Raw genomic sequence first — 115,343 nt, forward strand, 5'->3', positions numbered from 1 at the left:
ACGCCGACAGCAGGCGGCACGTTCAACTTTACCGTTAGCGCGAGGGATAGCTCGACGGGTACCGGCGCGCCGTTCTCCGGCTCCAGAGCCTATAGCATGACCATCAATGCGCCGACGATCGCAATCGCCCCGGCGACGCTTACCGCTGGCACCGTGGCTTCCGCCTACAGCCAAACGATCACCGCATCAGGCGGCACCAGTTCCTATACTTATGCGATCACCTCGGGTGCCGTGCCGGCTGGCCTGTCGCTATCTTCCGCAGGCACCCTCTCCGGAACACCCACAGCAGGCGGCACGTTCAACTTCACCGTGACCGCAACCGACAGCTCGACCGGAGCCGGACCGTTCACAGGCTCCAGAAACTACAGCATGACCGTCGTCCCGCCGACGATCATAATCGCCCCGACCTCACTGCCGGCAGGGACGGCAGGGACGGCTTACAGCCAGACCATCACGGCGTCTGGCGGTACTACGTCCTATAGTTATGCGGTGACCGCCGGTTCCCTACCAACCGGACTGACGCTCTCGCCGGCTGGCGTCCTTGCAGGCACCCCGACTGCGGCCGGCCCGTTCAATTTCACTATCACCGCTACCGACAGTTCAACCGGCGTGGGACCATACACCGGCTCCAGGGCCTATAGCATGACCATCGGCACCCAGCAGCCCGTCGCCAACAATGTTTCAGCAACCGTTGCCCAGAACTCGTCGGCCAATCCGATCACCCTGAATATCACGGGCGGAACGCCAACCTCGGTCGCGATCGCAACTGCGGCTGCTCACGGGACAGCGACGGCAACGGGCACGACCATCACCTATACGCCAACAGCGGGCTATGCCGGTCCGGACAGCTTCACCTATACCGCGACAAATGGCGGCGGCACGTCCGCGCCGGCGACAGTAACCCTCACGATCTCGGCCCCGACGATAGGGCTTTTGCCTGTAACGCTTGGTGCAGCGACTTTGAATGCGGTTTACAGTGAGACGATTACGGCGTCTGGCGGGACGGCTCCGTATAGTTATGCTAACACCGGTGCTCTGCCGACCGGCCTGACGCTGTCGTCGACCGGTGTCCTCACAGGCACGCCGACCGTGCCCGGCACCTTCAACTTCACCGTCACCGCAACCGACAGCTCGACCGGCTCGGGACCCTTCTCAGGCACCAGAGCCTATACGTTGGTGCTGACGGCCCATCCGCCGATCGCCAATGGGGTGACCGCGACGGTTGTCCAGAACTCCTCGGCCAATCCGATTACCCTCAACATCACCGGGGGCACCCCGCTCTCGGTTGCGGTTGCAAGTGCGGCAGCCCATGGCACAGCAACAGCCTCGGGCACCTCCATTAGCTATACGCCGGCTTCGGGCTATGCAGGTGCGGACAGCTTCACCTACACGGCCACCAATCTCGACGGTACGTCTGCACCCGCGACGGCCAGTATCACCGTATCCGCACCAACCGTGTCACTCGGCCCAACCTCTTTGTCGGCGGGCACGGCCGGGACAGCTTACAGCCAGGCCATGACCGCGTCGGGCGGTACGGCGCCCTATAGCTATGCCATCACAGCAGGCGCGCTCCCCGCCGGACTGACGCTCTCGCCGGCCGGTGTGCTTGCGGGTACACCAACCGCAGCAGGCAACTTCAACGTCACCATCACCGCCAGGGACAGTTCGACCGGGACCGGCGCTCCGTTCAGCGCCGCCAGGGCCTATACTTTGACCATCAATGCGCCGGCGATCACGATTACCCCGGCGACACTGCCCTCCGGTTCGATCGCCGTCGCCTACAGCCAAGCACTGACGGCCACAGGCGGGGTCGGCTCCTACAGCTACAGCCTGTCGGCAGGCACGCTTCCCACCGGCCTGACACTGTCGGCAGCCGGTGTCCTCACGGGCACGCCGACGGCAGGCGGCACCTTCAACTTCACGGTTCTCGCCACCGACAGCCTGGCGTTCACAGGCTCCAAGGCCTATACCGTGACCGTTGGCGCCCCGACGATCGCAATCACGCCGACCACACTGCCGGCTGCAACCGTGGCTGCTGCCTATAGCCAGGCCATTACCGCATCCGGCGGAACCGGTTCCTACTCCTATGCGATCACATCAGGCGCCCTGCCCGCCGGACTGACGCTCTCGCCGGCCGGTGTGCTTGCGGGCACGCCGACGGCATCAGGCAACTTCAACATCACCATCACGGCCACGGACAGTTCGACCGGCTCGGGACCGTTCACGGGATCGCGCGCCTATACCCTGGCGGTCAGCGTCCAGCCGCCGATCGCCAATGCGGTTGCGGCAACCGTCGCCGCCAATTCCTCGAACAATCCGATTACCCTCAACATCACCGGCGGTGCGCCGGCCTCGGTCGCCATCGCAAGTGCGGCGGCGCATGGGACGGCGACCGCATCGGGCACCTCGATCACCTATACGCCAACAGCAGGCTATTCCGGTACCGACAGCTTCACCTATACCGCCACCAACGCCTCCGGCACCTCGGCGCCGGCGACGGTGAGCGTGACTGTCACCGCGCCGACCCTGTCCTTCTCGCCGCCGAGCGGTGCCCTGCCGGCCGGCATCGTCACCACCGCCTACAGCCAGACCGTCACCGCCTCGGGTGGAACGAGCCCCTACAGCTACAGCCTCACCGGCACGCTGCCGAGCGGGCTCGCCCTCAACCATGCGACCGGCGCCATTACCGGCACGCCGACGACGCCCGGCAATTACAGCTTCTCCATCACCGCCACCGACGCCAACAGCGCCACGACATCCGCTGCCTATACGATCGCCATCTCGCCGCCGCCGACCACCTTCGTGTTCAGCCCGGCCGGCGGCGCGCTGCCCGATGCCATGTCCGGCGAGGCCTACAGCCAGCAGATCTCGGTCACAGGCGGCGTCGGCACGAAGATCTTCAGCCTTGCCTCCGGCAGCCTGCCGAACGGCCTGGTGCTCAACATCTCCACCGGCCAGCTGACAGGACCGCTCGCGGGCGGCACCGAAGGCGACTACAGCTTCACCATCCAAATCCGTGACGGCAACGGCGCAACCGGAAGCGCATCCTATACGCTGAAGGTCAAGACCCGGTCCGTCACCGTTCTCGACATGGTCGTCAACGTGCCGGAGGGATCGACGCCGCCCGACGTCTACCTCAATCGCGGTGCGACCGGCGGTCCGTTCACCTCGGCAATCCTGGCATCCGTCGAGCCCGCCAATGCCGGCACGGCGACCATCATCCAGGGGCAGCTCGCACAGGCAGGCCCGGCCACGGGTCCGGTCGGCTGGTATCTGCACTTCACGCTGAACCCGGCCTATTCCGGTCAGGTCCGCGTCGGCTACAGGCTCGTCAGCGCGCTCGGGACATCGAACGTCGCGACGGTGACCTATAATGTCCATTATGATGCCGGCAAGGTTGCCCAGGACATCGACAATCTCGTGCATGACTTCGTGCAGTCCCGCCAGAACATGATCGCCAACACCATCGAGGTGCCGGGGCTGCTGCAGCGCCGGCAGATGGAGAAGGCGACCGATCCCGTCACCGCCCGCATGATGCCGTCGGAAGAGGGCATGACGTTCGGCTTCTCCACCAGCCTGTCGCAGATGCGCGCCGCCGCCGGTGATCCGGATGCCGCCTCCGCCCCCTTCAACGTCTGGATCGACGGCGCCTATCTTGCCCATAACGACAAAAGCAAGAACGACAGCACCGGCAAGTGGGGCAGCTTCGGCATGGTCAGCATGGGCGTGGATTACCTGCTCTCCGACAGGGCCCTGATCGGACTTTCCTTCCACTATGACCGGATGACGGATCCGACCGACCAGGATACCGAGCTGACCGGCAATGGCTGGCTTGCCGGACCCTATGCCTCGCTCGAGCTTGGCAAGGGCGTGTTCTGGAACGGCAGCCTGCGCTATGGCGGCTCGAGCAACACCATCAACACCCAGTTCTGGAACGGCTCGTTCGACACGACGCGCTGGATGGCCGACACCTCGATCGAAGGCCAATGGAACCTCGATGAGGAAACCACGCTCTCGCCGAAGCTGCGGGCGATCTACTTCTCCGAAAAGGTCGACGACTACAGCGTCAAGAACAGCGCCGGCGACAGGATCGACATCGACGGCTTCAACGAGGACCAGTTCCGCGTCAGCCTCGGCGCCGAGATCGCCCGCTCCTTTACCCTGGAGGGCGGAACCAAGCTGACGCCCAAGCTCGGGCTGACCGGCGGCTACTCCGCACTCGACGGCTCCGGCGCCTTCGGCGCCGTCACCGCCGGCCTGTCCATGCAGACCATCAACTTCTGGATGCTCGACACCAGCATCCTCTTCAACATCGAAGGCGACGGACAGAAATCCGTCGGCGCAAAAGTCGCCGCAAGCAAAAAGTTCTAGCCAAAATAATATAATCACCAAAACCAGGCGTAGAGGGTAAGCGCCTTCTAGGAAGCCACTCGAGAGGCCGGCGCAGCGTCCGGCCTCAAATCACTTGAGTGAAGCTTGTCACGTGTTTCCGTGCCTGGGCTTTCAATGCACCGATCACGACGTCTCTTTCCTTCCCAGCCCGTAATGCGCATGATGCCGAGAGGGCGGAAATATATCTTCTCGGGAAGTTCTGTTCGACCCGAATGGAATATCGTTTCAGGGCGACGCTTCATCGGTTTCGATCAAAGATATTATACTCGCAACGAGGACAACCGACCGGCTCGCAAGATAAACGGGACCCCTTTGACGCGCGACCCGACTATAAGGAGGAATCTCTGACGCTATCAGCCATGTATTTTAAATTTATACAACCAAATAACCTGATGATAATGTTTATTATTCGCCTCTTTTTGCGCTCACTTTTCAACCTTCAGTATTTAAAAAAACTATTAAAAATACACTGAACTTTTATACCTATGATGGTCAAAATTTTTCTTGCGTTTATCGCATTGATTGAGTGATGATAGCATTCAATATAATTAGAATATTCACGGGGTATGGTATGACAGAAGTCTTTCTCGGCCAGATTATGCTCGCAGGATTTCAGTTCGCACCCAAGGGCTTTGCCCTGTGCAACGGCCAGATCCTCCCCATCGCACAGAACCAGGCCCTGTTCTCACTGTTGGGAACTTATTACGGCGGGGATGGAATTCGAACGTTTGGTCTGCCCAACATGCAGAGCCGCACACCGGTTGGATTCGGACAATCCGTCGATTCCTCGTGGCAACCCGCGCCTTACCAGATTGGTGAACTCGGCGGTGTGGAGAATGTGACGTTGCAGCCGCAGCAGCTGCCGCAACACGTTCACGTCGCGACCGGAACGACCAGTAGCGGCACGGTACGCAGCCCGAGCAATGGACTCTATGGAACCAACAGCGCGAATATCTATGGCCCTTCCAGCGGTGCTCAGGTTGTGCTGGCGAACCAAACCGTGACTCCGGCCGGCAACGGCCAGCCCCATGCGAATTTGCAGCCCTACGACGTGATCAATTTCTGCATTGCGCTGTCGGGAGTTTTTCCGTCCCGCAATTGATCATCGCCCGTCAACCTACTGCTCGGAGGAACAACCATGAGCATGCCCTATGTCGGAGAAATTCGGCTCTTTGGCTTTTCGCGCGTGCCCAACGGGTGGCTGCCGTGCAACAACTCCTTGCAGCCGATCTCCGAATACGAAGCCTTGTACACGCTTATCGGGACAACTTATGGCGGCGATGGAGTAACAACGTTTGCGACACCCAATCTGTGCGGCCGCGTGCCGATCCACCAGGGCACCGGGCAAGGCCTTTCGACCTATGTGATCGGTCAGGCTGCCGGCAGCGAGAACGTCACACTGCTATCCATGCAGATGCCGTCGCATACGCATCCGTATCTTGCCACCACAGGCCTTGCGAACAGCAAGACCGTCGGCACGTCGATGGAACTCGCTGCCGTGACCGGAGATACAATGTATGCCTCGAACCTAAGCGGAGCCACTCCGATCATTACCTCACCACTGGCAACGCAGGCAACGGGATCGACGAATCCACATGACAACGAGATGCCGACGCTAACGGTGCAGTATTGCATCGCATGGGCAGGCGTCTTTCCCACACAGGGCTGAACCGCGCGCAATCCACCAAGGACATTGCTATGACACAACCTTTTCTCGGCGAGATCCAACTGTTCGGCTTCAACTTCCCGCCCTACCGTTGGGCATTCTGCAATGGTGCTACGCTCCCCATCCAACAAAATACCGCACTTTATTCTCTGCTCGGCGTCCAGTACGGCGGCAATGGCACCACGACATTCCAGCTGCCCAATTTTACCAACCGTGCCGGCTGCAACCAAGGTCGAGGGCCGGGCCTGACACCGCGGACCGAGGGCGAAACCTTCGGCAGCAACAACATAACGTTGACGCAGGCGGAAATGCCGGCGCACATGCATTCCTTGACCGTCTTTAATCAGGGCGACACCGCCAAGCGCGCCGCCGCGCCGAGCACCGGCGCCGGCCTTAGCCTGCCGAATTCGAGCACTCCGTTTCTGCCCAATGCCCAGCCGAACGCACAGTTCGCGCCGAACGTCATCGGCGTCGGAGGCGGAAGCCAGCCGCATGAAAATCGCCAACCCTATCTCGCGGTCAACTTCAGCATCGCGTTGGCCGGCGTATTTCCATCCTTCGGTTGATGTCCGCCCTGTGACAGGCTCGCTACCGGAATTTCCCGCGCGAACGGGCCATAACAGGCTCCGCATTCCCAACTGCATCCTGCGCCCTGCAACACTGGGCGACCTCGCGTTTCTACGCCAGCTATACGGTTCGTTTCGGAAAGATGAACTGGCTCAGATACCGTGGTCGCAAGAGGACAAGCAGGCATTTCTGGACCAGCAATTTGATCTCCAGCATCGCTATTATATTATCGCGTTCCCACAGACAGACTTCCTGATCATCGAGAAAGACGGCACCCCCATTGGTCGCCTCTACATCAATCTCGACACGGAGATCTGGCAGATTATCGATATCGGGCTGCTGCCGGAATGGCGCGGTCTGGGCTTGGGCTCTGCAACACTGAAGGCCATCCAAGCCGCGGCATCAACAGGCAAAAACCTAGGCATTGCCTTGCATGTCGATCGAAACAACCCACGTGCATACGAGCTTTATCGGGCTTTCGGATTTGAGGCGGTTGAAGCCACCGAGACCCACATCGGCATGGAATGGCGCTCGCACCATCTCCTGCCAAAGCGGAGAGATCAATCGGCAGACCTCAGTTGAAGACTGCCTGATAGATGATCCCATCCTTGTCCCTGGCGACCGGCACCAGGAAAATGTCGAGAATTCCAAGGGTAGAGTTGTTCAGCCGGTAAATCTGTTGCGGCAGCAGAACCTTCGATTCGCTGCGAAACAGAAGCGCAAACGGGGCTCTCGTCATCCCCGGAAAGCCGCGTTCGGGCAAGGGCCTTGCCTCCGTCAGCGTAAAAGCGACGGAGCCAGCGCCCATATCGATTTCGAACCCCTCCCCGACACAGCGGGCGAAATGATCTAGCGTTACAATCCCCATCCCAACCCCAATTGCTCGTCTGCTCTTTGATTGTCGACGCTTACGATTAATGGCCTTCTTTGAAATCTATCAAGAGATTGGGGAGAAGCAAGTAACTCCTCGTTTATTCAGTGGTTTCGTGCTGTATAGCCGAAGTTGGTCGGCCGGATTCACCACTTCACGGGCACATTCTCAAAGTTCTTTAAAGTGACGCCTATTGTCCCGGACTGCGATGCGTGGCGATATGCCGGCGGAAGGAACGTTGCCGCTATCGGCCTTATCTGCATGAGGAGCTTCGCTTAGGATATAGAGATTTTCCGGCAGCCAATTCACCTCAACTCAATTCACTCCACTATCCCTCAAGGAGAAAGACCCGAGCTGCGATAGGCTTTGATACATTGGTCGAAGATCGCGATATCGCCCCTGCCGCGCGCGACCAGTTGGGCGCCCTCGATCGCCGCGAAAATTGCGGTAGCGAGGCTTTGCTTTTCCGCGGCCGTGGCCCTCGGCCTGTGGCGCGAGAGCACCTTGGTCAACCAGTCGATGTTGACCTCAGCAAAGCGGTCCACCTCCACTCGGACGGCATCCGGAAGATCAACATATTCGGCCGACATGATGCCACAGAGGCACATGCGGTTGTCTTTCTCCAGGGCGGCTCGAAACACAGCGGTATATTTCGCAAAACACTCATGGATGTCGATCGGTTCATCCAGAAGGCTGTTCAAGAAGGCCGCCGCCACATCGGTATATCGCCTGGCGAGAGCAGCGCCCAGATCGCCTTTGGTCGGAAAATGATAGTGAACCGAGGCGCTCTTTACGCCGACGGCAGCCGCGACATCCCGGAAACTCAGCGCGTTGTAACCACGGTCCTGCACCATGAGGCGGGCCGCCTCCATGATCATCTCGCGGGTATCTTGCACATTCATCAAAACCTTCCTTCCGTCTATCAACTGATAGATAGCACTTGACGGGACCGTTTAATAGGTATCTCCTGCGTCTATCTACTGATAGATAAAGGAGAGAAAAATGAAGATCTATGACCGTGAGGGCTTCCCCAACCCCGCACGCATCCGCATCGTTCTGGCCGAAAAGAACCTGGACTCGAAAGTCGAGTTCATATCCGTCGACCTGATTGCGGCGGAACACAAGCAACCGGGGTTTCTCGCGAAGAACCCCGCCGGGACTGTTCCCGTCCTCGAACTGGATGACGGCACACTCATCGCGGAGTCGACCGCCATCACCGAATATCTCGACAACCTCGACGGCAATCCCACCCTGACCGGAACGACGCCTCTCGAGAAGGCAAGCATCCACATGATGCAGCGCCGCGCCGAACGCGAAATCACCGATGCCGTCGGTATTTACTTTCATTATGGGACACCGGGCCTCGGTGAGGCGCTTCAACGCTACAAGGCGCCTGAATGGGCGGCACGCAAGGAATGGGCAGAAAGACATCGCGAACAGGTGATCGCCGGCATGTTGTATTTCGACGGCATCCTCCGCACACGGCCATTCGTCGCCGGTGCAAAATTCTCGATGGCTGACATTACCATCTTCGCGGGGCTGATACATGCAGACGCCGCCGGCATATCAATCCCCGAAAAAGCTACTTTCCTGAAAGCCTGGCGGGCAAAAGTCTCGGAACTGCCGAGCGTCAAGAACCGCAGCGGTCAGGATTTCGTGGCGGAGGATCTGCGTCGCTTCGGCCTGTGATACAGGATTGCGGCCTCTCCTCGGAGAAAGCATCCTCCGCGTCCGGGCATCGAACTCTCCGTTCACACAAATGGGGGCCGGTTGTTCAGACCGGCCCCCATTTCCTGCCCATGAAATTTGTCGATCTCGGCAGCGAAGAAAATGGCTCCCTAAGAGGCTGCTGACACCGATGGTATTTCCACCCCTAAGTGCCGCAGCTAGTCCGGCAAGATCGTTCCGGAATCGCCGCGATGTTTTAAACCCGGATCAGCTGGAATCCAATCAAGCCAAAGCACCGGTAACGGATCACAGGCACTCCACTCCCATCGGGACGAGGTGGGTTCAGCCGGCGCTTTCGCCGGCATCGATGGCAGCAAGCTTGCGGGCTGGGCTCTATGTTGACACCCAATCAGGCCACCTATCAGTAGAAGTCGAGCAGCGAACGTCTGCAAGCTGTGGTGCAGCTAAGATACCATCGATGAGCTCGAAGAGTCGCCTTCGATAACTATACCACCCATGGTATATAAGTAGTATCAAATGCAACAAAAAGATTAAACTCAGATCTGTAAAATAGAATTCCAACACCCGTGAATCGACTGACGGGCTAAGTAAAATAATATTACGGAAATATATTTAATAATAATTGACTAAAATTGCGATCTTAATAATCTGTTGGGGATTTATATTTGCGCGACTCCTGGAGCACGACGGAGGTATTTGCATGAGTGTGCTAGGAACCATGCCCGAGGGGCTGATTTGCCGTCCGATTGAAAAAGCCGACTGGCAGGGCGTGATAGATTGCCTGCGGAGAGGCTTTCCTGATCGCTCGCGCCAATACTGGCAGAACGCGCTCGGCCGCATCGACGATATGCCGGTGGTTGGTGATTTTCCGCGCTATGGCTACCTCCTTGACCACGCCGGAACGGTAGTCGGCGCGATGCTGACGCTCTACTTTCGACATACGGATGCACATGGGGAATCCATTCGCTGCAACCTCTCGAGCTGGACAGTCGACACGGATTTTCGTGCCTATGCAGGCAAGCTGATCATGGCTGCCCTGCGTCAGCGGGATGTAACCTTTCTGAGCGTTACCCCCGCTCCGGTAACACGCAAGGTCGTAGAAGCATTGCGTTTCAAGCGCTTTGCCGACGGTCAACACGCCTTCCTGCCTGTGTTGAGCCCTGTGCGGGCAAGGTCTCGCGTGGTGAAGGTCCATGCCGACGCATCGGAATTGCTTCAGTTGCCGGAACACGAACGCCGCATTCTTTTGGAGCACACGGCTCTGGGATGCGATGCCCTGATGTGCATCATCGACGGTTCGGTGCACCCGTTTGTGTTCAAGGCACGTCGTGTGCTCAAAGGCTTCGTCCCTGCAAGTCAAGTCATCTACTGCCGGTCGCATTCCGACCTCAGCCAATGTGCCGGTGCACTTGGACGATACCTGCTAAGGCGGGGCAAAATCTTCTGCCTGGTCGATGCCAGAGCGCCAGTTCCGGGATTGGTCGGACGCTATTTTGCCGAAATCGGCCCAAAATATTTCAAGGGACCGAATTTGCCAGCTCCGGGTGATCTGGCTTTCACGGAGTTTGCCCTATTTAACGAATGAACATACCAATGAAGGCCACACAGCAATCTGGCGCGCACCCAGAAGCCCCCTCGCCGCGTCAATTGCCAACTACCCGCCGGCTTCAATTGCCGGCTCCGGGTCGGAAACCGGCCCGGAAAATCCGAAGGCCCGTGCACGCTTGCCGGGCATTCCTATGATTATAGCGAGAGAGAGGGCGCTATGGAAACGACTGACCTGCAGGCATGCCGGATCGAAGAAGCCGGCATTTGGACCTGGAGCATCGAGAGCGACCTGGTGTTTGCCGATACGGCGGTAGCAAAACTCTTTGGCATCGATCAGGAAGAGACGCTGCATGGCCTGCCAGTCGAACGCTTCCTGACGCGTATCCATGCCTCGGACAGGCCGCGTATCGCGAGAAAACTCAGCCAGGCCATCATCGGTGGGCAGCCATATCGGGAAGAATATCGCGTGGAGGATTATAGCGGCACGATCCGTTGGGTCATGGCCCACGGCCGCTGCTTTCGCGATCGATCTGGAAACCCGGTACACTATGCAGGCATCGTTCACCCGATAGAATATCCCCCGAGCCTCAAGGCATATGCTTAGATCTGCTCAAGACCTCTTCAGCAGGAGCCTGCATGAGGTTGCTGATCTTTCGGCGCGAGGGAAAGGCGTTGAAACCTGCTTCGCGCCGCTCGCCGCCTTCAGATCATTGGATCTGCCGTCCGCGCTTCCGCAAGAAGCCAATTAGCAAAAAGCTGTATCGGACCGTCACTCAACCGGATCGGCTCCGGCAGGATGAGGCAGAAGGTCTTGGAGATGGACTGCCCATGGGGCCAAGGCGCGATAAGGCGCCCTTCCGCCAATTCCGTCTCGACATAGAGGCGCGGCACCAGTGCGACGCCGAGTCCGGCCAGCGCGGCCTCGATCAGCATGATGTGAAGATCATAGCGAGGCCCGATCGCGGGATTGGTCAGCACGATCCCGGTCTCCTGCGCATAGCGTTGCCAGGCGTCCGGGTTCTGGCGCCGATGGAGGCGCGGCAACTCATCAAGGGATGCCACGCTGTCTCCTCGGTCGAGAAGTGCGGGATGGCAGACAGGAATCAGGGTTTCATGCAGCAGCCGGTGCGTTCTCATTCCCGCCCATGCAGGATGCTCGAAATGGATCGCAGCGTCGAAACCGCTTCCCGCAAGGACAAAAGGCTCCATCCGCTCGGCAAGATGCACGATGATATTCGGGTGCTCTTCCTGGAACCGAGCCAGACGAGGAATAAGCCAGCGCGCGGCGAAGGTCGGGATCGTAGCAATGTCGATGCTGCCGCCGTCGCGCGGCTCGCCCATCAGATATTGACTGTCCCGCTCCAGCCGGTCGAGTGACTCCCGAACCTGAGCCGCGTAACGCTCGCCATTCGGCAAAAGCCGAACGCGGTTGCCGACCCGCTCGAAGAGCGTGACACCCAGGAAAGCTTCGAGCCGGCCTATCTGGCGGCTGATCGCTCCCTCGGTCAGGGCCAGCTCGTCGGCCGCGCGAGCGAAGCTTCCATGACGAGCCGATGCTTCGAACGCCATGAGCGCGGAATTGCTTGGAATCTTGCGGCGCACGGGCAGCTCTCGGTATGATGGTTCAGCACACGATCCACCGTTACCTTGATATTAGATCACTGAAGCATGATCCGATATCGATATATTGGCGTCACCGTACGCCTTATCATGATCAAATATCAATTAGAAACAAGACCGGAAGCGCCATGCTTTCGGTCGGAGGTGATACGATGATCTATACGGTAGAATGCAGCTTCGCCAATGCAGATAGCGAAGCGGAATGGAATGACTTCTATAGCCTGGAGAAGTTGCCGGCCCTCATCTCGGTGAGCGGCTTCCACACATCACAGCGTTTCAAGGCATTGAGCCGTGGCTGCCCCGTCTATCTCGCCATTCATTCAATCGATGGCCTGGATATTCTGACAGGTGAGGAATATCGCCAAAAGGGCGGCGGCAATTTCGCACGCTGGCAACAGCACATCACCGACTGGCACCGGAACCTCTATGATGGCATCGAGCGAGCGCCGGCAATCGGTGAGGGCGAATATCTTGCCTTGAGCGCATCAGGCCCCGAGCCCCTGATCCGGCTGGGCCTCACTCCACAGGCGATGCACGCGGTCGCGATGGAGAAACTTCCCGAACACCGCTGGCTCGCCAGGGTGGAGCACGCCAAGACGCCGGTCTTCGAGCATCTGCCGGAAGACATCCATATCTATGAACCGATGACGACGCAGTTGACGAGCGGCAGTGACACCGTCTTCGCGAAGGTACTGTAAACGCCGATGCCGAATGTCACGATCTTCATCCCCGCAAACAGGATGCCGCCGGACGGAGCGCTCGCCATCCTCACAGAGCAGTGCACCGAACTCTGTACCGGCATCCTCCGGGCCGCATTGGCGAATGTGCATGTCATCTATGTCACGGTTCGGCACGGGCAGGGCCACCCGGTCTTTGCAGAAATTCGGTATCGCCTCGGACCCTGTCGGACCACACTCGTTATGGATCAGTTCATGGAAGGCCTCGACATGGCCATCAGGCGCAATCTCGATCTCACCGCGCGCATCCGTTGCTTTGGCTATGCAGCGTCGAGCATTTGCGCGCGAAATTGAACTGAAGCTCGGAGAGAACCAATGACAGATATTGCATGTCCCGGTCAGCAGATCGGCGACTTGACTATCACCGCCATCAGCGATGGCTATCTCGCTGGCAGCCTCGACCTGCTCTCGAATATCGACCCTGCTGATGCCACCCGCATGCAGGAGAGGGCGGGAATAAAAGATCATGCTGCGATACACATCGGCTGCTACCTTGTGCGTGGCGGTGGCCGTACCATCCTGATCGACGCAGGAGCCGGTGGCTTCAAGCAATGGGGCGGTCGGCTGAAGGCCAATCTTGCGCTGGCCGGTATCCAGCCTTCCGAGATCGACACGATCCTGTTGACACATGCCCATCCCGATCATGTCGGTGGGTTGGTGGACGCTTCGGGAGAAGCCGTCTTCCCGAATGCCGAGCTTGTTGCCCACAATCGTGAAATCGCGTTCTGGCAGGATGACGGCAATCTGAGCCGGGCGCCCGAGCGTGCTCGTGGCAACTTCCTCTTGGCGCGTCAGGCGTTCGATGCTTACCGCGACAGGCTGCGCACCCTCGATGCCGGCGAGGTGCTCCCCGGTATAGCGGCGATGCCGTTTCCGGGTCACACGGTCGGGCACACCGGCTATCGTCTCGAATCCTGCGGCCGGAATCTGCTCGTCTGGGGAGATATCGTCCATTTCCCTCAAATTCAGATCCCGCGCCCGGATGTGTCGATCGCCTTCGATCAGGATTCACATCTCGCCGCAGCCACACGGTCGAGGTTGCTAGATCTCGTCAGCTCCGAGCGACTGCTGATCGCCGGTATGCATCTCGGCGAACTCGGTTTCGCGCGCATCGAGAAAACGGGCGGAAACTTTGGCGTTATTTATGAGGGCTTTCCCGAGAATAGTTCCAAAGCGAGCCGTCGGATAAGGTTTCAAGCTCTTGGTCATCTAGAAAATCGAAGAAATGGCGTTGAACAACGCCATGTTCAGCCGCTTCAGCCTGTCATCCACCGGATCGGGTTGCGAAGAAAACTTGACGATCACCACCTCCGAACGAGTGTTTACGAAAAGCCATTGCCCATGAATGCCCAGAGCGAAGAAGGCGCCATCTTCGTTTCCGGTCTGATACCACTGATTGCGATAGGAACCTGAAGGAAGCCAGTCAGCGAAATTGCCGGTTGTCCAGGCATCACGGCTGCCGCCGTTTATAGTATCCCGAACCCACTCAGATGGAATTATCCGACGGCCTTCGACCTCACCTTCGCGACGGACAAGTTCGCCGAGGCGGGCAAAATCGCGGGCCGTGACGAACAAGCCGCCGCCGGCACGCGCTGTCCCCTCGCGATCGACCGTAACAAGTGCATTCGATCTGGCGCCGAGCGGTTGCCAGAGCTTCTGTGACAACAAATCCGCAAAACGTAGACCAGAGGCTCGTTCGACGACCAGACCGAGCACATCGGAATTGGGCGAGCAATAGAAGAACGGTCCGCCGTGATCCCTCTGCGCCTTTTTCAAGGAAGCAAGGAAGGCGATCACGGTTTCAACCGGCTCGCCATCGAGCGCGGGATCAAGCAGCCCCGCCCGGCGATACCGCGCAAAGTCGCCCCTTGGGTCGCTGTAATCCTCGTTGAAAACGAGGCTCGTGCGCATGTCGAGCGCATGTCTCACCTTCGCATCGCCAAAGGCTGAGGTCGCCAATTCAGGAACATGACGGGCGATTGGCTCATCCGGATCCAGAGTGCCCTCGCCCACCAGGATCCCGGCCAGCATGCCGGCAACGGACTTGCTTGACGAAAACAGTATGTGCCTTGACCGCGTGGTGAAACCGGGAGCATGGAATTCCGCGACAACAACGCCTTTCTTCATGACGAGAAGGGTGTCGGCATAGGTTTCCTGAAGAACCGCGGAAATGCTCATCCTGCGGTCGCCGATCGGTATTTCCTGAGACGTCAGCCAGGTCTCGTCGGCCTTGGGTTCTTCGACTCCGTTGTCTGTTGCCGGCACTTCCGCTGTTGGGATAAATTCGTGAATGTTGCGAAACGCCCAAGTGTTGAAAGGCCTGTTGCGCCAGTTTTCCAGACTGACGCTGTCACGCCGAAACCCGTGCTGTTTCTCGAATAATTGAAGCATTGCTTTCCAATCAATCCATAAGGATCGTAGCACCGTACTTTACGTTGACGGTACGGTTGCCCGATCACTTTAGCGTCTGAGTTTCGGGCTCCCGGAGATAGACCCCCCAGGAGCATTTGCGGCGCGAAATGCAACGCCTATCAACCAAACCATTTGTCGCAAATTGCCTTGTAGCGCCCATCCGCCTTCATCGCGGCCAGCTGGATATTGGTTGGCGCCACCAATGGGCTGCCCTTCTGAAATCCAATACCGACATTCTGGCCAGCAAGGGTCGGCTGGATGACCTTGACCTTACCTTTGCCGGCCGTCTTGGCATAGTAGAGCAGAAGCGGAGTATCGTAGATAACGGCATCGGTTCGGCCAGCCTGCAGTGCCAGGAGCGCATTGTTGATGCTTGGAAGCTGCTCAAGCGTGGCATTCTTCAGATTGTTCTTGATGTAGTCGACGGCGATCGTACCCGTTTCCGTGCCAATTGTTTTACCGTTGAGATCGGCGGGCGATTGAATGGAATTATCGTCCACCCGCGCCACGGCGACGAGACCGCTATCATAGTAGGGGTCCGAAAAATCGATGACCTGCTGACGAGCAGGCTTGATGAAAAGCTGAGAAACGATCGCGTCGATATTGTTCGTCTGCAAGGCGGGGATCAGCGCGCCGAACTCCATTGGCTGTATCCGCCATTTTCGATTGAGACCTTTGGCAACCTCCGCCCATATCTCGACGTCAAAGCCTGTATACGTGTCACCCTGCTTGAATGCGAAGGGCGGAGCACCAACGTTCGAACCAACGATAAGCTCGGCATCTTCCGCTTTGGATATCCGGGCGAGTGAAATTGCCGGAATGGCGGCAAGACCAAATTTGAGCAGCGAGCGACGATCCATTTTCTTGTTCCCTCTGTGGTTAGGACCAGTGGACGTGTTCGGACTCTGAAAATGGCCGATATATGCTCTCCGTCACTGGCAACCGGCACTCTATTCGGAACACTCGTCGCAGATCGCCGCCAAACGGGCCGAATTTATTGACCGAGCGGGCCAAAACGAAGGAGCTTTGCCCATGGGCCCCGGTTGGATCTTTGACATGGAGACCGCACAGCCACGGCTCGCGCTTGATCGAACCTGCGAGGCGAGGCGGTGCCGATTCCTGTTGATTTTCGCTTGTTCACGCTGCTAGCTTGCTAGACTGACATATAGAGTGCGCAAATGCTGCGATCATTTGAACAGGTTTCCCATCCCAGCGACGCTAATCTTTTGATTTCCGCCGACGAGGAGTGTGCCGCTCTTTCGGTTGGGGGCGATTATGCGATGCCATGGCATTGGCATGATTGCTTGATGTTCATCTTGCCAAGCCGCGGAACCGTCGAGCTCAAGCACGAGGACCGGCGTGATGGCGCCTGGCTATCGCAAGACCGGTTTGCCGTCATACCCTCCAGCCGCGCACATGAGACACGAGCTGGTATAGGCGGACAAAGCCATGTCGCCGTCTACGTGACGAATGACAGCCTGCGCAAATTCGACAACAAAATCGGCTCGCTAAGCGAGTTTTACAGGCGCACCCGCAGCACGGCGCTAGTCGCGCGGTCACCGACATTGCGTGCGATACAGGAGCTGGCGATACGCAAAGATACCGGCCCCTACGCAAGCTCTATGATACGTCATTCCTTCTCCTCTGCCTTGATTCTGCAATGTATAGCCGACGTCATGACCGGGGATATCCTGCCCAATGCCTCCCACCAGGATCACGGCATGGCGGTTGTCGAGGATCTGAAAACATATCTGCTCGAACATGCCGACGAAAACATTCCGCTCGACATGCTGAGCGAGCATTTCAGGATCTCAAGGCGCCACATCACGCGCCTGTTTCGTGAAAGGACCGGGTTTTCGATTGGTGAGTTTCAGCTGCAGACGCGACTGAAAAGGGCTCGGCAGCTTCTCGTCGAGACAAACTTGCCGGTCGGAGAAATCGCCTTCCGAGTCGGGTTTGAAAGCGGCGCCGCGCTGGCCCGGGCGATGCGACGCGAGAACGGACTTTCGCCGTCGAATATCAGGACTGGTTTGGCCCATTAGATCAATTTTTAAGGCCCGTTGAGCCGCGCTTATAAGCGATCGGCATGTTTTATCCTGACAGCTCACGTTGCATGTGAGGGCAGGATAGGCAATGCAGACCAGTGATAAGGTTCAAGTCGTCAGTGTATTTGCCACGGGGCCGCAGGGCGGAAACCCGGCGCCGATCGTCGTTGATGCCGCCGGCATGACGGACGTGGAGATGCAGTCCGTCGCAAGAGCCTATGGTCACGAAAGCGGCTTTGTTCTTCCGGCTTCCGCTGGCACGGAATGTGACTTCGATTTCCGTTTTTGGGTGCCCAATCACGAGATGTCGATGTGTGGGCATGCCACTATCGGATGCGTATGGCTCCTGGACAGTCTCGGCAGGCTGCCGCGCCCGGAAGTCTCGATATCGACGAAGAGCGGAAAGGTCGAAGCACGCGTTCTCGGCCATTCCGAGCAGGGCGCCGAAGTGGAAATTTCGCAGCCGGCGGGGATCGTCGAACCCCTCACCGACGAGCGGACGCAAATCGCGGATATCGTCAGCGTGCTCGGCATTCAAGCATCTGAGCTTGCGGACTACCCGATCCAGAATGCTCGAACCAGCCGGGTAAAAACCCTCATTCCATTGAAAAGCGAGGCCGTGCTTTCGAGCCTGCGTCCGGACTTTTCTAGAATGGAGGATGTGTGCACGCGCATTGGCTCGACCGGGCTCTATCCCTACGCGGTTCTCGACCATGCGAGACAGCTATTCGACGCAAGACAATTCCCGCAATCATCGGGCTATCCTGAAGATGCGGCGACCGGCATTGCCGCATCCGCCCTTTCGTTCGGGTTGCTGGAAAACGGGATTGTGGAACGATCTGACAGGCAGATCACGATCCGCCAGGGACGCGCCATGAAACGCCCATCCGCCATCTCCGTTCGCTTTCACATGGATGATAGCGGCCCGAAAGGATGCTGGATCGGCGGTGCCGTTCGGATTGGCGCCTGAATGCGCGGCCTCATGGAGAACAATCTTCGCATTCGCCTTGGCGAACTGGGTTTGCAGCTTCCCGAAGCGCCGAGGCCACGGGGCAAGTATGTCGGCGTGACCGTCCATAACGGGATAGCCTATGTGAGCGGCCAGGTCAGCCGTCTCGGGGATGACGTGATCTGTGGACCCGTCGATGAGAATACCTCTTCTCACACCATAAAGCTTGCAGCCGAGACCTGCGTACTGCGGGCTCTGAGTGCCTTGACCGCAGTCGAGAATGCCTACGGGTTCGACCGCATATTGTTCATGCGGGGCTATATAAACGCAGTGCCCGGCTTCACCGCCCATTCCGCCGTGCTTGATGCTGCTTCCGAGCTTCTCCACGCCATTTTCGGAGAGCAGGGAGTTCACTCGCGATCGGCGGTGGGCGTTTCCAGCCTGCCGAATTACGGGCTTCTGGAAATTGAATTGGTTGTCTCGCTGATAGCCAATCCTCTGCGGGATGCAGGAACCGCCTTGCCGAAAGTAACCCAATGCCTTTGACGGGGGATTTCTCATGACGTTCGATTGGAGCGCAGTGGTATCCGCCCTGCCAGATTTGCTCGACGGGCTAAAGCTCACGATCCTGATCGCCATCGGCGGCCTGGCGGGCGGCATTGTGCTGGGCACGCTTACCGGTGCCGTATTGACCTATGGCGGTTGGCTGACCGTCGTGCCGGCGCAGATCTATGTCGCGTTGATCCGCGGCACGCCCATCGTTGTCCAGGTCATGTTTATCTATTTTGCATTGCCGATCATGATGGGAATCCGTATCAGTGCGACAAGCGCCGCCATCATAACGCTGATCGTCAATTCGGGTGCTTACAATGCGGAGATCGTTCGCGGGGCGCTGGACGGCGTCCCCGTGGGGTTGAAGGAGGCCGGCCTTTCCATGGGTCTGCGCTTCCGCACTGTTCTGGCCCATGTCATTGCACCCCTCGCCTTCCGCCGCGCGCTGCCGGCCATGGGAAACCAATTCGTCAGCGTCGTCAAAGATACCTCGATTTTCCTCGTTATCGGCGTCGGAGAACTCACCCGCCGCGGACAGGAAATCATGTCGGAAAATTTCCATGCCGTGGAAATCTGGACCGCCGTGGCCGCGATCTATCTGATTGTCATCAGCATTCTTGCATTCAGCCTGCGTCTGGTCGAACGAGGAGCGCGCCTGCCATGAGCATGATCGAGTTTAAGGACACCACCAAGAAATTCGGCACCCACCTCGTTCTCGATCCGATTAATCTTGCCATCGATCGCGGCGAAGTGGCAGTCGTGATCGGCCCGTCCGGCTCCGGTAAATCAACGATGCTCCGATGCATCAATGTTCTGGAAAAAATCAGTGGCGGAGACCTCAAGGTCGATGGCATCAGCGTGCTGGGCTCTCAAGGCGACATACGGCGGATCAGGCTCGAAGCCGGAATGGTCTTCCAGCAATTCAACCTGTTTCCGCACCTGACGGCGATAGAGAACGTGATGTTCGGACCAATTCGTGCAAGAGGCCGCACAAAGGCAGAGGCAAGGGACATAGCGGCATCGCTGCTGGAAAAAGTCGGCCTTGCCGAACGGATGAAGCATTATCCTTCGCAGTTGTCCGGAGGACAACAGCAGCGCGTCGCAATTGCACGGTCCCTGGCCGTTGGCCCGAAGCTGATGCTGTTTGACGAACCCACATCGGCGCTAGACCCGGAATTGCGCGAGGAAGTTCTCAAGGTCATGCAAACCCTGGCGGTCGAAGGAATGACAATGGTCGTCGTAACTCATGAAATCGGCTTTGCAAGGCGCGTCGGATCAAGATTGTTGTTCATGGATCGCGGTCAACTGGCCCACGACGGAAACCCGAACGAACTGCTGACGGAGCCGCCCAGTGAGCGGTTTCGAGATTTTCTGCGGCATGTGCATTAGTCCAGCCATCGGCGTTTCCGAAAATCGCTTAGCCATTTCTCTGGATTGAGAATGTCCAAGACTCTGCTCTCCACCGGTAGAAATCCGCACCGGGTCTCGCACGCTATCGCGTGGAGGTTTACCCAGAGCAAAGCTGTTCCTGGGAAGCCAGGAAATCGACGAATGTGCGAACCTTGGCGGAAAGGAATTTCCTGCTGGGATAGACGGCGTACAAGTTCACATAAAACGTCGTGACATCGGGAAGCACCTCTTCCAGCCGGCCATCGGCAATATCGGTTTGCGTCATCCAGGTCGGCAGGAAAACCAGTCCCATACCCTCCAGTGCAGCCTGATGAAGCATTATCTCATTTTCGCTCTGCATCACGATGCGGAACTTGAGCGCGCCGGCGTCTTTTGAGCTGTTGACGACCACGCTGCCTATTTCACCCATTCCGCTGTAGAGCAGGAGGGCGTGACCATCTAGGTCGGCTTGCCGCTTCGGACGAGTTGCGCGCGATAGATAGGCGGGCGATCCGACCAGATGAAAGGCAACCTTCGCCAAGGGCCGCGAAATCAGGCTCGGATCAAGACGGTCGGGCAGCGTCGCACGCAGCGCAAGATCGAAACCCTCGTCGACCAAATTGACAATTCGACCACTGATATCGATGTCCAGCCGAACATCGGGGTAGCGGCGATGGTAGTCGGCGAAGGCGCGGGCAATCAAAGTATTCGCGATCCAAACGGGTGCGCTCAGCCGAAGAGTACCGCGCGGCAGGACCGTGACATTGCTGACGGCCGCCTCCACTTCGTCCAGCCCGTCGAGCATCTGCTTTGCGTAGTTGAAATAGAGCGTACCGCTTTCTGTCAGGCTTACGCGACGGCTGGTCCGATTGAGCAACCTTGTGCCCAGCCGGCTTTCCAAATGCATCAGATGCTTGCTCGCCATCGCAGGTGAAAGCTTCAGGCGCGTCGCAGCGGTGGAGAAGCTTTTAAATTCGGCGACGACGACGAAAACGCGCAGGCTCATCAAGGTATCCATAGATCATCTACCTATAGGAAGCGGTTCTTCAACAAAAGCCATCTTGATCAACAGAGATGAAAAGCTCACTTCTGACGGCAGAACGCTGACGCCCCACTCGCTTACCCGGCATCATCGAACCAATTTGCCGCCGGGCTTGTGATGACCGGCAACTATCTATTCCTTTTGATGGGCCATATTCATGCAGGGCATTGCGACAATATTCGATAATCCTATCGTGATGATGGTGGTTGTCGGGCTGGTGGTGGGGCTGGCCGGCGGTATCCTGGGCTGCTTTTTCACTCCCATCGGCCGGTTGACACCTGCGTCTGTATTTTTAGCCAGCTACTATTCCGCCTATGGCACAATCCCGGATTTTCCGCCGATCGCTTCTACGGGAAAAGTTTTCTATTCAGTGATCGGCCTGGCTGCTTTCGGCCTCCTCTTCGACTATGGCTTCAAGAAGCGCCCTGTGGCCGCCGCCAGCGCGGCGATCGCGCCGGCCTTGCTGATTGCATGGATCGGCTACAACCGATTGACGACTGCGTTCAGCGCCGAGCTGGCGGTGATCACCCTCCTCTTCGTCATCGTCGGTGCTTTTGCTTTTCTCTGGGTGCGCGCGATCGATTCCACCCCGGCTGACGCAAGCCGCGGGCCGGTTGCCAGCATCTCGATATTGCTGTCGCTTGCTGTGGGATATGCGCCGATTGCCCTCGTCGGCGGCTCGTCAACGGGCCTGGGCCTGTTCGCCGGATTTGCCGCAGGCCTTGGAGGCCTCGGTCTTGTTCAATTCATCTTTCCGTCTGCGTTACTCGGCTGGACCGGCATCCTTTCAGGTCTTGGAGCGGTGCTGGCGTTTAACGACAGCGTCACACTGATCAATGGCAAGATGGATTTCACGCTTCTGATCCTGCTTTGCCTGTCTCTGATCCTTGGCCAACTCGTTGGGCTCGCGCTTCCACGCAAGCAGGCGGGAGCCCCACGCCTGAACCAGATCGTCATCGGAATATCGACGCTCGTTCCGAGCATCGCCGTCGTGTGCCTCGCCTATCTTCGCCACGCCGACGCTTTCCATCCGTAGTCCACCCCACCCCCATAAGGATTGATTGAATGAACAAGAAATTCGCCCTGGCGCTTTTTGCCTTTTCGTCGCTCGCCGCTCCTGCCTTAGCGGCGGACTACGCGATCGATCCCACCCATACGCACGTCGCCTTCAAGATCGACCACGTTGGCTTCTCGCACGTACTCGGCTACTTCGCCACCGTGGCCGGCACGCTGAGCTTTGATCCGGCGAATGCGAGCGCCTCAAAGCTCAACGTGACAATCCAGGCCGACAGCCTGAACACGAACTTCGCGCAGCGCGATACGGATCTCAAGGGCGCCGACTGGCTGGATACCGCAGAGTTTTCGACCATCACCTATGTCGGCAAGACGTTCACCAAAACCGACGATACCCATGGTACAATCGCCGGCGACCTGACCATTCGCGGCGTCGCCAAGCCAGTCACCCTGAACGTCACGCTCAACAAGATCGGCGTTCACCCCATGACCAAGGATGAAGCCGTCGGCTTCGACGCCACGGCGACATTCAAGCGCTCGGATTTCGGCATAAAGACCTATCTCCCTTATATCGGCGACGACATCACCGTCGACATCTCCACGGAAGCTCACGTAGCAAAGTAACAACGCTCCAGCGTCGGAACGCTTCTTGTGAGGCGTTCCGATATGCTGAATAGGGCGCAGCTGCTTCGCCATACATCTGGACGATTTGGCCAGACCGCACAGGCGATTGCAGGCTGAGCGCTTCCAGCGTCGAGGGATGAAACAGTTCCTCGGTCGCCAGCAGCCTCGAAGACAGGCCCTGGCGAAAATGGGCGGAGAGGAACGCATCCAATGTCTTGCGATTGTTCAGCACGCCGTAGGACCAGCAGTCCGGGCCAATGAGGTTTTTAACTGTTTCAAGATGATCCTCGACGAAAGGCATAATGACCCTCCTCGCCGATGCGTCCTCCAGTTCCGTCAAGGCGATCTTGCGCGCCGCTTCAATATGGATATCGCCGGGCAGGTCGACCTTGATCTTCTCCGGCCTGCCGGGCGTATCCATCCCGCCGCGAACCCATGTTATTGATGCCGCCAACTTTGCGAAGATCGGCAGGGCTTGGGATCTCTGAAAACAGGCTGCCGACAATCGATGAAGGTCTAGGCGAATCTTGAGGCCTCTCCGCGAACTCCGCAACACCAGCTCGGTGCGAGCCGGCGCCGCCATAAGCGCGATCATGGCAGCGGCTAACTTGCGAACGGTCGACGCCCGATCTTCAACCCCGCAATCACAACCTTTCCTTTGGCACTGCCGGTTGCGACGGAAGTCGGCGCCTCGCTGTCTTGTTCAGTGGAAAGGTGTGATCGACGAGAGCAAGCAGACCTCAGCGCAAAACGGCCTCCGCACGCGCAAGTGCTGTCGAAAATCCGTTGAGCGAAATGCCGAAGGAAACTGGATTGCCCTTGTCGGCGACGATCGCGTGGACATGCAATATCTTGCCGGTCTTGAGCAGAGCGAGTCGCAAGGCGTCGATCTCGAGTTCGACGACGCAGCCCATCGGCAGGGCCGTGCGGAACGGCACCGCGGGCGCCGGGCTGTGCTCATCGATCTGCAGGACGACACCCTTCTGGAACAGGAGACCGAATGGCAGGACGAGCGTCCCCTTGATCCGGCCGGCTTCTGGCCGCAGCTCGATGAGGAGCAGCCGCTGGCGCGTGTCGTTGTGGATCTGTTCCTGGGCGATGACGCAGGTTTTCTGGGCCCCGGTTTCGCCCGGCTGAACGGAGCCGATGAGCAGCCAGTCGCCGTGGATTTCACGCACGGCATCGGCTCCGCCGGGCAGGCGGACTGTTGGGTTTGCGACAATCGGATTGGGGGCGAGCTGGTCGGTCATGGGAAACCTCTGTCCTTTTTGATGGAATGCGAGCATGCCTGGTGGTAGCGAGCGCGTGCCAGTGCGCTGGCGAAACCACTGAGCGGAATGGAGAAATTGACTTCCTCGCCTGTGTCGGCCGTCGCCGTCACATGCAGACGATGGCTGGACATCAACAGCACGGTCATAGCCTCATCAAAGTCCAGATCGACGAGAACGCCGTTGGGCAATGCTGTCTGGATTTGCCGGGCAAGCCCAGGTTCGCTCTCCTCGAATTGCAGCACGACGCCGGGCTCGCGCATCAAGCCCGACGGCAGCAGGAGCGAACCCGTCACACGCCCCTTCCTGGGGCGCAGTTCAATCACCAGCAGGCGCTTGCGCGTTTCCTCGTCAAGCTGCACCTGCGAGATCGTACAGGACGCTTCATGGTGTAAGCTCTCCATATCGAGCGGGGCAAAGACGGTCCATTCTCCATGCACCTCCCGCAGGGAGCGCGGGCGAGTTGCTACGCGCGTGGTATCGACGGCCATCTCAAATCTCTCACTTGGTCAGCTCGCCGACACGGGCAAGAGCCGCGGAAAAGCCTTTCAAGGAGACCTTGAGTGCGACGGGCTGGGGCGGCGCGAGCGCCGTCGCGCTCAGATTGAGATTGGTTCCCGTCTTGAGCTTTGCCGCCTGCCCGGCATCGAAGCTGATCGATGCAAGGCAGCCCTGCGGAATGCAGGTCGAGAAGGCGGCCGGGCTACCCGCCGGGGCATCGTCAATCCGCACGGTCACGCCCTGGGCGAGCGCCAGGCCGAACGGCATCAGCAAGGCTGCCTGCAGTTTGCCATCCGCGCTATTAGCGACTTCGATCGTCAGCACGTTCTGGCCGGTGTCCTTGTTGCTCTGGACCTGCCGCATCACGCACTGCGTCGCATTGTTTTCCGCCCGGCAGGCGACAATCCAGTCCTGATAGGTTTCGACGAGCGAACCGGCGCCGCCGGGTAGCGCTGCCGCCGAGACGGAGGCAGCGGCAAGCAGAAGGCCGACAAGGGCAGCCGATCCGGCAATGCTTAGTGCCTGGCGCTGAAGATTGTCGATGATTGTCACGTTGCAAATTCCTTCTTCAAATGCGGATTGCGTGGGTTTGCCGAGCACCCCCCACCACTGATTTCCAGCGCATGACAGCCAGGCAGGTGGCTTGTACGAGGGCTGAACAAGACACGGGTTCATCTTGTGGTTACGGCATCGGCGGCTGAACGATGCAGCTCATTCCATCCCCAAAGCAGACGACGCTTCCGGCGAAGCCGGGATCGGTCAGGAAGTCCCGAGTACCGTCATCCGCGAATGAGAAGGTGTCTTTCTCGCCCCCCGGCACCGGCGGCAGCGGCTCTGTGCCCGGAGCATAGGATCGCGGCACGATCGCACTCGCCAGATCCGTGGTCGGGCTCGATGGTGCTGCCGTTACCGTCAACAGGCCGCCGACGAAGCTGACATCATAGTTGGCCGAGGCGGCAAGCGTTCCCTGGCTGATGGCATAGCTGCCGGGAGCGGAGCGCCGGTCGGCCGCCGAAAAGAGCGCCCCGGTCAACCGATCGCCATTGACGAGACCGGCCCCGCCGATCGTATAGGCGAAGGTCGGATTGGCGGCACCGGTTACCCGGCCGGCATTCGAGGCGATGACGCTGATCAGGCGCGGAGTTATGGTCAAGCCGGCACCGGTGTAGCTGATCGTATAATTGGCGTTGCCGAGCGAACCAAGTTCGATGGCATAGGTGCCGACACCGGAGGTAGCCGTTGCCGGGCTCGCAAGGCTGCCCGAGAGACTGTCGCCATTGATGAGACCGCCTGCGACATAAGTGAAGACCGGGTTGGCATCGCCATAGGTGCGGATTGCGCCATTGGCCGCGACGGTGATGGCGCGCGGCGTGACCGCAAGTGTGCCGCCAAGGAAGGTCAGGTCGTAATTACCAGAGGCGGCAAGAGAGCCCTGGCCGATACCGTAGCTGCCAACGCCTGAATTCGCCGTGGCCGACGTTGCCAGTGTGCCGGAGAGGCTGTCATTGTTGACCAGCCCGGCGCCGCCGATCGTGTAGGAAAACGTAGGATTGGCATTGCCGTAGACGCGGGTGGCATTGCCGGCCGCAACCGTGATCGCCCGCCTGCTGACGGTAAGGTCGGCACCGGTGAAGGTGAGCGCATAATTGCCGGAGGCGGCAAGCGTCCCCTGCGTGATGGCATAGGCACCGACATTCGAGGTGCCAGTGGCCGAAGTCACAAGATCTCCCGACAGCGTATCGTTGTTGACGAGGCCTGCGCCGCCGATCGTGTAGCTGAGGAGCGGGTTGGCATCGCCATAGGCGCGGCTTGCCGCATTGGCTCTAACGGCGATGGCCCGTGGGACCACCGTCAGACCGGCGCCGGTATAGCTGATGGCATAATTTGAGTTGTCGAGAGTGCCCTGGGTGATCGCATAGGTGCCTACATTCGAGGCCGTGGTTGCACTCGTCGCCAGCGAACCCGACAGGCTGTCGCCGCTCACCAGCCCCGCCCCACCGATCACATAGGAAAGTGCCGGGTTGGCATCGCCATAGGCACGGCTATCGCCATTGGCGGCGACCGTGATCGCGCGGCGGGCGATATCGGCGAATGTCGTGGCAGTCGCATCAGCCAGCGTGTAGTTGGCCGCATCCGTGCCATCAAGGCTGAGACCGGAGATGCTGACTACCTTGCCGTTGCCGGCATTGGCATCGGCGAAGGCGCCCATGGCACCGCTGCCAAGCGTCAGGTTGTCGCCCAGAACCTTGCCGTTGAAGGCTGCATTCGAGGCATTGAGTGTAGCACCGGACGTGCCGTCATAGGTCTTGTTGCCGGCCGTAATACCACCGACCGAGGAGATCACCGCCTTGGCGATGCTGGCCGTATCGGTGCCGCCGATCAGTGTATAGTTCGACGCCAGTCCACCGCCGCTGCCATTGCCGAGCCCCAGCGAACCGAGAGCTACGGCTTTGCCGGACCCGGCATTCTTGTCGGCCATCGCACCGGTGCCCGACAGCGTCAGCGTCTGGCCAGCCACCAGATTGGACAGCGTGAAGATCGACGCATCGAGATCCACCGAGCCGTCGTAGGTACGGCTGCCCGACAGCGAGATGATCCGCTGGCCGATATCGGCCAGTGTCGTGGCTGTTGTATCGGCCAGCGTATAGTTGCCGGCATCCGCGCCGGAAAGGTCAAGCCCCGAGATAGACACCACCTTGCCGGTGCCGGCATTGGCATCGGCGAAGATGCCGATCGCACCGCTACCGAGCGTCAGCGTGTCGCCGGTGACCTTGCCGTTGAAGATCGCACTGTTGGTGTTCAGCGTCGCATTGGCGGAGCCATCATAGGTCTTGTTGCCTGCGGTAATGCCGCCGATCGAAGAGATCGTCGCCCTGGCAATGTTGACGGTATCAAGGCCGCCAGCCAGCGTGTAGTTCGAGGCAAGGCCACCATCGCCATGGATGCTGTCGCCGAGCAGAAGCGAGGCGAGTGCCACGCCCTTGTTGGAACCAGCATTCTTGTCCGCCATCACGCCGGTGCCCGCAAGCGTCAAGGTCTCGTTGCCGACGAGGTTCGACAGCGTGAAGATCGAGGCATCGACATCGCTGGAACCGTCATACGTACGGCTGCCCGAAAGCGAGATCACCCGCTGGCCGATATCGGCTGCGGTCGTCGCCACGTTCGAGGCCAACGTATAGTTGCCGGCATCTGCGCCACCGAGGCCCAGGCCTGTTATGTTGACGGTCTTTCCGCTCCCTGCATTGGCATCGGCAAAGGCGCCCGCGCTGCCGCCAGCCGACAGGCTGTCACCGGCGACCATGCCGTTGAATATGGCGCCCGATGTATTCAGCGTCGCAGTGGTCGAACCGTCATAGGTCTTGCCATTCGCGGTGATGCCGGTGATCGACGAGATCACCGCCCTGGTGATGTCAGCCGCATAGGCTCCACCCGACAGCGTATAGTTCGAAGCGAGGCCGCCGCCCGTACCATTGCCGAGCGCGAGCGTGCCGAGATTGACGTTCTTAGCCGTACCGACATTCTTGTCGGCCATCGTGCCGATGCCTGACAGCGACAGCGTCTCTCCGGCCACCAGATTGGAGAGCTGGAAGATCGAGGCGGCAAGATTGGAAGAACCATTATAAGTGCGGCTGCCCGACAGCGAAATCACCCGCTGGCCGATATCGGCTGTGGCCGTCGCCACGTTCGAGGCCAGCGTGTAGTTGCCGGCATCTGCCCCCAGAAGGCTGAGCCCGGAGATGTTCACCGTCTTGCCCGATCCGGCATTCTGGTCGGAGAAGGCGCCGCTGAAACCGGTGTTGAGCGTAAGCGTGTCGCCAGCCACCATGCCGTTGAAGACCACACCCGACGCGTCGAGCGCCACGGTCGTCGCGCCGTCATAGGTCTTGTTGCCGGCGGTAATGCCACCGATGGAGGAGATCACCGCCTTGGCGATGTCGACCGTGTCGGTGCCGCCGGTGAACGTATAGTTCGCGGCAAGTCCACCGCCCGTGCCATTACCAAGCGAGAGCGAACCGAGCGCCACGCCCTTGCCCAGGCCGGCATTCTTGTCGGCCATCGAGCCCGTGCCCGACAGTGTCAGCGTCTCGCCACTCACGAGGTTCGACAGCGTAAAGATCGAGGCGGCCAGATCTGCGGAGCCGTCATAGGTTCGGCTGCCCGTAAGATTGATCACGCGCTGGCCGATATCGGCTGTGGTCGTCACCGGGTTCGACGACAGTGTATAGTTGGCCGCATCGGAACCATCGAGGCTGAGGCCGGAGACCATCACCGTCTTGCCGGTCCCTGCATTGGCATCGGCAAAGGCGCCGGCAAAACCGCTACCGAGGCTCAGATTGTCGCCCGTGACCTTGCCGTTGAGGATCACGCCGCTGGTGTCTAGCGTTGCGCCGGTCGTGCCGTCATAGGTCTTGTTGCCGGCGGTGATTCCGCCGACGGCGATAACCGCCCTGGCGATGTCGGCGATGTCGGTGCCGCCGCTCAGCGTATAGTTCGAAGCAAGGCCGGTATCGTCGCCTAGTGCCAGCGAACCGAGCGTCACGCCCTTACCCAAACCGGCATTCTTGTCGGCCATCGAGCCGGTGCCGGACAGCGTCAGTGTCTCGCCGTCGACGAGGTTCGACAGCGTGAAGATCGAGGCATCGAGATCGCTGGAGCCGTTATAGGTCCGGCTGCCCGAAAGCGAGATTACTCGCTGGCCGATATCGGCCAGCGTTGCGGCCGTCGTCGTATCCAGCCTGTAGTTCAGGGCGTCGACGCCGCCCAATGTCAGGCCGGAGATTGTCACCGTCTTGCCGGTCCCGACATTCTGGTCGGAGAAGGCACCGAGCGCAGTGGCGACCGTCAGATTATCGTTTGCGATCATGCCATTGAAGACGGCAGCCGACGTGTTCAGCGACGCATTGGTCGAGCCGTCATAGGTCTTGCCATTGGCAGTGATGCCGCCGATCGAGGTGATGATGGCAGGCGTTATGGTGGCGAAGCTGGTAGTGCTGGTGATGCCAAGCTGATAATTGTTGGCATCCGCGCCGGTTATGTAAAGTTCATCGACGGCGACCCTCTTGGAAATGCCGGCATTCTTGTCTGAGAAGTTTGCGCTCGTATAGGCCACATGCATGTCATCGGTACTGACGACCGGGACCGTGGAGATGTTGACGGTGGCCGTGGTCGTGCCGTCATAGACTTTGTAGTTGGTGCTGATGCCGGTGAAGAATACATAGGCCTTGGCGATATCCGCCGTCGTCGTCGCGGTGTTCGAAGCAAGCGTATAGTTGCCCGCATCCACGCCGCCAAGCGAAAGCCCGGTAATACCAACTGTCTTGCCGATCCCGACATTCTTGTCCGAGAAGGCGCCGGTGGCGCTGCCGACCGTCAGGACATCGTTCGCGATCATGCCGGTGAAGCCGGCGCCTGAGGTGTTCAGCGTCGCGTTGACAACGCCGTTATAGGTCTTGTTGGCGGCGGTGATGCCGGTGATCGAGGAGATGCTGGCCTTGGCGATATCCGCCGTCGTCGTCGCAGTGTCGGAGGCGAGCGTATAGTTGCCCGCATCCGTGCCACCGAGCGAAAGCCCGGTGATGCCAACCGTCTTGCCGGTTCCGGCATTCTTGTCCGAGAACGTGCCGAATGGACGTCGCAACCGTCAGCGGTCCCCGCCAACCATGCCGGTGAAGCCTGCGCCGGAGGTCACCAGCGTCGCAGCGGTAGTGCCGTCATAGGTCTTGTTATCAGCGGTGATGCCGGTGATCGAGGTAATGCTGGCCCTGGCGATATCCGCAGTCGTCGTCGCAGTGTCGGAGGCGAGCGTGTAATTGCCCGCATCCGCACCGCCAAGCGAAAGCCCGGTGATCCCAACCATCTTGCCGGTTCCGGCATTCTTGTCGGAGAAGGCGCCAATGGACGTCGCAACCGTCAGCGCATCACCCGCAACCATGCCGGTGAAGCCTGCACCGGAAGTCACCAGCGTCGCGTCGGCAGTACCGTCATAGGTCTTGTTATCGGCGGTGATACCGGTGATCGAGGTGATGCTGGCCTTGGCGATATCGACCGTACCCGTACCCAGAACATAGTTCGAGGCCAGGCCGGTATCATCGCCGAGCAGCAGCGTGCCGAGCGACAGTGCCTTGCCGGTGCCGACATTCTTGTCGGCCATGGAGCCCGCGCCAGCCAATGTCAGGGTCTCGCCGTTGGCGAGATTGCCGAGCGTCAGATTACCAGCCGTAACATCGGTGCTGCCGTCATAGGTGCGACCGCCCGTGAAGCTCAGCACGCGCTGCGAAATCGTCAATGTGCCGCTATAATCGACATAGGCCGTGCGGGGACCGGTCTCCGTCACCGAGACGATGTTGGGGTCCGAATAATTATAGGTTCCGGCGTTCGTCGTAGACGCGATGGCGTTGCCCCAGGTGAGTGAAACATTGCCTGTGCCGACTCCCGTCAGCGTCGCGCCAGTGATTGTGGTATTCGAGTCACCATAGGTACGCGTGCCGTTGCCGATCGAGACATAGTCATCGTAAAGCCCTGTGCTGAGCGCGCGCAGCATCATGTAGCCATCATTCGCGCCGCTCGTCGATTTGCCCCAGACACCGGCAAAATCCCAGCCAGCATTGATAAAGCTGAAGGGATCGGCCATCTGGGCACTCGTCAAGCCGGTCATTCCGGTCGAAGAGCCGCCGCTGATGCCAGAGGTCTGCCCGGTCGTTTCCGTGTTCCAGAACGAGGCCGTGACCGTCGCGTCGTTCTCGCCGATCAGCCCGCCGCCGCTGCTGACCGCACCAGTGGCGTAGCTGTTGTTGATCGTAGCATTGCCATAGTTCCCGCCTGCGAGCCCACCCACCATGTCAGAGCCGCTGACAGCACCGCTGGCATAGGCGTTGGTGATCGTGCCGATGTTGGAGCCCGCCAATCCACCCACTGTATGGCTACTGCTGCTGACGGAGCCGGTCGCATAGGCGCCGCTGATCACGCCCGTCGTGGCGTTGAGGCCTACCAGCCCGCCGGCGCCGGTAGCGTTGCCGCTGACGGCACCACTGGCATAGGCATTGGTGATCAAGCCGAAGTTGTAGCCTACAAGCCCACCCACAAAGGCGCTGCTGCCGCTGACGGAGCCGGTGGCATAGGAACTACTGATCGTACCGTAGTTCATGCCAACAAGTCCGCCGACTTGAAGCATGCCGGAGACCGTAGCGGTGCTGTAGGAATTGCTGATCGTGCCGTAGTTCCAGCCGGCCAGCGCGCCGATGTCGCTGCGGACACTAGCGACCGATCCGCCAACGAGCCCAAGATTGCTGATCGAGCCTGCCGAGACCGAGAACAAACCCACCTGGTCGGAGCCGGTCACGGTGAGGGCGTTGATGGTGTGGTTGCTGCCGTCGAAGCTGCCTCTGAACATCGTGTTGATGTTCCCGAGCGGCACCCAGCCGCCTGTCGACCAGATGCCGGAGGCGTTGGCGCCCGACGTCTCGCTGGCATCGATACTGTTGGCGAGCGTGTAGTTACCGTTAAGGTTCGCAGCGATCAGCGCCAGCTGATGGAGATTCCAGATGCTGGCCACACCGTTCGAATCCATGGTCGCAGCCTCCGAGCGCAGGATGGGGCGCATGTCCCCGGCCTGATACCAGACGCCCCCGAAATCCCAACCGGAATAGCTCGACGCGCTACGCGCCTGCCCGGTGGTGAGGCCTATCGCCGAAAACGTGCCCGAAAAGGACTGGCCGTAACCACTGGATCGGCCGGTTGTGGAGACATCCCAGAAGCTGTTGGTGATGGTGCTGTAGAAATTTCGGCCCACCAGGCCCCCAACAGCGACACTCCCGTTAACCGCGCCGGAGGCGTAGGCATTGTCTATGGTGCTTCCGGAATCATTATAGCCCACCAATCCGCCGACATATGTATTGCCGCTTACGGCGCCAGTGGCATAGGCAAATTTGATTGTGCTATCATTGAAGCCGGCCAGACCACCAGCATAGGTATTCGAACCGTAGATTGCGCCGGTGGCGTAACTATTGCTGATCGATCCATGATTGTGACCGACCAATCCACCGACATCATAGCTGCCGAAGGTGGAAGTAGTGGCGTAGCTGTTGCTGACCGAACCGGAATTCCATCCTGTCAGCCCTCCGACATATTGCATGCCGTTGACCGTGCCGGTCGCATAAGCATTACTGATGGTGCCGGTATTGTTACCGACCAATCCTCCCGTATAGGAGTAGCCGTAGACAGATTCGCTGATCAGCCCGATGTTTTGGATGGTTCCCGCCGAGTTCCCGAACAGCCCGAGAAAACTGGCCGCTCGACTGACCACCAGGCCGGTAATGGTGTGGCCCGCACCGTCAAAGACGCCGGTAAAGGCGGCGCCGTAGGTGCCGACGGGCACCCAGCCGCCGGTCGACCAGATGTCGGCAGCATTGGTGCCAACCGCGGCGCCCGCGTCGATATCGACCGCGAGTTTGTAGTTGCCCGCCAGGTTCGCGCCCATCAGCGCAAGCTGGTGTAGGTTGGAGATGGTGACGACGCCGTTTGCGTCGGCTGCCGCCGCTTCCGAACGCAGGATCGGGCGCAGGTCTCCGGACTGGTACCAGTAGGCGTTGAAATCCCAGTCCGAATAGTTCGACGCGCTACGCGCCTGCGTCGAGTTCAGGCCGCTGATGCCGGAGGTGAAACCATTACCAACACCTGACGACTGCAGGGTCGTGCTCATATCGAAGTAAGACGCCACGACCGTGCCGCTGTTCCCACCGACAAGGCCACCGACATTGCCCATCCCTGAGACCGCGCCGGATGCATAAACCTGGTTCATCGTACCGAAGTTCATGCCGAGCAGGCCGCCAACATTCGAGACTCCCGAGACCGAGGCAGTCGAGTAGGATAGGTTGATCGCACCTGCATTGTAACCAACGAGGCCGCCGGTATGAGTCACCCCTGAAACGCTGCCGCTGATATAGGACTGGACGATCCCGCCGGCGTTCGAGCCCGCGAGCCCGCCGGTCATCGATCGGCCCGAAACACTGGCGTTAACCAGGCCAAGACCAGAGACCCCACCGCCCGGGCCGATGATGCCGAACAGACCAACGATGTTGGTGTTCGGCCTATTTATGGTCAGCCCGGTAATCGTATGGCTCGCGCCGTCGAGACTACCTGTAAAGGTGATGTTACCATCGCCGATGGGATCGAACCCCGCACCATTATTCCAGATCGCGGTGCCCGAGGCGTCGATGTCACCCGCAAGCTTCCATTTGGCCGAGAGATAGTCACTGGATGAGCCAATGCCCTGCAGGCCATAGACATCCGTAACCGTATAGGGTGTGGCGCTGGTCCCATCGCCGCCGGTGACGCGCAGGAACGACGTGCCGTCGGTGATGCGGAAGTCCTGCGCGGAGAAGGCAGGCAAGACGGCGCCGTTCTGCACCCAGCTTCCCGATGCGAGGATGAAGGCGCCGATATCCACCGCAGCCGTCGTCGTGATCGTGCCGCCGGACGACACGATCAGCCCGCTATTATGTGCCGAGATCGCAGCATTGATGTTGATATCGGAGGCCGCCGCAAGTGTCAGCGTCGTCGGTGCATTCCAGGCGATCGGCGCGGCTATGGTGATGGTACCGGCCTGCGGATTGTTCGCATCCGACGACGATCCGGTCGTGACTCTGACATTGGCGGTTGCCAGCGCATTGGTCAGCGTGTTGACGTTGATGATGCTGTCATTGCCGGTGGCATTGAAACCGCCATCGGTGTTGCTGCCCGTCCCTGTCGAGATCGTCACATTATAGGGGTCTAGCAGCAGATTGCCGAAGGCGCCCTGGGCCGCTGTCAGATCGGTGAGGCCGGCATAGGAGAGTTTTGCCTTGCCGGAGACTTCGACCTCGCCGCCATTTCCGGACAGCGCCCCGCCCTTCGCCGTGATCGTGCCGGCAAAGCGGGTGAGATCGTTCGACCACAGAACGACATTGCCGCCATTGCCCGCGGTGATCGCGTCGGCATTGATAACCGTGTTGGCATCAACATCAAGCGTCTCTGCCCGCTGCAGTGTGCCCTTGCCCTGACGCTCGCCGCCGATATTGACCGTGCCGCCGCCCGTCTTGCCAGAGGCATTGATCTTTGCGCCGGCAAGCGCGATCTTGCGGCCGGTCACCTGCACCTTGCCGCCCGCGCCCTTGGCGTTGCCGGCATCGATCCGGCCGGAAACAGCAACCTCGCCATCGTCGCCAGACAGCACGATATCACCGCTGCGGCCCGACACGCCCTTTGCTTCGATCGTGCCGGACATGTTGACCGCTTGCCGCGCCATGTCCTTGGCCGCCGCCGCCGTCAGCTGCACCGTGCCGCCCCTGGCGGAAATCCTGCCGCTATTGCTGACCAGTGCCTGACTACCGCCGGCCTTGGTCGGCACCGCCACCTGCAGGAAGCCGTCGCCGGACAGATCCAGCGTCGCCTGTTCGCCCGAGCCAAGTGCCGCCTTGCCCATCGGCACGGTGATCACACCGGAGTTGGCGACCGAGCCGCCGATCAGTGCCATGTAGCCGCCACGGTTGATGGTGATCGTGCCGGCATTCGTTACCGGCGCCGACGCGCCATTGCCGGTAAAGGTTCTTTTTCCAGACATGAAGTCGTCGTCGGAAATGCCGAGCGTCGAGGCGACGAACGCGCCCGTCTTCACCGTGCCTGAATTGGTAATGGCGATGCCGTTCGGATTGATCAGGTAGACCTGGCCATTGGCATTGATCTGCCCGGCAATGGTCGAGCTTGTCTGGCCGGTGACGCGGTTGAGGATAGCGGCATTCGCATCCGGCTGGACGAAAGTGACGCGGTTACCCTTGCCGACGTTGAAGCTCTGCCAGTTGACGACGGCGCTGCCGCTGGTCTGGGTGACCGTCAGCGCACCTGCCGATGGCGTACCGATCGAGGCACTACCCGCCGCCACCTGTCCACCGGTCGGCAAGGACTGCGCCAGCGCCACCGTCGAATGCACCAGGGCCGTCGAGGCGAGCAGCGCCACAAGGCGGGTCTTATGCGAAAGCGTCATGCGGGTCATTTGTTTGGTCATTGCCATTGCCCTAAAACTGAAATGCCGCCGAGACGGTGAAGCGGCTATCGTCATCGCCATCGCCGAAGCGCTCGATGCGGCCATATTCGAGATTGACGTTGGTGCTGTTGAAGCTCGCCTGTTCGGCCGCCGCCAGTCGCAGGCCGATGCCGTAGGCTGCCCCACGCGAAAAGCCGCTTTCCAGGACCGTCGGATTGAAGAGCTTGACGCCGCCATAGGCGCCGAACACGTAAGGCGAGATCACCACCGCGCCGGCCGTGCTGTTGCCATCCGGAAGGTTGGTGCCCTGCTGGGCCGGCAAATCGGGCCAGCCGAACGGCAGGGTGAAGCTGCTCGTGAACGGGAATTGCGCCTCGGCGCGCAGCACGAAACCGGAATCGCCCTGCATGGCGCCGATCGGAAAACTCGACAGGCCCGCGGACGAAACGATACCGATCTGCTCGGAATTAAGCAGTGGCTGGCCGAAGGAGGTCTGTGCCCTTGCCCGCAGATCGAAGGTCAGATGCTCGGCAACCGGCTGACGATAGCCGAGCGTCACTTCGAGCTTCTGGAAATTGTCATCCGCTCCCTGGCGCGACAGCGGCGTACCGCTGGCGCTCGCCTCCGCCGCACTACGCGCACCAAGTCCATCGATGCCGAAGGAGCCGGTCAGGCTTGCGCTGACCAGCGCATCGCCCGACACATACCAGGAAAGATCAGTGCCGGTGCGCAGTATGCGCAGCCGGTCCTTCGACAGGCTTATGCCGCCGCCATTGAGCAGCTCCAGCTCTTCGTCCTGTACGTCCAGGCCGCCATTGAGGTTGAGGGTGAACTCCCGCGAACGGATCAACGGATAGGCAAGCCGCGCCGAATAGCGGGTGAAGTCGGACATGAACTGCAGCCCGAACAGGCCTGCTTGCGGCGTCGTCCGCGAGGCGGTCGCCTCCAGATTCAGCGTCAAGCCGTCGATGCCGATCGGCAGCGTCACGCCGCCGGCCAGCGACCGGTTGCGCGGCGAGCCGGTGAAATAGCCCTCGTCGCCGCCGAAACGCGGCGCGCCGGAGGCTCTGAGATAGAAAAGCTCACCGAAGCCGAACACGGAATTGAAGTCGAGACCGACGCCGGTGTTGTAACGGCCCAGGGCCTCGGTGGAATTGTTGTCGGCCGAAACGAAGCCGGTCACCGGCTTGTAGCGCGCCTCGATCGTCAGCACGCTGCCGCCGCTGCGTGCCGCGCGACAGCGTCGAGCGCAGCACCGTGCCGGGAAGATCGCCGGCCAATAGCAGCTGGCGCTCGATCTCGTCATTGGAAATCCCCTTTTTGCCCACCAGCGGTGCCAGCATTCTCGCAACGCGCTCGCGGATATTGCCGGGAAGGTGCGCGGTGTCGATGGTTTCGAGGAAGCCATTGATAACGACGATGCGCAACGCCGCTCCATCGGTCAGGCGCTGGGCCGGCAGCACCACGCGGACCAGGCCGTATCCCTTTGCCGCGTAGGCACGCTCGAGCTGACCGGCTGCCTCGAACAGGGCAGCGGCCGTCACCTGCTTGCCCGTCAGGCTGTTGGTCACCTGTGCCTCGTCATCGGCGAAGCCGGGGAGCCCGCCGTCGATCTTGACGCTCTTCAGCCGTACGGTCAGCTTCTCGGCGCCCTTCGGCGCAACGGGGCCAGAGGCCTCAGGAATGACGATGCCGCTGCTCTGCTTCTGCAGTTGCGGTTCAAACGTCTGCGGCGTGACCTGCGATGCTGTTTGGGCGAAGGCAATGCATGCCGGTGCCGTCACCGCAACGCCTACGGCCAGCCCCCAAGATCGCGCGAAACGGTATCCGAAAATCAAAACGAACCTCTATTCATCCCTTGTCCACGAGAACCGTTTCCAGTCGCCATGGAATTCCCTCTGGAGCGGTTTCAGGCCGCTCGCTGTTCTCTTAATGCGCGCCGCAATGCACGAAAAAATGCCGCCCGAAATGGCCGCAACACCCTCTTCCCGGACCAGAGCTAATCAAAATGGCCGCGGGCGTCAGCATCCATTTTTGACGTGAGATGACCTGGGCACTTTGCGCAGATGAACCTCTGCAAGTTTGGCCAGGGGAGACAGATTGCCTCATTCGCAATGACGGCCTCCCTGAAAAACAGAGGACCCACCGGCCGAGGCTTTCGCGAGTGCGCTATCGAGAATGACCAGCTTCTGCGCCTGGAACTGCGCATATTCCTCGTAGAAGCCGCGAGAAATCCAGATCGGCGAATATCCCGGCCGCCCAATCCAACCCAGTGCTCCGGTCGATTGAGCTTCCGACATCTTCCGGCTTGCATGCGTATTCGAAAGACCGGTGGATCGGGCGAGATAAGTAATCGAGCGGACGTCCGTGAGATACCGGTCCTGCCCCGGGAAGCTCTCCTGATCGACACCCGCGATCAGCCGGTCCATCAGCCAGCCACCTGAATCGATCGAAGTGAAGATCCTGTAATGGGGTCCCGGCGCGCGGACCTGCGAACTGAAGAACAAGGCATCCGCCACGATCGGCTGGATCAATGGCAGCAAGCTTTCCCATTGCGTGGAAAAGCGAGCGTATCTTTGCCCGTCATCGAGCAGGTCGAGCGCCTGGAAGTGCAGGTTGTACCAGAGCGCCAGGAGAGACAGGGATTGCGGAGATGGTCTGGCCAGTCGACCGTGGCCAACCGCCCCATCGTCTATCAGTTGAATCACGCCGTACTTCATGGATTCTTCGAAGAACGTATAGGCTGTATTGCGGCTCGAGAGACCAAGAAAGGTTCCAAGAAGGCCAAGACTCCGGCGACTGAGGCCTGGCTCTATGCCGCCGATGGGCCGGAAAAAATGCGCCACTGCGGCATGACTTAGAAGCCAGCGCTGCTGTGTCGCAAACAGCGCTGCGGTCCGCGGCGATGTCTTGTGAGCCTCGAACATTCCGGAAGCCAGGAAAAAAACGGCGCGCGGGAACGATTGCTGCGCAATCAGGTTGCCGACGTCGCGAGGGGGCGGAACGTTCGCAACCTGCCTTGCGAAAGGCGGCGCTGATGCCGGACGTTCTATAATCTGCTCCATGCGCCCTCCGGCTGGCGCATCAGCCAGCGCAATAATTCCAGGTCCTCGCTTGAGCATGCCGATCCGCGCATTGCCCGGAACCGCGCTGGGGCAGTACCGTCGAGGCTAAAAACTTCTCACATTCTCAAAATATGAGAAGTAAATGCCTTATCATTTATGACTTGTCAACGACAATGTTTCTCATATTATTCAAATCTGAGAAGCGAAGGGGATCGAATGGCGTATTCGCCAAAAAGGTGGGTATTCTAAAACGTGAGTAACAAACCCCACCAAAACCACTGGTTCTCCCAAAAGGAACTAAGCGGATGCCCGTAGCCAGACCCATTAGCCCGCCCTACACCCTGGGCGTCCTGACGATTGCCTGCACCCTGTCCTATCTCGACCGGCAGATTCTTGGCCTTCTGGTGGAGCCTCTGAAGCAGGACCTCAATCTGACGGATGTGCAGATCGGCCTTCTGCAAGGCTTCACCTTCGCCATTGTCCTGGCAACGGCCGGATTGCCTCTGGGTCGCTGGGTTGATACCGGAAGCCGGGTACGGATCGCCGCCGTCGGAATCGCGCTCTGGAGCATCATGACAGCCGCCTGCGGCTTTGCCGGCAGTTTTGAGGCTCTTTTGCTGTGCCGGGCAGGTGTCGCACTGGGAGAAGCGGCCCTTACGCCTGCCGCCTATTCCCTCATCAGCGATTTGTTTCCAAACCGGCGACGTGGATTCGCAATAGGCATTTACAGCTCAGGCGCGTTCATGGGAGCCGGCCTATCACTGGTTTTGGGAGCAACGGTTCTTCATCAGTTGCTGCAGACCGGCAATGGGTTCCTTCTGCCCGGCACGCAGCATATATGGCAGATCGTATTCGTCGTGATCGGGCTGCCGGGTATCGCCATCGCCGTCTGGGTGGCAAGCCTCAGAGAGCCCGAGAGGCGTTCAGCAACGAATCCGGGTGCGGTACCGGGGGCAGCGGAGGTGCGGTCTTATTTTACCGACAATCGGGTAGAGCTCACGAGCCTTTATCTCTGCCTGGCATTCGCGGCGATCCAATCCTACAGCTATAGCGCCTGGGTTCCCAGCGTGTTGATCCGCACCTTTCAAATGCCGCCCATCGCCATTGGCTTTAGTCTGGGGCCGATTTTTATCGCTTGCAGCGTTTCAGGGCTGATCTTTGGCGCAGTATTGGGCGATATCCTAGTGAGGCGTGGGATTACCGCCGCTCGCCCCATGCTCATGCTTGGCGGAGCGCTTGCTGCGTCATTGTTCACAGCAGCGCTCCCCTTTGCATCGACCCTGAACGCCGCGCTCGTCCTGATAGCTATCGCGTCATTTTTTACCACCATCATCGTCGCAAACGGTCCTCCCGCGCTTCAGGACATCACGCCGGCGCGCATGCGCGGCGTATCCAGCGCGGTCGGCATCATGATCGTCACGCTCATCGGCATGGGCCTTGGCCCGACACTGGTCGGATTTATCGGTCAGAACATTATCGGCGATCCAAACAAGATCGGTATCGCACTCAGCATCGTTTCGACCGTCGCTCTTGTCATCTCCTCGACTTTGGCACTGGTGGCGAGCGTCAACTACAGGGTGGAGCCGGACAACAGCGCATCGCCCGCGGCGTAGGGGCAGGCGTTCCAGAGGCAATGCCACCTTTTAAGGATTGAGATTGTTATGCTTCCTGCTCTCACCAACGAGAACTTTTGTCAGAAGATCAACAATCCTGATCGGCGCGGCTGGTCGCATATCCAATGCTCCCTATTCTTGTGAGACGTTCACACCGCTCTTATAGAACGCCCCAAGAGAATTTTTGAAAGCGCATTGAATGTCGGCCTACGAAGTCCTGGTTTCCAACATTACCCAGAGTTTTCTCGATCATGGCTATGAAGCCATGACGATGAGCAAACTGGCAAAATGTTGCAATATCACGCGCCGAGGCCTCTACCATCACTTCAGCAACAAGGAAGAAGCCTTCCAGGCGATGGTCTACCAGAACAACGCACGCACACGGCAAGACAGTATGCGGGAGGGCGCACGGCTCTTCCTGGCCGGCTCGAATGTGCTTGATATCGTCACGGCTGTTCTGGATGTCCGATATGGCGATACGAGAAGAAAACTGGCGCGGTCGCCCTTCGCGCTTGAAGTCAACGACTACGCGTTTCGTCTCTGCCGTCCGGTGATGATTGAAGCTGCAGCACTTTTCCAGGCCGATTTCGCCGCATTGCTCGAACAGAGCATAGCGACAGGTCTCCTGGCGCTCCGGCCCACGATCTCGGTTGGAACCCTGGTGCAGCTGCTCTGCGACGGTGCTCGCGGAACCAACCAAAGCTTCTTTGCGCCATTGCCAGAGGAAATTGCCGCGCGCTACCGGGAAATGAGCCAAGCAATCCTTTATGGTTGCGCGGGGCAAGCCAAGCCGTAGCGGATTTATCGAAGCTCCCGCGACTGCCATGCGCCCAAGGATAGCGAAGGCGTGACATTGGCATGGGTGCCACAGAAGAGGGCGAGCGCCCTTTTGCGTGGTCGAAGCTGCCCTAATGTCATACTATCCGATGACCTTGGCGAGCACAGTCTATCCGGGGAGGAGCAGAGCACATGGCCGTCACCGAACCCAAACCAATATCCCGTGCCGCGGCGATGGCCTATGCGATCGGTCTGCCGCTGATGTTGCTTGCGCTTGTCTTCGTACCGGTCGGACGCCTCGACTGGCTGCCCGGATGGATCTTCATCGCCTTCCTGGTCGTCATCTACGGTGTGTCGATCTCGGTCCTGAAGCGGGTGAACCCGGCGATCTTCAGGGCGCGCAATCGCTTTCAGGCCGGCACCAAGCGCTGGGATGTAATCCTCGTCTCCCTGGTCTGCTTGGGCATGGTCGCGGAAATTCCACTCGGGACGCTTGATGCCGGCAGAATGTTGTGGTCGGTCGTGCCGCTTTCCGTCGTCATCCTTGGCTATGCCCTGCTTGCTGCCGGCATCGCGCTGGGCGCCTGGGCCCAGGCGGTCAATCGCTTCTTCGAGCCCGGAGTGCGCCTGCAGCGCGAGCGCGGCCAGCATGTCATCAGCACCGGCCCCTATGCATATGTGCGCCATCCCGGCTATGTCAGCGCGATCTTGGTGTTTGCCGGCCTGGCCTTGGCATTGGCTTCGTGGTGGGCGCTGGTACCGGCTGCCTGGGCAAGCGGGCTTCTGGTCTTGCGGACAAGCTGGGAGGATGCATTGCTGCGCGCCGAACTCGATGGCTATGCCGATTACGCCAGACGCGTGCGGTTCCGGTTGGTGCCAGGGCTCTGGTGAGGGGCAGAGCAAATCTTGGCTACCACCTTCGGCGCTGCCTCCCCTGTGACATAACCGATAGCATGCTAATCGCATATTGACTGCCAGGGCCTGCTTTGATCTTTTGACGGGAAAGCACAATGCCTGACGTTCCAACAAGTTGGGGCGTCCGGAAGGAACAGCAGGGCATGATGATGGAGGCTGTGCGGGCGGTCAGCCTGAAGAAGGTGGCGATTTCGTTTGAAATGGCCAACAAGACCCGGTTTGATGCCGTTTCCGCAACCGATCTGGATGTCGGCGCGCACGAATTCGTGGCCATCGTCGGTCCGACGGGTTGCGGCAAATCCACCCTTCTCAATGCCGCGGCAGGGCTTTTGACACCGGCATCCGGCACGGTTGAAATATTCGGCCAGCCACTGAAGGCGATCAATCGACAGGCGGGCTATCTCTTCCAGCAGGATTCGCTGATGCCGTGGAAGACGGTGCTGCAGAATGTTGCGATCGGACTCGAGATTGCCGGCATTGCTCCGACCGAAGCAAAGAAGAATGCCCTTGAGTGGCTGAGCCGCGTCGGCCTTGCCGCTTTTGCCGATCGCTTTCCGCGCATGCTGTCAGGCGGCCAGCGCAAGCGTGTCGGTCTCGCGCAGGTACTGATCCGCGATCCCAAGCTCCTCTTGATGGACGAACCGTTCGGTCCGCTCGATGCCCAGACCCGCCTGATCATGGGCGATCTTCTCTTGAAACTCTGGTCGGAGGATCGCAAGGCCGTCATGTTCGTCACCCATGACCTGGACGAGGCGATCGCTCTTGCCGACCGCGTCGTCATCATGTCCGCCGGTCCGAAATCCCGCATCATCGGCGACTTCAAAGTCACGCTCGAACGGCCGCGCGATATCGCCGAGATCCGGCATGATCCCGTGTTCATTCAGCTGCACCGGGACATCTGGCAGGCACTGCGCGATGAAGTCATGACGGCCTATCTTCAGACCAGCGGAGAGACCGCATGAACCGCTCCTTCCTCCTGTTGTTGCAGATCCTTGTGGCCGTCATCATCTTGCTGGTCTGGCATCTGGCGACCACCACGACGCTTTTCGGCAATCCGAAGACCATATCCTTCTTCTTCGCCGATCCCCTGAAGGTGGCGCTGCGTGTCGTGCAATGGTTCGCAAGCGGATCGATCTGGTACCATCTCTGGATCACGCTGTCGGAATCCCTCCTCGCCTTCCTGCTGGGCTCTTTCGGCGGCATCGTTTTCGGCTTCTGGTTCGCGCGCAAGCCTTTGGTCGCTGCCGTCTTCGACCCCTATGTGAAGGCGGCGAATGCACTACCTCGTGTCGTGCTGGCCCCGATTTTCGCCCTTTGGTTTGGTCTTGGCATCTGGTCCAAGGTCGCCCTCGGCATCACGCTTGTCTTCTTCATCGTCTTTTTCAACGTCTACCAGGGCGTCAAGGAAGTCAGCCAGCCTGTCCTGTCGAATGCGCGGATGCTTGGCATGAACGAGCGCCAGTTGCTGCGCCATGTCTACCTGCCCTCGGCATTGTCCTGGGTATTTTCCAGCCTGCATACTTCCGTGGGCTTTGCGGTCGTCGGCGCTGTTGTCGGCGAATATCTGGGCTCGGCTGCCGGCCTCGGCTACCTGATCCAGCAGGCGGAAGGCGTTTTCGACGTGACGGGCGTCTTTGCCGGCATGGTCGTGCTGACGGCCTTCGTCCTGATCGTCGATTGGCTGGTGACCGTGGCCGAACGCCGGCTACTCGCCTGGCGCGGCCAGTAGAACACATAGAATGAGGAAATGGAGGAGGACGACATGGAACGCAGGACATTTCTGATCGCAACGGCAAGCCTCGGCATCGGGGCTTCGCTCGGCGGCATTCTGCCGGCGGCGGCACAGGATGCCAAACCGGAGAAGCCCGATCTTCTGATCGGCGTCGGCGGCAAGCCGTTGCTCTACTATCTGCCGCTGACGATCGCCGAGCGAAAGGGCTTCTTCAAGGAAGAGGGCCTGAACGTCACCATCAATGATTTCGCCGGCGGCTCGAAGTCGCTGGAAGGCCTGATCGGCGGTTCGCTCGATGTCGTGGCCGGCGCCTATGAGCATACGATCCGCATGCAGAACAAGGGACAGGACATCGTCGCGATCTGCAATCTCGGCCGTTTCCCCGGGATCGTCATCGCCGTGCGCAAGGAGCTTGCTGGCGAGATCAAGTCCATGGCCGATATGAAGGGCCGCAAGATCGGCGTGACCGCACCCGGCTCATCGACGGCGCTGATGTTCCAATATGCCATGCTGAAGAACGGGCTGAAAGTCGACGACGCGTCGCTGATCGGCGTCGGGGGCGGCGCCGGAGCGGTCGCGGCGGTCAAGAGCGGACAGATCGACGGGCTTTCGCATCTCGATCCGGTCATCGCGCAATTGCAGTATGACGGCGATATCACCGTGCTGCTTGATACCCGCACCGAAGCCGGCACGCGCGCGCTCTTCGGAGGTCCCAATCCAGCCGCCACCGTTTATATCAAACGCGAATTTGCCGTGGCCAATCCGATAACGACGCAACGGACGGTCAATGCCTTCATGAAGGCGCTGAAATGGCTCGGGACGGCGAGCCCCGAGGATGTCGCCGGCGTCGTGCCCGAGGAATACCTGCTCGGCAATCGCGATCTCTATATGCAGGCCTTCAAGAATTCGAAGGAAATGTATTCGCCTGACGGCATGGTCACGAAGGAAGGCTATGATTCGATGATGGGCGTCCTGAAGACGCTCGATCCGGAACTCGCCAATATCGATGTGCCTTTCGAGAAGACATTCGATCCGACCTTTGCCAAGGCGCAAAGACCTGATCGAAACGGCATCGAATGCGGATAAGTTGAGAGCCGGCTCACGCGAGCCGGCTCTCAATGTCTAGCGGAATGCCTTAGGCGATGACGGCGCGCTCTTCACTCCTGGCGTGCTCCAGCCGCAGGCTGCGGGCGGCTTCGACCATATTGACGAGCGCCGGCTTCACCTCTTCCCATTTGCGGGTCTTCAATCCGCAATCCGGATTGACCCATAGCTGGCCATCCTGAAGACGCCTGCGCGCCAGTGACAAAAGATCGGTCATCTCGCTGACGTCTGGAATGCGCGGCGAGTGGATGTCGTAGACGCCGGGGCCGATCTCGTTCGGATATTTGAAGTTCCTGAACGCATCGAGAAGCTCCATCTTCGAGCGAGACGTCTCGATGGAGATGACGTCGGCATCCATCGCGGCAATGGCGATGATGATGTCATTGAACTCCGAGTAACACATATGCGTATGGACCTGGGTCCCGTCCGCAACACCGCTTGAGCACAAGCGGAAGCTTTCGACTGCCCAATCGAGATAGGCCTGCTTGTCCTTGTGCCGGAGCGGAAGTCCTTCGCGAAGGGCTGCCTCATCGATCTGGATCATCTTAGCGCCAGCTGCTTCCAGATCGACGACCTCGTCACGGATCGCCAGAGCAATCTGCCGGCACGTTTCGCTGCGAGCGATGTCGTCGCGCACGAAGGACCAATTGAGGATCGTGACCGGTCCGGTCAACATGCCCTTCACCGGCTTCTGCGTCAGCGACTGGGAGTATTCCCACCAGCGAACGGTCATCGGGTTCGGCCGGGAAACGTCGCCGAAAATGATCGGCGGGCGGACATAGCGCGAACCATAGCTCTGCACCCATGCGTGCTGGGTGAAGGCAAAGCCCGATAGCTGCTCGCCGAAATACTGCACCATGTCGTTGCGCTCGAACTCGCCATGGACCAGCACGTCGAGGCCGATTTCTTCCTGCCAGCGAATGGTGGCTTCGGTCTCCTTGCGCAGGAAGGCTTCATAATCGACATAGCTCAGCGTGCCCTTGGCATGCGCCGAGCGAGCCCTGCGAACTTCCGGCGTCTGCGGGAAGGAGCCGATCGTCGTGGTCGGGAAGAGCGGCAGCTTGATCGTTTCCGCCTGCACCGACCGGCGTTTGGCGAAGGCGCTCTTGCGCTGTTTCATCGCGACATCGACCCCGGCAAGACGGCCGCGCACCAACGGGTCGGTCACTTTCGGCGAGGAGGCGCGTGCGGTGATGGCCCTGGATGCGGCTTCGACTTCCACTGAGACGGCAGCCTTTCCTTCGGCAAGGCCACGGCCGAGCGTCGCAAGCTCACCGAGCTTCTGGGTGGCGAATGCCAGCCAGCTCTTGAGGTCGGCATCGAGCGCCGTCTCAAGCTCCAGATCGATCGGAACATGCAGCAGCGAGCAAGATGCCGCCACCTCAACGCCTTCGACACCGCGAGCCGCCGCGACAGGCTGAAGGCGGTTAATGATCGAGGCCAGATCCGCCCTCCAGATGTTGCGGCCATCGATGATACCGAGCGACAGAACCTGATCCTTGCGAACGGCCTTCGCGACGTCATCGATTTGGCCCGGTGCACGCGTCAGGTCGACATGGACACCGGCAATCGGCAACTCGGCGATGGCAGCCAGATTGTCGGCAAGGCCGCCGAAATAGGTCGTCAGCATGATCTTCAGATCCGGCGCCGCCTCGGTCAACGCCTTGTAGGCGACCGAGAAGGCATGGCGCTCGCCCTCGGTCAGATCGAGAACGGCGATCGGCTCGTCGATCTGCACCCAGTCGGCACCGGCAGCGCTCAGCCGGCGCAGCAGTTCCTCGTAGACCGGAAGCAGTTTCGGCAGCAGGCCCAGCGGCTTGAAGGTTGCCGAGCGAGCCTTGGCGAGTTTCAGGAAGGTGACCGGTCCGAGAATGACCGGGCGGGTGTGAATACCGAGCGCCTTTGCCTCGAGGAAGTGATCGACAGGCTTCTGCGAGGTCAGCGTGAAGTCCTGGTCTTCGGCAACCTCGGGCACCATGTAGTGATAATTGGTGTCGAACCACTTGGTCATCTCAAGCGCCGGGACGCCCTGGCCGTGATGCGTATGGCCGCAATCGGCATGGCCGTCGCCCTGGCTGCCGCGCGCCATGGCAAAGTAAAGCGAAAGCGGCGCGTCGCCGCCCTTCCAGCCGTACACGGAGGGAATGGCGCCGACCATGACGGCGGTGTCGAGGACGTGATCGTAGAAGGAGAAATCGTTGGAAGGGATGCGGGTGATACCGCTATCGCGCTGAAGCGACCAGTTTTCAGCCCGGAGCTTGCTTGCGGTTTCGATGAGTTCGCTCTCGGGAATTTTTCCGGACCAGTAGGCTTCGAGCGCGAATTTCAGCTCGCGATGGCGACCGATACGCGGAAAGCCAAGAGAAGCGACTGGGACAGTTTTGGTTGGCATAGTCATACCCCATTGGTTGTGGGGGCATGGGTCAAGCGGACGCGTGCGGACGCGGCCAATATCGGCCAGCCGCAGCAACCACCGGGACACCCCGCCCGTGGACGTTATTTTGTTGTGGCAGGTCTCCTGGCTTGCGGGTCGTCGCCTTTGTCCGTCTTCCCAAGGCTCATCGCCTCAGTGACATGAATGGACATTGGCTCGCCGCTCACAGTTGCGGGGGCAGCCCCGGAATAGCCGATCTCTCGGCGCACCGGATTCCCTCTTAGCTCTGGAGCGAATAGATTGCCCCAGAGAACCATAACGCTAGGGATTTCGCACCAAGCGCACAAAATTGTCAATAGATATAAACAAATCTTTATATGTTTATTTGCTCCGGCTGCTCTCTCTAATCCAACCGGAAGCTAACCCGGATCATCGCGGCTGCGAGGTTGGTTCAAGGACCGGCCTGACCGCATCCACTGGATTTCGTTGCGGAAAATGGGTGGGGGTCCATGGCCGCATGCAGGTCAGAATAAAGCGCCGATAAACGAGGGTTCGAAGCTTGTTCCGCAGATTGGCATTCTTCCGCTGCGCCCTGGCAATAGGCCCGTGCGACTGGAGCTGAATGGCGGCAAAGCCCGCTGCCGACAGTAGCGGGGTCAATTCTTCCGAACGCAGGCCGCTGCCAAAAGGCAAGGCCTCCATGATGCGAGAATGGCGGCTGCTGAGAGCCCCGTCATAGTTCTGGTCAGCGCCGATAAAGCGGTCGATCAGCGAAATCAGCAGCCTTGCAATGTAGCCGCTCGGCTTCGGCTTGGCCCAATCGCCATCGAAGATTACAAGACGCCCGCCGGGCTTGAGCAGCCGAAACCATTCCTTGAGGGTTTCTTCCGGCTGCGTCAGCGTCCAGACAAGATGCCGGCAGACGATTGCATCATAGGCCGCATCCGGCTCCATAGTCTGTTCGGCATCGGCCAGCAGGAACCGAAGACGCGGCTTGCCCGCATGTTTCTTGCGCGCGACGGCCAGCATCGCTTCGGAAAAATCCAGCGCCGTCACCTCGTGACCGAGATCATGGATCAGCCGCGTCACCTCACCGGTGCCGCAGGCAAGCTCCAGAACACGCTTTGGCTGGGAGCCAAGCGCTGCGCGGATCGGCTTCTGCCAGGCGTCTGCCTCGGGGCCGGGTGCTATCCTGTGGCCGAAAGCAAGATCGAAGGTCTCCGATCGCTTCGACCAATAGTCCCTGATTTCTTCCTTGAGGTGGAAATTGGCACCGTCCATCAGATCAGCCCGCCATATATTGAATGTTGCAGCGACCGTGGACGGCGGACTTCTGGACATGGGCGCGTACGCCGAAGACCCGCTCGATCAGCTCCTGCGTCAAGACTTCCTCCGGCGGTCCGGCAGCCACCACCTCACCCTTCTGCAGCACGGCGAGACTGTCGCAGAACATCGCCGCCAGATTGAGATCGTGCAACGCGACGATGGAGGTCACGTCGAGCTTGGAAACCAGGCCCAGAATGTCGAGCTGATGCTGGATATCGAGATGGTTCGTCGGCTCATCGAGCAGCAATTCGCTCGGGGTCTGTGCCAGCGCCCGGGCAATATGAACACGCTGCCGCTCGCCGCCCGACAAGGTTTGCCAAAGCTGCCCGGCTCGATCCCTCATGCCGACGCGGGCAAGCGCATCGAAGACCGCAATATCGTCGCCAGCGCTCCAGGAGGAAAGCGGGCCGCGATGCGGTGTCCGCCCAAGACGCACGACATCGATGACCGTCACCTGCATGTCCGTCGTTGCCTGCTGCTCCACCAGCGCGACACGGCGGGCGATATCGCCACGCGAAATGGAGGCTATGTCGTCGCCACCGAGACGGATGACGCCGCTCTTCACCTTGCGGAGCCGGCAGATCAGCCGCAGAAGGCTAGATTTGCCGGAGCCGTTCGGCCCGAGGAGACCCAGCACCTTTCCCTTTTCCACCGTCAGGCTGATGCCGTTGACGATCAGCGTGTTGCCGGCGGCAAAAGTCACCTTGTCGACCGCGATGCTCATGCCGTCCTCCGGGCGCGATAAAGAATGATGGCGAAGGCCGGAGCGCCGAACAGCGCGGTCACTACACCGATCGGCAGGATCTGCTGGGGAATGATGATCCTCGAGACGATATCGGCGCCGACCATGAAGATTGCGCCGCCGAGTGCCGACGCCGGCAATAAGCGATCGTGATTGGGACCGACCATGAAACGGGCCGCATGCGGAATGACGAGCCCGACGAAGCCGATCGAGCCGACAATGCTGACCACCGCCGCCGTCATGAATGCCGTCGTTCCGAGCAGGACGATCTGCGCGCGGCGCACCGCTATGCCGAGCGAAGCCGCGGCATCGGTTCCGAAGACGAATGCATCCAGTACCCGGACATGCGCCATGCAGATGGCAAAGCCGATAACGGCGATCGGCCCGGGCAAATAGACATCCGGCCACCGCACGCCGCTCATCGAACCCAGCAGCCAGAACATGACGCCCCTCGCCTGCTCGGCATTGGCCGATGTGGTGACGATATAGGAGGTCAGCGCATTGAAGAGCTGCGAGCCGGCGACGCCGCAGAGAATGATGCGCTCGCTGGTGCCGCCGACACCTGCCGCCAGCAGGCCGACAAACAGAAATGCTACAACCGCGCCGATGAAGGCACCGCTGGAAAGAGTGAGGATTCCGTAGCCGAGCCCGAGGATCATGATGCAGACGGCACCCGTGGAGGCGCCGGCCGAAATGCCGAGCACATAGGGTTCTGCGAGCGGATTGCGCAACAACGCCTGCAGGATCACGCCACTTAAGGCCAGCGATGCACCGGTGCTTGCGGCAACGAGCGCCCGGCTCAGGCGATAGTCCCAGACAATGCCCTGATGAATCCGGCTAAGCTCGAAATCCGTTCCGAGCAGCCGGTTCGCAACTGCCTTGGCGGTCGTCGACAACGGGATCGAAATCTCGCCGATCGAGACCGCAAGGCTGATCATGAATGCCAGAAACACCAGCGCGGCCATGGTGAGCGCCAAAAGCGCCCACCTCTGCCGCCGTTCTGCAATCAGGCGCATTCTACTCTGCCAGGCCGAAGGACTTGATGCCCTTGGCCAGCGTCTCGATGCCATCGATGGTGCGGATGGTCGGGTTCATCGACTGCGCATCCATCATGACGAAATGCTTGTTCTTGACCGCGTCGAGCTGGCTGGTGACCGGATCCTTCTGGAGGAAGTCGAGCTTGACCTTCGGGTCGTCGGCGGCGTAGCGGCGGCGATCCATGGTCGCGATGACGATGACGGCGGGATTTGCCTGCGCGATCGTTTCCCATCCCACAAGCGGCCATTCCTCCTCGGTCGTCACGACATTCTTCGCGCCGATCGTCTTCAGAATATAGGCCGGCGCGCTGTTCTTGCCCGCGATATAGGCGTCACCGTTCACTTCCTTGCTGGAAAACCAGAACACGATCGGCAGGTTCTTCGCCTGCGCACCGGAGATCGAAGCGACGGCATCGGCCTCGCGCTTCTTCAGCTGCGCGACCAGCGCATCGCCGCGATCTTTAACGTCGAAGATCTCAGCGAGTTCATCGATCTCCTGATAGATCAGGCCCATCGTGAACAGCTCCTTGCGCACGCCGTCCCCACCTTCTGCATTGATCTTGGCGACGCAATCGGTCGGCGCGATATAGGTGTTGATGCCAAGTTCGGAGAACTGCTCGCGCTTGCCGACCGCGCCTTGCGCGCCGATATGCCACTCGAATTCCGCGCCTACGAAATCCGGCTCCTTGCCGACCACGGACTCGAAGCTCGGATCATTGTCGGCCAGACGCGGGATCTTGGCATTGGCTTCGGCATATTGCGGCAAGACCGGGCCGACCCATACGGCCGTTCCCGCAATCCTGTCGGCAAGGCCGAGTGACAGCAGGATCTCGGTCATGCCCTGGCCGATGGAGACGATCTTGGTCGGAGCCTTCTCAAAAGTGACCTGCTGACCGCAATTGTTGATGGTCAGCGGATACTGCGTCGCCGCAAAGCCAGACGCAGCAAACCCGGTTAGCCCAAGTGCAAATGTAATGGTCGTCAAAAAATGGCGCATGAAAGGTTTCGATGAGAATGGAAATCTGGCAGCCTCGGCGCAATAGCGCTCAGACAGACCGCCGCCGGTTGCAAAGACCGCAATCAAGGCCGAAAAACGCCTGGTAGTATCGAAGGCTCAGGTCAATCATTCTCTGTCCTTTCCAGGCATCCCCGCCCGGTTGATTGGATCGTGATCGACGGCAGGTCTCCTGGCTCGCGAATGTCTGACGATCATCTGCCTTCCCGCGATTTGTGTTCGCAGTGGCATGGCCCTGAAGCCACCTGAGGCGGCCAGCAGGCTGGTCGCACCCGGGATGATCGGCAATCCGCTTACAGTTGCGGGGGCAGCCACGGTCTAGGTCCCTTTTGGGTCGTCCTCACCGTGTTCCCTATTAATCCCCTCGAAGCCTTCCTCGGGGAACCGTCGCCTCCAGTTACGCCGGACTGCCGTCCGCCGTCAAGCAGGACACTCGAGAACCAATGGATGTTAGAAAAATCGCAAAAGCAGCCCGGCGATTGCCGAAACCGGCGGGGACTATCAAAGGCAGCCCTATGCCGTTTCGGCCAGCTCGACGCGATTTCGCCCGCTTGCCTTTGCGCGATAGAGCGCCTTGTCGGCTGCTTCAAGCACATGCTTGAAGTCGGCCGATGGTTCATGGGAACAGGCAATGCCGATGCTGACCGTGACGTGGATCGTCTCCTGCTCGAACATCAGGACCGTCGTCTCGATGTCGTTGCGGATTTTCTCGGCAAGGTTTCCGGCGGCCCTCATGTCGGTGTTCGGCAACAGCACGACGATCTCCTCGCCGCCGTAGCGGGCGGCGATGTCGGTCTTGCGTACAGTCTGCCGGATCACATCAGCCAGCCGTGCAAGGACCGTATCACCGAAGGAATGACCCCAGTTGTCGTTGATCTTCTTGAAGTGATCGATATCGAGCATGATGATCGAAAAGGGAATCCGCCTCGTTCCGGCTTCCTTGCTGCAACGATCGCCTTCCCGCTGCAAAACGCGGCGATTTGGCAGCTTGGTCAGTGGATCGAGGCTGGCCTCGTTCTCAAGCGCGCGCTGGATGCCGATGCGGTAGCGTTCGCGCTCGAGTAAATCCGACAGCAGCACGACGCCGAGGATATTGACGATCGTGACCGGAAGTGTCGCCGAAAGGAGAAGCTCACGCGCGACCGGCCATGGCAGCAAGACGAGAACGACAAGCGAAGTCATCGTCGCTAGACCGAACAGGGCTGAGCGCTTCCACCCAGTGCCGATCCACTGCCGCGGCACGAGCGTTAGAAGATACCCGACGATTGCAACGATCAGAATGCCCGCGACACCGCCAGCGGCTCCCATGCCGCCGACCAGGAAGCGAAACACACCCATCATGACAGCCGCAACCACCGTCCCAACCACACCACCATAGATCGGCGTCAGAACGAGCAGGATCGAACGGCCATCCTGGAAGATGCCGGGCATCCATTGGATTGGGTCGCTCATCGACAGGATACCACCCAGGCCAAAGAGCAAGCCGACGGCAACGGATTTCAAAACGCCGCGCTCGATCGTCCGGATGACCCAGGAATAGGCGTAGACAATAATGGCCACCTGACCCAGGACGCGTACCAGGGAAGGCAAATGCGTTTGAATTTCCATCACCATCCCAAATCCTCGCGCGGAGCCGCAGCGAATGGCACGCACTGGTCATAGTCGAAGTCAGACCGGAATATCACGCAATCGCTTCGAGATGGTTTATGAAATCTCATATCCTTCGAAGAAGCCGCTCTATCGTTCGAATGTGAGCCGGAAATAACTAGCATCGCGATAGCCGATCTTTTGACGTGATGCGCGTCCGCATTGCGACAGTCGGGCTTGCGATCTGCGGCCCTCGAGGTCACAAATTGTGCGGAAGACGAAGTTGAACGGATAGCTTCAGTGAGAACCTATCTGGAGCTTCCCGCTGAATGGTCAAGCACGGCTATCCCAGCGCTCTTTTAGGAAAAGGCCAGACCGCGGCGACCGGCCGCATCAGTCCGGCATAGTTTGCGCGCACACTGCGATCGCAGATTGCATATCCCCAGTTGACCAGCCTCTCGGAGATCTCATCACCAAGATTGCTGAGCCGGGTGGGCGTGGCGGCAAGGGAAGACGCGGCGGCCGATGAACAAGGTAACGCCCCTTCAGGCACAAGTTTCGCGGGATCAGTATCGATACCCCAATAGGCACCGAAGCGGGCATAGGCTTGCGCCGTCACCAAGGCCGTCTCATCGGCAAACGCATCACTGGCCTTGAAACGGCCGATCAGATCGCGTCGGCGAAGCGCCCTTACCTGGTTGTCGGTTACATCCAGAATCCGGCGAAGCTGACTGACCCAGTTGCGGCAAAGCCTGGGATTTCGGCTGAAGGGCGCGCCACCATCGCTGACGAAGAGGGTGGCGAAGCGCTTCACCAGCGGCTCAACGCCGTGATTGTCGTAGACGCCGCCGTCCGTCAACATGACGGTCCTGCGAAAATCCCCAATCGACGGCACCGGTCGGCGCGGCGCAGTCGGCCAATCCTGGAAACTGCCATCCGCGAAGTTGAGAACCATGGGCGACAGAAAGGGTGGAAACGCCGAGGAGGAGGCGACCGCTCTGGCCAGCGGAAAATCCGGCCGGTCGAGCCGTCCAACAATATAGTCGCCGGCATAGGCCTTGCAGAAACGCCAAAGCACCCCGGTCTGCAGGTTCGTCGCGCAGAATACGAATTGCGGCTGATCGGGGAGATCCTGAAGGCTGCGACCGCGAAACAGGTGCTTGTCGTAGGATTTCTCGACCTGTTTTGCCGCGGACGTGCCAGGCAAAAGCCCGATAATCGCATCGATGACATCGATCCGCGAGCGGGCAAAATCCAGCATGGGACCGACAAAGACATCATTCAAATTGCCAAAGTCGGCCTTGACCAAGTCCGACCACACGCAGGCAAGCCAGCCTGTGGCGATAGAGCCGCCCGAAACGCTGGAGATGCGTTTTGCCTGTTGCAACAGCCCAAGCTCTGCCAGCCGAATGAAGGCGCCGACGTGAAACAGCATCGCGCGAAAGCCGCCGCCCGAAGCCGCAATGCCGACCCCAGCCTCGAAGCTGTTGCCGTCCCACCGGAAATCGGCTGCGTCAACGGCTTCCCCTTCAGTGGAAAGGGGTATCGCATCGATATCGTTCATGGATCACACCCTTAGTCGGCAGCGGCAATCGTTGTTGATGGCATCGCTTCGCCTTCAATGCGAGAAGAGGAGGCGATCCTTCGCATCCTGGGAGCCAGCTGCATAAAAACGCCGAAACCAGGCATCCTGGCCGGCGCCCGGCGGCCGTGCCAACGTCAAACTGTTGGGCGCACCAGCACTCTGCATCGCCGCACGGAAATGAAGGTGATCAAAGATTCGCAGTGCTTCGATGGCATAGGATGTCGCTACCCGCTGGTCCTCGATCATCACGAGATTGTCGCCATTATTTGTTTCGCCGCTGGGGGACAGGTTGGACGATCCGGTAAAGACCTTGGCCGTCGGCAGGTTGAAGTCAGTGACGACGAACTTGTCGTGCTGATGGATGCCGCTGCCGCCACTCCATTCGGTCTTGAAGGGTTCCGGCGCATGGCTTGCCAAATAGTTAAAATCCACCAGGCCGACGGAGCCGTCGGGCTTGCGGATTTCAAGCCCACCCTCCTTGTCGGAAATGCCGTAGCTGAACACATCCTTGCCCATCAGCCGATCAACCGCCTGACGCACCGGGCCTGAGCGGATCTGATTGAGGAAGGCGATGGCATAGAAGACCGAGGAGGAAGCCTGATCGATGGCTGCCCCGACGGGACTGAGCGACAGATCGCTTGATTTGTGCGGCGAGAAGCAGAAATGCGCGGCCGGCATGCCGGCTGCCTGAACCAGGTTCCACTTGCTGCTGAGACTATCCTGCTGGAACGCATCCAGCCCCCGAAAGGCCAGTTCGAAAGCACGGCCGAACAATCCGGCCGCATCGCTGGAGTGAAACACCAGCGCATTGTTTGCCTGAATGTAGAGGCCGCGATAACTGAAATTGGTGGAACCGAACAGCACCTTGATCGGCTGGTCGCCGCGCTTGACTATGAAGACCTTGTTGTGCTGCAGAGTCTTGAAATGCATCCGCTTTACGGCATCGGACCCGGCCGAGACGGCAAGGCGCGCTGCCGCCTGAGATTCCGCGCTGCCGGCTGGCTTGTGCGATCCCGAATTGTCGATGACGGCGCGAACACGCTTGCCGCAGCTTTCCAACTTGGCAACGATATCTCGCTCGTTGAAGTCATAGGCAAAGACGTCGATGCTGAGGCCGGGGTCGTTCACCACCTCGTCCAGCAGCCCGAATATGAGGTCATAGGCTCCGAAGCCGAGCCACTGATAGACATCGCCCTGCAGCTTGGTAAATGTCAGCCCCTGATCCGGATCGCTGGGAATGACGTTCGGGTTGTTACCGAACTTGTCGGCATAGGCCTGCGACGAGGCAAAATTGCGGGTGAAGCCGATATCTAGATAATCGCTATAGGTCATGCGATCGAGCGAGATCGGAAGATCAGCAACCTGATCGCCGCTGCGCAAAGCGCCCGCTGCATTCATATGTATCTTGGTGACCCGGTAAAGATAGTCGCCGTCCGTCGGGTCATAGGGGAAATGCAGCCAGCGAAATTTCTGGAAGGGTGCGGCAGTCGACAGAAAATTCCGGAAGCCGTCAACGCCCTTTCCGCCGGCACTGGTATAGTCGAAATTCAGCCGGTTTCTCAAAGGCACATAGTCAGCCGAACCGGGGCTTTTCACCTCGATCGCAAAGCCGACGAAATCGTCCTCGGGGTTGGCGACGTCCATGCCGATGAGGCACATGCGCTCGCCGCGCCAAAGCTTGACCGTAAGACTTCCTTTGGTACCCGTGTTCGCAAAAGCCATCTCAATCCCCCGATGCGTTTCGATGAAGGTGATGCCTGTTTTCATGCGTGAATGCTGAAGGCTGCGAGGCCTTTTGGACCAGACTTAAAACGGCTCCGACACCTCGGAGACCGTGGGCGTGTCATGATGGAATTCAGCGACGAGAACCAGGTTGAAGACGGTCGGCACCCATGGATCGGGATAGCTTCCGACCGGCGCGCCGAGCGCCTGCATCAATCCTGGTATATGGCCGTGATGCCAGCAGACCAGGATCGTCTTGCCTTCGAATTTCGGCTTGTTAAGCAGATCTTCCGCCAGAGCCGTAAAGTCCTCATCGGCATAAGGCGTGTGCAGCTCGAGACCCAGGGCATCGGCGAGAGGCTGGACCGTCTCAACCGGTCTCGCGCTATGCTTCGATATGGCAGCGGCAAATATGAAATCGGGCGCACCGAATGTCTCGGGATACCAGGCGACGAGCGCCTTGGCGCGGCTGTCGCCCGCAGGCGACAAATTTGGATCGCCTGGATCATCAGGCTTTTCGGCATGACGCATGATCATTATCTTGACAGGCGCCATCTATTCCTCCCCTGGCTGCCATCCCGATCCATCACTACCTGAAACTGGATTCACGATATGCGCTCTGCAACCAAGAGCAATGGCATTTTTTGGACTTAACAAAACTTTCATCCGGTAACAGCCCTCGAACGGAGCTGTGGCAACTGAAAAGCTGCGCTTGCGTGCGAGTTCCGGACGTTTAACATCGCCTTCGTCAAAGCCGTTCTGGATGGAAGTGATGCAGCTTCCAATTATCCTTTCGACAGAAGAACGTTCTTCACGGTTGCCGCGCAACGACAACACGGGGCGCGAGGTGAAGATCAAGCTTTTAAGGAATTGTTGATGCTCTTGCCTGAAGCGGTGCTCATCGATGGCCAAACCGGAAGCGTCTCGCCCGAGACCGGCCGCTACACGAAGCGTTTAAGCGAGCTGCGGCAGATCTTTCAGGATCGTCCGGCATTGGAGACGATCGTATCCGAGCACAACGATCCGGTCGTCTACGAAGTTGTCGAGTACAAGAAGGAAGGCAGCGACCTCTTCTTCGGCACCACCACCATGGAACCGGGAACAGTCGGCGAGGAATTTTTCATGACCCGTGGCCACTTCCACAAGCGGCGTGACATGGGCGAGATCTATTACACCCAGAGTGGCCATGGCGTTCTGCTGCTGGAATCGAGGGACGGACAAAGCGAGATCGTGCGCATGGATCCAGGCGTATGCGCCTTCATTCCACCCGATTGGGCGCATCGTTCCATCAACACCGGCGGTGAAAAGCTCGTCTTTGTCTGGGTCTGCAATGTCGAAGCAGGCAACGACTATGGCGATATCCTAGAGCGCGGAATGCGGAAGCTCGTGATCTGCAGAAACGGACGAGAAGAGATCATCGACAATCCGCGCTTTGCGGGGCAGCGTCAGTAGCAGCCGATCTTTTGTGGAACGACCTGGCCTCTATCCCATCTCAGCAACCCATTTAACTGCAAGTGCTTTTGTCATTTTCCTTTGCTACAGTCCGCAAGACGATTAGCATCGGAAGCACAATCGACCGGCGGGAGACAGACCCTGCCGATCGCTTCTCCTGGTGAAGGTACTGCACGGATTTTAATGTAACAGACATCCTGAAGAGATTGAGCGGGGACGACTGAATGCTGCGAGCGGCTCGTGTTCTGATTGGCATCGTGATCCTGGCCGGGCTTGCTGCCCTCCTATGGTTTGCCACAAGGCCCCCGCCGCTTATTGTTCAGGGTGAAGTTTCAGCCAATCGCGTCGACATCAGCCCACGCGTATCAGGCAGGGTGGCCAAGCTGAATGCCGATGTCGGCGACAATGTCGAACGCGGCACCGTCATCGCTGAGCTGGAAAGCCCGCAGCTCACCGCGGCTCTTCACATGTCCGAGGCAGCCCTTTCTGTCGCCGAGGCGGATCTTGTCAGGGTCAACAGCACCCGACCGGAAACGATCGCAGCGCGCAAGGCCGAGCTCGCGGCCGCGTCTGCGGACGTCACGCTCTACCAAGAAGAATCCGACCGTCAGGCGAAGCTGATCACGACAGGTGCCTCGACACAGTCACGCGTCGATGAAACCACCCGCAACCTCGAAGCCGCCATTCGCAAACGCGAGTCTGCCGAGGCCGATCTGCAGCTTGCCGTCGCCGGTGCCAGCAAGGAAGAAAAAGCCCTGGCAGCGACGCAGGTCGAACAGTCGAAGGCCTCGCTCAATCAGCAGCAGACAGACGTTCGCGAACTGACGATCGTCGCGCCGATTTCCGGTCAGGTGACGACGCGTGTCGCCGAGCTCGGAGAGAATTTTTCGGCCGGCGCCCCAATCTTTTCGCTTATCGACATCCAGAATCCCTGGTTCACCTTCAACCTTCGGGAAGACCTCCTCAAGGGCCTCAAGATCGGCGATAGCTTTGACGTCACCGTGCCGGCACTCGGCGACGGCAAGATCACGGTGAAGGTGACGACGATCAATGCTCAGGGGCAATATGCGACCTGGCGCGCCACGCGAGCGACCGGCGATTTCGATCTTCGCACTTTTGAAGTCAGGGCAAATCCTGCGCAGCCGGTCCAAGGCCTGCGGCCCGGCATGAGCGTCATAGCGTCCTGGCCTCCGGCGGGGCATTGAGATGATGGCGAAAGGGCGCTTGCGCCCCGGTTTCATCACGGTGTTCAGACGGGAATTCGACCGGTTTTCGCGCCGCCCCTTCCTGCTGTTCCTGACGACCATTCTGCCGCTACTTCTGATGGGTGTGCTGGCCGCCGTCTTCAGCGCCGGTCTCGCAACGCGGTTGCCGATCGCCGTGCTTGATCTCGACAATACCGATCTCTCGCGTACCATTATCCGCACAGTCGATGCCACACCGGATACCGCCGTCGTGCGCAATGTCAGCGATCTCACAGAAGGGCGGCAATTGATCCTGTCAGGTGCGGTGCACGGCCTTCTAATGCTGCCGCGGAACCTTGAGCGGGATGTCCTCTCCGGCCGCCGCCCGGAAGTCGTGTTCTTCTACAACACCCAGACCATGACGACGGGCAATCTGACACTGCGCGGTGTCAGCGCCGCGGTCCCGGCCGTTGCCGCCGGCATCCGCCTGTCGCTGCGAACGTCGCAGGGCCAACCCGTCGATGCCGCCCAGGAAGCGCTGGCGCCGATACCGGTTCAGGTTAATCCGCTGTTCAATCCAACGCTCAACTACGCGCATTTTCTACTCGCGGCTTTGCTGCCGAGCGTGTTGCAGGTGATCATAGTGACGACGATGGCCTATGCGGTCGGGCTTGATGTCGAGACGACGCACCGCCTGCGCATCCTGAGGCGGCTCGGCGGCGGATTGTGGCCTGCCATGGCCGGCAAGATATTGCCCTATACGCTGCTGTTCCTCGTGGTGCTCGGCATTGCCGATTGGGTGCTCTTCGGATTTTTAGGAATGCCTTTGCGTGGCGATCGCTACATGCTCCTTTTGTCGGGCATCCTGTTTGTCCTGGCCGATCAGTTCATCGGCGTGCTGCTTGCCTTGCTGCTTCGACCCATGGCCAGCGCCATCAGCATCGGAACGCTGTTAATGGCCCCGGCTTTCGGCTTCATGGGCATCGGCTTTCCGCGGATCGGCATGAACACCTTTGCCTATTACTGGGGGCAGATCATTCCCGGCACCTGGTATCTGATGGCGCGCATCGATCAAACCATCCGCGGAACGCCGCCCTATCTGTCCTGGAAGCCGATCGCCGTTCTTCTTTTCATGGTGTTGCTGCTTGGAAGCCTTACGGCGCTGCGGCTGGAAGTCATCCGCGCACGCCGGGAGCGCCACAGGCAACAAGCGCTCGCAACCAGCGAGGCGGCAGGATGAAGGGCTTCCTCACAATCTGCCGTATCGAACTGGGTCGAGTCCTTTCCTTGAAACCGGCCTTTTCGGTGCTAATCGTTGCCACGATTATCTATGCCGCATTCTATCCGCAGCCCTACCGCACGGAAGCCTTGCGCCATGTGCCGATCGCGGTCGTCGACCTCGACGGCACAGATAGCAGTCGACAGCTCATCCGACGCGTTGATGCCTCGGCGGATGTCGCGGTCGGCGGCGTCTTTCCAGATCAGGCAAGCGCCGAGCGGGAGGTCTATGCCCGCGACCTCTATGGCATTCTCGTCATACCGCAGTATTTCGAGCGCGATCTCCTGCACAATCGCCAGTCACCGATCGCGCTCTATGCCGATGCGAGCTACTTCCTGATCTATCAGCGCATATCCGGCGGCGTTACTGCTGTCGCTAAGACCATGGGAGCGGAGGTCGAAACGGCGCGGCTGATTGCCATCAACGTCGATCCGCGCATCGCCACCGCTGCGGCCGATCCGATGCCGCTGACGGCAGTGCCGCTTTTCAATCCGCAGGGCGGTTACGCCACCTATATCCTGCCGGCGGCCTTCATACTCATCATGCAGCAGACGCTTCTGATCGGCGTCGGGCTGCTCGGCACCTATCGAAATGATGCGCTCAAGACCGGTCCTGCCTCTTCGATCGGACCGATAGCGGTCGTGGCCGGTAAGCTGCTTGCCTATCTGATCCTCGAAGCCGTTATCGCGCCCTTCTACCTGATCGTCATTCCCTATCTCTACAATATTCCCCGCTTGGGAACGCCGCTTTCGATATTCATCTTCACCTTGCCTTTCGTTCTGGCAGTCAGTGCCCTGGGTCTGGTGATCGCCGGCATTTTCCGCAGCCCTCTGACAGTTCAGCTCGTGTCTGCAGCGCTCGGCATACCCTTTCTCTTCCTCGCCGGTTTTTCCTGGCCGACGGAGGCGATGCCGCCCTTTCTTCACGCCATTGCTGTGCTCTTGCCCAGCACCTCGGCGATCAACGGCATCGTCGCGGTCGCGCAGCTTGGCGCTCCGCTCTCTTACCTTCGCCAACCTTTCCTGACGCTATGGATATTGGCGGCCGTCTATATCGTCATCGCTATTGTGCTGGAAAGCAGACGCAGTCGAAATGTGGTCGCCGAGGTGTAACCGGCGATCGGAACTTCGCAAAAGCAGCGTCTTTTGGCCAAACGCATCCGACATCTGAGGAACCGAGCCATGAGTTATCTGGAAAAATTTCGCCTCGACGGCGAACGCGCTGTCGTCACCGGCGGCGGCCGGGCAATCGGTCTTTGCTGCGTGCAGGCTCTGGCCGAGGCTGGTGCGACTATTGTCGTCATCGAGCGAAACGAAGCCGATGCGGAGGAGGCCCTCGCCTTGCGCGACAAGGGTTATGACATCGAGTTGCGCGTCGGCGATGTTACGGATTCAGACCGCATTGAAGCGATCGCGACGGAGCTTGCGGATAGCGGTCGTCCCGCCACCATTCTGGTCAACAATGCCGGCATAGGTCAGAGCGGCATCGCTTCGCAAGATGTCACAGACGCTGATTGGCTTCGCATGATGAACGTCAACGTCAACGGCGTATTCTGGTGCTCGCGATCCTTCGGGCGTCACATGATCGCGATGAAGCGGGGCGCCATCGTCAACCTCGGTTCGATGTCCGGGATCATCTGCAATCGGCCGCAACCGCAGACACCATACAACGTCTCCAAGGCGGCGGTTCATCACCTCACCCGTTCCATGGCCGCCGAATGGGCTCCGCGCGGCATCAGGGTGAACGCCGTGGCCCCCACCTATATCGAGACGCCGATGGTTTTGGCCGTCGAGGCCAATCGCGACCGGATCCCGGTCTGGCTTGGCGATACGCCGATGGGTCGCATGGGAACGCCCGAGGAAGTCGCCAGCGCCGTGCTGTTTTTGGCATCGAGCGCTGCAAGCCTGATGACGGGCGCTATCGTCAACGTCGATGCAGGCTTCACCTGCTGGTAGCGGGCCGCGCCCGATATCGTCGTGTGCCTGACCAGATGGCTGATTTTTGTTCAATCCGCCGCCGAAAGCCAGGAATAGCCCGCGGAATATATCGCCCGGCTGCAATCGCAACCCAATAGAAGCTTCAGACAGCGCTTGACGGCAGGCAGGCACGCTTCAGTAGATTGGGTATGTGGACAACTGCGTGGCGAGAACAAACTTTGCCCATTCGCGAATATAAGCGGGATTGATTGTGCACAGGCTCGGCACATTGAAGGCGTTGAAACACTGGTCGACATTGTTGTTTATCATTGCGATGCCGACAAAAGATCCGCCGCGAGCCATGATGGTTTCGAACTGATGGATTGCGCGGACATGACCGGGGCCAAGCTGCTGCTTCCCGATGAAAAACGCCTTGCGATTGATGACAAGGCCGTCTGGCCGCATGCGGGACACACCCTGCATCAGGACATTATCTACATACCAGCCGATGTTCGGCAGCGCGCTCGGCTGCATGACAGTGTTTTCAAAATCCACTGAAACTCGCTGGACTTCGGCCGGCGTCGTGGCTGGCTCGGCCTTGATCACTTGCTGGAATGTTCCGTCATCGGATTCCGCTACGCAGGTGTCACCATCCGCAACCAGCTGAACGTCTTCCGGCACGACAACCGTCGCGCCACTTTCACGATGGACCCATGTCTGAAAGCGAAATGCCTGGACATCCTGCTGCGGGACGCCAGAAACACTGGCTGTGCCGTAAAGGCGCGCAATATCATCGGAACTCGCAGCAGCTTCGGCGAATGAGAGGCTATCTCGCTTCTGAAATTCGAGGCCCCCGCATCTGATCGTCTGAGCCGGCTGCCGATTGACGGCGAAAGCGAAGGTGGTTCTGGAAATCCGGACATTGCCGCTGGAGACTTCGGTCGACCGCAGAAGGTCGGAAATGTGGGCTGCAGGCCAGCCCCAACTTGATGGGACCGCACCACTTTTAAGCCCCCCGGCAACCACGGCGATGATTTTTCCGTTCTCGTCAAATATCGGGCCGCCGGACATACCGGGCAGCAATGGCCGCGAGAAGCGGATGACCTGTTGGCCGGCATCGATGGACGTATTGGCGATATCCTGCATGTTCTCCGATGGAAGCATATCGCCGAGACGAGCGCTGCCGAAAGAGACCCGAAGATCCAGATCACCCATGGAGGGCGATCCCTCGCCATATCCCAGCGCCTTGAAGTCCTTGTCGTGGTCCATCGCCGCGGCCGCGGTCAGGAATGCATCATTGGCAGGCTTATCGACATGCAACAACGCTAGGTCGTTGCGGGTCAGGATGCGAGCGATTTTCGTTTCCCGAAAGGGTTGACCGCTCGCATACTCATACCAAAGCTCGATCTTCGCGCATCCGGCAACCACGTGGTAAGCGGTGACCACATCGTGAGTATCTCCGTAGGCGAAACCGGTGCCATTGCGTGACGGCGTGTCACCCTGACAATCTCTGGCTTCCACAAGGACAACTGCCTTGGCCGCAGTTTCCACCACTGAGGTTGGTATTTCGGCTGAGCTGCCCGAAGGCAGGATCACTGACAGAACGGTAGTCCACCAGCAGACGTTCAACCAGCCTGATCTCATGAGTCAAACCCGCAAATGTAGAACAGCGACGAATGGACGACCTCGGTTCGGCGATCATCGGGAAGCTTTTTGATCCGAGCCGCAAGTTCTGCATAAGTCCCGCCCTGCCCTGCCAGCCACTCGATTTGGTCGTCTACGGGTTGGCCCTGCCGCCGCCGAAAATCATCGCACCAGCGCGGAGTATCCGCGAAAAGACTGCTCTGGATGCGCTTGGTGACATTTGCCGGATCGGAATTGGCAGCACTCTTGTCTTTGGGCAGCAGACCGAATTTGGCAAACACGACCAGATCAGCAGCGTCATCCGGCTTGACGTTTGCTGTAACAAGCTGATCATAAATCTCTTTTGGGTTTGGCGAGAGCAGATCATGCGTTCTGATCCACATTCCACCGAGTAACGTAAAGATCATTGCCACTGCAAAGCTCGCCACTCTTGCGTGATTTACTGTAACAGCGGTTAGCTTCGTATCTCCCGCCAGTCCCACGAAAGCGGTTGCGATTGCCAGAACCGATGAAAGGACTGTCACGACCACACTTGCGGTCGTCAGGCCGACAATAATCCCTGTCAAGGCTCCCAGAACAAGGCCTGTGACCACATCGGCAATCCTAATCACAACCTGCGGAGGTTCACTCAAGACTGCAACCTATATTTGGATTTTCCCTATTAATACTATGACGATCTTTTAAGAAAATACAATCTAGGAGAGTCTCTGGTATGCGGGAATCTCTCGTCGTCCATCGGCACGACTGCCACATTTCGTAAAAATGGCAAGACGGATCGGCGCAGAAAGCACTACCTCGGAAACACCCTAGACCCTTCGGCAGGAATTGCCGGACACGAATTTTGGGGTCAGAACGAAATCCTGCGGCGGTTCGACTGCGCCTTGAGGGTTGGTGATGCGATGCATGAGGCGCCGGGCAATGATACCGCCGAGAGCGAGAGTATCCTGGACGACCATGGTGATGCGCGGGGTGATGACCGAGCTCCATTGCACATTGTCGATCATGGCGAGCGAGATATCTTCTGGACAGCGAAAGCCCAGCTCCTGCATGGCCTGCAGCGCCGAGAGCGCAACCGTGTTGTTGGCGCCGAGGATCGCTGTGGGGCGCTCGGGCTGGATGAGCAGGCGCATGGCCGCCTCATAGCCGGCGGTGCGGGTAAACTGGCCGTCGACGACAAAATTCGGGTTAACCTCCACCCCGGCGTTCGCCATCGTGTCGGTGAAGCCGCGATAGCGCTCGGTTGCCGTATGCATATGGCTCGGGCCGGTGATGAAGGCGATGCGCCTATGGCCCAGCTGCAGCAGATGTTCGGTCAGCATCGCCCCGGCGAGATGGTTGTCGGAGCCGACGAAATCCCGCTCGATCCCCGCCACCTTCTGGTCGAAGCAGACGATCGGAACATTCAATCCAGCGACGAAATCGAGATAGTCCTGATCATGTCCGGAGGGAGCGAGCGCCAAGCCTGCCGTCTTGAGGCCGATCAGGTGTTCGACCATCGCCTTTTCGCGCCCCGTCTTGCCCGAGGAGTCGGTGACGAGCACGAAATGATTGTGGTCGAGCGCATAATTTTCCAGTTCGCGCCGGATATCCCCGAAGAAGGGATTGCCGACATTGCCGACAACGAAGCCGATCATGCGGCTGCGTCCGCGCGCCAGGCTCTGGGCTAGCGGGTCGGCAACGAAGCCGACCGCGGCGACCGCATGGCGGATTTTCTCGAGGGTTTTCGGGCTGACACGCGCCGGATTGCTCAAGGCCAGCGAAACCGTCGACACGGATACGTCGGCGAGTTTGGCGACGTCACGAATTGTGGCCATTAAATTTTCGAACCGTTTCTATCGCCTTCAGCCTTCCCGATGAAGGCGAGTTCCTTTGCGAGCTCTTGTCACAAATCTAACATTTGTAGGCCCTGAAGCAATATGGGGAAAGAAGATTTCAACAGTACGCTTGACATCGATGAGGAGAGGATCAATGATTAAATCGAACCGGTTCGATGAAACTGAAAATCTTGGGAGGATAATGTGAGCGACGCAACGATCAGCGGCGGCCTTGATGCGGCCGGCGGCAAGACATGGTTCGGACATGACCGCTTTGGCATGTTCATCCACTTCGGACTCTATGCGCTCGGCGCACGCCACGAATGGTTGAAGAACCGCGAGGAATTCACCACCGAAGCCTATCAGAAGTATTTCGACAACTTCGACCCTGACCTTTATGACGCCCGCGAATGGGCGCGCCGTGCCCGCGAGGCCGGCATGAAATATGTCGTGCTCACCGCCAAGCACCATGAAGGCTTCTGCCTCTGGGACAGCAAGGTCACCGACTATAAGGTCACCAACACACCCTACGGCAAGGATCTGATAGGACCCTATGTCGAAGCGCTTCGCGCCGAAGGGCTCAAGGTCGGCTTCTACTATTCGCTGCTCGACTGGCATCACCCGGATTTCCCGATCGACGCGCACCATCCGCAGCGCAATCATCCCGACGCCGCCAAGCTCAACGAAGGCCGCGACGTCAAGCGCTATGCCAAATACATGCGCGACCAGGTGACCGAACTTCTCACCAATTTCGGCAAGATCGACGTTATCTGGTTCGATTTCAGCTATCCTCGCCGCGTCTACAAGGGCCTGCCCGGCAAAGGGCGCGCCGATTGGGAGAGCGAAGACCTGATGAAGCTGGTGCGCCAGCTTCAGCCCGATATCATCGTCGGCGACCGTCTCGACCTGCCGCGCGATGCGGATCACATGCCCGACCTGGTGACGCCGGAGCAATATACGCCGCGCGTCGCACCGACCGTCGCAGGGTTGCCGGTGCGCTGGGAGGCCTGCCACACCTTCAGCGGCTCCTGGGGCTATTATCGCGACGAAACCACATGGAAAGATGCCGGCCAGCTCATCAACATGCTGATCGACACGGTTTCGCTCGGCGGCAATCTTCTGATGAATGTCGGTCCGACCGGGCGCGGCACCTTCGACGCCCGCGCCATCACCGCGCTTGATACCTATGGCGAATGGATGCGGGTAAACGGGCGTGCGATCTATGGCGCCGGGCCTTCTCAATACAAGGCGCCGAACGGTTGCCGTTTCACCCAGAAGGGCAACCGCCTCTATCTGCATGTCCAGACCTGGCCCTTCCGCCACATCCACATCGAAGGGCTCGGACGCAAGGTGAAATATGCACAGTTCCTGCACGACGCCAGCGAATTGCACTGGCTCGATCCGGATGCCGAGGTCGATTCCAATATCGGCGTCGCCGTCGGCGAGGGCATATTGAGCCTCGAATTGCCCGTCCTCAAGCCCGATGTCGTGACGCCCGTCATCGAGCTGATCCTCAAGGATTGAGCCAATTCCTGGCCCGGTCACGGATATCGCCATGAGCCGCGAAACCGAACTCATTGCAGCGATGACGCCCTTGATCGCCGACCTGGCAGACGACGGCAATGGCGCCGTCGCACTCGCCGGCTCGCGCGGCAAGGGGCGGTCGGACGAGCAATCGGATTTTGACTTCCGGGTCTATGCCGATACCTATCGCGGGCCGGAACTTCGGCAGACCAAAGCATGGAAGCGCTTCGAGGGAGCCATGCGCGCCTGGAAGCTCGAAGGGGTGCGGATGGATGGGGTCTGGATGCGCCGCTATGCCGGCGTACAAAACGACCTCGATAGCTGGCTTGCCGGCAGTGCCGTCCCGAAGAATTTCGAGTGGACGATCTGGGGCTACCATCTGCCCACGGACCTTGCCAGCCAGCAGATCATTGCTGATCCACGCGGCCTGCTCGCCGGATGGAAACAACAGCTTGCGCAGTATCCCGAGGCGTTAAGAGCCACGGTCCTGCGCCAGCACATGGAAATCCTGCGCTACTGGGCCAAGGATTATCACTACGAAAGCAAGGTCGCCCGTCGCGATCTCGTCTTTCTCGTGGGGCTGACCGGCAAGCTTGCCAACGCCATTCTGCAGACGGTCTTCGCGTTCAACCGGGCATATTTTCCGGGTGACGGCTGGAACCTGCCCATGGCGGCCGAATTGGAGCGGCTGCCGCCCGACTTCCTCCAGCGGATGACCGCCATTCTGGAGCCGGGGCATGATCCCGATACCTGGCGGCGACAGCGAACGGCGCTGATCGGACTGATCGGCGATCTGGAGGTTATGATCGCGGCCTGAGGAGGCCGCAAGACCAAGCCGGAAGGGAGCGTCCGGGCATTGAAGACCGTCATTGCAACCATGATCATAAAAAGAGGAGGAACCATAATGAAACATTCAATGATCTTTGCGGCTGCCCTGGCAGCGAGTTCGCTGTTGGGAGCAGGCGCGCAGGCGCAGGATGCCCCTGTTACCATCACCTGGCAGATGTGGGGCGAACCGAACGACGCGCAGCTCTGGCAGCAGCTGGCCGATCTCGTCTCCCAGCAATATCCGGATATCAAGGTCAAGCTGCAGCTTTCGGGCTGGACGGATTACTGGACGCGCCTGCCGGTTCTGGCGGCATCGGGACAGGTCGCCGATATCGTCTCGATGCAGTCGATGCGCCTGCCGAATTTCTATTCGATCCTCACTCCACTCGACGACTATGTGAAGAAAGGCGACGTGAAGGTTGCTGATTTCGAGACCTCGATCATGTCCGGCCTGTCGCAAGACGGCAAACTCTATGCGTTGCCCTATGACGTCGGCCCATGGATGGTGTTCTACAATCGCGACAAGTTCGCCGCAGCCGGGTTGAAAGAGCCAGCAAACGACTGGACGTTCGACGACTTCAAGGCCGACGCCAAGACGCTGACCAAGGACGGCACTTACGGCTACGGAACGCAGGCCTTCGACTTCATCGCCGGCCCGGTCGCGCTCGGCGCAGACTATTTCAACGCCGACAACGAATTCGACCTGACCAATGCCGGCTTTGTCGACGCCTTCAGCAAGTATGCCGACCTTACCGCCAAGGACAAGCTCTCGCCGGTGTTTGCTTCCGCGGCCGATGCCTCCGCCGCAAGCGGCCGTTTCGCCTCGGGCAACGTCGCCATGTATATCGACGGTCCATGGACGTTGATCACCGCCCAGGCCAACGTGAAGTTCAAGATCGGCATTGCGCCGCTGCCGCGCGGCACCGGCCCCTCGCGCTTCATCACGGCCGGCTCCGGCTGGGGCGTTTCCGCAACCAGCCAGCACAAGGATGCGGCATTCAAGGCATTGCAGGTGCTGACCGGTCCGAAGGCTGCGGAAATTCTGGGGTCAGCCGGACGGGCGCTGCCGGCGCGGCTTGCCCAGCAGACCTCCTGGTATGACGGGGCGGCCAAGAATGTCAGCGGCACCCGGGAGACGCTGGAATACATGTTTGCCCACACGACGCCGTTCCGTATCAATGAAAAATGGAACCAGTTCGAGAATCTCGTGATGCAATATGTGCCGCTGGCGCTGACCGGAGACTCGAAGCCCGAGGGAGTCCTCAGCGACATCCAGAGCCAGCTTCCATAAGCTTAGGCACCTGGCCGGCCTGCGGCCGGGTCCATCGGCTCGACCGCAGCGCCATTGCCGGAAAGGAAGGCCCACGATGCTGGCCAAACATACTGACATAATCGCAAGGCCAAGGCCACGCTCGCGCAAATGGTTCAGAGGCGAGGGATGGACGGCCTTGTTCTTCCTGCTGCCGAGCCTGATCGGCATCGTCCTGTTCCTCGTGCTGCCGATCCTGGCTTCGATCGCGCTCAGCTTCACCAACTGGCAATTGCTGGGAACGCCACGCTTCGTTGGCCTTGCCAACTATGTGCGGCTGTTCACGACCGATCCGCAATTCTGGACGGTCATGCGCAACACGATCTTCTTCACCGTCGAATATCTGGTGTTGAACATCATCATCTCGCTCGGGCTGGCGACCTGGATTTCGAGCCTCAGGATCGGGCAACGCTGGTTCCGGGTGATCTTCTTTCTTCCCACCTTCACCCCGCTCATCGCGGTTGCCATGGTCTGGATGCTGATCTTCAGCAGCGGTGGCCTCTTCGACAACATCATGGCCGCGCTGTCGCTTCCGTTCTCCGGCGTGCTCAATGACCGCACGCTCGCCATGCAGGCGGTCGTCCTCACCTCGATCTGGGCAGGCGTCGGCTACAATACGGTTCTCTTCAACGCCGCGCTCGACATGGTGCCGGCAACCTATCTGGAGGCGGCGCGGATCGACGGGGCGACTGCCTGGGACCGGTTCTGGAAGATCCGCCTGCCGCTGATCTCGCCGACGCTGTTCTTCGGCACCGTCATGACGGCCATTACCTCGCTGCAGGTCTTCGACCAGATCTACGTCATGACCAAGGGCGGTCCGGGATCATCGACGGCTACGCTCGGCTACGCCATCTTCCAGCGCGGCTTCCAGAACTTTCAGATGGGCTATGCCTCGGCCATCGCCTGGGTGATGTTCGCGCTGATCATGCTGCTGACCGCCCTGCAATTCTGGTTCCAGCGCAAATGGGTGCACTATGACGCTTAACTCCAAAGCCAGGGCGCGCCGGAAGCTGGCGTTCGACATCGTCAACCACACCGCACTTGCACTCGTGGCAATCGCCTTCCTCTTTCCATTCTTCTGGATGGTCTCGAACGCCATACGCTCGAATGCCGAGGTAACGGCCATACCGGTGCATATCCTGCCTCAGGTTTTCGAATGGGGCAATTTTGCCGCCGCCTGGACCCGCCTGCCCTTTGGGCGGTTCTTCCTCAACAGCGCCGTCATCGCCATTTGCGTGACTGCGATCACCGTCGTTGTCTCCTGCCTTTCGGGCTACGCTTTTGCGCGGCTGAAATTCAAGGGACGCGATACCTTGCTGCTGGGCTATATCGGCACGCTGATGGTGCCGCCGCTGATGCTGATCATTCCCCTGTTTCTGATCGTCAACAAGCTCGGCCTGGTCAACACCTTTCCGGGCGTGATCCTGCCGATCTCCTTCGGCACCTTTGGCGCATTCCTGATGCGGCAGTTCTTTCTCTCCATCCCCATGGAGCTTGAAGAGGCAGCAAGGATCGATGGCGCCTCCCGGCTGCGCATCCTCGTCAGTATCATCGTGCCGCTCTCGATGCCGGCTATCGGGCTTCTATCGTTGTTCACCTTCATCGGACAGTGGAACAATTTCCTCTGGCCGCTGATCGTGATGACCGGTGCCGATAACGCCACCCTGCCTGTCGGCCTCACCCTGTTTCAGACGCAACAGGGCACGCAGTGGAACTATCTGATGGCGGGCGCCACCCTTTCCATGCTTCCCGGGATCTTCCTTGCGATCATCCTGCAGAAGCTCATCTACAACAGCATCGCCCTCAATGCGGGCATGGGCGGGCGCTGAAGCGCCTGCAGACTCCCAGGAGCTAGAACAATGGCGAAACTGACGATCCGCAATGCGGTCAAGCGATATGGCGCACTCGAGGTGCTGCATGGCGTATCCGTTGCCGCGCAAGATGGAGAGTTTGTCGTGCTCGTCGGCCCCTCGGGCTGCGGCAAATCCACCTTGCTGCGCATGATCGCCGGGCTTGAAAGCATCAGCGACGGCGAGATCGAAATTGGCGAGCGCATCGTCAACGACCTCGAACCCAATGAGCGCGATATCGCCATGGTGTTCCAATCCTACGCGCTCTATCCGCATATGACCGTTCGCGACAACATGGCGTTTTCGCTGAAGCTCGCGCGCCGCAGCCGGCAGGAGATCGAGCAGAAGGTCAACGACGCCGCCGGCATTCTCGATCTCTCCGCCCTTCTCGATCGCTATCCCCGACAGTTGTCAGGAGGCCAGCGCCAGCGCGTCGCGATGGGCCGCGCTATCGTCCGCAATCCGGCCGTCTTCCTCTTCGACGAACCGCTCTCCAATCTCGATGCAAAACTGCGCGTGCAGATGCGCACCGAGATCAAGACGTTGCACCAGCGGCTGGGCACCACCATGGTCTATGTTACCCATGACCAGATGGAAGCCATGACCATGGCCGATCGTATCGTGGTCATGCGCGGCGGCGATATCGAGCAGATCGGCTCGCCGCTCGAAATCTACGATCAGCCCGCCAACAGTTTCGTCGCCGGATTTATCGGTTCACCATCGATGAACTTCATCGATGGTCAGGTCGTGGAGCGGAATGGAACGGTAGAGCTCCAAGCGGCGGAAGATCTGCAGTGGCCGCTGCCGGATAGCGCCCGGGCCTATGTGGGCAAGTCCGTCCAGCTCGGCATTCGGCCCGAACATGTCTCGATCGACACGGATGGCGTGCCCGCCAAGATCATCGTCATCGAACCGACGGGCTCCGACACGCATCTGCAATTGCAGGCAGGCTCTCAAACGATCGTCGCCGCCGTCAGAGACCGCCTTTCGGTATCACCGGGCCAATCCATTCCGCTCAGGATCGACCCGATAAAAGCGCATCTGTTCGATCCGTCGAGCGGCCAGCGTCTTTCCTGATTGTCACGCGCGCAGCGCCGCAGCCGGGCTCGAACGCAAGGCGCTGAACGCCGGAACAATCGAGATCAATGCCGCAACGAACAGGAAGCCGCCCACAAGCCATAGATCGTCGAAGGCGAAACCAACCGGCAGGCGCACAGCCGTCGATGCGGCAAGCCGCGCGGAGATCACCAGCGCGGTGAGATATCCAAGCGCGATGCCAAGTGCGATCCCGGCCGCAAACAGAATGAAGAGCTCGCCCCATACAATTGCGATGATCGAACGGATCGGCGTGCCGAGCGCTCTCAATGCCCCGATCTGCCGGCGTCTCGAACCAACATGCATGACCGTCACCAGCACGATGGCGGCGATGACGATCGCCTGCGTGCCGAGCGCGATTGCCAGCAACAGGCTGCGGGCATCGCCGAGCGTCGCATAGAGCCTGGTCAGCACCTCGGCGGGAAAGACACCAAGCGTTGCCCCGGTGCGATATTCCTGCCGAAGGCGGTAAGCATCGGCAATCGTCTTCGGCTTGACGAGTACGGCGGGAACATCCGGCGTCTGCGCATCGAAATGCTCGTCGAGAGGCGCGTCGGCATCGACGTGGCCATGCTCGTGCTCATGTTCATCGCCCTGATCGTGCGGCTCGGCACCGTGGTCTTCCGCTTCGTCGCCATCGTGGTGTTCTTCGCCGTGCATACCGTGCAATTGCCAGACGGCGCGGATCGGCACGAGGATCGCCCGATCCCAGGCCGTACCCGTCGGCGCCATGCGGCCAGTGACTTTGTAGGCAATGGCCGTATGGGTTTCGCCGCCGGTTTCGGCTGTGCCATGCATCGGCTTAATGTCCGCACCGGGCGACAACGTGACATCGGAGCCAACCACCGCCTCGCCGAGACGCGCGAACAGCACGCCCTGCGACAGAACCGGCGATAGAGACGAGATCAGGCTCGTCGTCGTACCGACGATCGGGAAACCATAAGCGGAATCGCCAAAGCCGACGGGTGCCGCCAATTCGACGCGCGGATCGTTGGCGAGCCGTCCGAGGACTGCGCCATCCATCAGCGGCAGCGGTGCCGGCTGCAGGAATACAGCTGATAGCGCCAGCTGCGTCTCGCTGCCGGCGGCTCCCACCAGAAGATCGAATTTCTCGGCGGCGCGTGCGCTGCCGAGCCGGACGGCTCGTTCCTGAAGCGTGACGGTCACGCTCAAGGCAACGGACAAGGCAATGAGGACAACGACAGCGAGCGCCCCGCTCCAAAAGCGCCGGAGATCGGCGAGAATGAACATCATCATTGCGCGGCAACCTCTCTGCTATCTTCCTCGATGCGGCCACTCGCCAGGCAGATGCGACGGCCAATACGCTCGGCAAGCGAGATATCGTGCGTCACGACGATAAGCGTGGTCCCCTCTTCGGCCGAAAGCTGCAGCAAAAGTTCGGCAACCTCATTGCCCGCCTGGCGGTCGAGGCTCGCGGTCGGTTCGTCCGCAACAATGACGCCCGGACGCTGCAGAAGCGCTCGTGCGACGGCAACGCGCTGCATCTCGCCGCGCGATAGCGTCTCGATCTTCTGCTGCGGGCGGGCAATGCCAGTGGCAGTGAGAAGGTAGAACGCGCGGTCACGCTCGGCGGGCGTCAGTCGACGCGCAAGGCGGACCGGCAGCACCACATTCTCGACAGCAGACAATCCGGGAAACAGGTGAAAATCCTGCATGACGAGGCCGATATTCCCGGCCCGGAACGCGTCGCGCTTTCCATTTGAAAGACGCGTGATCTCCGTGCCGCTCCAGGAAACACTGCCGCGCGTGACTGTCTCAAGGCCTGTAATCGCGTTCACGAATGTGCTCTTGCCGGAGCCAGAGGCACCGGTGATCGCAAGCCGACCGCCAGCCGGCAGATGAAATTTCTCAATGGCCAGCACCGGCGCGGCCAGACCGGGAAACTGCATTTCAAGACCGGAAATATCGAGCGCCAGCATGAGATCAAGCCGTCCTGAAGGAGGCGTCTCGCAGACGTAATTGGCTGATGAAGCCGGTTTCCGGATCCGTCCACGAGCCGAACTCCAGCACGCCTCGCGCCACGATCGGCGCATTGAACTGCACGAAGGTCTGCTTGGCAGAGAGATAGACGACCATGATATTGTCGGGCCAGTCGGCATCGGAGGAGCAGAAGGGGCAGAGCGACATCGGGATCTCGGTCAGGACGAAGAAGGCTGCCTCCGCCTTCAGCGGCGGCGCCATGAAGCCGTTGATGGCAACATGCTTACCGCTCAACTGCTTTACCTTGTCGGAGAATTCGAGGCCGAGCGGGCCGAAACTCTTGTAGAGCTCGCCGAAGCCGAGCTTTTCGGCAGCCTTTGCCCGCATGGCAATGCCAGCCATGGGCAGCACGGCAAAGGCGGTCATCAGCGCTCGGCGGCTGATGGAAACAGGCTTGTTCTGAGACATGGAAACCCCGATGAAATATGGAAGGACAGGCGGTCGGAAACCGCCTGTCCGTACTCGCCGATCGGGCGAATTACATCTTCTCGGTGCCGAGCGCGAAGGTGTCGGCCAGTACCTTGTAGACGTCGCTCTGTTCCATGTAGCCGCGGAAGCCTTCCGCGCCCGGGCCTGCGGCCTGCAGAACGATATCGTCTACGGCATGAACGCCGCTGTCTTCGTCCTTCGGAATGTTGCCCTGTACGAAGACGGCGCCGGGCACGTCCTTGTAGGCTTCGTTGGCAACATATTCCTTCTTCTCGTTCTGGATCGCCGGAACGAAAGGACCGTCGAGCTTCGGACGGAAGGTCTCGTAGTGGTCGGGACCATTGTTGGCGGCGATGAACAGACGACGAGAAACGTCGACGCGGTCCGGATAGCCGTCGCCATCCTTGTCCTCGTAGTTCGGGAAGCCGGCAGCCGCATAGGTGCCTACCTTCTCGCGCATTTCCGTACCCGGCTTATTATCGTCGACAGTGCCGATGATCGAGACGCCATGGGTGTGGTCGCCGGTAACGACGATCAGCGTGTCCGGGTTCTTCGCCTGGAACTCGCGGGCAACGGCAACGGCCTTGTCGAACTCGATGGTGTCGACCAAGGCGCGGTCCCAATCGAGCGGATGGCTCATCTTGTCGATGGATGCTCCCTCGACCACCAGGAAGAAGCCTTCCGGGTTCTTGGCGAGCTTGTCGAGCGCAACCTTGGTCATGTCGACGAGGCCCGGCTGGTTCGGGAACTTGTCGACGGTGCCCTTCTTGAGGAATTCGCGGTCGAGCGTGACGTCGAGGTTGCCGGTGTGGAAGAGACCGAGCAGCTTGTCCTGGTTCGAGCCGGCTGCAGCAGCCAGTTCGTTCTTGTCGGTGGCAACGGCGTAGCCGGCATCCTTGAAGAGCGAGATGTAATCCTTGTCATCCTTGCGCTTCGAACCGGGCACGCTTTTCGCCAGGAAATAGGCCGAGCCGCCGCCGAGCAGGACATCCGGCTTGACGTCGTACATCATGCCGACGATCTCGGCCTTGTCGCCGCGCTTGCGGGTGTGGGAGACGAGCGCTGCCGGCGTCGCGTCTTCGACTTCAGCCGTCGTCACGATGCCGAGCGACTTCTTGCCGGTGCGGCGGAGCGCTTCACCGATGGTTTCGACCTTGGGATCATCCAGGCTTGCCGGCGTACGGTCGGCATAGACGCCGAGTGCGTTCACGGCGGACTTGTGGCCGGTCATATAGGCCGACATGGTGTTGGCGCTATCGGTCGCGATAGCCGACGTTGAGGACGTGCCGATAAAGGCGACCGGCGGAATATCGTCCATGGCCAGGCGGCCATTGGCTTTGCCTTCCGTCATGCCCTTGGACATGATGCGGGCGCCGGTGCGATGTGCAACGGAAAGACCGTCGCCGAGCAGGAAGATGATGTTCTTGGCCTTGGGTGCTGCCGAGGTGGCGTAGACATCCCAGTTGACCGACTTTTTCTCTTCGCCGGCCGAAACCTCGACCTTGTACTGGCCGGGCTTTGCGAGCTTCACGCCGCGCAGGATCAGAGCCGAACCGAGAACCTTGTCTTCGGCACCCTTTTCCTCGGCAACGAAATCAGCCGCCTTGCCGAAGACAGCGTCATAGCTTTCGCCGTTGACGGTGACCTTCACGTCTTCCGGCTTCACCACCTTGCTGAACTCGACCTTGAAGTCGAACGGTGATCCCACAAGAACCGTTGCCCGGTCCAAAGGGTAGACGGTCGCAGCATTGGCAGCCCCAGCCAATACGGTTGCCGACACCATGGAAAGAAGAAGTTTACGCATTTCATACCCCCGCGTCTTGGTTACTTCCTCCTCTCCCTTATAAAGGCCAGATGACAATCACATAAAAAACAGCCAACTTTCTGCAACCGTGAATGAACAAATCCATTCACTAAGGATTGCTGATTGTATGTACAGCATCTAAAAAAGGAGGCCGCCGACGCATTTTGGCGCGAGCTTTTCGTCAGGGCTTCGCACGGTCCGGATGCGCCGCCTGAAAGGCGGGCAGTTTGGTGCATCTGTCATTGATCTGGACGACGCGCTTCAGATCGGTCATGTCGACACCCCAGCGGCGGCCATTATAGACCTGCGGGACAAGACAGATGTCTGCCATCGTCGGCCTATCCCCGAAGCTGAACGCGCCATCGAAGCCGCCCAGCATCGCTTCGAGCTTGCGAAGCCCGGTGGCAATAAAATACCGCATCCACTCCTCGCGGGCGTCGGCCTTGTCCGTTATGGTCGTGACATAGGCTGCGACATGCGTGTTGCATATCGGATGGATATCCATGGCGATCGCGTAGGCAAGCGCTCGCACATGCTGCCGGCCCGCAATGTCGACGGGCATCAACCCGCTCTCCGGCCGAAGCTCGGCGAGATATTCGATGATGGACAACGACTGCGTCAGCGTATTGCCATCGATCACCAGCGTCGGAACGAACCCCTGGGGATTGAGTGCCAGATAGTCCGGGCTGTTTTGCTCGCCGTCCAGCAGGTTGACCGACACGCTCTTGTAAGCCATCCCGAGCATGTTGAGCGCGATGCGGACACGGTAGCTCGCCGACGATCTCCAGTAATCGTAAAGGATGACCTCACTCATCGCGGCTGCGGTCCCTGGTACTTTTCGACGGTCTGCTCGATCGCTCCGAAGATCGAATGGCCTGCATGATCCTGCATCTCGATGCGAACCTGATCGCCGAACCGCAGGAACGGCGTCTTTGGCGCGCCGGTTTCGATGGTCTCGATCGTCCGGATCTCGGCAATGCAGGAATAACCAACGCCGTCGCTTTCGACCGGCTTGCCCGGTCCGCCGTCAAGCTTGTTGGACACCGTGCCCGAGCCGACGATCGTGCCGGCCACGAGGCCGCGGGTTTTCGCGGCGTGGGCGATCAACTCGCCGAAATCGAAGGTCATGTCGACACCGGCATTCGCCTTGCCGAACAGCCTGTTATTCAGCGTCACCAGCAGCGGCAGATGCAGCTTGCCACCATCCCATGCCTCGCCCAGCTCGTCCGGCATGACGGCAACCGGGGAAAATGCCGAAGCAGGCTTGGACTGGAAGAAGCCGAACCCCTTTGCCAGCTCCTGTGGGATGAGGCCGCGCAAAGACACGTCGTTGACGAGCATCACCAGCCGGATGGCCTGGCGGGCGATGTCCGGACCGACCCCCATGGGCACGTCGCCGACCACGACGGCGACCTCACCTTCCATGTCGATCCCATAGGCCTCGTCGGCGGCCACGATCGGATCGCGCGGCGCAAGAAAGCCATCCGAGCCGCCTTGATACATCAGCGGATCGACCCAGAAACTCGCCGGCATCTCGGCATTGCGCGCCTTGCGCACCAGTTCGACATGGTTGACGTAGGCCGAACCGTCCGCCCACTGATAGGCCCGCGGCAAAGGTGACGCGGCGTCATGTTCGTGGAACCTGATCGTCGGCTGGGCTCCCGTCTCGACACCTTCGGCTATCAGCTGAAGTCTCGGGCCAACATGGTCCCAGTCGTCGAGAGCGGCCTGCAAGGTGCGGGCGATATGGCCGACCTCGGAGCAACGGGTGAGATCGCGCGAGACGACGACAAGCCGGCCGTCCCTTGTGGAGTCCTTCAAAGTCGCAAGCTTCATGGTCCGGTTCCGATGTCAGAGAATGCAGGATCGATCTTCACTTGATGCCCGGAGTGCCGTCGAACCTGCGCTCCAGACCGTCCCAGCATTCCAGATAGTCATCCTGCAGGGTTTCGAGTTCGGCCGCGTATTTCGTCAGCTGCTGCGGAAAACGGGTCTCGAACATGAAGGCCATGGTGTGATCCAGCTTCACAGGCTTGAGTTCGCTATTGGATGCCTTTTGGAAGCCGGAAGCATCAGGCCCATGCGGGAGCATCATATTGTGCAGGCTCATGCCACCCGGCACGAAGCCCTTTTCCTTGGCATCGTACTGGCCGTGGATCAGCCCCATGAACTCGCTCATGATGTTGCGATGGTACCAGGGCGGCCGGAAGGTATGTTCGGCCACCAGCCAGCGCGGCGGAAAGATGACGAAGTCGACATTCGCGGTGCCTGCTGCTTCGGTCGGCGCCGTCAGCACGGTAAAGATCGACGGATCGGGATGGTCGAAGAGGATCGCGCCGACCGGCGAGAACGTCCGCAGGTCATATTTGTAGGGGATGTAGTTGCCGTGCCAGGCGACAACGTCGAGTGGTGAGTGGCCGATGTCGGTGACATAGAACTTGCCGCACCATTTGACGTGCACGCGGCAAGGCACTTCCTTGTCCTCGTAGGCGGCAACGGGCGTCTTGAAATCGCGGGGATTGGCGAGGCAATTCGCGCCGATCGGGCCGCGTTCCGGCAGCGTGAATTTCGCGCCGTAGTTCTCGCAAATATAGCCGCGCCAGACCTTCTCCTCGCCCTTGCCCATCACCTTGAACATCATGCCTCGAGGAATGACGCAGATTTCCAAGGGCTCGACATCCATGATGCCCATTTCGGTGAAGACCCTGATGGCGCCGACCTGGGGAACGACAAGCAGCTCACCATCGGCATCGAAGAAATAATCGTCAACCATGTCTTCATTGAAGAGATAGAGGTGTGCGGCCATTCCAGCCTGGGTCAGGACATCGCCGGCCGTCGTGATCGTCCGCATCCCCTTGAGAAATGTCATCTTCTCCGTCGGCGCCGGCACCGGATCCCAGCGAAGCTGGCCGAGGGGCAGCGAATGATCATCCAGGCAGGGAGCCGATTTCCAGAACGGATAGGAGGCGTTCGAAAAGCGGCGCGTATGGCGCACGCTCGGGCGAATGCGATAGAGCCAGGACCGTTCATTCGTTCCGCGTGGCGCAGTGAAAGGCGAGCCGGAAAGCTGCTCGGCATAGAGACCGTAATTGCATTTCTGCGGGCTGTTCTGGCCTTGCGGCAGGGCACCCGGCAGCGACTCCGTTTCAAAATCGTTGCCGAAGCCGGGCATATATTGCAGCGTCTCCGCCGCCGCGGCCTGACGGTCGGAGGCCTTAGATATCGTCTGGTCCATCGCTCAATTCCTCCCGAAAACTGAGGATGACCCAGCGCCGGGCACCGGGTCGCCTGAAGATCATTCGGCCGCCGTGCCGATGACGCCGCGCTTGATCTGGTCTGCTTCGATCGACTCGAAGAGCGCGCGGAAATTGCCTTCGCCGAAGCCTTCGTCACCCTTGCGCTGGATGAACTCGAAGAAGATCGGGCCGATGACGGTCTTGGAGAAGATCTGCAGCAGGATCTTCGTCAGGCCGCCATTCACCACGCCTTCGCCGTCGATGAGGATACCATGTTTCTTCATGCGTTCGATGGGTTCTTCGTGCCCGTTCACGCGCGCATAGGACATCGTGTAATAGGTTTCCGGAGGACCGGGCATGAAGCGCAGGCCATTGTCGGCGAGCGTATCGGTCGCCTTATAGATATCGTCCGTTCCAACGGCGATATGCTGGATTCCCTCGCCCTTGTATTTCTTCAGGAATTCCTCGATCTGGCTGGTATCGTCCTTCGATTCATTCAGCGGAATGCGGATCTTGCCGCAGGGCGAGGTGATCGCCCGGCTGACCAGGCCGGTGATGCGCCCGTCGATATCGAAGAAGTGGATCTGCTTGAAATTGAACAGATCGCGATAGAAATCCCACCACTTGTCCATATTGCCGCGGAAGACATTGTGCGTGAGATGGTCGAGATAATAGAAGCTGACGCCCTCGGGACGCGGGTCGCGCTCGCCGAGCCAATCGAACTCGGTGTCGTAGGCCGACCCCTTCTTGCCATAGGTCTCGACGAAATAAAGCAGCGAACCGCCGATGCCGACGATTGCCGGTACATCGAGCGCCTTGTCATTGCCGTCATAGGGAACGGCACCCTTTGAAACCGCATGGTCGAAGGCGTGCTGGGCATCGACAACGCGCCATGCCATCGACGGCGCCGCCGGGCCGTGATCTTCGATGAAGCGCGCGGCATGGCTGCCCGGCTCGGCGTTCAGAATGTAGTTGATGTCGCCCTGGCGCCAGACGGTAATGTCTTTCGTCTTGTGCTTGGCGACCGGAACATAGCCCATGCGGGTAAAGAGCTCGCGCAGCTTCTCGGGCTCGGGATGAGCGAACTCGACGAACTCGAAACCGTCGGTGCCTGCCGGGTTGTCGGCGGTGATTTCGGACGGCGGCGCATCATGTGGAAAAGGACCCATTTTCTCCTCCTCAGAGACGGTACTTTGACTGTGCAAAGTATGGACCCAAACTCACGCAAAGTGCTTGCATTCTGCGTGATAAAGGAAAATATTATACACGGTCTGTGAGCATTTTGAGAGTTTCGCGCAATGGATGAGCCACTCGACAAACTGGATCTGCGTCTTCTTGAGGAGTTGCAGAAGGATGGTAGGTTGACGAACAACGAACTCGGCGAACGCATCGCGCTCTCGCCGTCACAGTGCTCACGCCGGCGCACTCGGCTGGAGGCAGAGGGCTATATTCGCGGCTATCAGGCCAATCTCGACCGGCAGAAGCTGGGTCTCGATATGCTGGTAGTCATTTCGGTGACGCTCGCCACCCACAACCGTGACAATGCCCGCCGATTTTCGCAATTGATCAACGGGCTGCCGGAAGTGCTGGAAGCTTATGCGCTGACGGGCGAGATGGATTATCACCTGAAGATTGCGACCCGCGGGCTCGTCGGCCTGTCGCGGTTCGTCAACGACGTGCTGTTGCCGCATGAGTCCGTGCAGCACGTGAAGACATCGATCGTTCTCGATACGTTGAAGACATTCGAAGGCTTCCCGGTGCCGATGACACATGCTGACGTGACGAGGGCGTGAGATAATAATTGCGGCACAGCTTTGCCAAGCGCGTCAGCGCTTCGCCGACGCAGGCAAATTTTAAATCTGTCAGCGGCGGCGATAGCTGCGCATATCTACCAATCCCCATCCATTCATGCTTGAAGAGAACACCCTTTGGCAAGGACGGGCGAGGATAGGTTTGCATGCTGCGCGCGGACGAACAGACACGACATTTCGACGAATTTGCCGACATCCTGCTCAGGTGCAATCACCTCTATCGCCCCAGCATCGATTCCATTGCGCTGCTCAACGCCGTCGAAAGCAGGCGCCAGATCGAGATCTTCGATTACACCAACTCAGCCGATGCCTTCACCCGTGCCTTCGGGATGCGCAACTCGCTGAAATGCCTGCAGGCGCTCACCAGCCTCGGCACCGCGATCCACGGCTATCGAAAAGTGTGCGATCTCGGTTGCGGCTCAGGCGCATTCAGCCTCGCCTTCGCCTATCTTGCCCGAAATCCTCTCCTTGAGCTTCACGGATTGGACGCGTCGGAAACCCAGCTTTCGCTCAGTGAAGAACTGATGTCGGTCGCCCGGCTTCCCGGAAAGTTTGAATTCGAGCGGCGCAGCCTGCCGACGCAGATCGGATACCTCCCCGATCTGACGCTCTCCTCCTACTGGTTCTGCGAGAACGAACACGTCATCTTCGATCCCGCACTGTTCGATCTCACGGTCGGGAGGGAGTTGCTTGTTGTCGACTATGAAAAGATTATCGACCACATCACGGCGTTCCTTCCGAGAGGCTTCCGCATTCTAGGGCGATACAGTGCGAATATCGAAGTGCCCACCGCCCTGACCGAATTCGTCGCCCAGGAAAAGGCAAGCGTCCACAGCATCCATATCGGCCGCGTGCAGGACTAGGCGCTCCAGCGAAATTGCCGTGCGATTTGCAAAGAGCACTGTCACCCCTTGAATCGCGAGGATCCGCTCACCAGCTATCTGGCAACCCGCTGGTCCGGGCCCCTCTGGTGAGAGCCGTCGGCGCTCTTGCGATGTCGGACCTTTTCCGACACCGTGCGCCGACTGAGGTTCTCCTTCGTGGAAGCATCACTGTTTTTCGTCGAGTGGCTGGGAAAGCCGCTCTGGATGTGGGCTGGCTTTATTGCCCTCGTCATCGCCATCCTCTCCTTCGATCTCGGCATTCTGCATAAGAAGAACAAGGAGATCGGCGTCGGCGAGAGCATCAAGCTCTCCGCCCTCTACATCTCGCTCGGCCTCGCCTTCGGCGCTTGGGTATGGTGGTATCTCGGCGCGGAATCCGGCCTTGCCTACATGACCGGCTTCGTCGTCGAAAAGACGCTCGCACTCGACAACGTCTTCGTCATCGCCCTGATTTTCTCGTTCTTCGCCGTCCCGCGCCTCTATCAGCACCGCGTGCTCTTCTGGGGCATTCTCGGCGTCATCGTGCTGCGCGCCATCATGATCGGCGTCGGCGCGACGCTGGTCGCCGAGTTCTCGTGGCTCCTCTATGTCTTCGCCGCCTTCCTGATCGTCACCGGCATCAAGATGCTGGTCATGAAGGATGCCGAGCCGGATGTTTCGAAGAACCCGCTGGTCCGCTTCATGCGCAACCGCTTCAACGTCACCGACAACCATCACGGCGAACGGTTCTTCGTGAAGCAGGCCCATCCGCAGACGGGCAAGCTGGTCTGGTTCATCACACCGCTGTTCATGGCCCTGGTGGTGATCGAAGTCGCCGATGTCATCTTCGCCGTGGATTCGGTGCCTGCAATCTTCGCCATCACGACTGACCCGTTCATCGTCTACACGTCGAACATCTTCGCGATCCTCGGCCTGCGCGCCCTCTATTTCGCACTGGCGGCGATGATCCACCGCTTCAAATATCTGAAGCCGGCCCTTGCCATCGTGCTTGTCTTCATCGGTTCGAAGATCTTCGCAGCAGACCTGCTGGGTCTGGAAAAATTCCCGGCCGCCCTCTCGCTCGGCATCACCTTTGCGATCATCGCCAGCGGTGTCGTCTGGAGCCTCGTGAAGACACGCGGCCAAGCCGGCGAGGCCTGAGCCAGCAGAGTGCCCACCAAGTCGGTGGGCACTATCACCCCCGCACACAAACCAACATCTGAAAAGGACTGGACATGCTCTCCAATCTCATCGCATCCCTCTTTGCAACCTTCGCGCTTGCCCCTCTGCAGGCCGAGATCGAGCGGTACGCCACCGCTGCAGGCCAGCCGGTCGAGATCGTCAGGCAGTCACAGGCATGCCTGACGACCGAAGGGCCGCTGCTGGTAAAGCGAGCATCGGAAGATATGGTCTGGACCATCTCCACCGTTGTCGGCGTCGCCACGGGCTGGAGCGATCCTGTGGATCTGCTCAACAAGAACAACCCGGATTGCGCAGCCGTCATCGGCCTTCTCAAGAATAAAGGCGCCGACGAGGCCTGATAGGCTGCCAGCGCAGCCTCCTCCGACAATTCCATCCGGGGAAAGAGGATGACGGAACAGACAGAAGACGTAGCATCCGCTCGCCTTTACCAATTGGCGAGACTTGCCCAATCGCAAGGCGGCATCTCCTTGGGCGAAATTCTCTACGCTCTTGGCCGTACGAGCATGGCTTTCACCATTCTCGTTCTCGCATTGCCGCCCATGATCCCCATACCGGGACCGTTCGGCGTGGTGTTCGGAACCGCACTTGCCATCGTCGCAGTCCAGATCGCGATCGGCCGCCAGTCCATTTGGCTTCCATCCTTCCTCAGCCGGCGCAGGTTGTCGCCGGCCGCCGTGGAACTCATGGTCCGCTACAGCGCGCCGATCCTTGCCAGGGTCGAGTCCATGGTTCGCCCCGGCCGTCTGGCCGTCTTTACAGGCCGGACAATGCAATGGCTGATGTCATTTCCGATCTTCGTGTTGGCGGTCGCCATCGCCCTGCCGATCCCGCTCGGTAACTTTCTGCCGGTGCTGGCGCTTATCGTCATTTCCGTCGCCCTGATCGCCAGAGACGGATTGCTGGTGCTGGCAGCTCTGCTGCTATCCGCGATTGCATTTGTTGCAACGGCCTGGCTGATGCAAATGGCCCTGACCGGCTTGAGCGCAATCGCATCCTGAAATGCGGGCTGGAAGCAGCGCCGGAAAGCGATGAAGAGGGTGAGGTCGAATTGCCGCACCGTGCTGTAGTGTGGCAATCCGGGTCTTGCCACCCACGACGTCCTCTCCAATTATAGCGCTTACATCGCAAGGCTGACCTCGTAGGCGTTGCGTCCACCAAGGACTGGATCCTCCATGGCTTTCCGCACTTCAACATTAACTCGGGTCGCCACACTTGCCAGCGCTGGAGCCCTGCTGCTCAGCGCGCAGATTTCAACGGCGCAGGATTTGCCTGTCCAATCTCAATGGCCCGACACGCCGACATCGCGGGTGGAAGCCCTTGCAATCCTGCAAACGCTGAATGCCGATCTTCTCAGCAATGCCAGTGCCACGCTGACGCTCGATCGCTGGTGCGCGGCGCACAAGCTGGCGCCGGCAGGCTCCAAGATCGTGGCACAACGAGTCCGTGGTCAGGACAAACCGGCCGATGCCCATATTCGCGAGTTGCTCGCGGTCGGGCCGAGCGAACCGGTCGCCTATCGCCGGGTCCGCCTGGCGTGCGGCGATCGCATTCTGTCGGAGGCCGACAATTGGTATGTACCGGCAAAGCTGACTTCCGAAATGAACGAGGCCCTGAACACAAGCGATGTCGCTTTCGGCCGGGCGGTACAGGCTCTCAAATTCACCCGCACGAACCTGTCGGCGCAATTACTCTGGTCGCCGCTTCCGCAGGGTTGGGAGATGGGGGCTGGCCTTCCCGCATCCGGCACAGCTTCGCTCGCCCCGCCGCCCTTCGTTCTCGAACACCATGCCGTGCTGAAACTGCCCGACGGCACACCGTTCAGCGCGCTGGTCGAGAGCTATACGCGCAGCGTATTGGATTTTCCGACTCCGCCCGCACGATGAGTCTTGCCACCGTACATTTGGTTTAGAAGCGCACATCAGAAACAAAGTACACAGCGCTACCACATAATCTGGCGTCATGTTGCCGTATTGGGGATTGCTGAGTCCCGCGATTCCGCGAGCTGCATGGCTCAAAGGTCTTGCTCCAGCCTTGTGCCATACAGGGAAAAAGCCAGCTTCACACAAGTCATTCTCGTTATCGTGGCGGCATCAGCAACGTGCGAGGAACCAATGAGCATCTTTGGTAGCATGAAAACGGCAGTTTCAGGCATGAACGCTCAAGCAAACAAGCTTAGCACCGTGTCGGACAACATCGCGAACGTCAATACAACGGCCTATAAGTCGGCAACCGCCAGCTTTTCGTCGTTGATCCTGCCCTCGGGCGGCGGCAACTACAATTCCGGTAGCGTCGAGACGAATATCAGCTATTCGGTAACGCAGCAGGGCGACGCCATCTCCACTTCGTCGGGTACCGACCTGTCGATCCGCGGCGCCGGCTTCTTCGTCGTGCAGGCAGCAGACGGCTCGACGGTTCTGACGCGCGCCGGCGACTTCACCCCGGATGCCAACGGAAATCTCGTGAATTCCGCCGGCTACACCCTGATGGGTTATTCCTACGCATCGGGAGCACCGGCTGTCGTCGTCAACGGCTTTGATGGCCTGGTGCCGATCAACGTCAATCAGAGCGGCCTTGCCAACTCACCTTCTACCTCGGGCAGCTTTACCGGCAACCTCAATTCGGGTGCAACGGTCGTCGTGCCGAGCACGACCGAGACACTGCCGAGCGCCAACAAGGCGACGACCACAGCCAATACCCAGAAAAGCTCGGTCGTTGCCTATGACAAGCTCGGCAACACCGTTATGTACGACATCTATTACACGAAGACCCAGGCTGCATCGCCTGCTGTCGCCGCTGACCCGACCGCCACTCCGCCGATCGTAGCGGTCCCAGCGAAGGCGGATCAGTGGGAAGTCGCCGTCTACCGCAATGCCGATGCGGCGACGGGTACCGGTTCGTCTTTCCCCTACTCGTCTGGCCCTGTTGCCACCAGTACGCTGGCGTTCGATACAAGCGGAAATATGACAAGCGGTGGCAGCTTTACGATCACCGATCCAAAGACCGCCGGGTCGATCACGATGGATCTGACCAAGATGACCCAGAAAGCCTCGGCTTTCGCCTCCACCGGTTCGACCAATGGACAGGCGGCGGCAGCAGTCACTGGCGTCACCATCGACAAGAACGGTATCGTCTATGCCAATTATGCGAAGGGCGACCCGAAGGCTATCTATCAGATCCCTCTGGCAACCGTCGCAAGCCCGGACAAGCTGTCGCTCCTGAGCGGCAACGTCTATCAGGCCAATGCCGACTCTGGCGTAACCGTCACGAGCTTCGCCAACAGCAATGGCCTTGGCTACATTCAGTCCAACTCACTGGAAGCTTCGAACGTCGACCTCGCTGGCCAGCTCACCGACATGATCCAGGCGCAGAAGAGCTACACCGCCAATTCCAAGGTGTTCCAGACCGGCTCCGACCTGTTGGACGTCCTGGTCAATCTCCAGCGCTGATTTTTCCTCCGCGCAGTCAAAGGGCCCTTCGGGGCCCTTTTTATTTCTCGCTGCGTTCGGCTGGTTCGGCGCAAATCTGCGTCGCGAGCTCTTCCTTACTGCGATGCCTCCAAATTCAATTGCCTGGCGCCGAGATAGTCGTCCGCTCCCCGAAGCCGAAATTCAGCCACATTTGCGCCGTTATGCCCTCGGAATGCTGGGCGATGCGGTTTAAGCAAGTCTGATAAAAAGCTTGTGATCTCTATCGTGACTGTCGCCATTTTCCGGCATCGTTAGGGTCTCGTTCAGCAAAGCAGCGCACAACTACGATTTCTGGATCTGAGTACGTGTCGGTCAGGCTTGTGGGGCGGGCAGGCTGTCATGCCGCTCTCATCGGCGACGATGTACCGAGGTCCACGGTATTTAACAGGAGATCCAAATCAGTGCGGTCGAGACGTGCCCCCAGAAGCATCGCCAGGATGCTTAGCCTTTGTACCGTCGCCATCCTCATTGCCAGCGCGCCGCAATCATTTGCTGCGGGACAGCAGTCCGATGTTCCAGCTTGGCTTACGGCCCATATGGGCCAAGGTGACGGTCAGATCGCCCGCCCGGTCCTGCAGAGAGCCCGCGCGCTCTACATGCGCAAGGTGAGTGAAGGCAAGGTCAGGAACCCCTGCTACTTCGCAATGGACGCAACACGTCCCAACGACCCGAGCGACGGCGGCCGGTTTTACATCGTCTGCGAGGCCAGCCAGACATTCCGGGTCGTTTCATCCGGACACGGCAGCGGTCGCGATCTCAAGGGTGTCGTTGATTTCGGCAACGGACGCATGTGTGCCAGGAACTTCGGCAACGCCATGGATTCAAACCTGACGACCGGCGGCTCCTATATGACCGAGGAGACGAAGACGACGTTCAAGGGCTATTACCCTGCCTCGCAGACCAAGGACGTTGCCTATCTCCGTACCTTCCTTCAGTTCGACGGCGAGGGTGAGACCGCAAATGCCCGGCAGCGGGCAATCGGCGGGCATGCCGCAGCAAAGGTCGCCGGCGTCTGCATGAAGAAGGATCCGCAAAGCCCATATGCCAACCGTGACGGCTACGTGCCGCTCGGTAAGCTGGTGGAATATGCCGGTGGCCGTAGCGACGGCTGCACCAGCTGGGCAGCATCGGATGCCAACCAGATCATTTCGATGGTGAAGGACAATCCGACGACACTCTACATCTATCCGGAGTCATCCGATATCAACGCGATCGCAAAGACGGTCGCTGGGGGTCGCTCACCATCGCAGGCGGGATTGTACTGGAACGACTCCTGCCTGAAACAAATCGGCGCTCCGAAGTTCTGGCCGAAGGAATCTCTTGAGCCGGTCATCGTCCAATACAAGAAGGATCATCCGGCGCCGCCAGCAAAGCCCATACCGCTTTGCCAGTAAGCAGCCGTTCTCGACAAACGGGGAGGCAAGAGACGATCCGTCGAAGGGTCACCCTCCTCCTCCCTGTCTTCATGAGGCTCTGGCAGCCGTTTCTTTAAAACGGAGGTTATAAGCGGAAGGGCATGGACTTTTCTGCGTAATTAAGCGATAAAAACACAGGGTTTCGGCGATCTATGGGTTTCTTTTCCATATTTTCTCGCCACTGACGTCGAATTTTTCCGACGATCTACCTGATTGATTTCATTCACTTAAAGTCTAGAAGTTGAAGTTATCGGCAGCTTTGCTTCTCCCAGACATGCGAATGCCATGGGGCACCGTCCGCAAAACCGATGTTTCCATCGGCGCCGCCATTGTGTTTCAAGCCGGGAATTGCTCTCGAAGTGAAGCTTCTGTTGAGGGGAATCCTAACGATCTAGGCCAATTTCTGTGTACCTCCGGCGGTATTGGCCCTCAGCAGGGACATCAGCATTGGACCGATCGCAAACTCTCCCTTCTGGCTTCGGCGTGTGAGATCGCGGAGATAAGCGCCAGCGGATTTGATATGCGAGGTTCTCTCCAGAATGCAGGCTATCACCGTCGCGGTGTTCTCCGGCCCCAGGATCGCGCAGGCCTGATGGTGGGCCTCAGGGCTGATATCAAGCATTGATTTGACGACGACCGAGGCTGTCATCAGATCGCGCCAATTTCCGATCCTGCCGTTGGGACCGTAGGCAGCAATTTCCGGGCAAGCTCTCATAACGATGTCGAGGGGAAATGCTTTGACTGCGATAGGTTCGTTCTTGAGCCTCTCTGGGCGCGGCTCGGTTGCGGCAGGTGAAAGCCCGTTTTCTTCAAGCGAGCGATTTAAGGGCGCCACGTGAGGGTTTGGCTGCATCTCTACCGAAGCCACGGACAACACAGCGCGCTGTTTTTGCCGTTGCGCTTCAGATTCAGATAGGGATTCTGAGTCTGAATTCTGTATGTGCCGCTCATTTTGATAGGGATTGCCGCTTGGTTTTGTTGTTTTTGCGTGTTTTTCCAATCGGTTGACGATTTCGTCCTGCAGTCGACCGAGTTTCGACAGCAAAGCTTCGAGCTCTTGGATATTCGGCGAGCGTGGAAGACTGTCGATGAGGCTACGGAAGCCGGAATGAACGGCCTCCCACTGACCCTCGACGCCGTCTGAGAGCGCTGTTTCGATAAGCTTGAGGATATCACGCCTGTGAAGGCTGACGCGCTCTCTCAGGCTCTGCAGATGAAGACGCTCGGCGACGACCTCGGCAGCGAGATATTCGATCTCTTCCGCGCGAGAAACCAGAGGAGCCAGCGAAAAACCATAGGCCTCGTTGACCTCCCCAGCCCTGCTTCTGCGAGCATAGCGTTTGCCGTTCGGACTATCGCGCCGGACGATAAGACCAGCTTCGATCAGCGCCGCAAGGTGACGGCGGATGGTTTGCTCGGCCATGCCATGGGCGCGCAGAGACAATTGTGCGTTCGAAGGGAACACGACCAGGTTAGCTCCATCCGAGAGTTCATTCTTCGGATAGAAGCTCAGAAGCGCGCTGAGAACGGCAAGCGCTCGGTCCGTCACACCAAGAATAGGCTTGGCTTCGCAGAGCGCACGATGGATCTTCCACTTATCGACCGACTTGGCTGGCCTGGCATGTTCAGCCCTTTTCTGAGCTATCAACATGCCAAGCGTCATCGGCCGCCGCCCAAAGGGCGTCGTCACGTATTCAGTGTCCATTTTTCTTCACCTACGTTGAGGCAAAAGAAATTTGCTCACCAAAACGATGCCAAAGACTCTTGACTGTGATTCGGGGAAATGCGATTCTCGATGTGCTTAAGATCGGAGAAGGGCTTCCACGATGGTATCGTTTGGGGGCCTTTTTCTTTTGCGGCTTACGTTTCCTTTCCCTGCTGGAACTCAGTGAAGAGACCCTTCAGTCTCTCCTGCACAAACTGGTCGAATCCAGGTGCCGCCTTGCTGTCGAAAACAAAGGTGGCACGCGCTGGCGTTCTCTTAAATGTCACGGGTACACCGGATATGGCGGATGGTTCCACGATCGGCTTTGTGGATGCAGGCTTGCCAATCGCCAGAGCCATGGCCTGCTGAAAACGTTCATCACTGGATAGCTTGCGACTGTTGTCCGCGGACAACTCGGCGACAATCGGTTCAGGAGCAACGCCCTCAAGGCGCTCTCCCAGCTCCAACCACCGTCTGCGACCGATCTCCGGCGCCGGGCCAATCGCGCTGATAAGGGCCAGAGGCACCTGCCTCATGACGATCAGCATCTTTGACAAGGCAGCCTTATCCACGCCAAGCGCGGCCATGATGATATCTCTGCCAAAATCACGTTGCTCAAGCCGGAGGGCAAAGAGAGCCCGTTCGATATAGGACAGGTTCGTGCGCGCACTGTTTTCCTGACCTTGGCTTACAACGAGCTGATCGTCGGTAAGTTGACGGACAACGGCACGCACCTTGATGCGAAGTTCCTTTGCCGCAGCCAGGCGCCTGTGCCCGTAGGCAACCTGATAGCGCCCTCTGGCCTCGGGATGCGGGCGCACCAGGATGGGTACCTGCTGGCCGTGTTCGCGTATCTGCTCGACGAGCTGACCAAGCTCAACCGGATCGATCTCAAGGCGGTCGGTGACGAAGGAACCATCAACGAGATCGGGATCGACCTCGACGATGGTCTGACCTTCCGCCAGCTGTCGTTCGAGATCGCTGGCTCGCTCCATCTTTTCGGTGATGTTGCCGAGCGTTCTGGTGATGCCGCCAACGGGGCCGCCGCTTCTTGCCTGCGGCAGAAAGCCGGCAATAGGCCGGGTGTCTTTTGCCGGCGCGGTATCGGCGCGCCCCGTATTCGGAGCCGAAATTTCAATCAGGTTCTTGCGCGCCATCTATCTATTTCCTTCCCCAAGTGGAACGGAGATGCGTCTCGATCTCGCTGTTCACCAGATTGAGCGATTCCAGCGCGCGATCGTAAGTGCCGCGGGTGAACTGAGCTCGTTCGACTTCGTAAAGGGTTTGCTTGGTGACACCGGCATCGGCAACGGCCGTCGACTTGACCATGGCATTGTGGAGCATGCGATTGCCGAAGATGGCTTTCATGAAGCCTGTCATCTGGCTCTGAGGCCCATCGTTCGGCTCGAAGCGGGTGACGAGATAGCGCATCCAGTCGTAGCTGGTGCGACCCCCTGCACTCTCGACCACGGACATGAGTTCGCTGGTCATGGTCAGGAACTGGGACATCGACATGACGTCGAGCATCTGCGGGTGCACGGTGATCAGAATGGAGGTTGCCGCGCAGAGTGCCGACATCGTCAAGAAGCCAAGCTGCGGTGGGCAGTCGATGACGACGACATCGTAGAAACTCTCGATTTCCGTCAAAGCCTCGCCAATACGTGCAAAGAACATCGTCTCTGCCCTGCCTGCGGCCATCGCCCGCGGCGTCTCGTGCTCGAACTCCATGAGTTCGAGATTCCCGGGTATGAGATGCATGTTCGGCGTATAAGTCGATCGAACGATGTCGGAGATCGGCCGTGGCGCCTCATAGCGGATGGCACCGTAGAGCGTTTCGCCCTCGCCCACATCAAGCTCGGGTTGGTGCCCGAACAACGCGGACAAGGAAGCCTGCGGGTCTAGATCTATGGCCAGCACCCGGTATCCTCTGAGCGCCAAATATTGCGCGAGATGGGCCGCCGTCGTGGTCTTGCCCGAGCCGCCCTTGAAGTTCATCACCGAGATAATCTGGAGCTTCTCGGACCCCTTGCGCTGAGGCACGTATTTAGGCGTTCCGTTCCGCTCATCCAGAACCTTGCGGATGCGGTCCATATCGTCGGCGGTGTAAAGCCTGCGGCCGTTTGCCAGCGGGTCCGGTCCATGGCCTTCGGCGGCGATCTGGCGGAGATAGCCTTCGCCGATGCCGATAAAGGCGGCGGCTTCCGCCGGCGAAAACATCCGCATCGTCTTCTGCGACTGAGGCGGGAAGAGCTTTGCCTGGTGTTGCTGGAGCTGATAGGACAGCTCTTGCGCATCTGTTGCCAGAAGCGTCGGAAGGTGCTCTTGTTCGTCCTGGAGCAGGGGACTCGGTTGCATTGTCTTTTTCCCAATTAACTGCGCAATTGTTGCGGAAAGCCACGGAACTACGCAGTTACAATATGCTCCGATTCGTGTCCGTTTTACAAATGCTTAAACAATTGGCATTTTTTCTTGGGTTTTCGCTCAATAGCTGTGCAGGAAACCCGCCTTCAGCCGATCGCATTCCAATGAATATTGAGACTGCGAGATCGGCGCGAGAGGCGGAACTTGCTCTGTTCCGGGGAGCGGTTTCCCGTCCGAAGGTAGTCCGCGGACTACTGGCCTTGCTGAGCGCTGGTGGGTGCCTTCGTGTAAGAAGCTGAGGCGAGTCGTTTAGTGCGGCATATGTTCTCGTTGAACTGGTAGTCCGCGGACCACACCTTAGGCCGATGTGGTCGTTCCCGCTGAGCGAGCTTCCTTATAGAAGTGGGAAAGGTAAGTTTGCAAAGCCATTCATAGCACTCGTTCGCTCAACAGCCGCCACGGCCTCGGCGATCGCTTTATCGAGCCACGCCATCGGAAAGCTTGCGGCGGCCAAGAAGCGAGGCGCGGATCAGGTCTGCTTTGCTGACTGCCGGTGGCGCCGGCTTGGGCTCAGGTTGATGCACGGGTGCCTTGGTCTGTGTCTGCCGCAATGTTGTTAGGCGGTGTTGCGCCGCCAGCCGGTCCTCGCTCGAGAGCGGTTCGGTCGGATTCCCCGAAATATCATGCCGCATCGAGTCAGGCTGCGCGCAGGCAAAATAATATTGCTTGGAATGGAGGAATGCACTGGTTGCGCGGCGAAGCGACATGACGGGCACATCGGGTTTCAAGAGCGGGCGAATTTCACTCCAGAGCCCAAGCGCGAAAGGGCGAACGGGATCGCCTGGCCTGGAAGGCAGAATGTCAATGCGCTGAAGCAGAAGCGTATTGATCGCGTCCGCCTTCTTGACATCGAGCGCGGTTGCCACGATCGGACCATTGTTTGTCATCCAAGGTTCTTCCATGAAATCGTTCCTCTGCCTCGAAATCCATTACGAACTGATTGTGAAGTGATTTTGACGGGGAGTAAAAGAATCCACCGCCGATCTATGATGGCTACGCCGCATATATGAGCGGGTGACAGCTGCAGCAAGTTTTGGTTAACGGGATTTTTATAGTTGGGCGGATAACTTGCATCTGGCCGCGAAAGGTATTGAGTACGCGGCGCCCACTCGGCCGAAAAACGGCCAGCCATAAAGATCTCATTTGCCAATGCCATCAGGTGCAGAGATTTTTTCCCCTCATTGATTGATACAGTGATTGACCTGTCGTCCCCTGACGCAGGAGATCTTTGGGGAGAGTACCCAACTCGCGCCGTGAGCTAAAGATCCATAGCGTCGCAGGCCCACCTTTTTCGGAGATGTTTTGGTATCGGCTATCTGCGGGCGCGCGATATGTCCTTCCCATTTCATAGGAGTCCTGCGAGATCGCCGAAGTCCCCACCGAGCATCGGGATGCCTGACGCTGCGGGACCAAGTGTATTGGGGGGGGAGGGTAGGCCAGGTCAATTTCAGCATGAGATATCGGCCTTGAGTTCTATCTCCGTCCATTCGGTTCACGTCTCGCCACTCCAGACGGAAACAGTTTGGGCACCAGAATGGCGAGAGGTTTAAATATGTCGGTGATAACCCGCTCAGGTTTTGCGAGTGCCGGTTGGCGAATGCTCGCTGTGGCGGTACATACGGCATCGTGATCGGCCAAGCCTGAGTCTGAGTCGATGAGCCGCCTTCTGGAGAGATATCTTGAGCATCAAAGCATTTCTGTCTCTGAGCGCTGTTCTATCGCTTTCATTTGGCTCGAGTGCCCTGGCCTTCGATAAAGCGACTTTTTTCGATGCGGCGCTCTGCAAGCCGGCCTATACGACGGCCTCGGCCACGAAAATGTACGACGAAGCGGAGAAGCTTGCGAAGGCCGACATGTCGCTGATGACGGCGGCTATCTACAAGTTGCCCGGGGACTTCGGCCGGCAGGGTTTCAAGACAAGCGAACTCGTCTTTGCCGGTTTGAGCTTTGGCGTTCTGGTTGAAGGTTTGCGGGCCGACGACCTCGCCAAGGCCTATCAGTTGAAGTCGGACGATCTTGGCAGCCTTCTAGGGACGGCGACGAAGGCGTACGCACGCGCCCTGCCGAAGTCTGCTCAGCCGACTGCCGATATGGGGATCGTATCGATCATTGCCCGTGAATCCGCCGCCTTCCCGGGCAAAACACTACTCGCCTGCGAATTCGTGACGAATGAGGATCGCGAGGCCATGAAGCAGCTTCAGGGAAAATGAAACTATCGCATAGTGCATTCAGTTCCGGCGACCGCGCGCAGAAGGTACGCGCGGGGTATCCCATCGGGGCACCTGCTCAATTCAGTGAGCATTCTGTTAGCGAGAGCAGGGGCTTGAGGTCAATGACCGCTCTTGATCAGCAGCGGCGGCCCTACTTGAAGGCAGCATCGCCAACGGAAGTTATGCGTTATTTTGTTTCCCATATGGAAAAGGCCATAGCTAATTCATATGGTTAATATTGCCTAAATTTCGGACGGCGTTGGGCAGAAGCACGTACGCGGGGCAGAAGGGGTGGCAGCTGTGTTGATCGGTACGCCGTGGGCGTTATTGCAGATTGACAAGTCTGATGGGATCAATGATCTTTATATTAGGCCTGTGCAGCCTGCCGCTCGCGCCAAGTTTGGTTTGGTGAATGCACTTGGATACCGGGTTCGACTTCCAGCCCTTTCGGCAGTCGGTCAGCAATGCGAGCACTGACAAATAGATTGCCATGGAGGAACTGGAATGTTCAACACCGTCGCTATCAAAGGCATGGCAAAGGCCATGCGTGACGCTCTCAGCAGTCGGAAAATCGATCTTTCTCATAGCGAATGCCTTGAGTTGATTGCGAAGCAATTCGGTATGAAAGATTGGAATGCGCTTGCCGCTGTGCTCGGGCCAAAGGGGGTAGAAAAACCACTTTTCTTCTCCGTGATTGGCGAAGAAATGAAGCTTCACAGGACAACAGAGAAGCTCAATGTGAACGACACTGATCTGTCGGGATCGACCTTCAACGATGCAAATCTCTCAGGCACGACGTTCAATCAAATTAATTTTTCTGGAGCTAGGTTCAACGATAGCAATATGAGCGGATGGTACGTCAATGACGTCAATCTTTCGGGCTCGCGCTTTCAAAACATCAACTTTTCTGGGGTTGAGTTCGCCAACTGCCGGCTTATGGGTGCGACACTCGACGGCATACCTTTCGAAGAGATGGTCGAGGCGTATGAGAAGTCGCAGAACTCCTAGGTATCGCGGGTGAGGCGTCCATCCATTCTATGAAAACAGCTGTCGCAATAGTCTGCAATCGTGACCGACTAATGCGACAGCGTTCCCGAGGCTTCCCGCAGACCATCAGGACGAGGCATTGTCTCCGGATGAGTTGCGGCACTTCGCGCCTATCGCAAAACGCTTCTTGATCCTGTCGACCGGTGTTCCATCCGATAGGGGGACTTGAGCGAGCCTGTCATAGGTCTCGAAGCCCATCTTCTCGTAATAGGCAAGACCACTGACGTTGTCGGCGCGAATAGTCGCATTGATGAATTCGAACCCGAGCTCTTCTGCGGCAGCTCGGGTTGCGGGGAAGAGAGCGCTTCCCACGCCGCGTGCGCTTGAGTTCATACGGGCAAATGTCGCGATGTCGGCGAATCCTTTCGGTGGATCTCCATATAAGCTCAGGGACTGAAAACCGACGAGCAATCCGTCGTGTTCGGCAACGTGGCAAACGAGGGCGAACTCGCCATCGATGAACCACTCCGCAAATTCCTCAGCCGAAAGCGGCGTCTCGAGCGCGGTGGTTCCGCCGGCCCGGATGATTTCATTCAGGAGACCGGATAGTTCCTTGGCGTCGACAGTGACGGCCTTTCGAATATGCATGCTTTTGTTACCCCGTTTTTAGGCTGAGAACGAATTGGCGCCTGGAAAATGCAGGTGACGGCTTAGCCCATGGTGCCGTCAGTGCGGCTTGCGGCACAACTTTTGAAGATCATCGCTCAGCCCTGCAATTTGAAGCAGCCAAGGAAATCCCTAGCCGAAAGTCGGAGCGATTACGATCGATAAACTCAACCGACCTGCGGCATTTTGATGCCTTCCCCGACAGGTCCTGGGGCGCCGCATATATTTGATCGCGCACAATGATCCCGGCTTCCGAGCTCTCCTTCCCCGGGCGTCTTTTCGGTGGGGGTAGATGAAGTTCAATAGAGAGTACTAATTTTGCATCGCAGTATTTATTCGCCGCTTTCAATCTCGTTAAAACATTAATTTCTCAGAAATAATTCCAATTCTTTCTTGATGATTAAAAGTCATACTGATGTCGCAGGGAATATTGGGATGAAGATATACTGTTTATTAATTCAGCGCATCTAGCTTCGTTAAAATACAAGCGGTTCGGTCGTGGTTTGCCGCTTGCGGAATATTGTTTCTGTCAAGGCACGCGGGGGGCGGGCCGCGCGATTGCAGCGCCACCCAAGAAGGTGGTGATATGATTTTGAAATCCGCAACTAGCCGCAATATTTTCGCTGTCGCCGCATGCGGCGTGATCGCCACGGTGGCCGCTTCGGCCATCCTGTTCGATTCCGCCTACACGACGATCCGCCGGTCCAGCCTCGATCAGATGCGGGAGATCGCCGACACCACGGCGGCCGGATCCGAAAAAGCCCTGGGATCATCGATCACCATCGTCAATTCGCTCGAGACCGTCCTTTCAACCATGAAGGAAACGGGCAATGCAAACCGGACGGCCGCCGACGATCTCCTGAAGAACATGCTCGAAGACAATCCGGCGGCGCTTGGCGTCTGGACCGGCTGGGAGCCGAACGCCTTCGATGGCAAGGATAAGGATTTCGCCGGCAAGGACGGCAATGATGCGACCGGCCGCTATATCCCATACTGGGTTCGCAGCGGCGGCAAGATTACGCATGTTCCGCTCGCGGACTATACCGTTTCCGGCGCAGGGGACTATTACCAGCTCCCCTTCAACCAGCAGAGGACCGTGGTCATCGAGCCCTATTCCTATGCGATCGATGGCAAGCAGGTTCTGATGACCTCCATCGCCAAGCCAATCATGATCGATGGCAAACCTGTCGGCGTTACCGGTCTCGACATCGCCCTCGATGACGCCCAGAAAGCCATTTCCACGATCCATCCCATGGGCACCGGCTTCATGAGCCTGGTCACCGGAGGAGGGGGGATGATCAGCCATCCTGACGGCACGCTCATCGGAAAGAATATCAAGGATGGCGGCGCCCAGACGGCTGGTTGGGACCAGCTGATCGCCAGCCCCGGCGCCGAACGCGAGATTACCGGTCCCGACGGCAGCGTCTATTTTGCCGTCGCCGAGCCGGTGAAACTGACCGACGGCATATCCTGGTACGCGATCGTGGCTGTGCCGAAGGCCACCGTATTCGCGCAGGTCGACAATGTCGTGAAGAACGCGATTGCGGTCACCTCGATCGCCGCCGTCCTCCTTGGCCTTGCCGGCTGGCTGATCGCCCGGCGGTTCGTTCGCCGTATCGAGAATGTGATCGGCGAAACCGACCGGATCGCCAATGGCGATCTGAATGTGACGCTTAAAGATCGCGAAGCCCGCGACGAAATCGGGGATCTTTCCCGCTCGCTGAATATCCTGCTGGAAAGCAATCGTGAAAAGCTGCGGCTCGAAGCCGAGGCAGAAGCCAGCCGTGCGACACAGGAGACGGAGCGCGCCGAGCGCGCCCGCGTCAACGACGCCCAGGAAGCGGAAGTGAAATTCGCCGTTGGCGAACTCGCCGCCGGACTGGCGCAGCTTTCGGACGGCAACATGACGGCCAGGCTCGACCGGCCGTTTACATCGGCGCTTGACGAGATTCGCGGCAACTTCAATGCCTCGGTCGAAAAGCTGCAGGCCGCGATGATTTCCTTCTCCGAGAATGCATCCGTGATCCAGAGCGGATCGGAGGAAATCCGCGTGGGTGCGGACGATCTCGCCCGACGTACGGAACAGCAGGCGGCTTCGGTTGAAGAGACGGCCGCAGCGCTCGAGCAGATCACCACCTCCATCAAGGATTCGACCACGCGCGCCGAAGAAGCCGCAGCTTTGGTCGGCCGCACGAAGGACAATGCCGAACGTTCCGGCGAAATCGTCCACAGCGCGGTCGAGGCGATGAACGGCATCGAACGCTCCTCGCAATCGATCTCCAACATTATCGGTGTGATCGACGAGATTGCCTTCCAGACAAACCTGCTTGCCCTCAATGCGGGGGTCGAGGCTGCCCGCGCCGGCGAAGCCGGCAGAGGGTTTGCCGTTGTCGCCCAGGAGGTTCGTGAGCTGGCTCAGCGCTCCGCCACGGCGGCCAAGGAAATCAAGGCGCTGATTCATTCATCCGGAGATCAGGTCAAGAAAGGTGTCAGTCTCGTTGGGCAAACCGGGGAGGCCCTGCGCGCAATCGTTCAGGAGGTCCAGCAGATCGACAGCAATGTACAGGCGATCGTGCAGTCAGCCCGAGAACAGTCGACCGGCCTGCAGGAAATCAATACCGCCGTCAACCAGATGGACCAGGCAACCCAGAAGAATGCGGCGATGGTAGAGGAATCCAATGCCGCGTCCCATACGCTGGCAAGCGAGGTCTCGTCACTCTCGGCCCGCCTCGGGCAGTTCAAGCTGGACGGTGCCGCAGGAAAGGTGGTTTCGCTGGGCAACTCGGCACCGGGAAGAAGTGCAGGCCCCTCGAGAACCGCCGCGGCCACCCCCAGCGCCGGGCTTTCCGGCCAGAGGGCACTGGGCGAGAGACTCCGCTCCGCCTTCAAAGGGGCTGCGCCGGCAGCGGCAGACCCTGCATGGGAAGACTTCTGATGTTTCCCATGCCCTTCGAAGCGATAAGATTCGGATAGCTACCGCAGCACGTGCCACAGCATCGACCATCTGATCTGGCTCAGACTTCCTTGAGCCGGATCGAGCCCTTCAGGCTTCCGATCAACGTAGCACTCGCCTCGTTCAAGCCCAGCACATCGGCGGGGATATGATGCGCCTTGAAACGCTCGACCACCTTGTCGAGGGCGGCAACGGCGGTGATGTCCCAGAAATGGGCGCGCGACACGTCGATAAGAACTGTCATGCCATTGGCTTCTTCGATATCGAAAGCCTCTACGAACACATCCGCCGATGCGAAAAACACCTGGCCTGTCACGCGGTAGGTCAGCCGCTTCGCCGTAGCGTCCGTCTCGGTATCGACTTGCAGAAGGCGAGCGACCTTGAACGTGAAGAACACACCGCTCAAAAGCACGCCGACCGTTACACCCAACGCCAGGTTCGAGCTGAACACCGTAACGAGGACGGTCAAGACCATCACGGCGCTCGACGTCTTCGGGTGAACGACCATTGCCTTCAGAGACGACCAGTCGAATGTGTCGATCGACACCATCACCATGATGGCCACCAGTGCGGCGACGGGAACCTGCGACACCCATGGCTTGAGGAGAACCATCAGGATCAGCAGGAGCGCGCCTGCAAACAAGGTCGAGAGACGCCCGCGTCCGCCGTATTTCACGTTGCTGACCGTCTGGCCGATCATGCCGCAGCCGGCGATGCCGCCGAACAGGCTCGCTGCGGCATTGGCGACGCCAAGGCCGGCGCATTCCCTGTTCTTCGAGCTGGGCGTGCCGGTGAGGTCGTCGACGACACTGGCCGTCATCATCGATTCCAGCAGGCCCACCATGGCGATGGCGAGCGCCGGCCCGGCGATTATCCTGAGGGTTTCCAAAGTCAGGGGAACGGTGGGCCAGCTCAGGATTGGAAGCGAGTCCGGCAACTTGCCGAGATCGGCAATTGTCATGACGGGCAGCCGCAGGGAGATCGAGGCGACGGTCAGGATGAGGATGCAGATCAACGGCGAGGGGATCGCCGTCGTGATCCTTGGTACGAGGTAGATGATCGCAAGCCCTGCGGCAAGCATGGCATAGCCAAGCCAGCCTCCGCCGATGATGTGGGGAAGCTGGGCCCCGAAGATCAGGATCGCCAGCGCATTGACGAAGCCGGTGCGGACGGACTTCGAGACAAAGCGCATGAGGACTCCGAGGCGCAAAAGCCCGAACGCGATCTGGAAAAGGCCGGCGAGCAAGCCGGCGGCAAAAAGGTAAGGCACGCCATGGGCATGGACCAACGGCGCCGCGACAAGGGCGACTGAGCCCGCCGCGGCCGAGATCATGGCGGGACGACCGCCGGTAAAGGCGATGACGATGCCGATAATGAAGGAGGCGAAGAGGCCGACCTGAGGGTCGACGCCCGCAACGAAGGAAAAGGCAATGACCTCGGGGATCAGCGCGAACGTCGCGACGGCTCCGGCGAGCATTTCGCGCGTGGGATTGGCGGACCAATCCCGGCGGATGGATGAGAGTTTCATGTGATGACGGTCTCGCAAAGCATAGCGAACACGCTGGGTGCAGCGGTTTTGGGTGACATGCTGGTTTTGCGTGGTCTGGCGGATCGGCGGCCAGAAGAGCCACCCGGAGTTTCACCGGGTCCGTGGTGAGTACGCTGCTTATGGCCAGAATTTTTCCGCGACGCAACGTGAAATTTTTGCCGCCGTCATGCCCGCGCCAGGGCACCTGTGCCGATGCCCTGGTTCTTCGTCTAGATAACTCTTGCCTAGGCCAGCTGATCTTTGGCCAGGTGGTAAAAGTACATGGCTCCACGCTCTAGGATGTCATCGTTAAAGTCGTAGGTCGTGGTGTGGAGGCCGGAGCTGTCGCCATTGCCGATGAGGACATAGGCGCCTGGAACTCTTTCGAGCAGGAACGAGAAGTCCTCGCTCCCCATCAGGGGAAGGTCGAGTTCGGTAAACGAATCCTCGCCGAAGTGCCGTTTGATCGTCGACTTCGCCGCCTCCGCGGCATCCTTGTCATTGATGGTCGCGGGATAGCCGACCTGCCAGTCGAGTGAGATATCGGCACCATAGCTCTTCGCCTGAAACGTTGCGATCTGCTCTACGCGTTCGCGTATCTCTTCACGCACCTTCGGGTTCATGGCTCGCATGCTGATCTCCAGCACAGCGGTGTCGGGAATGATGTTGGATGCCGAGCCCGACAGGAAAGCGCCAACGGTGACAACGGATGGCTGGTGGGGCGAGATGTTGCGTGACACCAGCGTCTGCAGTGCCATCACGATGCTGGAGCCGACGACCACGGGATCGACGGTCAATTCCGGTTGTGCACCATGACCGCCCTTGCCCTTCACCGTCAGCGTCAGGACGTCGATCGAGGCGGCAACCGGTCCGGCGCGGGTTGCGAAGGCGCCGGCCGCGATGCCGGGCCAGTTATGCAGCGCGAAAACCCGCTCGCAGGGAAAGCGCTCGAACAGGCCGTCCTCGATCATCAGCTTGCCGCCGCCGAAGTTTTCTTCCGCCGGCTGGAAAATGAAATGCACGGTTCCCGAGAAATTCTTGTCTTGCGACAGCGCCCAGGCGGCACCGAGAAGCATGCTGGTATGGCCATCATGGCCGCAGGCATGCATGGCGCCGGGATGCTGGCTGGCATAGGGAAGATTGGTTTCCTCATGCATGGGCAAGGCATCGAAGTCTGCGCGGAAACCGATGGCACGATTGCTGCTGCCGGCGCGAAGGGTAGCGACGATGCCTGTGGTGGCGAGGCCACGCGTTACCTCAAAGCCCCATTTCTGAAGCTGCTCCGCAATGAAATCCGAGGTCTTGAATTCAGACAATCCGATCTCGGGCATCTGATGCAGGCTATGGCGGATCTCGATGAGATCGGGGAGAAAGCCTTGGAAGTCGATATCGCTCATTGCGGTCCTCATGCCATCTGAAGGAATTGACGAAGTCGCGGGGATTCCGGATTGCGCATCATGGTCTCCGGCGCGCCGCGCTCCTCGACCAGGCCTTTGTGAAGGAAGATCACCTCGCTGGAGATATCGCGGGCGAGCGCCATTTCGTGGGTGACCATCACCATGGTGCGGCCCTCTTCGGCCAGCTTCTTGATCACCTGAAGCACCTCGTTGACGAGTTCCGGGTCAAGGGCGGATGTCGGCTCGTCGAAAAGCATCACTTCCGGGCTCATGGCGAGCGCGCGGGCAATCGCCGCGCGTTGTTGCTGCCCGCCGGATAGCTGCGCCGGATATTGATCGCGCTTCGGCGTGATGCCGACTTTCTCCATCAATACCTCGGCTTCGGCAATCGCATCCTTGCGGGACGTGCCGAGAACATGGATCGGACCTTCGATGATGTTTTCGAGGATTGTACGGTGAGACCAGAGATTGAAGCTCTGGAAGACCATGCCGAGGCGGGTACGGATATGTTCGAGCTGCCGCGGATCGGCCGCATGCAGCTTGCCGCCGCGCGACGGTGCCGTGCGGATCGCCTCGCCTGCGACCGAGATTTCGCCCTTGTCCGGCGTTTCGAGATAGTTGATGCAGCGCAGTAGGGTGCTTTTGCCCGAGCCGCTGCTGCCGATCAGCGAGATCACGTCGCCCTTGCGGGCCTCAAACGAGATGCCCTTCAAGACCTCGACGCTGCCGAAGCTCTTATGGATGTCTCGTACCGAAAGTGCAGTCTCGACCATTTCAATTCCTCCCGAGGCTTTCGAACTCACGCACGAACGGCGCGATAGCGCGTCATGCGGAATTCGACGACGTTCATGATCCGGGTCAGGATGAAGACCACGGCGAAATAGATGATGCCGGCGGCAATCAGCGGCTCGAAGATCAGCAGAGATTGACGCTGCAGCATGCGCGCTGTCCCCATCACTTCCAGAATTGTGATGGTCGAGGCGAGCGATGTCGTCTTCAACAGGATGATCAGATCGCTTGTGAGAACCGGCAGGCAATGGCGGAACGCCTGCGGCAGCGTCACGCGCCGAAGGATCGTCCATCGCGTCATGCCGATCGAAAGCGCGGCTTCGATCTGGCCGCGGGGGATCGCCTGGATGGCGCCGCGAATGACTTCGGCATTGTAGGATGCCTGGTTCAGACTGAGGGCCGCGATCGCATACCAGAGGCCATCGCGCAGATAGGGCCAGAGGAAGCTGTGGCGGACCCAGGTGCCGGGCAGGATCTGACCGAGGCCGTAATAGACCAGGTAAATCTGCACCAGCAGCGGTGTCCCGCGAAAGGCGAAAGTGAAGGCGAAGGCGGGCCAAGCGAGCAGCCGGTATTTCGACAGGCGGGCAAGGGCTGCAAGCGTGCCGATGATCAGGCCGAAGATGCCGGCCGTTGCCGTCAGCAGCAGCGTGAGCGGCGTTGCCTTGATGAGGGCGGGTAGAAAGGAAATGACGTTGGTGATCGTTTCCATCAGCGATGCCCCCGGTTCAGGTAGTGCTCGATGCGGCTGATCAGGAACACCGACACCAAGGTAATGAGCAGGAAGAGCAGGGCGGTAAGACCGTAGAAGAGAATGTATTGCTTTGTGCTCGCGGCCGCTCGGTAGCCGGTGTAGAGCAACTCGCTGAAGGAGCCGAGCACCGAAATGATGGCGCTCTCCTTGGTAATGGAGAGCCAGAGATTGCCCATTCCCGGCACCGCGTGGCGCATCATCTGCGGAAGTATGACGCGGATCAGGATCTTGCGTCGCCGCATGCCGATCGACACGGCGGCCTCGATTTGTCCCGGCGGCACCGCGAGATAGGCTGATCTGAGAACCTCGGTCATGAAGGCGCCGGAGACGAAGGCGAGCGCGATGATGGCTGCCCAGAAGGGGCTGAACTGAAAGCCGTCATCGACGAGGCCGGCATATTTCAGGAACCGTTCAGCGCCGCTTGCGACGGAGAAATAGAGCAGAAGGATGACCAGGAGTTCCGGCAGCGAGCGCACGACGGTCGTATAAAGTCCGGCCGCAAAGCGTAGGGATCGATGGTGCGAAAGCTTGCCCGCGGCGCCGAGAAAGCCGAAGCCTACGGCCACTATGTAAGAGATGATCGAGACCTGAAGGGTCATCAGCAGACCCCAGGCGAAATTGCCGCCCCAGCCTTCCGGGCCCCAGCCGAGCAAGTGCCAATATGAGTCCATGCATTCTACCTGCTCGATCCGGCTTTGCTTTTGAAGTGAGCCGGTCGGCCCTTGTTGTTGCCGATAGTGCGGGATCAGGCGCCGTCTGGTCTGCAAGGCTGCGATGAGGCGCTAAGAGCGATTTCGCGACAAAGGCAGAAGGAGGGCGGGTGGCCGCGGCGTTGCGGGCGCGGCCGAAGCCGCGCCCGATATCACGCCATTACTTTTTGTTGAAGATCCACTTGTCGACCAGCTTCTGCGTCGTGCCGTCCTTGTCGAGCTCGGCAAGCGCCGTGTCGATCTTGGTCAGCGTGTCGGCATCACCCTTGCGGATGGCATAGGCAACGCCTTCGCCAAGCGTGGTGTTCTTCGGAACAGTGAGCTTCACTTCATAATCGGCACCGGCATCCGACTTCAGGAAGGTCTGGATGTAGAGATCCGGGATCAGAACATAGTCGACGCGACCGGCGATGAGATCGGCAACGGAGTTGTCGGCCGTGTCGTAGCTCTTGGCTTCAGCACCCTTCAGGTATTTCGCGACATAGGCCGCCTGAACGCTGGAGGTCTGGACGCCGATGATCTTGCCGGAAACGATTGAGGGATCGATGATTTTGCCTGAACCATCGGGCGCGTCGACAGTGGTGATCTTCGCGCTGTCGGACTTGGCGCCGACAAAGGACGTGCCTTCGGTGTAGTACGGCGTGCTGAAATCCACGACCTTGCGACGATCGTCGGTGATCGAGAAGGCGCCGATGATGAAATCGACCTTCTTTTCGTTCAGCGACGGGATGAGGCCGTCCCAGGCCATCTGCTTGATGTCACACTTTGCCGTCAGTTTTGCACAGACCGCGCGGGACAGATCGGCTTCGAGGCCCTCCCATTCGCCGGCCGCATTCACCTGCGTGAACGGCATATAGGGCTCGGGTGTCATGCCGAGGCGGATCGTGTCCTCGGCGTGAGCAAGGCCGGCAGACAAGATAAGTGCGACGCCGGCCGCGATTGTCGATTTGAAGCTATGCATGCTGTTCTCCCAGTTTGTTTTTAAGTTTGTTTTATCGGCCGTTGCGGAACCAGCGCAGCGACATGCAGGACAGGCCCGCATCAATCTTTCCGATTTGGGTCGTCTGCAAAGGCACGACCTTGTAGCCGAGCTTGTCGAGCATCTCGATCGTGCGCGGGAAGTCCGAACCGACCATAACGACATCGTTGACGCGCAATGCGTTGGCGGCAGGCTCTTCGCCTTCCGGAATGATGATCTGCTTGAAATCCTTGAAGACGCCGGAGCGGGCGAGGCGGGCCGTCGAGAGCACGCTTTCGTCGTCGAGCAGCGAGCAATCCGTCTTGAAATGCAGTACGCCTTCTGGCGTCGCGACGATCTCAGCCTTGCGGCCGAGCTTGGCGATGCAGGCGACGAGGGCTTCGGCACCGACCTTGTCGGTCCGCGCGGAAAGGCCGATCATGACGCTCTTCGGCGTCGTCAGCACGTCGCCGCCATCGGCAAAGCCGGGGCTCGGAAGGTCGAGGACGGTTTCGAACATGCCGCGAAGCGTCGGGGTGATTTCAGCCGTTTCGCCGACGCGGGTTGCAGCACCAGGACGAAGCAGGATCGCGCCTTCCGGGAAGACGAGCGCCGGGTCTTCGACAAAGACCGAGTCGGGGAAGGCTTCGAGGGCGGGAAGAATGGTCACTTCGACACCGGCATCGCGCATGGCGGCGATATAGGCGTCGTGTTCGGCCTTGACGCCATCATAGGTCGGGTTGCCCCGATCGTCGGCGCGAAGGCCGTTGACGACCGAGCGCGAGGGCTCGCGCACGATGACCGAATTGAAGTGATAGACTGATCTTGCTTGCGACATTTCCAAGTACCTTTATGTTCTTGACGGCTTCTCTATCCGGCTCACCCGGCGGCGTAAAGCAATTGTGTGGCTGCCGGATCGCGGCGCGACAGGTGGATTCCGGCGAGCATGCAGCGCACCGACCCACCGGCCAGTTCTATGGTCGCGACATCGAAGGGCAGCAGTTTTGCCGACTGCTCGATGGCCTCGGCCTGGCCTGCGTCGAGGGCTGCGTGAGCCCTGGCAGACAATACGACCACCCTGCCGCCTCGGCCTTCCAGCTCGATGGCATTGCCGGCGAAGTTCTCGATCTGCTCGATCGAGAGATCGATCACCTTGCGGCCGGTCTCCTCGAGCCTTGCGATGATCTCCTGGCGGCGGGCAACATCCGGGATCATCTGAGATCCAAGAAGCGCAAAATCCGTTCCGATGCACATCAGCACGTTCGTGTGGTAGATCGATTTGCCGTTCCGATCGACGGCATCGAAAACCATCGGCTCGAAGTTGAAATGGGTGCAGAAGCGCTCCAGCGCGACTTCATTGGTGCGGTTGGAGCGGACGGCATAGGCGACGCGGCCGATATGATCGAGCACCATGGCGCCGGTGCCTTCCAGATAGACATGGTCCTTTTCGAGGCCCGAATAGTCGATGACGTCCTGGACGCGATAATCGGTCTTCAGCATCTCGATCACATCCGTGCGCCGCTCGCTCTGACGGCTGGCGGAATACATCGGATAGATGGCGACATGGCCGCCCGAATGCGTGGAGAACCAGTTGTTGGGAAAGACCGAGTCCGGCGTCGTGGCGGTCTTGTCTTCGAAGACATGTACGGTAATGCCAGCCGATGCGAGGCCTTCGGCCATGCGCGTCACTTCGTCGAAGGCCGCACTTGCGATTGCCGTTGCCGCACGCCTTTCGTCGTTCGACTGGAACGAGTTGTCGTTGGCGGTCATCGGATTCGGGGTGAAATGATGCGGCCGGATCATCACAACTGACTTCGGGGCCTGTACGGATAGTTTACTCATGCTTCAGGCGACACTCCGCGGCAAAGTGGAGGCTGACTGGCGAAAAAGCCGCGATGATTACGGGCATTCTCTGGCTTGGCATCGCACTGCAGCTTCGTCTTCGACTTGCCTGGCAAGCCGAGGCTCTGTTTCGAAGCGCTCGCGGCGACGAGAATCTTCGCCGGTCGAGCCAGCTCGACAACATCGCCGACGCCTACAGATTGAACCACGTTTCCAGCCTCCTCAGGAAATTTGATGAGGCAGCGTAGGTAGGCATAGCGTCAGTTGAAATTCGAGAACTGTAGAAATTCTTGCAGTAAATCTAGCAAATTGCACTGCCGCTTTGTGCAAACCGCCAGAGATGTTTTTGATTGCTGTATTGGGGCTTGATCTCGACGACCGCGATGAGCGGCATCCAGGCCCTTGGAAGATCAAAGTCCGGGCGCCTGAGGCCTCTTGTCGAACCTTCCGTCTGACGGTTGGTCGAGGAGAACCGGCGCATCTAAATCCCGTATCAATGGGAACCCGAACAGGTCTGCATCGTTTCTGAAAGACGAATTGTCGTAAACCACCAGGAGAATGCAATGGCCGATATCAAGCTGGACAAGGACGTCAACGTTCAGATCGAGGAGCTGCGCAACCAGCTGGACAAGCTTTCGACAGACCTGGCCGGCAGGATAGACCTTGCATCGGAACGTGCCGATGAAGCGCTGTCTTCCGCCAAGGCCAAGGTTTCCGACGTTGCGGACATGGCGCGCAGGGAGGGCCGGAATGTGGTCCAGGCCGCAAGGGAAAACCCGACGGCAACAAGCTCGGTGCTCTTTGCGACCGCGCTGGTCGGTTTCTTCGCTGGCCTGGTCGTCGGCAAGCTTGCGGACTGACGTAAGTCATCAGGATCTGCCCGTTACGTCCGACCTGTCATGGTCAAGGCGCAACGATGGTGATCGTGCGGATGCCCCATTGCATCTGCACAACCCCGCACGGTGATGAGCCGGAGCGGGGTTTTACTTTGGTCAGATATGGTGAGAGCTGGCTTGGTCGCGTGTCATCTTGCTGAGGATGGCGACCTTCGCTTGGGGCTCGCAAGCAGGCCCTCGCGCTGCAGTTTCTTCCGCATGGCTTTGCGGTGCCTACTGACGGCCTGCGCCTTTTCGCGGATGCGACGCTCGGACGGCTTTTCATAGGCCCGTCGTTCCTTCAGCTCCCGGAACAGCCCCTCGCGCTGCATCTTTCGTTTCAGCGCTCTCAGCGCCTGTTCGACATTGTTGTCTTTTACCAGAACCTGCATTTTGTTCTCCTTGTTGTTGGCGTTGATAAAACAATGGTCGCCGTCAGCCGAGTTGCTCGGCGACCAGCTGCTGAAGCTCCCTGCGCGTCAGCAGGCAGGGATAGGGCTTCCAGTTCTTGTCGTTGGGCCGGTTGCCGGCCTGTTCCCGTTCGCACGGCTTTGCCGCCGCAATCGCAGGCGTAATGTTTGGTGTGTTCAATAGAATTTCCTTCGCCGGCCATCGGCCAGCGTTAATGACAGTGTGTTGTGGGGGCGCCCGTCACGTCACAAGACGGAGTGCAAAGCCTTAGGCTTCGCGGCTACCCGGTGTAGCCAGGGACGCTGTTTCAGCTCGTAAAATGGGTATTCAGAAGTGGCATTGCAAGGACGGGTCATTTCGCCCGAGCTTCAGCCCCAAGCCTTGCATCCGGCGGAAGGCCGCCAAAGGCAGCGCTTTCCAACCACTAGCTCAAGGCGCTCACTTGTTGGTGCGGTCGAGCAGAATGCTCATCTCGTCAAAGCGGCGCTTGCGGTCGGCATTCGTATCGTTCGCCGAGTAGCAGACATCGGACACACAGAACCGCGTTAGATGGTAAGGCGGATCGGTCTTGTCGAACTCGCATTCGAAGCTGTCGCTCATATCGGATTTCGCGGTTCCCGGCCGGATCGAATAGGTCAGCCGGACACCGGGTGGCTTCAATTCAGGAAAGGATTGGACGATGCCGACATTGAGATGATCGGTCAGCAGAAAATTCCTGGCGGCAATCTGGCATGTGTTCTCGAGCTGGGGTGACTGAGCCTCTGCTGCTGCCGGTGCGAACAGGGCGGCGCCTGTCAGTGCGAGGCCCATCATTGCTGCTGTCGATAGGATGGCGGATGTGGTTCCGATAGGGCGCTCTCTACGACGGTTCCGAAATGACGAAGTCTCGATACTGATCGCCGGCATTTCATGTTCCTTTCAAATGCCTGTCGCTGACGCGGCACTGCCGGTGATTGCAGAGCCATGCGCCTCAGCGCTTCACTCGGTTCGCTACCGAACCGGGTAAGGAACGGCCTGCGGCTCTTATGGTTCCCGGAGAGGGTATCGGTTTGGAGCTGGCGTGTTGCCTTCGCTCCTGTTGCTTGCTGCCGCCAGTGCCTTTCAGACGCGGCCCGTTCGGTGCTGGTCGACGAGATTGCGGCAGGCGCGGATCGTCAGTGCCATGACGGTAAGTGTCGTGCCGGCGATACCGCTGCCGGGAAAGGCACTGGCGTCGGTGACGATGACGTTGGGTACATCCCAAAGCTGATTATGGGCGTTGAGCACTGAATTTCGCGGGTCCCTTCCCATGCGCGCGCCGCCTGTCTCGTGGATGGCCGCTCCCATGCACATGGTCTTGCGGAACCAGGTGCGGAACATGAAGCGGCTGAATGGATCGGCATCGGGGAAGGCGCCTCGACCCATTTCCCTGAGGCCGGTGGGTGAGCCGATGAATTCCAGATCACCGCCGACGCCGCGCACCATGTCGATCAGCACCTCTTCCTGCCGGCGCAGCAGCGCATGTTCTTCCTCGCCCATGACGCAGCGGATGTGAGGCACCGAAATACCCCAGGCATCCTTGCGGCGCGCATCGAGCGTGATGCGATTGTCGGCATAGGGCAGCATGCGGCCGAAGCCGAAAAAGGCCAGTCTTGCGGGCTGGTCGTCGGGCGTCGGCGCCCGACCGATGCTACCCTGATAGTCGAAATCATCGCGGCCGGCATCGCCTTCCCCGAAACGCGGGACGAAGATGCCACCAGAGGGATTGTAGAAGGGATCGGTCGGAGCGGAGTCGTCGACTGCCCAGCCCTTTGCCTTGGAGAAGGAGCCGAAGGCGAGGCACGGCAGCTGGTCCATGAAATAGCGGCCGAGCGCGCCGGAGCTGTTGCCCAGCCCCTGGGGATGACGGGCGCTCGCTGAATTGAGAAGCAGCCGCACGCTTTCGATCGGCGATGCCGAAAGCACGACAAGGGCTGCATGCACTGTCTCAACCTCGCCGGTAACGCGATCGATGAATTCCGCACCTGTGGCTTGGCCGCCGGATTGATCGGTCGTGATGCGGCGGACGATGGCGTCGTGGCGGATAGTGAGCCGACCGGTTGCCAGTGCCTCGCGCAACGGCTTCGGCGTGCGCTCGGCATCGGGCGCGATATAGCGCCAGGAAACGACGTGCCGCTGCGGCCAGCGCCCCTCGACCTCCGTCTTGAAGGTCTCCTCGGCCGGCGTCAGCTTTGCCGGATGCGCATAGACGCCGTCGGGCAGGGTCTCGACGCCATCCTCGTTGCCGTAGAGCCCGAGGCTCGATTCGACCTCGGAATAATAGGGCGCAAGCTCGTCGTAGGACACCGGCCAGTCCTCGCCTTTGCCGGTCTTCGACTTGATCTTGAAGTCGTCGTCCGTCCAGCGCAGCAGCACGCGGCCGAAGCTGTGCAGACGGCCGCCGCCCTGACGACCACGGATCCAAAGGAAGGGTGCATCCTTCGGGGTGGTGTAGGGGTTCTTGCGATCGTTGACGAAGAAATGGCTGAAGCGCTCGGTAAAGAAGGCCGCGCGTGCCTGAATGGGCTGGCCCTTCAGCGTCGCGCGGGCTCGCTCCCAGATATTGATGCTGCTGGCGGGTGCCTTCTTGCGGTTCGGGTCGAAATCCCTCTGTGTCACTGCGGGACCGGCTTCGAGCAGCAGGACCGAAAGCCCCTGGGCGGTCAATTCCTTGGCGGCAAAGGAGCCGGCGGCGCCGGAGCCGATCACCAGCGCGTCATAGATAGTCTGAGACATGGATAATTTCCGTATGCTGTGAAAGCGGGTTCAGAGGCGGGCGCCATCGGCGTCGAAGAGGGAGGCCTTGGCGATATCGAGCCCCGGTGTGATCCTCGTGCCCGGCTGGAGTGCGGCATCACCCATGATGCGATAGGAGAGGCTTTGTCCTGCCCAATCGAACCACAGCACCGTGTCGGCTCCCATCGGTTCGACGACCGAGACGATGCCGGGGATGGTAGGCCAGCCCGTGGCTGCGCCATCCGGCGCTATATGTTCGGGCCGGATACCGAGCGTGGCGGGACCCGCTTTGGCGGCGGTCAGAAAGGGATATCCGGTCAGATCGATCGCCAAGCCACCGCTTTCGAAGACCGGCGTGCCGGCCTTGAACGAAATCTCGCCCTTGATGAAATTCATCGCCGGCGCGCCGATGAAGCCGGCGACGAAAAGATTTGTCGGGCGATGGTAGATCTCGGATGGGCTGGCCAGTTGCTGGATCACGCCGTCCTTCATGATGGCGATGCGATCGGCGAGCGTCAGCGCTTCCACCTGATCATGCGTCACATAGATCATCGTATTGCCAAGGCTCTGGTGCAGCTTCTTGATCTCGACCCGCAGCTCGTTGCGCAGCTTGGCGTCGAGATTGGAGAGCGGCTCGTCGAACAGGAAGACGTTGACTTCGCGCACCAAGGCCCGGCCGATCGCGACACGCTGGCGCTGGCCGCCGGAGAGTTCGGAGGGCCGGCGGTCAAGCAATTGGTCGAGATGCAGGAGCACTGCGGTGCGGGCAATGCGCGCCTCAATCTCGGCCTTGGGAAGACCCGCCACACGCAGGCCGAAGGACAGGTTCTTGCGCACCGACATGCGGGGATAGAGCGCATAGGATTGGAACACCATGCCGATGCCGCGATCCTTCGGCTCGGCCCAGGTGACGTTCTTGTCCGATATCCAGACCTCGCCATCCGTGATGTCCTGCAGACCGGCTATGGAGTTGAGCAGGGTCGACTTTCCGCAGCCGGACGGCCCCAGCAGCACGAGAAATTCACGTGGGGCGATGTCGATCGACAGCTTGTCGATGACGGTATGATCGCCATAGGCGATCTTGAGATCCTTGACGGAGACGGCAGGCTGCATGGCGTTACCCCTTGACGGCGCCGGCAGCGACACCACGCAGGAACCAGCGGCCGGAGAAGAAATAGATGGCGAGCGGAACGACGGCGGTCAGGATGGTGGCAGCCATGTTCACATTGTAGGCGCGCTCGCCCATGGTGGTGTTGACGATGTTGTTGAGCTGCACCGTCATTGGCAGATTGTCTCGCCCGGCGAAGACCAGGCCGATCAGGAAATCGTTCCAGATGCCGGTGAACTGGAAGATGGAAGCGACGACAACCATCGGCACGGACATGGGCAGCATGATCTCAAAGAAGATTCGCCAGAAGCCGGCGCCATCGACGCGGGCAGCCTTGCAAAGCTCCTCGGGGATGGCGACGAAATAGTTGCGGAACAGCAGCGTCACCAGCGGCAGACCGAAGATGACGTGGACCAGAACGACGCCGGCTACCGAATTATAAAGGCTCAGATTGGCGAGCAGGCGCACCAGCGGATAGAGGAAGATCTGGTAAGGGATGAGGCCGCCGGCCATCAGCAGACCGAACAGAAAGTTTGAACCTCTGGGCCGCCAGAAGGAAAGGGCATAGCCGTTGATCGCGCCGATGAAGACGGAAATGACGACAGCCGGCACGGTGATCTTCACCGAATTCCAGAAGCCGATGCGCACGCCCAGGCATTGGGTGCCCATACAGGCTCCCGACCATGCCGTTTTCCACGCGTCGAAATCGACGGTATCCGGCAAGGCGAAGATGCGGCCCTGGCGGATTTCCTCCATCGACTTCAACGAGGTGACGAGCATCGTGTAGAGCGGCAACAGGAAGAACAGTGCGGCCAGGATGAGGAAGGCATAGAGCCCGATCTGGCCGGCCGACAACCGCGAAGGCTTGGGGCCGCGAGGGTGAAGAGCTGCCATCAGTGTGCTCCCCTTCTTCTGGCGCGCATGTAAAGCGCATAGCGAAACGGCGCGACGGCCATGACGACCGACAGCACAAGCACGGTGGCGCCGGCGCTGGCGAGGCCGAGGTTCTGGCGCTCGAACAGATTGTCCATGATGAATTTCGCCGGCACCTCGGTCGAATAGCCGGGGCCGCCGCCGGTCTGGGCGACGATGAGATCATAGGTCTTGATCACGCCCATGGAGAGAAGCATGCCGGAGGCGGCAAGCGCCGGCCCGAGTTGTGGCAGGATGATCGACAGATAGATGCGCCAGATCGGAATGCCGTCGATCTGGGCCGCTTTCCATTGCTCTTCACCGATGCCGCGCATGCCGGAAAGTGCGATGACCATGACGAGGCCGGCTCCCTGCCAGATGCCGGCGAAGACGACCGTGTAGATCGCCATATCGCGATTGACGATCCAGTCGAAGACGAAGCTCTGCCAACCGAGCGCTCTGACCGTAGCCTGAATGCCGAAGGTCGGGTTCAGCATCCATTGCCAGATGAGGCCGGTGACCACGAAGGACATGGCATAGGGATAAAGGAAGATAGTGCGGAACACGGCTTCGAACCTGACCTTGCGGTCAAGCGCTGCCGCCAGCACGAAGCCCAGCGCCAGACAACCTCCAACGTAGAGAACACCGAAGATCAGCACGTTTTCGAGCGATGCGAGCCATCTCGATGTCCGGAACAGCTTTATATATTGGGCAAAGCCGACATAGTTGGACGACGGAAAGATGGTCGAGTCAGTAAAGGACAGGCGCACCGACCAGACCATGGTGCCGATATAGATGAAGATCGCGGCAGTCCAGGTAGGCAGGAGGGCACAGGTCGCGGCAAGGGGACGTCTGCGCTTGGCTTGCATCAGCAAACCCTTTCAAAGGTAGAGAGCAGAGCCGATCGGCGGGACGTCCCGACGATCGGCTCGTTATGAGGCCTATTCGAAGATCGCGAAGAATTTCTCGGCGCCCGAGGCGCTGTCCTCGGACGGATTGGTCCAGAACTCGTCGACGAAATCGTTGAGGGCGCCGGCCTGCTGCGGCGAGAGGATCAGAGCCTGGTCCGGCACGATCTTACCTGCGCTCATCAGCTCCAGCCCCTTTTGCGCGCATATGTCGAGCTTCGACTTGTCGACATCGGTACGCATCGGCACCGAGCCTTTCCGCAGCGAAAACTCGACCTGCACGGCCGGATCCATGGCGACTTCGGCGAGCAGGGCCTGGCCCTTCTGGGAGGCCGCACCGGCGATCTTCGGGAAGGAGAAGGAATCGGCGACGTAGACCATGCCCGGCGATTGCGGTGCGAGCATGCAGCCATAGTCCTTGCCCAGCGACTTGCCGGCGGCAACGAATTCGCCCTTGGCCCAATCGCCCATGAACTGGACGCCGGCTTTGCCGGTGATGACCATGGCTGTGGCGTCGTTCCAGTTGCGGTCGGCGGCCCCTTCATCGACATAGGCGCGCAGCTTGCCGAGAATATCGAGCGTCTTCTTCACGCCGTCGACGGATGCGTCGCTCTTGTCCTTGTCGACATAGATTTTCAGAAAGCCGTCGATGCCGACCTGGGTCAGCAGGATCATGTTGAAGACCTTGGATTCCTGCCAGGACTGACCGCCCCAGGCAACCGGCTGGAGGCCGGCGGCCTTGAGCTTGTCGAGAGCGGTGAAGAACTCGTCCCAGCTCTTGGGCTCTTCAGCGATGCCGGCCTTGGCGAAGGCATCCTTGGAATAGAACACCCA

Annotated in this window: 104 protein-coding genes, 1 pseudogene, 2 riboswitches and 1 other annotated feature (2 of these 108 cut by a window edge); of the genes and pseudogenes, 47 read left to right on the top strand and 58 right to left on the bottom strand. The window is 59.5% G+C overall.

Annotated features, from left to right (window positions below):
- From BSK43_RS32830 to BSK43_RS32850, 5 genes are all read left to right on the top strand, one after another.
- Positions 1 to 4,371: the 3' portion of a putative Ig domain-containing protein gene (locus BSK43_RS32830; RefSeq protein WP_205910686.1), read on the top strand. The gene continues 669 nt to the left of window position 1, outside the view; the window shows 4,371 of its 5,040 coding nt (coding positions 670-5,040); its start codon lies beyond the left edge, outside the window; its stop codon occupies positions 4,369 to 4,371.
- A gap of 592 nt (positions 4,372 to 4,963) precedes the next feature.
- Positions 4,964 to 5,494 (top strand): tail fiber protein, encoded by a 531-nt coding sequence (locus tag BSK43_RS32835; RefSeq protein ID WP_077472905.1) that lies wholly within the window; start codon positions 4,964 to 4,966, stop codon positions 5,492 to 5,494.
- Positions 5,495 to 5,530: 36 nt separating this feature from the next.
- Positions 5,531 to 6,061: a tail fiber protein gene (locus tag BSK43_RS32840; RefSeq protein ID WP_077472906.1), complete on the top strand. Its 531-nt coding sequence runs from the start codon at positions 5,531 to 5,533 to the stop codon at positions 6,059 to 6,061.
- 29 nt (positions 6,062 to 6,090) lie between these two features.
- The gene (locus BSK43_RS32845) at positions 6,091 to 6,624 is read left to right on the top strand and encodes a tail fiber protein (protein WP_077472907.1); all 534 of its coding nucleotides are present in this window, start codon (positions 6,091 to 6,093) and stop codon (positions 6,622 to 6,624) included.
- Entirely contained in the window at positions 6,551 to 7,207 is a 657-nt protein-coding gene (locus BSK43_RS32850) for a GNAT family N-acetyltransferase (protein WP_077472908.1), read from the top strand. Before BSK43_RS32845 ends, BSK43_RS32850 begins: the two co-directional genes overlap by 74 nt.
- Here the strand turns inward: BSK43_RS32850 and BSK43_RS32855 are convergent.
- Both BSK43_RS32855 and BSK43_RS32860 read right to left on the bottom strand, forming a co-directional pair.
- Entirely contained in the window at positions 7,200 to 7,493 is a 294-nt protein-coding gene (locus tag BSK43_RS32855) for a hypothetical protein (RefSeq protein WP_077472909.1), read from the bottom strand. The two genes, BSK43_RS32850 and BSK43_RS32855, sit on opposite strands and share 8 nt — an antisense overlap.
- A 338-nt stretch (positions 7,494 to 7,831) precedes the next feature.
- Positions 7,832 to 8,398, bottom strand: a complete 567-nt coding sequence (locus tag BSK43_RS32860) for a TetR/AcrR family transcriptional regulator (RefSeq protein ID WP_077472910.1) — start codon at positions 8,396 to 8,398, stop codon at positions 7,832 to 7,834.
- Between the two features lie 100 nt (positions 8,399 to 8,498).
- Here BSK43_RS32860 and BSK43_RS32865 point away from each other — a divergent pair, with 100 nt between their 5' ends.
- From BSK43_RS32865 to BSK43_RS32875, 3 genes are all read left to right on the top strand, one after another.
- On the top strand, positions 8,499 to 9,185 hold the full coding sequence (locus BSK43_RS32865; protein ID WP_077472911.1) for a glutathione S-transferase: 687 nt from the start codon (positions 8,499 to 8,501) through the stop codon (positions 9,183 to 9,185).
- A gap of 700 nt (positions 9,186 to 9,885) precedes the next feature.
- Positions 9,886 to 10,770 carry a GNAT family N-acetyltransferase gene (locus BSK43_RS32870; protein ID WP_246662764.1) on the top strand — a complete coding sequence of 295 codons (885 nt, stop codon included), beginning with the start codon at positions 9,886 to 9,888 and terminating at the stop codon, positions 10,768 to 10,770.
- 180 nt (positions 10,771 to 10,950) lie between these two features.
- On the top strand, positions 10,951 to 11,337 hold the full coding sequence (locus BSK43_RS32875) for a PAS domain-containing protein (protein ID WP_077472912.1): 387 nt from the start codon (positions 10,951 to 10,953) through the stop codon (positions 11,335 to 11,337).
- Positions 11,338 to 11,435: 98 nt separating this feature from the next.
- On the opposite strand, the gene BSK43_RS32880 is transcribed toward BSK43_RS32875, so the two are convergent.
- A complete protein-coding gene (locus tag BSK43_RS32880; protein ID WP_077472913.1) occupies positions 11,436 to 12,335 on the bottom strand; it encodes a LysR substrate-binding domain-containing protein in 900 nt (299 codons plus the stop codon).
- Between the two features lie 170 nt (positions 12,336 to 12,505).
- Between BSK43_RS32880 and BSK43_RS32885 the strand changes: the two genes are divergently transcribed.
- The 3 genes and pseudogenes from BSK43_RS32885 to BSK43_RS32895 form a co-directional block, all read left to right on the top strand.
- Positions 12,506 to 13,051: a sugar ABC transporter gene (locus tag BSK43_RS32885; RefSeq protein ID WP_077472928.1), complete on the top strand. Its 546-nt coding sequence runs from the start codon at positions 12,506 to 12,508 to the stop codon at positions 13,049 to 13,051.
- A 6-nt stretch (positions 13,052 to 13,057) separates the two neighbouring features.
- Positions 13,058 to 13,384, top strand: a complete 327-nt coding sequence (locus BSK43_RS32890; protein WP_077472914.1) for a hypothetical protein — start codon at positions 13,058 to 13,060, stop codon at positions 13,382 to 13,384.
- A gap of 144 nt (positions 13,385 to 13,528) precedes the next feature.
- Positions 13,529 to 14,155, top strand: a pseudogene (locus BSK43_RS32895) (MBL fold metallo-hydrolase); the annotation flags it as partial.
- A 144-nt stretch (positions 14,156 to 14,299) separates the two neighbouring features.
- Here the strand turns inward: BSK43_RS32895 and BSK43_RS32900 are convergent.
- Complete coding sequence (locus tag BSK43_RS32900) at positions 14,300 to 15,481, bottom strand: serine hydrolase (protein ID WP_077472915.1); 1,182 nt, start codon at positions 15,479 to 15,481, stop codon at positions 14,300 to 14,302.
- Positions 15,482 to 15,621: 140 nt separating this feature from the next.
- Entirely contained in the window at positions 15,622 to 16,362 is a 741-nt protein-coding gene (locus BSK43_RS32905) for a transporter substrate-binding domain-containing protein (RefSeq protein WP_068395927.1), read from the bottom strand.
- Between the two features lie 447 nt (positions 16,363 to 16,809).
- On the opposite strand from BSK43_RS32905, the gene BSK43_RS32910 reads away from it, so the two are divergent.
- From BSK43_RS32910 to glnQ, 5 genes are all read left to right on the top strand, one after another.
- The gene (locus BSK43_RS32910) at positions 16,810 to 17,544 is read left to right on the top strand and encodes an AraC family transcriptional regulator (RefSeq protein ID WP_169055495.1); all 735 of its coding nucleotides are present in this window, start codon (positions 16,810 to 16,812) and stop codon (positions 17,542 to 17,544) included.
- A 91-nt stretch (positions 17,545 to 17,635) separates the two neighbouring features.
- On the top strand, positions 17,636 to 18,517 hold the full coding sequence (locus BSK43_RS32915) for a PhzF family phenazine biosynthesis protein (RefSeq protein ID WP_077472917.1): 882 nt from the start codon (positions 17,636 to 17,638) through the stop codon (positions 18,515 to 18,517).
- A gap of 12 nt (positions 18,518 to 18,529) precedes the next feature.
- Entirely contained in the window at positions 18,530 to 19,042 is a 513-nt protein-coding gene (locus BSK43_RS32920; RefSeq protein WP_077472929.1) for a RidA family protein, read from the top strand.
- Positions 19,043 to 19,055: 13 nt separating this feature from the next.
- Positions 19,056 to 19,712, top strand: a complete 657-nt coding sequence (locus BSK43_RS32925; protein ID WP_077472918.1) for an ABC transporter permease subunit — start codon at positions 19,056 to 19,058, stop codon at positions 19,710 to 19,712.
- On the top strand, positions 19,709 to 20,437 hold the full coding sequence (glnQ, locus tag BSK43_RS32930; protein ID WP_077472919.1) for a glutamine ABC transporter ATP-binding protein GlnQ: 729 nt from the start codon (positions 19,709 to 19,711) through the stop codon (positions 20,435 to 20,437). The genes BSK43_RS32925 and glnQ overlap by 4 nt, the downstream gene beginning before the upstream one ends.
- Before the next feature lie 118 nt (positions 20,438 to 20,555).
- Here the strand turns inward: glnQ and BSK43_RS32935 are convergent, their stop codons facing one another.
- A complete protein-coding gene (locus tag BSK43_RS32935) occupies positions 20,556 to 21,455 on the bottom strand; it encodes a LysR family transcriptional regulator (RefSeq protein WP_077472920.1) in 900 nt (299 codons plus the stop codon).
- 181 nt (positions 21,456 to 21,636) lie between these two features.
- Between BSK43_RS32935 and BSK43_RS32940 the strand changes: the two genes are divergently transcribed.
- The gene (locus tag BSK43_RS32940; protein WP_077472921.1) at positions 21,637 to 22,515 is read left to right on the top strand and encodes a hypothetical protein; all 879 of its coding nucleotides are present in this window, start codon (positions 21,637 to 21,639) and stop codon (positions 22,513 to 22,515) included.
- Between the two features lie 29 nt (positions 22,516 to 22,544).
- Positions 22,545 to 23,117, top strand: coding sequence for a YceI family protein (locus BSK43_RS32945; RefSeq protein WP_077472922.1), 573 nt, complete (start codon positions 22,545 to 22,547; stop codon positions 23,115 to 23,117).
- On the opposite strand, the gene BSK43_RS32950 is transcribed toward BSK43_RS32945, so the two are convergent.
- The 9 genes from BSK43_RS32950 to BSK43_RS32980 all read right to left on the bottom strand — a co-directional run bounded on the left by BSK43_RS32950 (position 23,077) and on the right by BSK43_RS32980 (position 38,968).
- Positions 23,077 to 23,538, bottom strand: coding sequence for a hypothetical protein (locus tag BSK43_RS32950; protein WP_136687426.1), 462 nt, complete (start codon positions 23,536 to 23,538; stop codon positions 23,077 to 23,079). The genes BSK43_RS32945 and BSK43_RS32950 overlap by 41 nt on opposite strands.
- 319 nt (positions 23,539 to 23,857) lie before the next feature.
- Positions 23,858 to 24,367: an invasion associated locus B family protein gene (locus BSK43_RS32955; protein WP_169055496.1), complete on the bottom strand. Its 510-nt coding sequence runs from the start codon at positions 24,365 to 24,367 to the stop codon at positions 23,858 to 23,860.
- A complete protein-coding gene (locus BSK43_RS32960) occupies positions 24,364 to 24,876 on the bottom strand; it encodes an invasion associated locus B family protein (protein ID WP_077472925.1) in 513 nt (170 codons plus the stop codon). The genes BSK43_RS32955 and BSK43_RS32960 overlap by 4 nt, the downstream gene beginning before the upstream one ends.
- A gap of 10 nt (positions 24,877 to 24,886) precedes the next feature.
- Entirely contained in the window at positions 24,887 to 25,399 is a 513-nt protein-coding gene (locus BSK43_RS32965) for an invasion associated locus B family protein (protein ID WP_246662803.1), read from the bottom strand.
- 169 nt (positions 25,400 to 25,568) lie between these two features.
- Entirely contained in the window at positions 25,569 to 30,524 is a 4,956-nt protein-coding gene (locus tag BSK43_RS35905; RefSeq protein ID WP_246662765.1) for a YDG domain-containing protein, read from the bottom strand.
- A 3-nt stretch (positions 30,525 to 30,527) separates the two neighbouring features.
- Entirely contained in the window at positions 30,528 to 35,924 is a 5,397-nt protein-coding gene (locus BSK43_RS32970) for a GLUG motif-containing protein (protein ID WP_246662766.1), read from the bottom strand.
- 10 nt (positions 35,925 to 35,934) lie between these two features.
- On the bottom strand, positions 35,935 to 37,086 hold the full coding sequence (locus BSK43_RS35910; RefSeq protein ID WP_246662804.1) for a ShlB/FhaC/HecB family hemolysin secretion/activation protein: 1,152 nt from the start codon (positions 37,084 to 37,086) through the stop codon (positions 35,935 to 35,937).
- Entirely contained in the window at positions 36,986 to 37,687 is a 702-nt protein-coding gene (locus tag BSK43_RS35915) for a POTRA domain-containing protein (protein WP_246662767.1), read from the bottom strand. The genes BSK43_RS35910 and BSK43_RS35915 overlap by 101 nt, the downstream gene beginning before the upstream one ends.
- 321 nt (positions 37,688 to 38,008) lie before the next feature.
- The gene (locus BSK43_RS32980) at positions 38,009 to 38,968 is read right to left on the bottom strand and encodes a hypothetical protein (protein WP_077471579.1); all 960 of its coding nucleotides are present in this window, start codon (positions 38,966 to 38,968) and stop codon (positions 38,009 to 38,011) included.
- Positions 38,969 to 39,273: 305 nt separating this feature from the next.
- Between BSK43_RS32980 and BSK43_RS32985 the strand changes: the two genes are divergently transcribed.
- From BSK43_RS32985 to BSK43_RS33010, 6 genes are all read left to right on the top strand, one after another.
- Positions 39,274 to 40,581 carry an MFS transporter gene (locus tag BSK43_RS32985; RefSeq protein WP_246662768.1) on the top strand — a complete coding sequence of 436 codons (1,308 nt, stop codon included), beginning with the start codon at positions 39,274 to 39,276 and terminating at the stop codon, positions 40,579 to 40,581.
- A 199-nt stretch (positions 40,582 to 40,780) separates the two neighbouring features.
- Complete coding sequence (locus BSK43_RS32990) at positions 40,781 to 41,377, top strand: TetR/AcrR family transcriptional regulator (protein WP_077471578.1); 597 nt, start codon at positions 40,781 to 40,783, stop codon at positions 41,375 to 41,377.
- 173 nt (positions 41,378 to 41,550) lie between these two features.
- Positions 41,551 to 42,249, top strand: coding sequence for an isoprenylcysteine carboxylmethyltransferase family protein (locus BSK43_RS32995; protein ID WP_205910687.1), 699 nt, complete (start codon positions 41,551 to 41,553; stop codon positions 42,247 to 42,249).
- Positions 42,250 to 42,416: 167 nt separating this feature from the next.
- Positions 42,417 to 43,235, top strand: coding sequence for an ABC transporter ATP-binding protein (locus BSK43_RS33000; RefSeq protein WP_077471591.1), 819 nt, complete (start codon positions 42,417 to 42,419; stop codon positions 43,233 to 43,235).
- Entirely contained in the window at positions 43,232 to 44,002 is a 771-nt protein-coding gene (locus tag BSK43_RS33005) for an ABC transporter permease (RefSeq protein WP_077471577.1), read from the top strand. The genes BSK43_RS33000 and BSK43_RS33005 overlap by 4 nt, the downstream gene beginning before the upstream one ends.
- 33 nt (positions 44,003 to 44,035) lie before the next feature.
- Positions 44,036 to 45,091 (top strand): ABC transporter substrate-binding protein, encoded by a 1,056-nt coding sequence (locus BSK43_RS33010; RefSeq protein ID WP_077471576.1) that lies wholly within the window; start codon positions 44,036 to 44,038, stop codon positions 45,089 to 45,091.
- 49 nt (positions 45,092 to 45,140) lie between these two features.
- On the opposite strand, the gene metE is transcribed toward BSK43_RS33010, so the two are convergent.
- The 10 genes from metE to BSK43_RS33060 all read right to left on the bottom strand — a co-directional run bounded on the left by metE (position 45,141) and on the right by BSK43_RS33060 (position 57,409).
- The gene (gene metE / locus BSK43_RS33015) at positions 45,141 to 47,501 is read right to left on the bottom strand and encodes a 5-methyltetrahydropteroyltriglutamate--homocysteine S-methyltransferase (RefSeq protein ID WP_077471575.1); all 2,361 of its coding nucleotides are present in this window, start codon (positions 47,499 to 47,501) and stop codon (positions 45,141 to 45,143) included.
- Positions 47,502 to 47,599: 98 nt separating this feature from the next.
- Positions 47,600 to 47,816: riboswitch (cobalamin riboswitch) on the bottom strand.
- A gap of 96 nt (positions 47,817 to 47,912) precedes the next feature.
- Positions 47,913 to 48,764: a methyltransferase domain-containing protein gene (locus BSK43_RS33020; protein WP_077471574.1), complete on the bottom strand. Its 852-nt coding sequence runs from the start codon at positions 48,762 to 48,764 to the stop codon at positions 47,913 to 47,915.
- A 4-nt stretch (positions 48,765 to 48,768) separates the two neighbouring features.
- Complete coding sequence (locus BSK43_RS33025) at positions 48,769 to 49,533, bottom strand: ABC transporter ATP-binding protein (protein WP_077471573.1); 765 nt, start codon at positions 49,531 to 49,533, stop codon at positions 48,769 to 48,771.
- On the bottom strand, positions 49,530 to 50,567 hold the full coding sequence (locus tag BSK43_RS33030) for an iron ABC transporter permease (RefSeq protein WP_077471572.1): 1,038 nt from the start codon (positions 50,565 to 50,567) through the stop codon (positions 49,530 to 49,532). Before BSK43_RS33030 ends, BSK43_RS33025 begins: the two co-directional genes overlap by 4 nt.
- Position 50,568: 1 nt before the next feature.
- Positions 50,569 to 51,585 (bottom strand): ABC transporter substrate-binding protein, encoded by a 1,017-nt coding sequence (locus tag BSK43_RS33035; RefSeq protein ID WP_077471590.1) that lies wholly within the window; start codon positions 51,583 to 51,585, stop codon positions 50,569 to 50,571.
- A 162-nt stretch (positions 51,586 to 51,747) separates the two neighbouring features.
- A riboswitch (cobalamin riboswitch) is annotated at positions 51,748 to 52,007 on the bottom strand.
- Positions 52,008 to 52,116: 109 nt separating this feature from the next.
- The gene (locus tag BSK43_RS33040) at positions 52,117 to 53,211 is read right to left on the bottom strand and encodes a GGDEF domain-containing protein (RefSeq protein ID WP_077471589.1); all 1,095 of its coding nucleotides are present in this window, start codon (positions 53,209 to 53,211) and stop codon (positions 52,117 to 52,119) included.
- A gap of 322 nt (positions 53,212 to 53,533) precedes the next feature.
- Positions 53,534 to 54,754: a patatin-like phospholipase family protein gene (locus tag BSK43_RS33045; RefSeq protein ID WP_077471571.1), complete on the bottom strand. Its 1,221-nt coding sequence runs from the start codon at positions 54,752 to 54,754 to the stop codon at positions 53,534 to 53,536.
- A gap of 54 nt (positions 54,755 to 54,808) precedes the next feature.
- Complete coding sequence (locus BSK43_RS33050; protein ID WP_077471588.1) at positions 54,809 to 56,497, bottom strand: phospholipase D-like domain-containing protein; 1,689 nt, start codon at positions 56,495 to 56,497, stop codon at positions 54,809 to 54,811.
- A gap of 84 nt (positions 56,498 to 56,581) precedes the next feature.
- Entirely contained in the window at positions 56,582 to 57,052 is a 471-nt protein-coding gene (locus BSK43_RS33055) for a histidine phosphatase family protein (protein WP_077471570.1), read from the bottom strand.
- The gene (locus tag BSK43_RS33060) at positions 57,053 to 57,409 is read right to left on the bottom strand and encodes a hypothetical protein (RefSeq protein ID WP_136687428.1); all 357 of its coding nucleotides are present in this window, start codon (positions 57,407 to 57,409) and stop codon (positions 57,053 to 57,055) included.
- Here BSK43_RS33060 and BSK43_RS33065 point away from each other — a divergent pair.
- From BSK43_RS33065 to BSK43_RS33085, 5 genes are all read left to right on the top strand, one after another.
- Positions 57,374 to 57,949, top strand: a complete 576-nt coding sequence (locus BSK43_RS33065; RefSeq protein WP_077471569.1) for a glucose-6-phosphate isomerase family protein — start codon at positions 57,374 to 57,376, stop codon at positions 57,947 to 57,949. The two genes, BSK43_RS33060 and BSK43_RS33065, sit on opposite strands and share 36 nt — an antisense overlap.
- Before the next feature lie 227 nt (positions 57,950 to 58,176).
- The gene (locus BSK43_RS33070; protein ID WP_077471587.1) at positions 58,177 to 59,154 is read left to right on the top strand and encodes an HlyD family secretion protein; all 978 of its coding nucleotides are present in this window, start codon (positions 58,177 to 58,179) and stop codon (positions 59,152 to 59,154) included.
- Position 59,155: 1 nt separating this feature from the next.
- Positions 59,156 to 60,373, top strand: a complete 1,218-nt coding sequence (locus BSK43_RS33075; RefSeq protein WP_077471568.1) for an ABC transporter permease — start codon at positions 59,156 to 59,158, stop codon at positions 60,371 to 60,373.
- Positions 60,370 to 61,524 (top strand): ABC transporter permease, encoded by a 1,155-nt coding sequence (locus BSK43_RS33080; RefSeq protein ID WP_077471567.1) that lies wholly within the window; start codon positions 60,370 to 60,372, stop codon positions 61,522 to 61,524. Before BSK43_RS33075 ends, BSK43_RS33080 begins: the two co-directional genes overlap by 4 nt.
- A gap of 69 nt (positions 61,525 to 61,593) precedes the next feature.
- Positions 61,594 to 62,367 (top strand): SDR family oxidoreductase, encoded by a 774-nt coding sequence (locus tag BSK43_RS33085; protein WP_077471566.1) that lies wholly within the window; start codon positions 61,594 to 61,596, stop codon positions 62,365 to 62,367.
- A 156-nt stretch (positions 62,368 to 62,523) separates the two neighbouring features.
- On the opposite strand, the gene BSK43_RS33090 is transcribed toward BSK43_RS33085, so the two are convergent.
- The 3 genes from BSK43_RS33090 to BSK43_RS33100 all read right to left on the bottom strand — a co-directional run bounded on the left by BSK43_RS33090 (position 62,524) and on the right by BSK43_RS33100 (position 65,786).
- Complete coding sequence (locus BSK43_RS33090; protein ID WP_077471565.1) at positions 62,524 to 63,972, bottom strand: serine protease; 1,449 nt, start codon at positions 63,970 to 63,972, stop codon at positions 62,524 to 62,526.
- A complete protein-coding gene (locus BSK43_RS33095; RefSeq protein WP_136687430.1) occupies positions 63,969 to 64,604 on the bottom strand; it encodes a hypothetical protein in 636 nt (211 codons plus the stop codon). Before BSK43_RS33095 ends, BSK43_RS33090 begins: the two co-directional genes overlap by 4 nt.
- Before the next feature lie 174 nt (positions 64,605 to 64,778).
- Positions 64,779 to 65,786: a LacI family DNA-binding transcriptional regulator gene (locus BSK43_RS33100; RefSeq protein WP_077471563.1), complete on the bottom strand. Its 1,008-nt coding sequence runs from the start codon at positions 65,784 to 65,786 to the stop codon at positions 64,779 to 64,781.
- Between the two features lie 219 nt (positions 65,787 to 66,005).
- Between BSK43_RS33100 and BSK43_RS33105 the strand changes: the two genes are divergently transcribed.
- The 6 genes from BSK43_RS33105 (at position 66,006) to ugpC (ending at position 72,374) form a co-directional block, all read left to right on the top strand.
- Complete coding sequence (locus tag BSK43_RS33105; RefSeq protein WP_281406675.1) at positions 66,006 to 67,310, top strand: alpha-L-fucosidase; 1,305 nt, start codon at positions 66,006 to 66,008, stop codon at positions 67,308 to 67,310.
- 31 nt (positions 67,311 to 67,341) lie between these two features.
- On the top strand, positions 67,342 to 68,127 hold the full coding sequence (locus tag BSK43_RS33110) for a DUF4037 domain-containing protein (protein ID WP_077471561.1): 786 nt from the start codon (positions 67,342 to 67,344) through the stop codon (positions 68,125 to 68,127).
- Positions 68,128 to 68,214: 87 nt separating this feature from the next.
- Complete coding sequence (locus tag BSK43_RS33115) at positions 68,215 to 69,429, top strand: sugar ABC transporter substrate-binding protein (RefSeq protein ID WP_077471560.1); 1,215 nt, start codon at positions 68,215 to 68,217, stop codon at positions 69,427 to 69,429.
- Between the two features lie 76 nt (positions 69,430 to 69,505).
- Positions 69,506 to 70,432, top strand: coding sequence for a sugar ABC transporter permease (locus BSK43_RS33120; RefSeq protein WP_077471559.1), 927 nt, complete (start codon positions 69,506 to 69,508; stop codon positions 70,430 to 70,432).
- On the top strand, positions 70,422 to 71,276 hold the full coding sequence (locus BSK43_RS33125) for a carbohydrate ABC transporter permease (protein WP_077471558.1): 855 nt from the start codon (positions 70,422 to 70,424) through the stop codon (positions 71,274 to 71,276). The genes BSK43_RS33120 and BSK43_RS33125 overlap by 11 nt, the downstream gene beginning before the upstream one ends.
- 30 nt (positions 71,277 to 71,306) lie before the next feature.
- A complete protein-coding gene (ugpC, locus tag BSK43_RS33130) occupies positions 71,307 to 72,374 on the top strand; it encodes a sn-glycerol-3-phosphate ABC transporter ATP-binding protein UgpC (RefSeq protein ID WP_077471557.1) in 1,068 nt (355 codons plus the stop codon).
- Between the two features lie 3 nt (positions 72,375 to 72,377).
- Here the strand turns inward: ugpC and BSK43_RS33135 are convergent, their stop codons facing one another.
- The 8 genes from BSK43_RS33135 to hppD all read right to left on the bottom strand — a co-directional run bounded on the left by BSK43_RS33135 (position 72,378) and on the right by hppD (position 81,031).
- Positions 72,378 to 73,649, bottom strand: a complete 1,272-nt coding sequence (locus BSK43_RS33135; protein ID WP_077471556.1) for an FtsX-like permease family protein — start codon at positions 73,647 to 73,649, stop codon at positions 72,378 to 72,380.
- A complete protein-coding gene (locus BSK43_RS33140) occupies positions 73,646 to 74,332 on the bottom strand; it encodes an ATP-binding cassette domain-containing protein (RefSeq protein ID WP_077471555.1) in 687 nt (228 codons plus the stop codon). The genes BSK43_RS33135 and BSK43_RS33140 overlap by 4 nt, the downstream gene beginning before the upstream one ends.
- Positions 74,333 to 74,336: 4 nt before the next feature.
- Positions 74,337 to 74,801, bottom strand: a complete 465-nt coding sequence (locus BSK43_RS33145) for a hypothetical protein (protein WP_077471554.1) — start codon at positions 74,799 to 74,801, stop codon at positions 74,337 to 74,339.
- A 70-nt stretch (positions 74,802 to 74,871) separates the two neighbouring features.
- Positions 74,872 to 76,626 carry an alkaline phosphatase gene (locus BSK43_RS33150; protein WP_077471553.1) on the bottom strand — a complete coding sequence of 585 codons (1,755 nt, stop codon included), beginning with the start codon at positions 76,624 to 76,626 and terminating at the stop codon, positions 74,872 to 74,874.
- 181 nt (positions 76,627 to 76,807) lie between these two features.
- Positions 76,808 to 77,440, bottom strand: coding sequence for a maleylacetoacetate isomerase (maiA, locus tag BSK43_RS33155; protein ID WP_077471552.1), 633 nt, complete (start codon positions 77,438 to 77,440; stop codon positions 76,808 to 76,810).
- Positions 77,437 to 78,462 (bottom strand): fumarylacetoacetate hydrolase family protein, encoded by a 1,026-nt coding sequence (locus tag BSK43_RS33160; RefSeq protein WP_077471551.1) that lies wholly within the window; start codon positions 78,460 to 78,462, stop codon positions 77,437 to 77,439. The genes maiA and BSK43_RS33160 overlap by 4 nt, the downstream gene beginning before the upstream one ends.
- Before the next feature lie 37 nt (positions 78,463 to 78,499).
- On the bottom strand, positions 78,500 to 79,861 hold the full coding sequence (gene hmgA, locus BSK43_RS33165; protein ID WP_077471550.1) for a homogentisate 1,2-dioxygenase: 1,362 nt from the start codon (positions 79,859 to 79,861) through the stop codon (positions 78,500 to 78,502).
- Positions 79,862 to 79,921: 60 nt separating this feature from the next.
- Positions 79,922 to 81,031: a 4-hydroxyphenylpyruvate dioxygenase gene (gene hppD, locus BSK43_RS33170; protein ID WP_077471549.1), complete on the bottom strand. Its 1,110-nt coding sequence runs from the start codon at positions 81,029 to 81,031 to the stop codon at positions 79,922 to 79,924.
- 129 nt (positions 81,032 to 81,160) lie between these two features.
- Between hppD and BSK43_RS33175 the strand changes: the two genes are divergently transcribed.
- From BSK43_RS33175 to BSK43_RS33210, 8 genes are all read left to right on the top strand, one after another.
- A complete protein-coding gene (locus BSK43_RS33175) occupies positions 81,161 to 81,655 on the top strand; it encodes an Lrp/AsnC family transcriptional regulator (RefSeq protein ID WP_077471548.1) in 495 nt (164 codons plus the stop codon).
- Between the two features lie 164 nt (positions 81,656 to 81,819).
- A complete protein-coding gene (locus BSK43_RS33180; RefSeq protein WP_077471547.1) occupies positions 81,820 to 82,536 on the top strand; it encodes a class I SAM-dependent methyltransferase in 717 nt (238 codons plus the stop codon).
- Between the two features lie 225 nt (positions 82,537 to 82,761).
- Positions 82,762 to 83,697 (top strand): TerC family protein, encoded by a 936-nt coding sequence (locus tag BSK43_RS33185; RefSeq protein WP_077471546.1) that lies wholly within the window; start codon positions 82,762 to 82,764, stop codon positions 83,695 to 83,697.
- A gap of 74 nt (positions 83,698 to 83,771) precedes the next feature.
- Entirely contained in the window at positions 83,772 to 84,077 is a 306-nt protein-coding gene (locus tag BSK43_RS33190; RefSeq protein WP_077471545.1) for a hypothetical protein, read from the top strand.
- 48 nt (positions 84,078 to 84,125) lie between these two features.
- Positions 84,126 to 84,737 (top strand): exopolysaccharide biosynthesis protein, encoded by a 612-nt coding sequence (locus BSK43_RS33195; RefSeq protein WP_077471544.1) that lies wholly within the window; start codon positions 84,126 to 84,128, stop codon positions 84,735 to 84,737.
- 174 nt (positions 84,738 to 84,911) lie between these two features.
- Positions 84,912 to 85,622, top strand: a complete 711-nt coding sequence (locus BSK43_RS33200; RefSeq protein WP_077471543.1) for a hypothetical protein — start codon at positions 84,912 to 84,914, stop codon at positions 85,620 to 85,622.
- A gap of 228 nt (positions 85,623 to 85,850) precedes the next feature.
- Positions 85,851 to 87,185 (top strand): flagellar hook protein FlgE, encoded by a 1,335-nt coding sequence (locus BSK43_RS33205; RefSeq protein WP_077471542.1) that lies wholly within the window; start codon positions 85,851 to 85,853, stop codon positions 87,183 to 87,185.
- 458 nt (positions 87,186 to 87,643) lie between these two features.
- Entirely contained in the window at positions 87,644 to 88,600 is a 957-nt protein-coding gene (locus BSK43_RS33210; protein WP_246662770.1) for a murein L,D-transpeptidase catalytic domain family protein, read from the top strand.
- 412 nt (positions 88,601 to 89,012) lie between these two features.
- Here the strand turns inward: BSK43_RS33210 and repC are convergent, their stop codons facing one another.
- The 4 genes from repC to BSK43_RS33230 form a co-directional block, all read right to left on the bottom strand.
- Positions 89,013 to 90,326, bottom strand: coding sequence for a plasmid replication protein RepC (gene repC, locus BSK43_RS33215; protein ID WP_077471540.1), 1,314 nt, complete (start codon positions 90,324 to 90,326; stop codon positions 89,013 to 89,015).
- Between the two features lie 155 nt (positions 90,327 to 90,481).
- Positions 90,482 to 91,483: a plasmid partitioning protein RepB gene (repB, locus tag BSK43_RS33220; RefSeq protein WP_077471539.1), complete on the bottom strand. Its 1,002-nt coding sequence runs from the start codon at positions 91,481 to 91,483 to the stop codon at positions 90,482 to 90,484.
- Between the two features lie 4 nt (positions 91,484 to 91,487).
- Positions 91,488 to 92,681, bottom strand: coding sequence for a plasmid partitioning protein RepA (repA, locus tag BSK43_RS33225; RefSeq protein ID WP_077471538.1), 1,194 nt, complete (start codon positions 92,679 to 92,681; stop codon positions 91,488 to 91,490).
- Positions 92,682 to 93,163: 482 nt separating this feature from the next.
- Positions 93,164 to 93,649: a ProQ/FINO family protein gene (locus BSK43_RS33230; protein WP_077471537.1), complete on the bottom strand. Its 486-nt coding sequence runs from the start codon at positions 93,647 to 93,649 to the stop codon at positions 93,164 to 93,166.
- Between the two features lie 777 nt (positions 93,650 to 94,426).
- Between BSK43_RS33230 and BSK43_RS33235 the strand changes: the two genes are divergently transcribed.
- A complete protein-coding gene (locus BSK43_RS33235) occupies positions 94,427 to 94,957 on the top strand; it encodes a hypothetical protein (RefSeq protein WP_246662771.1) in 531 nt (176 codons plus the stop codon).
- Positions 94,958 to 95,461: 504 nt separating this feature from the next.
- Entirely contained in the window at positions 95,462 to 95,965 is a 504-nt protein-coding gene (locus BSK43_RS35920) for a pentapeptide repeat-containing protein (RefSeq protein WP_246662772.1), read from the top strand.
- Between the two features lie 105 nt (positions 95,966 to 96,070).
- Here BSK43_RS35920 and BSK43_RS33245 read toward each other — a convergent pair whose 3' ends face one another.
- On the bottom strand, positions 96,071 to 96,592 hold the full coding sequence (locus BSK43_RS33245; RefSeq protein ID WP_077471535.1) for a GNAT family N-acetyltransferase: 522 nt from the start codon (positions 96,590 to 96,592) through the stop codon (positions 96,071 to 96,073).
- 604 nt (positions 96,593 to 97,196) lie between these two features.
- Between BSK43_RS33245 and BSK43_RS33250 the strand changes: the two genes are divergently transcribed.
- Positions 97,197 to 99,545, top strand: a complete 2,349-nt coding sequence (locus tag BSK43_RS33250; RefSeq protein ID WP_077471534.1) for a methyl-accepting chemotaxis protein — start codon at positions 97,197 to 97,199, stop codon at positions 99,543 to 99,545.
- Positions 99,546 to 99,624: 79 nt separating this feature from the next.
- On the opposite strand, the gene BSK43_RS33255 is transcribed toward BSK43_RS33250, so the two are convergent.
- From BSK43_RS33255 to BSK43_RS33295, 9 genes are all read right to left on the bottom strand, one after another.
- The gene (locus BSK43_RS33255) at positions 99,625 to 101,091 is read right to left on the bottom strand and encodes a SulP family inorganic anion transporter (RefSeq protein ID WP_077471533.1); all 1,467 of its coding nucleotides are present in this window, start codon (positions 101,089 to 101,091) and stop codon (positions 99,625 to 99,627) included.
- A gap of 69 nt (positions 101,092 to 101,160) precedes the next feature.
- Positions 101,161 to 101,216: a sequence feature (sul1 is cis-regulatory element that is thought to sense ions involved in sulfur or methionine metabolism; They are found in Alphaproteobacteria), on the bottom strand.
- Between the two features lie 120 nt (positions 101,217 to 101,336).
- The gene (locus BSK43_RS33260; RefSeq protein WP_077471532.1) at positions 101,337 to 102,488 is read right to left on the bottom strand and encodes a M20 aminoacylase family protein; all 1,152 of its coding nucleotides are present in this window, start codon (positions 102,486 to 102,488) and stop codon (positions 101,337 to 101,339) included.
- A gap of 8 nt (positions 102,489 to 102,496) precedes the next feature.
- The gene (locus BSK43_RS33265; RefSeq protein WP_077471531.1) at positions 102,497 to 103,261 is read right to left on the bottom strand and encodes an ATP-binding cassette domain-containing protein; all 765 of its coding nucleotides are present in this window, start codon (positions 103,259 to 103,261) and stop codon (positions 102,497 to 102,499) included.
- 26 nt (positions 103,262 to 103,287) lie between these two features.
- Positions 103,288 to 103,989, bottom strand: a complete 702-nt coding sequence (locus BSK43_RS33270; protein ID WP_068395731.1) for an ABC transporter permease subunit — start codon at positions 103,987 to 103,989, stop codon at positions 103,288 to 103,290.
- Positions 103,989 to 104,702 carry an ABC transporter permease subunit gene (locus tag BSK43_RS33275; RefSeq protein WP_077471530.1) on the bottom strand — a complete coding sequence of 238 codons (714 nt, stop codon included), beginning with the start codon at positions 104,700 to 104,702 and terminating at the stop codon, positions 103,989 to 103,991. Before BSK43_RS33275 ends, BSK43_RS33270 begins: the two co-directional genes overlap by 1 nt.
- Before the next feature lie 199 nt (positions 104,703 to 104,901).
- On the bottom strand, positions 104,902 to 105,702 hold the full coding sequence (locus BSK43_RS33280; RefSeq protein WP_077471529.1) for a transporter substrate-binding domain-containing protein: 801 nt from the start codon (positions 105,700 to 105,702) through the stop codon (positions 104,902 to 104,904).
- Between the two features lie 31 nt (positions 105,703 to 105,733).
- Positions 105,734 to 106,537 carry an arginine deiminase family protein gene (locus BSK43_RS33285; protein ID WP_077471528.1) on the bottom strand — a complete coding sequence of 268 codons (804 nt, stop codon included), beginning with the start codon at positions 106,535 to 106,537 and terminating at the stop codon, positions 105,734 to 105,736.
- Positions 106,538 to 106,578: 41 nt separating this feature from the next.
- The gene (locus BSK43_RS33290; protein WP_077471527.1) at positions 106,579 to 107,541 is read right to left on the bottom strand and encodes an arginine deiminase-related protein; all 963 of its coding nucleotides are present in this window, start codon (positions 107,539 to 107,541) and stop codon (positions 106,579 to 106,581) included.
- Positions 107,538 to 107,750: a hypothetical protein gene (locus tag BSK43_RS33295; protein ID WP_136687432.1), complete on the bottom strand. Its 213-nt coding sequence runs from the start codon at positions 107,748 to 107,750 to the stop codon at positions 107,538 to 107,540. The genes BSK43_RS33290 and BSK43_RS33295 overlap by 4 nt, the downstream gene beginning before the upstream one ends.
- 354 nt (positions 107,751 to 108,104) lie before the next feature.
- Here BSK43_RS33295 and BSK43_RS33300 point away from each other — a divergent pair, with 354 nt between their 5' ends.
- On the top strand, positions 108,105 to 108,401 hold the full coding sequence (locus BSK43_RS33300) for a hypothetical protein (RefSeq protein WP_077471524.1): 297 nt from the start codon (positions 108,105 to 108,107) through the stop codon (positions 108,399 to 108,401).
- A 164-nt stretch (positions 108,402 to 108,565) separates the two neighbouring features.
- Here BSK43_RS33300 and rpsU read toward each other — a convergent pair whose 3' ends face one another.
- The 8 genes from rpsU to BSK43_RS33335 all read right to left on the bottom strand — a co-directional run.
- Complete coding sequence (gene rpsU, locus BSK43_RS33305) at positions 108,566 to 108,808, bottom strand: 30S ribosomal protein S21 (RefSeq protein WP_077471523.1); 243 nt, start codon at positions 108,806 to 108,808, stop codon at positions 108,566 to 108,568.
- Positions 108,809 to 108,851: 43 nt separating this feature from the next.
- Complete coding sequence (locus BSK43_RS35310) at positions 108,852 to 109,007, bottom strand: hypothetical protein (protein ID WP_169055497.1); 156 nt, start codon at positions 109,005 to 109,007, stop codon at positions 108,852 to 108,854.
- A gap of 258 nt (positions 109,008 to 109,265) precedes the next feature.
- Positions 109,266 to 109,640, bottom strand: a complete 375-nt coding sequence (locus BSK43_RS33310; protein ID WP_077471522.1) for a hypothetical protein — start codon at positions 109,638 to 109,640, stop codon at positions 109,266 to 109,268.
- A gap of 288 nt (positions 109,641 to 109,928) precedes the next feature.
- Positions 109,929 to 111,581: a GMC family oxidoreductase gene (locus tag BSK43_RS33315; RefSeq protein ID WP_077471521.1), complete on the bottom strand. Its 1,653-nt coding sequence runs from the start codon at positions 111,579 to 111,581 to the stop codon at positions 109,929 to 109,931.
- 30 nt (positions 111,582 to 111,611) lie between these two features.
- Positions 111,612 to 112,694: an ATP-binding cassette domain-containing protein gene (locus BSK43_RS33320; RefSeq protein WP_077471520.1), complete on the bottom strand. Its 1,083-nt coding sequence runs from the start codon at positions 112,692 to 112,694 to the stop codon at positions 111,612 to 111,614.
- A 4-nt stretch (positions 112,695 to 112,698) separates the two neighbouring features.
- Entirely contained in the window at positions 112,699 to 113,583 is an 885-nt protein-coding gene (locus tag BSK43_RS33325; RefSeq protein ID WP_077471519.1) for a carbohydrate ABC transporter permease, read from the bottom strand.
- A complete protein-coding gene (locus BSK43_RS33330; RefSeq protein WP_077471518.1) occupies positions 113,583 to 114,470 on the bottom strand; it encodes a sugar ABC transporter permease in 888 nt (295 codons plus the stop codon). Before BSK43_RS33330 ends, BSK43_RS33325 begins: the two co-directional genes overlap by 1 nt.
- A 72-nt stretch (positions 114,471 to 114,542) precedes the next feature.
- Positions 114,543 to 115,343, bottom strand: partial view of an ABC transporter substrate-binding protein gene (locus BSK43_RS33335; RefSeq protein WP_077471517.1) — the 3' portion only. 432 nt of this gene lie beyond the right edge of the window; the window shows 801 of its 1,233 coding nt (coding positions 433-1,233); its start codon lies off the right edge, out of view — the gene reads right to left on this strand; it ends in the stop codon at positions 114,543 to 114,545.

The organism is Rhizobium sp. P44RR-XXIV, from assembly GCF_001999485.2.
Classification (GTDB): Bacteria; Pseudomonadota; Alphaproteobacteria; order Rhizobiales; family Rhizobiaceae; genus Rhizobium.

Excerpts from the sequence above, each read along its gene's own strand:
- BSK43_RS33120 (WP_077471559.1), top strand. The coding sequence starts at position 69,506 with ATGCTGGCCAAACATACTGACATAATCGCAAGGCCAAGGCCACGCTCG.
- BSK43_RS32850 (WP_077472908.1), top strand. The coding sequence starts at position 6,551 with ATGAAAATCGCCAACCCTATCTCGCGGTCAACTTCAGCATCGCGTTGG.
- BSK43_RS32890 (WP_077472914.1), top strand. The coding sequence starts at position 13,058 with ATGCCGAATGTCACGATCTTCATCCCCGCAAACAGGATGCCGCCGGAC.
- BSK43_RS32845 (WP_077472907.1), top strand. The coding sequence starts at position 6,091 with ATGACACAACCTTTTCTCGGCGAGATCCAACTGTTCGGCTTCAACTTC.
- BSK43_RS33195 (WP_077471544.1), top strand. The coding sequence starts at position 84,126 with ATGACGGAACAGACAGAAGACGTAGCATCCGCTCGCCTTTACCAATTG.
- ugpC (WP_077471557.1), top strand. The coding sequence starts at position 71,307 with ATGGCGAAACTGACGATCCGCAATGCGGTCAAGCGATATGGCGCACTC.
- BSK43_RS33185 (WP_077471546.1), top strand. The coding sequence starts at position 82,762 with ATGTGGGCTGGCTTTATTGCCCTCGTCATCGCCATCCTCTCCTTCGAT.
- repA (WP_077471538.1), bottom strand. The coding sequence starts at position 92,681 with ATGCAACCGAGTCCCCTGCTCCAGGACGAACAAGAGCACCTTCCGACG.
- BSK43_RS33055 (WP_077471570.1), bottom strand. The coding sequence starts at position 57,052 with ATGGCGCCTGTCAAGATAATGATCATGCGTCATGCCGAAAAGCCTGAT.
- BSK43_RS33160 (WP_077471551.1), bottom strand. The coding sequence starts at position 78,462 with ATGAAGCTTGCGACTTTGAAGGACTCCACAAGGGACGGCCGGCTTGTC.
- BSK43_RS33265 (WP_077471531.1), bottom strand. The coding sequence starts at position 103,261 with ATGGTCGAGACTGCACTTTCGGTACGAGACATCCATAAGAGCTTCGGC.
- BSK43_RS33325 (WP_077471519.1), bottom strand. The coding sequence starts at position 113,583 with ATGGCAGCTCTTCACCCTCGCGGCCCCAAGCCTTCGCGGTTGTCGGCC.
- BSK43_RS32860 (WP_077472910.1), bottom strand. The coding sequence starts at position 8,398 with ATGAATGTGCAAGATACCCGCGAGATGATCATGGAGGCGGCCCGCCTC.
- repC (WP_077471540.1), bottom strand. The coding sequence starts at position 90,326 with ATGGACACTGAATACGTGACGACGCCCTTTGGGCGGCGGCCGATGACG.
- BSK43_RS32945 (WP_077472922.1), top strand. The coding sequence starts at position 22,545 with ATGAACAAGAAATTCGCCCTGGCGCTTTTTGCCTTTTCGTCGCTCGCC.
- maiA (WP_077471552.1), bottom strand. The coding sequence starts at position 77,440 with ATGAGTGAGGTCATCCTTTACGATTACTGGAGATCGTCGGCGAGCTAC.
- BSK43_RS32920 (WP_077472929.1), top strand. The coding sequence starts at position 18,530 with ATGGAGAACAATCTTCGCATTCGCCTTGGCGAACTGGGTTTGCAGCTT.
- BSK43_RS33100 (WP_077471563.1), bottom strand. The coding sequence starts at position 65,786 with ATGGCCACAATTCGTGACGTCGCCAAACTCGCCGACGTATCCGTGTCG.
- BSK43_RS33205 (WP_077471542.1), top strand. The coding sequence starts at position 85,851 with ATGAGCATCTTTGGTAGCATGAAAACGGCAGTTTCAGGCATGAACGCT.
- BSK43_RS33315 (WP_077471521.1), bottom strand. The coding sequence starts at position 111,581 with ATGTCTCAGACTATCTATGACGCGCTGGTGATCGGCTCCGGCGCCGCC.
- BSK43_RS33010 (WP_077471576.1), top strand. The coding sequence starts at position 44,036 with ATGGAACGCAGGACATTTCTGATCGCAACGGCAAGCCTCGGCATCGGG.
- BSK43_RS33260 (WP_077471532.1), bottom strand. The coding sequence starts at position 102,488 with ATGAGCGATATCGACTTCCAAGGCTTTCTCCCCGATCTCATCGAGATC.
- BSK43_RS33005 (WP_077471577.1), top strand. The coding sequence starts at position 43,232 with ATGAACCGCTCCTTCCTCCTGTTGTTGCAGATCCTTGTGGCCGTCATC.
- BSK43_RS33320 (WP_077471520.1), bottom strand. The coding sequence starts at position 112,694 with ATGCAGCCTGCCGTCTCCGTCAAGGATCTCAAGATCGCCTATGGCGAT.
- BSK43_RS33090 (WP_077471565.1), bottom strand. The coding sequence starts at position 63,972 with ATGAGATCAGGCTGGTTGAACGTCTGCTGGTGGACTACCGTTCTGTCA.
- BSK43_RS33075 (WP_077471568.1), top strand. The coding sequence starts at position 59,156 with ATGATGGCGAAAGGGCGCTTGCGCCCCGGTTTCATCACGGTGTTCAGA.
- BSK43_RS33045 (WP_077471571.1), bottom strand. The coding sequence starts at position 54,754 with ATGAACGATATCGATGCGATACCCCTTTCCACTGAAGGGGAAGCCGTT.
- BSK43_RS32900 (WP_077472915.1), bottom strand. The coding sequence starts at position 15,481 with ATGCTTCAATTATTCGAGAAACAGCACGGGTTTCGGCGTGACAGCGTC.
- BSK43_RS32960 (WP_077472925.1), bottom strand. The coding sequence starts at position 24,876 with ATGGCCGTCGATACCACGCGCGTAGCAACTCGCCCGCGCTCCCTGCGG.
- BSK43_RS32835 (WP_077472905.1), top strand. The coding sequence starts at position 4,964 with ATGACAGAAGTCTTTCTCGGCCAGATTATGCTCGCAGGATTTCAGTTC.
- BSK43_RS33290 (WP_077471527.1), bottom strand. The coding sequence starts at position 107,541 with ATGAGTAAACTATCCGTACAGGCCCCGAAGTCAGTTGTGATGATCCGG.
- BSK43_RS32910 (WP_169055495.1), top strand. The coding sequence starts at position 16,810 with ATGTTCATCTTGCCAAGCCGCGGAACCGTCGAGCTCAAGCACGAGGAC.
- BSK43_RS33020 (WP_077471574.1), bottom strand. The coding sequence starts at position 48,764 with ATGGACGGTGCCAATTTCCACCTCAAGGAAGAAATCAGGGACTATTGG.
- BSK43_RS33310 (WP_077471522.1), bottom strand. The coding sequence starts at position 109,640 with ATGATGGGCCTCGCACTGACAGGCGCCGCCCTGTTCGCACCGGCAGCA.
- BSK43_RS33280 (WP_077471529.1), bottom strand. The coding sequence starts at position 105,702 with ATGCATAGCTTCAAATCGACAATCGCGGCCGGCGTCGCACTTATCTTG.
- metE (WP_077471575.1), bottom strand. The coding sequence starts at position 47,501 with ATGCCAACCAAAACTGTCCCAGTCGCTTCTCTTGGCTTTCCGCGTATC.
- BSK43_RS33125 (WP_077471558.1), top strand. The coding sequence starts at position 70,422 with ATGACGCTTAACTCCAAAGCCAGGGCGCGCCGGAAGCTGGCGTTCGAC.
- BSK43_RS33000 (WP_077471591.1), top strand. The coding sequence starts at position 42,417 with ATGATGATGGAGGCTGTGCGGGCGGTCAGCCTGAAGAAGGTGGCGATT.
- BSK43_RS32925 (WP_077472918.1), top strand. The coding sequence starts at position 19,056 with ATGACGTTCGATTGGAGCGCAGTGGTATCCGCCCTGCCAGATTTGCTC.
- BSK43_RS33085 (WP_077471566.1), top strand. The coding sequence starts at position 61,594 with ATGAGTTATCTGGAAAAATTTCGCCTCGACGGCGAACGCGCTGTCGTC.
- BSK43_RS33200 (WP_077471543.1), top strand. The coding sequence starts at position 84,912 with ATGGCTTTCCGCACTTCAACATTAACTCGGGTCGCCACACTTGCCAGC.
- BSK43_RS32990 (WP_077471578.1), top strand. The coding sequence starts at position 40,781 with ATGTCGGCCTACGAAGTCCTGGTTTCCAACATTACCCAGAGTTTTCTC.
- BSK43_RS33025 (WP_077471573.1), bottom strand. The coding sequence starts at position 49,533 with ATGAGCATCGCGGTCGACAAGGTGACTTTTGCCGCCGGCAACACGCTG.
- BSK43_RS33030 (WP_077471572.1), bottom strand. The coding sequence starts at position 50,567 with ATGCGCCTGATTGCAGAACGGCGGCAGAGGTGGGCGCTTTTGGCGCTC.
- BSK43_RS33150 (WP_077471553.1), bottom strand. The coding sequence starts at position 76,626 with ATGCGTAAACTTCTTCTTTCCATGGTGTCGGCAACCGTATTGGCTGGG.
- BSK43_RS32940 (WP_077472921.1), top strand. The coding sequence starts at position 21,637 with ATGCAGGGCATTGCGACAATATTCGATAATCCTATCGTGATGATGGTG.
- BSK43_RS32955 (WP_169055496.1), bottom strand. The coding sequence starts at position 24,367 with ATGACCGACCAGCTCGCCCCCAATCCGATTGTCGCAAACCCAACAGTC.
- BSK43_RS33270 (WP_068395731.1), bottom strand. The coding sequence starts at position 103,989 with ATGGAAACGATCACCAACGTCATTTCCTTTCTACCCGCCCTCATCAAG.
- BSK43_RS32865 (WP_077472911.1), top strand. The coding sequence starts at position 8,499 with ATGAAGATCTATGACCGTGAGGGCTTCCCCAACCCCGCACGCATCCGC.
- BSK43_RS33115 (WP_077471560.1), top strand. The coding sequence starts at position 68,215 with ATGAAACATTCAATGATCTTTGCGGCTGCCCTGGCAGCGAGTTCGCTG.
- BSK43_RS33175 (WP_077471548.1), top strand. The coding sequence starts at position 81,161 with ATGGATGAGCCACTCGACAAACTGGATCTGCGTCTTCTTGAGGAGTTG.
- hppD (WP_077471549.1), bottom strand. The coding sequence starts at position 81,031 with ATGGGTCCTTTTCCACATGATGCGCCGCCGTCCGAAATCACCGCCGAC.
- BSK43_RS33230 (WP_077471537.1), bottom strand. The coding sequence starts at position 93,649 with ATGGAAGAACCTTGGATGACAAACAATGGTCCGATCGTGGCAACCGCG.
- BSK43_RS32935 (WP_077472920.1), bottom strand. The coding sequence starts at position 21,455 with ATGGATACCTTGATGAGCCTGCGCGTTTTCGTCGTCGTCGCCGAATTT.
- BSK43_RS33190 (WP_077471545.1), top strand. The coding sequence starts at position 83,772 with ATGCTCTCCAATCTCATCGCATCCCTCTTTGCAACCTTCGCGCTTGCC.
- BSK43_RS33140 (WP_077471555.1), bottom strand. The coding sequence starts at position 74,332 with ATGCTGGCGCTCGATATTTCCGGTCTTGAAATGCAGTTTCCCGGTCTG.
- hmgA (WP_077471550.1), bottom strand. The coding sequence starts at position 79,861 with ATGGACCAGACGATATCTAAGGCCTCCGACCGTCAGGCCGCGGCGGCG.
- rpsU (WP_077471523.1), bottom strand. The coding sequence starts at position 108,808 with ATGCAGGTTCTGGTAAAAGACAACAATGTCGAACAGGCGCTGAGAGCG.
- BSK43_RS33300 (WP_077471524.1), top strand. The coding sequence starts at position 108,105 with ATGGCCGATATCAAGCTGGACAAGGACGTCAACGTTCAGATCGAGGAG.
- BSK43_RS32915 (WP_077472917.1), top strand. The coding sequence starts at position 17,636 with ATGCAGACCAGTGATAAGGTTCAAGTCGTCAGTGTATTTGCCACGGGG.
- BSK43_RS32840 (WP_077472906.1), top strand. The coding sequence starts at position 5,531 with ATGAGCATGCCCTATGTCGGAGAAATTCGGCTCTTTGGCTTTTCGCGC.
- BSK43_RS33135 (WP_077471556.1), bottom strand. The coding sequence starts at position 73,649 with ATGATGATGTTCATTCTCGCCGATCTCCGGCGCTTTTGGAGCGGGGCG.
- BSK43_RS33285 (WP_077471528.1), bottom strand. The coding sequence starts at position 106,537 with ATGTCGCAAGCAAGATCAGTCTATCACTTCAATTCGGTCATCGTGCGC.
- BSK43_RS32985 (WP_246662768.1), top strand. The coding sequence starts at position 39,274 with ATGCCCGTAGCCAGACCCATTAGCCCGCCCTACACCCTGGGCGTCCTG.
- BSK43_RS32875 (WP_077472912.1), top strand. The coding sequence starts at position 10,951 with ATGGAAACGACTGACCTGCAGGCATGCCGGATCGAAGAAGCCGGCATT.
- BSK43_RS35920 (WP_246662772.1), top strand. The coding sequence starts at position 95,462 with ATGTTCAACACCGTCGCTATCAAAGGCATGGCAAAGGCCATGCGTGAC.
- BSK43_RS33040 (WP_077471589.1), bottom strand. The coding sequence starts at position 53,211 with ATGGAAATTCAAACGCATTTGCCTTCCCTGGTACGCGTCCTGGGTCAG.
- BSK43_RS33330 (WP_077471518.1), bottom strand. The coding sequence starts at position 114,470 with ATGCAAGCCAAGCGCAGACGTCCCCTTGCCGCGACCTGTGCCCTCCTG.
- BSK43_RS33080 (WP_077471567.1), top strand. The coding sequence starts at position 60,370 with ATGAAGGGCTTCCTCACAATCTGCCGTATCGAACTGGGTCGAGTCCTT.
- BSK43_RS32885 (WP_077472928.1), top strand. The coding sequence starts at position 12,506 with ATGATCTATACGGTAGAATGCAGCTTCGCCAATGCAGATAGCGAAGCG.
- BSK43_RS33110 (WP_077471561.1), top strand. The coding sequence starts at position 67,342 with ATGAGCCGCGAAACCGAACTCATTGCAGCGATGACGCCCTTGATCGCC.
- repB (WP_077471539.1), bottom strand. The coding sequence starts at position 91,483 with ATGGCGCGCAAGAACCTGATTGAAATTTCGGCTCCGAATACGGGGCGC.
- BSK43_RS32970 (WP_246662766.1), bottom strand. The coding sequence starts at position 35,924 with ATGACCAAACAAATGACCCGCATGACGCTTTCGCATAAGACCCGCCTT.
- BSK43_RS32980 (WP_077471579.1), bottom strand. The coding sequence starts at position 38,968 with ATGGAGCAGATTATAGAACGTCCGGCATCAGCGCCGCCTTTCGCAAGG.
- BSK43_RS33245 (WP_077471535.1), bottom strand. The coding sequence starts at position 96,592 with ATGCATATTCGAAAGGCCGTCACTGTCGACGCCAAGGAACTATCCGGT.
- BSK43_RS32855 (WP_077472909.1), bottom strand. The coding sequence starts at position 7,493 with ATGGGGATTGTAACGCTAGATCATTTCGCCCGCTGTGTCGGGGAGGGG.
- BSK43_RS32905 (WP_068395927.1), bottom strand. The coding sequence starts at position 16,362 with ATGGATCGTCGCTCGCTGCTCAAATTTGGTCTTGCCGCCATTCCGGCA.
- BSK43_RS33255 (WP_077471533.1), bottom strand. The coding sequence starts at position 101,091 with ATGAAACTCTCATCCATCCGCCGGGATTGGTCCGCCAATCCCACGCGC.
- BSK43_RS32995 (WP_205910687.1), top strand. The coding sequence starts at position 41,551 with ATGGCCGTCACCGAACCCAAACCAATATCCCGTGCCGCGGCGATGGCC.
- BSK43_RS33275 (WP_077471530.1), bottom strand. The coding sequence starts at position 104,702 with ATGGACTCATATTGGCACTTGCTCGGCTGGGGCCCGGAAGGCTGGGGC.
- BSK43_RS33145 (WP_077471554.1), bottom strand. The coding sequence starts at position 74,801 with ATGTCTCAGAACAAGCCTGTTTCCATCAGCCGCCGAGCGCTGATGACC.
- BSK43_RS33250 (WP_077471534.1), top strand. The coding sequence starts at position 97,197 with ATGATTTTGAAATCCGCAACTAGCCGCAATATTTTCGCTGTCGCCGCA.
- BSK43_RS33065 (WP_077471569.1), top strand. The coding sequence starts at position 57,374 with ATGCTCTTGCCTGAAGCGGTGCTCATCGATGGCCAAACCGGAAGCGTC.
- BSK43_RS33050 (WP_077471588.1), bottom strand. The coding sequence starts at position 56,497 with ATGGCTTTTGCGAACACGGGTACCAAAGGAAGTCTTACGGTCAAGCTT.
- BSK43_RS33210 (WP_246662770.1), top strand. The coding sequence starts at position 87,644 with ATGCTTAGCCTTTGTACCGTCGCCATCCTCATTGCCAGCGCGCCGCAA.
- BSK43_RS33035 (WP_077471590.1), bottom strand. The coding sequence starts at position 51,585 with ATGCGCCATTTTTTGACGACCATTACATTTGCACTTGGGCTAACCGGG.
- glnQ (WP_077472919.1), top strand. The coding sequence starts at position 19,709 with ATGAGCATGATCGAGTTTAAGGACACCACCAAGAAATTCGGCACCCAC.
- BSK43_RS33180 (WP_077471547.1), top strand. The coding sequence starts at position 81,820 with ATGCTGCGCGCGGACGAACAGACACGACATTTCGACGAATTTGCCGAC.
- BSK43_RS32870 (WP_246662764.1), top strand. The coding sequence starts at position 9,886 with ATGAGTGTGCTAGGAACCATGCCCGAGGGGCTGATTTGCCGTCCGATT.
- BSK43_RS32950 (WP_136687426.1), bottom strand. The coding sequence starts at position 23,538 with ATGGATACGCCCGGCAGGCCGGAGAAGATCAAGGTCGACCTGCCCGGC.